Annotated in this window: 93 protein-coding genes and 5 pseudogenes (1 of these 98 running past the window's edge); 39 read left to right on the top strand and 59 right to left on the bottom strand. The window is 61.6% G+C overall.

Translation table 11 applies throughout. The features are described 5' to 3' along the window. Positions 1-47 precede the first annotated feature (47 nt). Both ASE00_RS02085 and ASE00_RS23265 read left to right on the top strand, forming a co-directional pair. Positions 48-290, top strand: coding sequence for an Arm DNA-binding domain-containing protein (locus tag ASE00_RS02085; RefSeq protein ID WP_235538508.1), 243 nt, complete (start codon positions 48-50; stop codon positions 288-290). Positions 291-641: 351 nt separating this feature from the next. After that, positions 642-800: a hypothetical protein gene (locus tag ASE00_RS23265; protein ID WP_156405238.1), complete on the top strand. Its 159-nt coding sequence runs from the start codon at positions 642-644 to the stop codon at positions 798-800. A gap of 333 nt (positions 801-1,133) precedes the next feature. Here the strand turns inward: ASE00_RS23265 and ASE00_RS02080 are convergent, their stop codons facing one another. The 3 genes from ASE00_RS02080 to ASE00_RS02070 all read right to left on the bottom strand — a co-directional run bounded on the left by ASE00_RS02080 (position 1,134) and on the right by ASE00_RS02070 (position 4,515). After that, a complete protein-coding gene (locus tag ASE00_RS02080; protein WP_321163995.1) occupies positions 1,134-2,747 on the bottom strand; it encodes an NAD(P)/FAD-dependent oxidoreductase in 1,614 nt (537 codons plus the stop codon). 236 nt (positions 2,748-2,983) lie between these two features. Next, a complete protein-coding gene (locus tag ASE00_RS02075) occupies positions 2,984-3,754 on the bottom strand; it encodes an enoyl-CoA hydratase-related protein (protein WP_056377393.1) in 771 nt (256 codons plus the stop codon). 14 nt (positions 3,755-3,768) lie between these two features. Beyond that, positions 3,769-4,515, bottom strand: a complete 747-nt coding sequence (locus ASE00_RS02070) for a glucose 1-dehydrogenase (protein ID WP_056377391.1) — start codon at positions 4,513-4,515, stop codon at positions 3,769-3,771. Positions 4,516-4,817: 302 nt separating this feature from the next. On the opposite strand from ASE00_RS02070, the gene ASE00_RS02060 reads away from it, so the two are divergent. Both ASE00_RS02060 and ASE00_RS02055 read left to right on the top strand, forming a co-directional pair. After that, on the top strand, positions 4,818-5,900 hold the full coding sequence (locus tag ASE00_RS02060) for a zinc-binding dehydrogenase (RefSeq protein WP_056377387.1): 1,083 nt from the start codon (positions 4,818-4,820) through the stop codon (positions 5,898-5,900). A 336-nt stretch (positions 5,901-6,236) separates the two neighbouring features. After that, entirely contained in the window at positions 6,237-7,205 is a 969-nt protein-coding gene (locus ASE00_RS02055) for a cytochrome P450 (RefSeq protein ID WP_321164013.1), read from the top strand. 148 nt (positions 7,206-7,353) lie between these two features. Here the strand turns inward: ASE00_RS02055 and ASE00_RS02050 are convergent, their stop codons facing one another. The 3 genes from ASE00_RS02050 to ASE00_RS02040 are packed head-to-tail and all read right to left on the bottom strand — an operon-like array spanning position 7,354 to position 9,865. Then, complete coding sequence (locus tag ASE00_RS02050; RefSeq protein WP_056377383.1) at positions 7,354-7,941, bottom strand: TetR/AcrR family transcriptional regulator; 588 nt, start codon at positions 7,939-7,941, stop codon at positions 7,354-7,356. A gap of 50 nt (positions 7,942-7,991) precedes the next feature. Further along, positions 7,992-8,978, bottom strand: a complete 987-nt coding sequence (locus ASE00_RS02045; protein ID WP_235538507.1) for an SMP-30/gluconolactonase/LRE family protein — start codon at positions 8,976-8,978, stop codon at positions 7,992-7,994. A 53-nt stretch (positions 8,979-9,031) separates the two neighbouring features. Further along, positions 9,032-9,865, bottom strand: coding sequence for an enoyl-CoA hydratase-related protein (locus ASE00_RS02040; protein WP_235538588.1), 834 nt, complete (start codon positions 9,863-9,865; stop codon positions 9,032-9,034). A 368-nt stretch (positions 9,866-10,233) separates the two neighbouring features. Between ASE00_RS02040 and ASE00_RS02035 the strand changes: the two genes are divergently transcribed. Further along, positions 10,234-11,847 (top strand): class I adenylate-forming enzyme family protein, encoded by a 1,614-nt coding sequence (locus tag ASE00_RS02035; protein ID WP_235538506.1) that lies wholly within the window; start codon positions 10,234-10,236, stop codon positions 11,845-11,847. Between the two features lie 46 nt (positions 11,848-11,893). Continuing rightward, positions 11,894-13,039 (top strand): 3,4-dihydroxy-2-butanone-4-phosphate synthase, encoded by a 1,146-nt coding sequence (gene ribB / locus ASE00_RS02030; protein ID WP_056377380.1) that lies wholly within the window; start codon positions 11,894-11,896, stop codon positions 13,037-13,039. Between the two features lie 9 nt (positions 13,040-13,048). Here the strand turns inward: ribB and ASE00_RS02025 are convergent, their stop codons facing one another. Continuing rightward, on the bottom strand, positions 13,049-13,726 hold the full coding sequence (locus ASE00_RS02025; RefSeq protein WP_056377378.1) for a TetR/AcrR family transcriptional regulator: 678 nt from the start codon (positions 13,724-13,726) through the stop codon (positions 13,049-13,051). A gap of 168 nt (positions 13,727-13,894) precedes the next feature. Between ASE00_RS02025 and ASE00_RS02020 the strand changes: the two genes are divergently transcribed. Then, positions 13,895-15,019: an LLM class flavin-dependent oxidoreductase gene (locus ASE00_RS02020; protein ID WP_056377375.1), complete on the top strand. Its 1,125-nt coding sequence runs from the start codon at positions 13,895-13,897 to the stop codon at positions 15,017-15,019. 73 nt (positions 15,020-15,092) lie between these two features. Continuing rightward, positions 15,093-17,504 (top strand): TonB-dependent receptor, encoded by a 2,412-nt coding sequence (locus tag ASE00_RS02015; RefSeq protein WP_056377374.1) that lies wholly within the window; start codon positions 15,093-15,095, stop codon positions 17,502-17,504. A gap of 546 nt (positions 17,505-18,050) precedes the next feature. Here the strand turns inward: ASE00_RS02015 and ASE00_RS02010 are convergent. From ASE00_RS02010 to ASE00_RS02000, 4 genes are read right to left on the bottom strand one after another with little or no spacing between them, the layout of a single operon-like run. Continuing rightward, the gene (locus ASE00_RS02010) at positions 18,051-18,821 is read right to left on the bottom strand and encodes an SDR family NAD(P)-dependent oxidoreductase (RefSeq protein ID WP_082594426.1); all 771 of its coding nucleotides are present in this window, start codon (positions 18,819-18,821) and stop codon (positions 18,051-18,053) included. Then, complete coding sequence (locus ASE00_RS02005) at positions 18,821-19,480, bottom strand: ABC transporter ATP-binding protein (RefSeq protein WP_056377372.1); 660 nt, start codon at positions 19,478-19,480, stop codon at positions 18,821-18,823. Before ASE00_RS02005 ends, ASE00_RS02010 begins: the two co-directional genes overlap by 1 nt. Continuing rightward, positions 19,477-19,746 carry a hypothetical protein gene (locus ASE00_RS23260; protein WP_156405237.1) on the bottom strand — a complete coding sequence of 90 codons (270 nt, stop codon included), beginning with the start codon at positions 19,744-19,746 and terminating at the stop codon, positions 19,477-19,479. The genes ASE00_RS02005 and ASE00_RS23260 overlap by 4 nt, the downstream gene beginning before the upstream one ends. A 50-nt stretch (positions 19,747-19,796) precedes the next feature. Beyond that, positions 19,797-21,851 carry a TonB-dependent receptor gene (locus tag ASE00_RS02000; RefSeq protein WP_414819836.1) on the bottom strand — a complete coding sequence of 685 codons (2,055 nt, stop codon included), beginning with the start codon at positions 21,849-21,851 and terminating at the stop codon, positions 19,797-19,799. A 316-nt stretch (positions 21,852-22,167) separates the two neighbouring features. Here ASE00_RS02000 and ASE00_RS01995 point away from each other — a divergent pair, with 316 nt between their 5' ends. The 10 genes from ASE00_RS01995 (at position 22,168) to ASE00_RS01950 (ending at position 34,886) form a co-directional block, all read left to right on the top strand. Continuing rightward, on the top strand, positions 22,168-22,572 hold the full coding sequence (locus tag ASE00_RS01995) for a hypothetical protein (protein ID WP_056377370.1): 405 nt from the start codon (positions 22,168-22,170) through the stop codon (positions 22,570-22,572). 88 nt (positions 22,573-22,660) lie between these two features. Beyond that, on the top strand, positions 22,661-24,676 hold the full coding sequence (locus tag ASE00_RS01990) for a TonB-dependent receptor family protein (RefSeq protein WP_056377368.1): 2,016 nt from the start codon (positions 22,661-22,663) through the stop codon (positions 24,674-24,676). Positions 24,677-24,735: 59 nt separating this feature from the next. Beyond that, positions 24,736-25,197, top strand: a complete 462-nt coding sequence (locus tag ASE00_RS01985; RefSeq protein ID WP_056377366.1) for a copper chaperone PCu(A)C — start codon at positions 24,736-24,738, stop codon at positions 25,195-25,197. Further along, a complete protein-coding gene (locus ASE00_RS01980; RefSeq protein ID WP_056377364.1) occupies positions 25,184-25,810 on the top strand; it encodes an SCO family protein in 627 nt (208 codons plus the stop codon). The genes ASE00_RS01985 and ASE00_RS01980 overlap by 14 nt, the downstream gene beginning before the upstream one ends. A 74-nt stretch (positions 25,811-25,884) precedes the next feature. Beyond that, positions 25,885-27,906 (top strand): TonB-dependent receptor family protein, encoded by a 2,022-nt coding sequence (locus tag ASE00_RS01975; protein ID WP_056377362.1) that lies wholly within the window; start codon positions 25,885-25,887, stop codon positions 27,904-27,906. Between the two features lie 85 nt (positions 27,907-27,991). After that, complete coding sequence (locus ASE00_RS01970) at positions 27,992-30,091, top strand: TonB-dependent siderophore receptor (protein WP_056377360.1); 2,100 nt, start codon at positions 27,992-27,994, stop codon at positions 30,089-30,091. Then, positions 30,088-31,014 carry an alpha/beta hydrolase gene (locus ASE00_RS01965; RefSeq protein ID WP_082594425.1) on the top strand — a complete coding sequence of 309 codons (927 nt, stop codon included), beginning with the start codon at positions 30,088-30,090 and terminating at the stop codon, positions 31,012-31,014. The genes ASE00_RS01970 and ASE00_RS01965 overlap by 4 nt, the downstream gene beginning before the upstream one ends. A 5-nt stretch (positions 31,015-31,019) precedes the next feature. Then, positions 31,020-32,375: a PepSY-associated TM helix domain-containing protein gene (locus ASE00_RS01960; RefSeq protein WP_235538505.1), complete on the top strand. Its 1,356-nt coding sequence runs from the start codon at positions 31,020-31,022 to the stop codon at positions 32,373-32,375. Between the two features lie 264 nt (positions 32,376-32,639). Further along, positions 32,640-32,876 carry a hypothetical protein gene (locus ASE00_RS01955; protein WP_056377358.1) on the top strand — a complete coding sequence of 79 codons (237 nt, stop codon included), beginning with the start codon at positions 32,640-32,642 and terminating at the stop codon, positions 32,874-32,876. 111 nt (positions 32,877-32,987) lie between these two features. Then, positions 32,988-34,886, top strand: a complete 1,899-nt coding sequence (locus ASE00_RS01950; protein WP_056377357.1) for a potassium transporter Kup — start codon at positions 32,988-32,990, stop codon at positions 34,884-34,886. Between the two features lie 3 nt (positions 34,887-34,889). Here the strand turns inward: ASE00_RS01950 and ASE00_RS01945 are convergent, their stop codons facing one another. Then, positions 34,890-35,081 (bottom strand): hypothetical protein, encoded by a 192-nt coding sequence (locus ASE00_RS01945; RefSeq protein ID WP_056377355.1) that lies wholly within the window; start codon positions 35,079-35,081, stop codon positions 34,890-34,892. A 196-nt stretch (positions 35,082-35,277) separates the two neighbouring features. Between ASE00_RS01945 and ASE00_RS01940 the strand changes: the two genes are divergently transcribed. Further along, positions 35,278-35,511 (top strand): hypothetical protein, encoded by a 234-nt coding sequence (locus ASE00_RS01940; protein WP_056377353.1) that lies wholly within the window; start codon positions 35,278-35,280, stop codon positions 35,509-35,511. A gap of 139 nt (positions 35,512-35,650) precedes the next feature. On the opposite strand, the gene ASE00_RS01935 is transcribed toward ASE00_RS01940, so the two are convergent. From ASE00_RS01935 to ASE00_RS23700, 7 genes are read right to left on the bottom strand one after another with little or no spacing between them, the layout of a single operon-like run. Beyond that, positions 35,651-36,343 carry a response regulator gene (locus tag ASE00_RS01935; RefSeq protein ID WP_056377351.1) on the bottom strand — a complete coding sequence of 231 codons (693 nt, stop codon included), beginning with the start codon at positions 36,341-36,343 and terminating at the stop codon, positions 35,651-35,653. Beyond that, positions 36,340-39,009 (bottom strand): sensor histidine kinase, encoded by a 2,670-nt coding sequence (locus tag ASE00_RS01930; RefSeq protein WP_056377349.1) that lies wholly within the window; start codon positions 39,007-39,009, stop codon positions 36,340-36,342. The genes ASE00_RS01935 and ASE00_RS01930 overlap by 4 nt, the downstream gene beginning before the upstream one ends. Further along, complete coding sequence (gene kdpC, locus ASE00_RS01925; RefSeq protein WP_056377348.1) at positions 39,006-39,596, bottom strand: potassium-transporting ATPase subunit KdpC; 591 nt, start codon at positions 39,594-39,596, stop codon at positions 39,006-39,008. The genes ASE00_RS01930 and kdpC overlap by 4 nt, the downstream gene beginning before the upstream one ends. An 11-nt stretch (positions 39,597-39,607) precedes the next feature. Beyond that, on the bottom strand, positions 39,608-41,641 hold the full coding sequence (gene kdpB, locus ASE00_RS01920; RefSeq protein ID WP_056377346.1) for a potassium-transporting ATPase subunit KdpB: 2,034 nt from the start codon (positions 41,639-41,641) through the stop codon (positions 39,608-39,610). An 11-nt stretch (positions 41,642-41,652) separates the two neighbouring features. Further along, positions 41,653-43,356, bottom strand: coding sequence for a potassium-transporting ATPase subunit KdpA (gene kdpA / locus ASE00_RS01915; RefSeq protein ID WP_056377344.1), 1,704 nt, complete (start codon positions 43,354-43,356; stop codon positions 41,653-41,655). Between the two features lie 12 nt (positions 43,357-43,368). Continuing rightward, positions 43,369-43,458, bottom strand: coding sequence for a potassium-transporting ATPase subunit F (locus ASE00_RS01910; RefSeq protein WP_056377342.1), 90 nt, complete (start codon positions 43,456-43,458; stop codon positions 43,369-43,371). Positions 43,459-43,468: 10 nt separating this feature from the next. Further along, on the bottom strand, positions 43,469-43,639 hold the full coding sequence (locus ASE00_RS23700; protein WP_162256395.1) for a hypothetical protein: 171 nt from the start codon (positions 43,637-43,639) through the stop codon (positions 43,469-43,471). A gap of 172 nt (positions 43,640-43,811) precedes the next feature. On the opposite strand from ASE00_RS23700, the gene ASE00_RS01905 reads away from it, so the two are divergent. Next, a complete protein-coding gene (locus ASE00_RS01905; RefSeq protein WP_056377340.1) occupies positions 43,812-44,756 on the top strand; it encodes a class I SAM-dependent methyltransferase in 945 nt (314 codons plus the stop codon). A gap of 409 nt (positions 44,757-45,165) precedes the next feature. Here the strand turns inward: ASE00_RS01905 and ASE00_RS23255 are convergent. Continuing rightward, positions 45,166-45,264: pseudogene (locus ASE00_RS23255) on the bottom strand (oxidoreductase); the annotation flags it as partial. On the opposite strand from ASE00_RS23255, the pseudogene ASE00_RS24400 reads away from it, so the two are divergent. Next, a pseudogene (locus tag ASE00_RS24400) lies at positions 45,259-45,384 on the top strand (4-hydroxybenzoate 3-monooxygenase); the annotation flags it as partial. The pseudogenes ASE00_RS23255 and ASE00_RS24400 sit on opposite strands and share 6 nt — an antisense overlap. Positions 45,385-45,511: 127 nt before the next feature. Here ASE00_RS24400 and ASE00_RS01895 read toward each other — a convergent pair. The 4 genes from ASE00_RS01895 to ASE00_RS01880 all read right to left on the bottom strand — a co-directional run bounded on the left by ASE00_RS01895 (position 45,512) and on the right by ASE00_RS01880 (position 50,954). Then, on the bottom strand, positions 45,512-46,783 hold the full coding sequence (locus ASE00_RS01895; protein ID WP_056377336.1) for an MFS transporter: 1,272 nt from the start codon (positions 46,781-46,783) through the stop codon (positions 45,512-45,514). A gap of 99 nt (positions 46,784-46,882) precedes the next feature. Next, positions 46,883-47,992: an FAD-dependent monooxygenase gene (locus tag ASE00_RS01890; RefSeq protein WP_056377334.1), complete on the bottom strand. Its 1,110-nt coding sequence runs from the start codon at positions 47,990-47,992 to the stop codon at positions 46,883-46,885. 91 nt (positions 47,993-48,083) lie between these two features. Continuing rightward, positions 48,084-48,884 (bottom strand): alpha/beta fold hydrolase, encoded by an 801-nt coding sequence (locus ASE00_RS01885; RefSeq protein WP_162256394.1) that lies wholly within the window; start codon positions 48,882-48,884, stop codon positions 48,084-48,086. 99 nt (positions 48,885-48,983) lie between these two features. Then, on the bottom strand, positions 48,984-50,954 hold the full coding sequence (locus ASE00_RS01880; protein WP_056377331.1) for a TonB-dependent receptor: 1,971 nt from the start codon (positions 50,952-50,954) through the stop codon (positions 48,984-48,986). A 625-nt stretch (positions 50,955-51,579) separates the two neighbouring features. Here ASE00_RS01880 and ASE00_RS01875 point away from each other — a divergent pair. Continuing rightward, entirely contained in the window at positions 51,580-53,535 is a 1,956-nt protein-coding gene (locus ASE00_RS01875; protein WP_200957865.1) for a gamma-glutamyltransferase family protein, read from the top strand. Positions 53,536-53,619: 84 nt separating this feature from the next. Here the strand turns inward: ASE00_RS01875 and ASE00_RS01870 are convergent, their stop codons facing one another. The 14 genes from ASE00_RS01870 to ASE00_RS01805 all read right to left on the bottom strand — a co-directional run bounded on the left by ASE00_RS01870 (position 53,620) and on the right by ASE00_RS01805 (position 70,851). After that, positions 53,620-54,255, bottom strand: coding sequence for a TetR/AcrR family transcriptional regulator (locus ASE00_RS01870; protein WP_156405235.1), 636 nt, complete (start codon positions 54,253-54,255; stop codon positions 53,620-53,622). 242 nt (positions 54,256-54,497) lie between these two features. Then, positions 54,498-56,339 (bottom strand): flavin-containing monooxygenase, encoded by a 1,842-nt coding sequence (locus ASE00_RS01865; RefSeq protein ID WP_056377327.1) that lies wholly within the window; start codon positions 56,337-56,339, stop codon positions 54,498-54,500. 46 nt (positions 56,340-56,385) lie between these two features. Further along, on the bottom strand, positions 56,386-56,889 hold the full coding sequence (locus ASE00_RS01860; protein WP_056377325.1) for a MarR family winged helix-turn-helix transcriptional regulator: 504 nt from the start codon (positions 56,887-56,889) through the stop codon (positions 56,386-56,388). 136 nt (positions 56,890-57,025) lie between these two features. After that, positions 57,026-57,868, bottom strand: coding sequence for a formyltetrahydrofolate deformylase (gene purU, locus ASE00_RS01855; RefSeq protein WP_056377324.1), 843 nt, complete (start codon positions 57,866-57,868; stop codon positions 57,026-57,028). Further along, positions 57,865-58,374 carry a sarcosine oxidase subunit gamma gene (locus ASE00_RS01850; protein ID WP_162256393.1) on the bottom strand — a complete coding sequence of 170 codons (510 nt, stop codon included), beginning with the start codon at positions 58,372-58,374 and terminating at the stop codon, positions 57,865-57,867. Before ASE00_RS01850 ends, purU begins: the two co-directional genes overlap by 4 nt. 55 nt (positions 58,375-58,429) lie before the next feature. Then, entirely contained in the window at positions 58,430-61,351 is a 2,922-nt protein-coding gene (locus ASE00_RS01845; protein WP_056377320.1) for a sarcosine oxidase subunit alpha family protein, read from the bottom strand. Then, on the bottom strand, positions 61,348-61,686 hold the full coding sequence (locus tag ASE00_RS01840; RefSeq protein WP_056377317.1) for a sarcosine oxidase subunit delta: 339 nt from the start codon (positions 61,684-61,686) through the stop codon (positions 61,348-61,350). Before ASE00_RS01840 ends, ASE00_RS01845 begins: the two co-directional genes overlap by 4 nt. An 11-nt stretch (positions 61,687-61,697) precedes the next feature. Continuing rightward, positions 61,698-62,945, bottom strand: a complete 1,248-nt coding sequence (locus ASE00_RS01835; RefSeq protein ID WP_056377316.1) for a sarcosine oxidase subunit beta family protein — start codon at positions 62,943-62,945, stop codon at positions 61,698-61,700. 39 nt (positions 62,946-62,984) lie between these two features. Continuing rightward, complete coding sequence (locus ASE00_RS01830) at positions 62,985-63,911, bottom strand: SDR family oxidoreductase (RefSeq protein ID WP_056377313.1); 927 nt, start codon at positions 63,909-63,911, stop codon at positions 62,985-62,987. A 128-nt stretch (positions 63,912-64,039) separates the two neighbouring features. Beyond that, positions 64,040-66,130, bottom strand: a complete 2,091-nt coding sequence (locus tag ASE00_RS01825) for a TonB-dependent receptor (RefSeq protein WP_056377311.1) — start codon at positions 66,128-66,130, stop codon at positions 64,040-64,042. Positions 66,131-66,576: 446 nt separating this feature from the next. After that, positions 66,577-67,797 carry an FAD-dependent monooxygenase gene (locus tag ASE00_RS01820; protein ID WP_082594419.1) on the bottom strand — a complete coding sequence of 407 codons (1,221 nt, stop codon included), beginning with the start codon at positions 67,795-67,797 and terminating at the stop codon, positions 66,577-66,579. A 194-nt stretch (positions 67,798-67,991) separates the two neighbouring features. Then, positions 67,992-69,800 (bottom strand): gamma-glutamyltransferase family protein, encoded by a 1,809-nt coding sequence (locus ASE00_RS01815; RefSeq protein ID WP_056377307.1) that lies wholly within the window; start codon positions 69,798-69,800, stop codon positions 67,992-67,994. A 212-nt stretch (positions 69,801-70,012) separates the two neighbouring features. After that, positions 70,013-70,384 (bottom strand): carboxymuconolactone decarboxylase family protein, encoded by a 372-nt coding sequence (locus ASE00_RS01810; protein ID WP_056377305.1) that lies wholly within the window; start codon positions 70,382-70,384, stop codon positions 70,013-70,015. Positions 70,385-70,452: 68 nt separating this feature from the next. Continuing rightward, on the bottom strand, positions 70,453-70,851 hold the full coding sequence (locus tag ASE00_RS01805) for a VOC family protein (protein WP_162256392.1): 399 nt from the start codon (positions 70,849-70,851) through the stop codon (positions 70,453-70,455). A gap of 287 nt (positions 70,852-71,138) precedes the next feature. On the opposite strand from ASE00_RS01805, the pseudogene ASE00_RS24395 reads away from it, so the two are divergent. The 4 genes and pseudogenes from ASE00_RS24395 to ASE00_RS23975 form a co-directional block, all read left to right on the top strand. Next, positions 71,139-71,453, top strand: a pseudogene (locus ASE00_RS24395) (gamma-glutamyltransferase); the annotation flags it as partial. Then, positions 71,353-71,829, top strand: a pseudogene (locus ASE00_RS24390) (gamma-glutamyltransferase); the annotation flags it as partial. The pseudogenes ASE00_RS24395 and ASE00_RS24390, both read left to right, overlap by 101 nt. Position 71,830: 1 nt before the next feature. Further along, a partial coding sequence (locus ASE00_RS01790) for a gamma-glutamyltransferase (protein ID WP_414819824.1) occupies positions 71,831-72,895 on the top strand: 1,065 nt, incomplete at its 5' end. Next, on the top strand, positions 72,783-73,265 hold the full coding sequence (locus ASE00_RS23975) for a gamma-glutamyltransferase (protein WP_414819835.1): 483 nt from the start codon (positions 72,783-72,785) through the stop codon (positions 73,263-73,265). The genes ASE00_RS01790 and ASE00_RS23975, both read left to right, overlap by 113 nt. 89 nt (positions 73,266-73,354) lie before the next feature. Here ASE00_RS23975 and ASE00_RS01780 read toward each other — a convergent pair whose 3' ends face one another. Continuing rightward, the gene (locus tag ASE00_RS01780) at positions 73,355-75,478 is read right to left on the bottom strand and encodes a TonB-dependent receptor (RefSeq protein WP_162256390.1); all 2,124 of its coding nucleotides are present in this window, start codon (positions 75,476-75,478) and stop codon (positions 73,355-73,357) included. Between the two features lie 267 nt (positions 75,479-75,745). On the opposite strand from ASE00_RS01780, the gene ASE00_RS01775 reads away from it, so the two are divergent. From ASE00_RS01775 to ASE00_RS01765, 3 genes are all read left to right on the top strand, one after another. Continuing rightward, the gene (locus ASE00_RS01775) at positions 75,746-76,171 is read left to right on the top strand and encodes a nuclear transport factor 2 family protein (protein WP_056377294.1); all 426 of its coding nucleotides are present in this window, start codon (positions 75,746-75,748) and stop codon (positions 76,169-76,171) included. Between the two features lie 233 nt (positions 76,172-76,404). After that, positions 76,405-77,109 carry a 3-oxoacid CoA-transferase subunit A gene (locus ASE00_RS01770; protein WP_056377292.1) on the top strand — a complete coding sequence of 235 codons (705 nt, stop codon included), beginning with the start codon at positions 76,405-76,407 and terminating at the stop codon, positions 77,107-77,109. Further along, positions 77,097-77,744 carry a 3-oxoacid CoA-transferase subunit B gene (locus ASE00_RS01765; RefSeq protein ID WP_056377289.1) on the top strand — a complete coding sequence of 216 codons (648 nt, stop codon included), beginning with the start codon at positions 77,097-77,099 and terminating at the stop codon, positions 77,742-77,744. Before ASE00_RS01770 ends, ASE00_RS01765 begins: the two co-directional genes overlap by 13 nt. A gap of 58 nt (positions 77,745-77,802) precedes the next feature. On the opposite strand, the gene ASE00_RS01760 is transcribed toward ASE00_RS01765, so the two are convergent. From ASE00_RS01760 to ASE00_RS01730, 7 genes are all read right to left on the bottom strand, one after another. Continuing rightward, positions 77,803-79,998, bottom strand: a complete 2,196-nt coding sequence (locus tag ASE00_RS01760) for a TonB-dependent receptor (protein ID WP_056377288.1) — start codon at positions 79,996-79,998, stop codon at positions 77,803-77,805. Between the two features lie 136 nt (positions 79,999-80,134). Further along, a complete protein-coding gene (locus ASE00_RS01755) occupies positions 80,135-80,650 on the bottom strand; it encodes a hypothetical protein (RefSeq protein ID WP_156405233.1) in 516 nt (171 codons plus the stop codon). 44 nt (positions 80,651-80,694) lie between these two features. Next, positions 80,695-81,495, bottom strand: a complete 801-nt coding sequence (locus ASE00_RS01750) for an SDR family NAD(P)-dependent oxidoreductase (protein ID WP_056377283.1) — start codon at positions 81,493-81,495, stop codon at positions 80,695-80,697. An 8-nt stretch (positions 81,496-81,503) separates the two neighbouring features. Beyond that, on the bottom strand, positions 81,504-83,354 hold the full coding sequence (locus ASE00_RS01745; protein ID WP_056379185.1) for a flavin-containing monooxygenase: 1,851 nt from the start codon (positions 83,352-83,354) through the stop codon (positions 81,504-81,506). 90 nt (positions 83,355-83,444) lie between these two features. Then, a complete protein-coding gene (locus tag ASE00_RS01740) occupies positions 83,445-84,395 on the bottom strand; it encodes an alpha/beta hydrolase (RefSeq protein WP_056377282.1) in 951 nt (316 codons plus the stop codon). Positions 84,396-84,449: 54 nt separating this feature from the next. Next, positions 84,450-86,453: a flavin-containing monooxygenase gene (locus tag ASE00_RS01735; protein WP_056377281.1), complete on the bottom strand. Its 2,004-nt coding sequence runs from the start codon at positions 86,451-86,453 to the stop codon at positions 84,450-84,452. Positions 86,454-86,808: 355 nt separating this feature from the next. After that, positions 86,809-87,639 (bottom strand): SDR family oxidoreductase, encoded by an 831-nt coding sequence (locus ASE00_RS01730; protein WP_056377279.1) that lies wholly within the window; start codon positions 87,637-87,639, stop codon positions 86,809-86,811. A 529-nt stretch (positions 87,640-88,168) separates the two neighbouring features. Here ASE00_RS01730 and ASE00_RS01725 point away from each other — a divergent pair. The 7 genes and pseudogenes from ASE00_RS01725 to ASE00_RS01700 all read left to right on the top strand — a co-directional run bounded on the left by ASE00_RS01725 (position 88,169) and on the right by ASE00_RS01700 (position 97,487). After that, a complete protein-coding gene (locus ASE00_RS01725) occupies positions 88,169-89,896 on the top strand; it encodes an FAD-dependent oxidoreductase (protein ID WP_056377277.1) in 1,728 nt (575 codons plus the stop codon). Beyond that, on the top strand, positions 89,896-90,312 hold the full coding sequence (locus tag ASE00_RS01720) for a hypothetical protein (protein WP_156405232.1): 417 nt from the start codon (positions 89,896-89,898) through the stop codon (positions 90,310-90,312). The genes ASE00_RS01725 and ASE00_RS01720 overlap by 1 nt, the downstream gene beginning before the upstream one ends. 84 nt (positions 90,313-90,396) lie before the next feature. Continuing rightward, complete coding sequence (locus ASE00_RS01715; protein WP_082594413.1) at positions 90,397-92,829, top strand: TonB-dependent receptor; 2,433 nt, start codon at positions 90,397-90,399, stop codon at positions 92,827-92,829. Between the two features lie 315 nt (positions 92,830-93,144). Beyond that, the gene (locus tag ASE00_RS01710; protein WP_235538503.1) at positions 93,145-93,711 is read left to right on the top strand and encodes a VOC family protein; all 567 of its coding nucleotides are present in this window, start codon (positions 93,145-93,147) and stop codon (positions 93,709-93,711) included. A 93-nt stretch (positions 93,712-93,804) separates the two neighbouring features. After that, positions 93,805-95,208, top strand: a complete 1,404-nt coding sequence (locus tag ASE00_RS01705) for an aldehyde dehydrogenase family protein (RefSeq protein WP_056377269.1) — start codon at positions 93,805-93,807, stop codon at positions 95,206-95,208. Continuing rightward, a pseudogene (locus tag ASE00_RS24385) lies at positions 95,205-95,420 on the top strand (hypothetical protein); the annotation flags it as partial. The gene ASE00_RS01705 and the pseudogene ASE00_RS24385, both read left to right, overlap by 4 nt. Before the next feature lie 3 nt (positions 95,421-95,423). Then, the gene (locus ASE00_RS01700; protein WP_235538502.1) at positions 95,424-97,487 is read left to right on the top strand and encodes a molybdopterin-dependent oxidoreductase; all 2,064 of its coding nucleotides are present in this window, start codon (positions 95,424-95,426) and stop codon (positions 97,485-97,487) included. A gap of 8 nt (positions 97,488-97,495) precedes the next feature. Here the strand turns inward: ASE00_RS01700 and ASE00_RS01695 are convergent, their stop codons facing one another. After that, the gene (locus ASE00_RS01695; protein WP_056377265.1) at positions 97,496-99,175 is read right to left on the bottom strand and encodes an FAD-dependent monooxygenase; all 1,680 of its coding nucleotides are present in this window, start codon (positions 99,173-99,175) and stop codon (positions 97,496-97,498) included. Beyond that, on the bottom strand, positions 99,175-100,041 hold the full coding sequence (locus tag ASE00_RS01690) for a fumarylacetoacetate hydrolase family protein (RefSeq protein ID WP_056377263.1): 867 nt from the start codon (positions 100,039-100,041) through the stop codon (positions 99,175-99,177). Before ASE00_RS01690 ends, ASE00_RS01695 begins: the two co-directional genes overlap by 1 nt. 430 nt (positions 100,042-100,471) lie before the next feature. On the opposite strand from ASE00_RS01690, the gene ASE00_RS01685 reads away from it, so the two are divergent. Both ASE00_RS01685 and ASE00_RS01680 read left to right on the top strand, forming a co-directional pair. Beyond that, positions 100,472-102,226 (top strand): FAD-binding protein, encoded by a 1,755-nt coding sequence (locus ASE00_RS01685; RefSeq protein WP_082594411.1) that lies wholly within the window; start codon positions 100,472-100,474, stop codon positions 102,224-102,226. A 143-nt stretch (positions 102,227-102,369) separates the two neighbouring features. After that, positions 102,370-103,125: a TetR/AcrR family transcriptional regulator gene (locus ASE00_RS01680; protein WP_056377261.1), complete on the top strand. Its 756-nt coding sequence runs from the start codon at positions 102,370-102,372 to the stop codon at positions 103,123-103,125. Positions 103,126-103,229: 104 nt separating this feature from the next. On the opposite strand, the gene ASE00_RS01675 is transcribed toward ASE00_RS01680, so the two are convergent. Further along, positions 103,230-104,456: an acyl-CoA dehydrogenase family protein gene (locus tag ASE00_RS01675; protein WP_082594410.1), complete on the bottom strand. Its 1,227-nt coding sequence runs from the start codon at positions 104,454-104,456 to the stop codon at positions 103,230-103,232. Positions 104,457-104,562: 106 nt separating this feature from the next. Further along, positions 104,563-105,873, bottom strand: a complete 1,311-nt coding sequence (locus ASE00_RS01670; RefSeq protein ID WP_082594409.1) for a cytochrome P450 — start codon at positions 105,871-105,873, stop codon at positions 104,563-104,565. A 261-nt stretch (positions 105,874-106,134) separates the two neighbouring features. Between ASE00_RS01670 and ASE00_RS01665 the strand changes: the two genes are divergently transcribed. Then, complete coding sequence (locus tag ASE00_RS01665; protein ID WP_056377257.1) at positions 106,135-106,512, top strand: carboxymuconolactone decarboxylase family protein; 378 nt, start codon at positions 106,135-106,137, stop codon at positions 106,510-106,512. A 113-nt stretch (positions 106,513-106,625) separates the two neighbouring features. Here ASE00_RS01665 and ASE00_RS01660 read toward each other — a convergent pair whose 3' ends face one another. The 9 genes from ASE00_RS01660 to ASE00_RS01620 all read right to left on the bottom strand — a co-directional run. Then, positions 106,626-107,804 (bottom strand): thiolase family protein, encoded by a 1,179-nt coding sequence (locus ASE00_RS01660; RefSeq protein WP_056377255.1) that lies wholly within the window; start codon positions 107,802-107,804, stop codon positions 106,626-106,628. 22 nt (positions 107,805-107,826) lie between these two features. Continuing rightward, on the bottom strand, positions 107,827-109,008 hold the full coding sequence (locus ASE00_RS01655) for a CaiB/BaiF CoA transferase family protein (RefSeq protein ID WP_056377252.1): 1,182 nt from the start codon (positions 109,006-109,008) through the stop codon (positions 107,827-107,829). 204 nt (positions 109,009-109,212) lie between these two features. Beyond that, on the bottom strand, positions 109,213-110,196 hold the full coding sequence (locus tag ASE00_RS01650; protein WP_056377251.1) for an acyl-CoA dehydrogenase family protein: 984 nt from the start codon (positions 110,194-110,196) through the stop codon (positions 109,213-109,215). Beyond that, positions 110,196-111,347: an acyl-CoA dehydrogenase family protein gene (locus tag ASE00_RS01645; RefSeq protein WP_056377249.1), complete on the bottom strand. Its 1,152-nt coding sequence runs from the start codon at positions 111,345-111,347 to the stop codon at positions 110,196-110,198. Before ASE00_RS01645 ends, ASE00_RS01650 begins: the two co-directional genes overlap by 1 nt. After that, positions 111,340-112,872: a class I adenylate-forming enzyme family protein gene (locus tag ASE00_RS01640; protein WP_056377247.1), complete on the bottom strand. Its 1,533-nt coding sequence runs from the start codon at positions 112,870-112,872 to the stop codon at positions 111,340-111,342. The genes ASE00_RS01645 and ASE00_RS01640 overlap by 8 nt, the downstream gene beginning before the upstream one ends. A 3-nt stretch (positions 112,873-112,875) precedes the next feature. Beyond that, entirely contained in the window at positions 112,876-114,024 is a 1,149-nt protein-coding gene (locus ASE00_RS01635) for an acyl-CoA dehydrogenase family protein (protein ID WP_056377246.1), read from the bottom strand. A 78-nt stretch (positions 114,025-114,102) separates the two neighbouring features. Further along, on the bottom strand, positions 114,103-114,471 hold the full coding sequence (locus ASE00_RS01630) for an EthD domain-containing protein (protein WP_056377244.1): 369 nt from the start codon (positions 114,469-114,471) through the stop codon (positions 114,103-114,105). A 39-nt stretch (positions 114,472-114,510) separates the two neighbouring features. Next, positions 114,511-115,068: a gamma carbonic anhydrase family protein gene (locus tag ASE00_RS01625; protein ID WP_056377242.1), complete on the bottom strand. Its 558-nt coding sequence runs from the start codon at positions 115,066-115,068 to the stop codon at positions 114,511-114,513. Between the two features lie 156 nt (positions 115,069-115,224). Further along, positions 115,225-115,343: the 3' portion of a LysR substrate-binding domain-containing protein gene (locus ASE00_RS01620; RefSeq protein ID WP_056377240.1), read on the bottom strand. Its footprint extends 757 nt past the window's final position; only the last 119 of its 876 coding nucleotides appear in the window; its start codon lies off the right edge, out of view — the gene reads right to left on this strand; it ends in the stop codon at positions 115,225-115,227.

Below are 115,343 nucleotides of genomic sequence, written 5' to 3'. Positions count from 1 at the left end.
GGGGGCCTTTTCGAATCCCCTTCCGGAAGTGGCCCCCAACGATGCCTTTGACCGACACGACCATCAAAAACGCCAAGCACGGCTCCAAGCCGATCAAGCTCACCGATGGGCGCGGGATGTACCTCCTGCTCCAGCCGTCTGGCGGCGAGCTGTGGAAAATGAAATATCGCATCGGCGACAAGGAGAAGAAGCTGTCGTTCGGCTCCTATCCCGATGTCAGCCTGAAGGATGCACGTAACAAGCGCGACGAGGCCCGCGCCAAGATCGCCAACAAGAACTCCGTTGGCTAGCCCGGGTAGTTTATCGAAGCCGTGATTTGCCATGGCAGTTCTCCGCGACGAAAACTGCATTTTTTCCGGTCGCCTTGATCGAGAAAAGCTGCTCCGCGGGGGCGCACCGAGCCATTTCGAGGCACCTCAGTCAGTTATCGCCCCTCCCCGCTCTGGAACGGCCAAGTGGGCCGGTTGCCGACTAGCAGCTTTTCGGCGAAAAATGCACGAAAGCCGCCTCTCCGAGCGGGACAGACAAACTGGCAGCTTCCGCCTTTACACGAACCAGAGATTGTAGCTGCGGGATTTGAGGAAGCGTTGGAACAGGAAGCGGATCACATCCGCGTTCGCATGGATCGCGTGCTACACTCTATGACCGACGGCGACGACGTAGGTTGGAGTTTCCAGGCAACCCAGAAGCCGAACGAGCACCGTCATCAAATCAGCCGGCGGCCCTTCGGGATGGAGAATGTGCAGGCCGTGCAGATCGGCGGCTGGCGACTCCGTTCGCTGAATACCGCGGATATTTGAAGATCCAAAGATTTGGTGGTGGGCGAAGGCATCCGAACCTTCGACCCCAAGCTTGGCCAGGTTGAGCTATGGACCACCCTGAAGGCGGCTACATCGGTCCGCGGCTAAGAGAAGCCATTCCCCAAATGGCCTAACCCAGCGATTAGCGCTCCCCCAATCCGATGTTCGCCTACGGCGGAGCGAACGTAGCGCTTCAATGACCGAGATTAAGGCGCGTTCCAGCCTTAACAAAGAAGTGCGACAACTCGGATATGGGGCTAGGCGAACCAGAGGAGGGAGGCAATATCAAACATGTGTTTACAGTGTGATGGGTTGAAGCGACCTACCTGAAAGTCAGATCATTTCGAAGCCTTCATAATCGCAATAGGCGACCTGTTCACAGCGGCGGCGGTACTCCGGGCCTCCGCCCACATAGACGAGGGTGCGCCGAACTACACTGCCATCGGGCTTGTGGGTGACCTTGATCCACCAGGCGTTCGTTTCGGACATCAGCGTCCGTTCGAAGTCGCGATAGATGGCCTCGGTCCATGCAGCTTCAGCCGCTTCGCTGGGCTCGGCAGTCTCGAAGCCCCGCGCTGCCATATAGAGCAGCATCTGCGTGACCCATTCCGCCTGCAAAGCCCCACAGACGCCGACATTGCAGAATGCCGAGCCATTATGAGGGCCGACGAGCGCGAAGAAGTTCGGAAAGTTGCGCGTCTGCAGACCCAGATAGGTGGTCGGTCCATCGGCCCAGGCATCGATCAGTCGCTGGCCCTGCCGGCCACGAATGTCGATCCTATCCAACGACCCCGTAATACCATCGAAGCCAGTTGCGAAGATGATCACGTCGACCTCGAGCAGTTCGCCGCCGATCACTACGCCATTCTCGACGAACGCGTCGATCGGTGCGGCCTTAAGGTCCACGAGATGCACGTTGTCGCGGTTGTACGTCTCGTAATAGCCTGTCTCCATCGGCACGCGCTTCGAGCCGAACGGATGGTCGGTGGGAATGAGCTTCTCGGCGAGAGCCTGGTCCTTAACCCTCTGCCGGATTTTCTTCGCCACGAAATCGGCAAGGAACTGGTTGGATTCACGGCTGAGAAGGAGATCGCGAAAGCCGCTGAGCCAGATGCCGTAGCCGGGCTGGTCGTAGAGCCTTTCGAAGAACTCCTCGCGCTCTTCCGGCGAAACCTGCGACGCCTTGCGGGGGTCGCGGTGATATGGAAACGCGGTATCGGTGGTCTTAACATATTCGAGGATCGTCGGATAGCGCGTGCGTATCAGGTTCATCTCCTCGTCGCTGAGCGGCGTGTTGCCCAGTGGCGTACACCAGTTCGGATTGCGCTGCAGGACGAACAACGCGCCCGCAGTCTCCGCCACGATTGGAATGATCTGAACGCCGGTCGCGCCGGTGCCGAGAACGGCTACCCGCTTGCCCGCAAAGTTCATGTCGGCGAGGTTCCCCTGATCGTCCCGGGGCCAGCGTGAGGAGTGGAACGCTTCGCCCTTGAACAGGTCTATGCCCCTATAGTCCGGCATTTTCGAGGCGGACAGCGGTCCGGTGGCAGAGATGAAGAAGCGCGCGTGGACGGTCTCGCCGCTGTCCAGAATGATCTTCCACCGCTTCTCGTCGTCGAGGAAGTGGGCGCTGAGCACTTTGGTCTTGAACCTGTACTGCCGGCGCACATCCATGGCATCGGCTGCCGCGTTCACGTAGCGCAGCATCTCCGCTTGCCCGGCGAACCGCTCGCTCCACTTCCAGTCGGGAATGATGCCCGTCAGTGCAAAATAGCCATAGGCGTAGCTCTCGGTATCGAGCCGGCAACCGGGATAGCGGTTCCAGAACCAGGTTCCACCGACATCGTCTGCGGCGTCCACCCCGAGAACCGACATACCTTCGCGGTCGAGAAGATAGGTCTGGTAGATACCCGTGATACCCGCACCAACGACGACGGCATCAACCATGATGGGGCAATTCGAATTCGACATTGGCATTCCTCGCCTTGTTCGGCGCAGTGGCGCGTGCTTTTCCCGGCGACACTGAATCGCAGAATCTCTACCTAATTATAATTAGGTTTATTCGCAATAGGATTTGCGCCGGTACATTGCCTTCGGTCCAATTTTTAGGGAAAGCTACGCTAACCAGCTCGCGCTGGCCACATCTGCAGGCATAATCCCATCTAACCGCTTTTAGGTTTCTGTTATTTTCCGGCCCAGCTCGCGCTGCGCCGCTCAGCCCAGGCGCTAACGGCCTCGGCGCGGTCTCCGCTCTTGGCGTAGCGCCGGATACCAGGGTAGGTGCGGGAAAGAGCCTCAGGCAGCGAACCTCGCAGCCCGGCGACGGCAGCCTCCTTTGCCGCCCGCACGGCAAGGGGGGAACAGGCCAGCAGCTTATCCACCCAGCGCGCCACGGCCTGCTCCAACGCGTTGAATTCGACGACTTCGTTGACAAGTCCGTATTGCAAGGCCTGCCCCGCATCGAGCGGCTCTCCCGCGAGGATCATCGCCATGGCGATATGATGGGGCAACTGCCGAACCGCACGGTGCACCACGCCACAGTGATCGATGACTCCCGCACGGGCCTCAGGCAAAGCGAACCTCGTGGTCGAGGCTGCGACGATGATGTCGGCGCACATCGCCATTTCGAAACCGAGACCCATGGCATGCCCCTGTACCGCGCAGATCATCGGTTTGGATACCGGACGGAGTTGCCCTCCTATGCCGGTGACTCCGCCCCCAAACGACAAGCCGCTGCTTCCCGTGGGCGGCGAGCGCATGTCTCCCCCCGCGCAGAACGCGCGCTCTCCATTGGCGCGAAGAACGACGACCCAGATGTCCTCGTCGGCCTCGAACCGCTCCCACGCCTCGGCGAGGAGACGGTCCATCTCGTCGTTGATGGCGTTGAGCGCTTCCGGCCGGTTCAGCGTCACATATCCGACACGCCCCAGAGCGGATGTTTCGACCAGCGCCATCCTGTGCCCCTTCCTCAGTGCGCCAGCATGCCGGCATCGACGAGGTGTTCCGCGCCCGTAATGTAGGAGGATTCATCGGATGCCAGGAACAGCACGAGGTTGGAAACCTCGGCCGGGTCTGCGATGCGGCCGAGCGGGATCTGGGCCAGCGCGTCGCCGCCCACCTCGTCGGTCGCCTCGACCATCATGGGCGTCTGGATGAAGCCCGGATGCACCGAATTGACCCGGATGTTGTACTTCCCGAACTCCATCGCGGTCGCCTTGGTCATGCCGCGCACTGCGAACTTGCTGGCGACATAGGCCAGGCTGGGAAAACCGTAGTTTGCGGCCATCCCGGCAATAGAGGAAATGTTCACGATGGACCCCCGCTTGGCCTTCACCATGACCGGCAGGACGGCGCGCATGCCGAAGAAGACCGAGTCCTGGTTCACCGCGCAGACCTTGCGATAGCCCTCGTCGTCGAGACTGTCGGTCGCGGCCATGGGACCGAGTATGCCAGCATTGTTCACGAGGATGTCGATCGTCCCGAATTCGCGGACTGCCGTCTCGACCACGCCGTCCCACGATCGAGGGTCCGTCACGTCCTGCTTCAAAAAAATGGCCATGCTGCCCAGTTCCTCGACCAGCGCGCGGCCAGCCGCTTCGGCAAGGTCCGTCAGGATGACCCGCGCACCTTCGCGAACGAAAATGCGTGCATGCGATTCCCCCATGCCCCGCGCAGCACCGGTGATGATCGCAGTCTTTCCATCCAGCCTTGCCATTCCGCGACTCCTCTTAAACGCGTTTACCTAATCATCATTAATGACATGATATCTAATTTTTTAAAGGAAACAACGGTCTTCGCTGACTGCGAACCTGACGCCTCCTTCCAGGGAGCGTCGCACAAAAACCCCTCATAATAGGCAAGATCTCGCGAATTTTCGGTGCGGAGCGCCGAATCCCTGATATGCAAGAAGCTCATATATCCGACATCTGGACTAATCATGATTAGTTGCATATTCTTCTCTTCAACACGAAAGCCGCAAGGCTCCTTGCGGCGCTCGATATCGAGAGGAGATCACGGATGAAGGGCAGAGCCACCGTCCTTGTTGAGACCAACCGCCTCGAAACCTGGGAGGTGGACGTACATTCACCCGAGCCGGGCGGCGCGCTGGTTCGTACCGTGCTCGGCGGGGTCTGCGGCAGCGATGTCCACATCATGACCGGAGAAGCAGGCGAGATGCCTTTCCCGATCATCCTCGGACACGAAGGCGTCGGCGAGATCATCGAACTCGGCGCCGGCGTTTCCACTGATTACGCGGGCGTTCCGGTCAAGCCGGGCGATCTCGTGGTCTGGTCGCCCATTGCGCTCTGCCACCGCTGCTATTCCTGCACGATCCTCGAAGAGACACCCTGCGAGAACAGCCGCTACTTCGAGGATGCATCCAAGCCCAACTGGGGCAGCTACGCCGATTTCGCATGGCTACCGAATTCAATGCCCTTCTACCGTCTGCCCGACGGCGCCATCCCCGAAGCCGTCGCCGCTCTCGGCTGCGCGCTGCCGACCGTGCTGCGCGGCTTCGATCGCTGCGGACCCGTGCGCTTCGGTGACAGCGTGGTGGTACAAGGGGCCGGGCCTGTCGGGCTGTCTGCGGTCCTCGTCGCCGCGCAAGCCGGGGCCCGCGAAGTGATCGTAATCGATGGCGCGCCTGCCCGGCTCGAGGCTGCGGTGAAGCTGGGTGCAACAACCACGGTGCCGCTCAGCCTGCCGCAGGATGAGCGCAAGCGGATGATCTATGATCGAATCGGCAAACAGGGGCCCGACATCGTGATCGAAGCGGCAGGCGCCCTGCCCGCTTTTCCGGAAGGCGTGGACATCAGCGGCATCCATAGTCGATACGTCATCCTGGGGCTGTGGGGCGCGATCGGGACGCAGCCGATCTCACCGCGCGACCTGACGCTCAAGAACCTCACGGTAGGCGGGGCGTCGTTCCCGGCGCCGAAGAACTATTATCACGCGATGCAGTTCGCGGTGCGCGTCCAGCACGAGGTGCCTCTCGCCGAACTGGTCAGCCATCGCTTCGCAATTTCGCAGGCCGCAGACGCCCTGCATGCGACCAAAACCGGGGCCGCGACCAAGGCGGTGATCGACCCTTCGATCAGCTGAACGCACCGCTGCCCAGACCGGAATTCAAGGAGCGAGACGATGAACTCCCAAAGCTCGAAAGCCCTCGACAAGCATCGCGTTTCCCCACCGCCCCATGTGCCGGCCCAGCTGATATGTGAGATCGACGCCTATGACCTGGAAGGACTCGAGGAAGGCTTCCATGAGGCTTGGAAACGCGTGCAGCAGCCCGACACGCCGCCACTGGTATGGACGCCGTTCACCGGCGGCCATTGGATTGCAACACGCGGGGTGGTAATCGACGAGGTCTATCGCAGTCCCCAACGCTTTTCGAGCCGGGTCATATGGGTTCCTCGCGAAGCGGGCGAAGCCTATGATATGGTGCCCACGAAGCTCGATCCTCCCGAGCACACGCCGTACCGCAAGGCGATCGACAAGGGCCTGAACCTTGCCGAAATCCGCAAGGTGGAAGAGCAGATCCGGGCCATCGCGATCGATATCATCGACAGTTTCGCCGATCGCGGCAGCTGCGACTTCGGCAGCGAATTCGCGATGGTCTTTCCGGTCAGGGTGTTCCTCGCGCTGGCGGGATTGCCCGTCGAGGATGCGCATAGGCTCGGCCTCCTCGCGAACGAGATGACCCGCCCCTCGGGCAACTCACCCGAGGAGCAGGGACGTTCCCTGGAAGCGGCCAACCGGGGCTTCTTCGAATATGTGGCACCGATCATTGCCGCGCGCAGGGGCGGCAGCGGCACCGACCTGATCACACGAATTCTCAATGTCGAGATCGATGGCCGGCCGATGCCCGATGATCGTGCGCTCGGCCTCGTTTCGCTGCTGCTGCTCGGCGGGCTCGATACGGTCGTGAACTTCCTGGGCTTCATGATGATCTACCTCGCCCGGCATCCCGAAACGGTTGCCGAGATGAGAAGCGAGCCGCTGAAGCTGCAGCGAGGCGTGGAAGAACTGTTCCGTCGCTTTGCCGTGGTTTCGGACGCGCGCTACGTCGTTTCCGACATGGAATTCCACGGCACGAAGTTGAAGGAAGGTGACCTCATCCTCCTGCCAACGGCACTCCACGGCCTTGACGACCGGCAGCACGCCGATCCGATGACCGTCGAACTATCGCGGCGCGACGTGACGCACTCCACCTTCGCCCAGGGGCCGCACCGCTGCGCAGGCATGCACCTTGCGCGATTGGAGGTGACGGTCATGCTTCAGGAATGGCTCGCCCGCATTCCCGAGTTCAGGCTCGAGGACGGGGCAAGGCCGATCTACCATTCCGGCATCGTTGCAGCGGTCGAGAACATTCCGCTGGTTTGGGAGCGCCAGGAGGTTCCTGCATGATGGAACGGCATAAGGGCTTCTCTTCTCGCAGGTGACGGTGACCCGCTGCCGTTCCATAAGGGATGCTAGGCCAACATGGCATCTCCGCGCAATCCATCGCGTGATCATGGCGCTGCCGCGTGCAGCGAAGCTGCCGACAGCGCGATGGCTATCCGTTGGCAAAACCGTTCAGGGCGAGGTCCGCGGCCTGCTCCGCGATCTGGGCAGGCGTAAGCTTGCCCGGCTTGTACCACGTGGCGCAGGAGTCGAGCATCGCGATCAGGAACTTCCTGACGACCGTCGGATCAAGGCGGCTTCGTGCCGAGCCATCGGCCTGCGCCGCCGCAATGAGGTCGCGCCAGTAATTGTCGAAGCTGGAATAGGCCGCGAGGACACGGCCCTTCATTTCCGCCGGCAGATCGTCGAACACACGCGAAACAGCTGACGAATAATCATCGCCGGTGAGAAGAAAGCCTATATGGGCTTCGATCGCTGCCTTCAGACGTTCGATCGCGGTCGCCGAAGTGCCAAGCACTTCGACCTGCGCCATGATGTGCCGGTTGTTGCGGTAGATGCCCTCCATCATCACGGCCTCGACAAGATGATCCTTGGAGGGAAAGTGGTGATAGATGCTGGGCGCCAGCATGCCGGCGCCCGCCGCGATCTCCGTCAGTTTCGCACCGGCGAGCCCCTTCTGGCGAAGAGCTGTCGCTGCCGAGTCAAGAATGCGGGTCTTGCCGTTTTCAACTGGTGCCATGATGAATCTTCGTTTCGTTCAGGCACAACTGGTGCACCAGTGTTTCGCGATCAACCTGCAAATGGAACGTTTGGCACGCCAGCGGCAGGAGGATCAAGAATTTCGAAAAGCCCGCCGGCGAGCGGCTGCTGCGCGAACTGTTCGGAGCCGTATCCCTGTGATCCCGTGATGAGGAATAGCCGCGAATAGTCGGTACCGCCAAAGGCAGGACGCAGGCCACGCCGTACCGGCAGCCGGCGCTCTTCCAGGAGCATGCCGTCCGGAGCAAAACGGCGCAGCATCCAGCTTTCGTAGAAGGCCATCCAGATGCAGCCCTCGACGTCGAGCGCCATCCCATCCGGATAGCCGTCCTCCGGTTTGAAACGAAGGAAATCGCGGCGGTTCGAGAGGTTGCCATCGGCATCGACGTCATAGGCCCAGCTCACCAGCGGCATCGAGTCGTTGACATAGGCGGCTTTACCGTCGGGGCTGAAGGCAGGGCCATTCGCGGTGACGATGTTCTGCTCCTGCGAGGAGACAGATCCGTCGGGATCGAGGCGGTAGAGTTCGCCGGTGTTGCGGGCGTCGAGATTTCGCAGCGTGCTTTCCTTGTCCTCGGCCGTGGTGCTTTCGTCCCACTGGCTGCAGTCGCACGAGCCCGACCAGTAGCGGCCGCTGCGGTCAACCACGCCGTCGTTCAACCTGGCGATCCGGGGGTCGGCAATCGGGTGGACGAATGGACGATAGATTCCCGTGTGGGGATCAATATGCACGAAGCCATCCGCCGACGACGCAACAAAGCCACCCGCCGACCGGGGGGCGATCGCACTGACCCACCTGGGCGGAATCCATGTGCCCTTGCTGCCTGTCTCGACGTTGAACCAGTTCACACTGGGCGCTTCGATGTCTACCCAGTAGATGCAGCCGTCGCGGTCATCCCAGATCGTGCCTTCGCCAAGGATAGCCTTGGCATCCCAGAGGCACCGCCACCCTTCACCTTCCAACATTTCGCCATCCTGTCCCGGAACGTCGCACGCCAGCCACATCTGTCCGAACATGCGCCGCACAGCCTAATTCAAATTAGCCTAACGAGGCAACCCGTTTGTGAGCCTCAATCGCGATCCTCGCAACAAACTTGATGGCGGCGGAAGATTTCCTGCGAGCTTTCGCCCGCATAATCTCTGACGACCGCTTTGAGATCCTCGCTCTCGAGACGGTTCCTGATCCTGGAGACCTCCGCTTCAAGGTGAAGAAGCGCGTCGCTTTCCGCGACTGCGGAGAGCGCCGCATGAAAGCCGGCGGCCTCCATCGCCCTGTTGATGGACCGCTTCTTCATGGTGAGGACCGCACGCGGCACGAGCTTCATCCGCTCGGCCAGGCTTTCGCAGCAGGCGATGAGCTCGGACGCGGGAACGGCGCAGTTTGCCCACCCCCATTCGGCAGCGGTCCGCCCGTCGATACGGTTGCCCGGAAGGAACGAGAACTCCTTGGCTCGCCGCGAGCCCACATGACTCGTCCACGCCGGCGCGATGAATCCGCCACCGATCGGGATGGTTGGCTCGCTGATGACGGCATCTTCCGCCACCACGAGGATGTCGGCAAAAGAGGCAAGCTGTGCGCCAACGCCGATGCAATAGCCATGAACGGCGACGATCACTGGTTTGGGGTGCCGCCACAGATCGAGCCAGCGTTCGACATAGGAGGAAAGTCTCAATACGTCGCTCGCCGGCCCGCTCGTCTCGCTATATTCTTCAAGGTCCATCCCCGAACTGAAGCCCCTGCCAGCTCCGCGAATGCCGAGAACCGGAGCGCCCTTGGTCTGCCGGTCCTTGACCAGCGCAGAGAATCTTTCGAGGACCGCAGCCGAGAAGGCGTTCGCGGATCGAGGGCGATTGAAGACGATCCAGTCGATTGCCTCACCTTCTTCGAGGGCAACTCCATCCATGTCCATCGTCTTCTCCCCGTTGTGGCGCTGGGCGGGCGCCATCGCGCCGGCGCGATGGCCGACGTTCCCGTGAACCCGGCCCGCCCGTGGCATGCGCTAGGATCAGCGGCCGCATCGGGCCTGTTCGACTATTTACACATGGCTTAAATTAGAGCAAACCTAAATCTCGTTAGGCAAGGCCTTCGGTGACCAAGCCTTCTTGGATGCCTCCGGGGGGTATCTTGCGCTCTGACCAGTCACAGGCTGAATGCGCATCGGGAGAGACGACTGACATGTTTGCAAAGAGCGCAGATGACCGGAGGCACGCGATTGCCGCTCGCCATCCTGCCTGGCTTTGGGGCAACCTTCACGCCTATCTCGACTGGAGTGTGAAAGACTTCGGCGACCGTCCGTTGGTCATAACCGATGAAGAAGTCCTGACCTATGCAGACGTCACCCTCCTGTCCGTCGCGCTTGCCGCCGGCCTGAAGGCGAGGGGCATCGCCAAGGGCGAAAGGGTTGGCCTGATCATGGCCAACGATCCCCTGACGGTTCCGCTCATGTTTGCCATCTGGCGGGCCGGCGCGATCGCGGTGCCGCTCAACACGCTCTACAGGCCCGACGAGATAAGGTTCGCGCTCGCCGAGGCCGGTTGTGCACTGCTCATCGCAATGGACCGGTTCGGTTCACGGAAATTCGAACAGGAACTGGCGGACGATTTGCCCGGCTGGCAATCCGGCGCCTGCGACGACCTGCCCGAACTGCGTGGAGGATTGATCTTCGACCGCGCCGACCCGGCGCGGCTCGTCCGGCAGCTTTCGGAAAAGGCTATGCCCGCCGGAGCCTCCGCGGACGTGGGCGGCGAAGATGTAGCCGGAGACGACACCGCACTCATCCTGTTCACCTCCGGCACCACCGGGTCCCCAAAGGGCGTCGAGATCAGCCACGACAACCTGCTCCGGGCGATGTACGCCGGGGCTTATCATCAGGCGTTCGAGGATGGCCGCCGGGCGGTCTTCTCCCTGCCGCTCTATCATGGCTTCGGTCTCGTCGTCGGCCTGCTGTCGGGCATGGTCGCGGGCGGCGCGATCATTCCATTGCTGCGGTTCGATCCGCATCAGATCCTGGATGCGACGCAACGTCATCGCGCCACCTACCTGATGGGCGTGCCCACGATGACGATTGCGTTGCTGGAACAGGCCAAGCGTCAACCATATGACCTGTCTTCCCTCAACGCGATCCACAGTGCCGCGGCGCCTACGCCGAGCTGGGTGTGGGAAGATATCCGCGCCACCTTCGGATGCGACGAGATTATCACGAGCTATGGCCAGACCGAGGTCACGGCGACCGTAATCTGCACGGCGCCGGGAGACTCGATCGAGACGGTATCGGAAACGCAGGGTCGCATCGTCGAGGCCGGCATCGCGGGCATGGCCGATCAGGAAGGCCGGATAGCGCAATTCAAGACGATAGACCCCGAGACCGGCGTTGACCTGCCATGGGGCGCTGCCGGGGAACTGTGCTGCCGCAGCCCGATGAACAGCAAGGGCTATTTCCGGCGACCCGAAGCGAGCGCAGCGCTGTTCCTGGAGGGCGGCTGGATCAGGATGGGCGACCTCGGCCAGTTCCGCCCCGATGGAAACCTGTTCCTGACCGGGCGGACCAAGGAACTTTACAAGAGCAAGGGTGAACTCGTGTCGCCCAAGGAGCTCGAACAGATACTGACGGCCAATTCTGCGGTCTCCCAGGCATTCTTCATCGGCATGCCCGACGACCAGTTCGGGGAATGCGGCTGCGCCTGGGTTGTGCGAGCCGAAGGCCGGGAGATCGGCGAAGACGACATCATGGATTATCTTCGCGAACGCATCCCCGCCTACAAAATGCCGCGCGATATTTGGTTCATTGTGGACGAGGCGCTTCCCAAAACCGGGACGGGCAAGGTTCAGAAGGCAGAGCTGCGTAAGATGGCGCTGGAGATGCTCGCCGAACAGAAGGCGGTCTGACCATGCGACGCGATCGGGCTGCAACAGTGCCGAAGGAGCACGCGTGATGACCGAGGCCGAAATTTCTCCGATCGAAGACATTATTCGCGAGGCTGTGGAAGGGCGACCGTTCATTCTCGTCGATGCCGATGATCGCGAGAACGAAGGCGACATCATCATCCCTGCACAGTTCGCCACGCCGGCGCAGATCAGCTTCATGGCTTGTCACGCCCGGGGGCTGATCTGCCTCGCCATCACGCAAAAGCGATCTTCGGAATTGCAGCTGAGGCCCATGGCTCCTCGCAATGAGTCGGGTTACGGAACGGCATTCACCGTTTCTATCGAGGCGAAGGAAGGCGTCACGACGGGCATTTCCGCGCATGACAGGGCGCGAACCATCGCTGTCGCCGTCGATCCCGTGAAGGGGCCTGAGGACCTTGTCACGCCCGGCCACGTATTCCCCCTGACGGCCCGCGACGGCGGGGTTCTGATAAGAGCAGGGCACACGGAGGCGGCCGTCGACATTTCTCGCCTTGCCGGATTAACGCCGGCAGGCGTGATCTGCGAAATCATGAACGAGGACGGGACGATGGCTCGCCTGCCCGACCTCAAGGTCTTTGCCGCAAAACACGGTCTCAAGATCGGCACGATCGCGGATCTCATCGCCTATCGCCGCAGCTCGGAAAAGCTCGTCGAGAAGATGGCTTCGGCACCTTTCCAGAGCCATCTCTGCCCCTCCCCGCTGACGCTGCACGTCTATCGCAACACGATCGACGGCGGCGAGCACGTCGCGCTGGTCAAGGGCGAAATCGGGGCTGAGCATGACACGCTCGTCCGCGTGCACCAGGTCGATCTGACCGCCGACCTTCTTGGATGGAACACGGCCGCACCGGATTATCTGCGCCGCGCTCTGCGTTTCATCTCGGATCACTCCGGGCCGGGCGCGTTGGTTCTGGTGCGCGATCCGGACCCGGAGTCCATTTCACGCCGGGTCGCCGGTGGCAGGCGCGAATATCATGAGAAGCACGCCAACCGCGACTACGGCATCGGAGCGCAGATCCTCATCGACCTCGGCGTCCGGCAGATGACTCTACTGACCTCGAGCAAGGCCAAGCTCGCCGCGCTCCAGGGCTTTGGCCTGACGATTAATGGACGGACCGAGTTGCGCGAGAACCGCCCGGATTCCCCGCTTCGCGTCCTGCCGGATTTCTAAGTCGGAACGTCAGGCAGCAAGCTCCGCGCCGGCCTTTACCGGCGCGGCGAAGGCAGCGACCATCTGGCCGATCGTATCCTCGACAGCATCTTCGAAGCGTTCTTCGTGCCGGTCGTTGTCGCGGGTGTGGATCACCAGAATGTTCAGGAACATGAAGCACGCGGTGATCAAACGGCGCTGCGCTGCGGCTTCGCTGAGGTAGTCGAGGCAAGACCGCAGCAGGGCCAGCGTTCGGGCCAGTTGCGGGGCGACGTGATCGCCGAACTGCCCGAACTGCTGCGCTTGATAACGCTGCAGATATGCCGTCAGAAAAGCGGCGTAGGAATGATCGCCAAATGCGTCGATCAACTGGATCTGCGGCAGGAAGATCACCTCAACGATAGTGCGTAAATCGCTCAGCCTGCCCTCCGCTTCCGCCTTAGCGAGCATCAGGCCGCGCATCTCCTCCATCTGGTTCATGCGGTAATCGAACACCGCCTGCACCAGCGAATCGCGCGAACCGAAGTGATACTGGACCGCGTGATGATTGCGCTGACCGGCCTGCGAAGCGATCTCGCGCAGCGACGCCCTTTCGATTCCATCGCGCGCGAAAAGCACTTCAGCCGCCAGGATGAGGGCTATTTTCGGGCCTTGGTTAAGGAGTGAACTCGCCGGGGCGGGCCGCCGCGGGGCAGTTTTCTGGGGCATTTAAGCCATTTGGGCTAATCTACGACGTTCGTCAAGAAAGGCGCGCCTGCCGCGGGGCGATGTGGCTGCCGATGTTCGGTCCTGAAGGCCATTTTCCAATTGACTAAACCTGCCTCTATCGGCACATAACCCATATGGCTTAATTTTAAGACACATGGGAGAGACGACATGGCCATGGAGACCGGGCTGATTTTTCACCCCTACATGCGCCCGGGCCGCACCGCTCGGCAGACGTTCGAATGGGGCGTCCAAAGCGCCGTGCACTGCGACAAGATCGGCTTCAGCTCGATGATGATTTCCGAACACGCTTCGCAAATCTGGGAAAATATCCCGAACCCCGAACTGATCATGGCCGCGGCTGCCCTGCAGACGAGCAACATCAAATTTGCGCCTATGGCGCACATCCTCCCGCACCAGCATCCGGCAAAGCTCGCGATGATGGTCGGTTGGCTATCGCAGATTCTCGAGGGTCGCTACTTCATGGGCATCGGCGCCGGCGCATACCCGCTCGCGTCCTACATCCATGGCATCAAGAACGGCCAGGACACGGCGTTCCTGAACGAAATGGTCCGCGAATCCCTGTTCATCATGGAAAAGATCTGGAAGCGCGAACCGTTCTTTTATGAAGGCCGGTTCTGGAGCGCAGGCTTCCCCGAGGAAGAGCCTGCCCAGACCGAGGAGGACGAGCAGCACCTGCTCGCGAATTACGCGCCCTACGGCGGGAGCTTCCCCGAATTCGCCGTCACCGGTTTCAGTTACAACTCCCCCTCGATGAAGCTGGCCGGTGAGCGCAACTTCAAGCCGGTGTCGATCTTCTCGGGCATCGATGCGCTCAAGAAGCACTGGGAGACCTACTCCGAAGCGAACATCAAGGCAGGCTTCACGCCCGATCGGCAGCGCCATGCGGTTTCGCAGACGGTGTTCTGCGCCGACACCGATGCCGAGGCCAAGCGCCTCGTTATGGAAGGCCCGATCGGTTATTGCTTCGAACGATATCTGATTCCGATCTGGCGCCGCTTCGGCATGATGGACGGCTTCGCCAAGGATGCCGGCATCGATCCGCTCAAGGCCGATCTCGAGTTCCTCGTGGACAACGTCTTCGTCGTCGGGTCACCCGATACCATCGTCGACAAGCTGAACACCCTGTTCGCCAAGTGCGGTGGCTGGGGAACACTTCAGGTAGAAGCGCACGATTATTACGACGATCCCTCGCCGTGGTTCAATTCACTCGAGCTGCTCGCAAAAGACGTCGCGCCGCGCATCAAGCTGCCGGAAGCACTGGTTGCAGCCTGAAACCAAACTGCCCGGTGCCGCTACGTTCGAAGCGGCACCGGCCTTCAATGAAAATATAGAAGGGAGAAGGACAATGACCAATTCGGATGATCGCCGTGCCGCGCATAAGGCCGGCATGAGCTATTTCGGCAGCGCGAGCCTTGCCGTAATCGCATCGTGCTTCCTGTTGCCGTCGGCCGCTGTCGCACAGACGGAATCCCCCCAGCCGCAGGAGGAGGTCGCCACTCAGGACATCGTCGTTACCGCGCAGCGCCGCGAAGAACGGCTCTCCAAGGTGCCGGTCTCGGTCGTCGCATTTGGCGCCGATGCCTTGCAGAACCGCAACATCAACAGCGAGCAGGACATCGGAACGCTCGTGCCTGGTTTGCAGGTCAAGAATGGCCAGAACTCCAACCAGCTGAGCTACAGCATGCGCGGGCAGTCGCTGGACCCGTTTTCGGGCACCAGCCCCGCCGTCCTGCCCTACCTGAACGAAGCGCCCTATAATCCCGGTAATACGGCCACGGCGTTCTTCGATCTCGGCTCGATCCAAGTTCTCAAGGGTCCGCAGGGCACTCTGTTCGGACGTAATGCGACCGGCGGTGCCGTGCTTTACACCACGCCGATGCCGGGAGACAGCTTCGGCGGCTACGTGACCGTTCGCGGCGCCTCGCGCGATTACGGACAGATCCAGGCGGCAGTGGATCTGCCGATCTCCGAAGGCAAGGCCGCTCTACGGCTGGCGTTCGACGCAACGCGGGGCAACGGCTATGTGACCAATTTGAACACCGGCAACACGCTCGGTGACAAGAACAGCCGTTCGGGCCGCGCAACCCTGCTGCTGACTCCGACCAGCACTCTCAAGAACGTCACGATCGTCCAGTACGACCGCGTAAAGGGCACGGAAGGCGTCGGTGGCATCTACACATATTATTCCGCCACCAACCCGCAGTTCGTCAGCGACGGCACCAACCATGTTCCAGTGAGTGGCCTGACCAACACTCTGGCGGCCATCTATGGCAACAACGATGGGCCTGCTGCACCCGGCTTCTGGCCAGGCGCCGTCGAAGGCTATACCCGGTTCACGCGGGCAAACCCCTACAAGGTCTGGCTCCAATACGATCTTCCGCATAGTGCCAGGAACCTGTTCGTTTCGAACACGACCGAGCTCGAGATCGGTGCCGACACCAAGCTCAAGAACATCTTCAGCTACATGAACGGCAAGTCCAACACCCCGGGCAATCTCGGCGGCGGCCCGTTCGGCTCGCTCTGGCTGTTCAAGCTGGCAGGGATCAACGCCACGGGCGCGCCCGGTGGACAGACCTTCCGGTCCAAGACCTTCAGCGAAGAACTTCAGATTCAGGGCAGCCTGATGGACGATCGCCTGAACTACACCGCAGGCGTCTTCTATTCGAAGCAGAAACGTTTCGAGATCATTCCGATCAATATCGGCGCGGACGTGGTCCCCGGCGGCATCGCGGACATCTCCTACGCCTACCGCAACCGGGAGCAGTCCAAGGCGGTCTTCGCACAGGTCAGCTACAAGCTGACCGATCAACTGACGGCGACGCTTGGCGGCCGCTACACCTGGGAGAATGTCGGCATCCGGCAGGCCCCCGGCAACGTGTTCGGTGTCGATCCCAACTCACCGGCTGCGGACCAGAGCAGGAAGCTTTCCGCGCCGGCCTGGACTGCCAGCCTGCAATATCAAATCGACTCTAGAAACATGGTCTACTTCAACCAGCGCGGCAGCTTCCGTTCGGGCAACCTGAACGGCACGGTCGCGCCGTTCACCGATCCGCTCACCGGCCAGCCTGCCAACTTCTTCAAGAACGAGAAGGTTCACGATTTCGAACTGGGCTACAAGTTCAACGGACGCGTCGGCAATGCTCCGGTCCAGTTCAACATCGCTGCCTACAAGGTGATCGTTAAGGATGCCCAGCGCGCCCTCTACGCGCTCGTCGGCGGGGCTCCGGCAGGCTTCACCGTCAACGTGCCGCAGGCCGAAACCAAAGGCTTCGAAGTCGACGCCACGGCGGGCCTGACCTCGTGGCTCGATGTCGGGTTTAATCTGGCCTATACCGATGCGAAGTACACCAAGCGGAGCGTGCCGATCCCGTTCGTCGGCAACCTGCTGGTCGATTCCTATCCTGATGCTCCGAAATGGGCGGGTTCGGCCAATATCGAAGTCAAGTTTCCCGTGCCCGATGAGATCGGCAAAGTCAGCCTGCGCGGCGACTATTACAGACAATCCGGCTTCTTCTTCTCGAATACCAACGGGACGTCGACGCCCGGCACCCATCTCGACGGCTACTGGAACGTAGGTGCAAGGCTGAACTGGAAGGAAATCATGGGAAGCCAGGTTTCCGCCGCCGCTTTCGTGAGGAACCTGACTGACGAGACCTACTATATTTCCGGCTATGCTCTGGGCGCGTCCAACGGCGTCAACACCGCATATCCTGGCGAGCCTCGCACCATCGGGGCGGAAATCTCCGTCAAGTTCTGAGGCCGTACGCAACGCAGGTCCGGGGCTGTACCTAAGCCCCGGACCTGCTGATTTCCTGTGCCGATAAGTACCGCGAGCCAAAGCAACACGTGACATGTTGCCGATCTGCCATGTGACACCCCCGATGCCCGCAGTAATATCTGGTCTTGAAGACGCCGTCTCTAAACCCCAGTTGGCAACCCATGCAGTCAAGGATGCTAAGCGCGGTTGGGAGCGAAAGGCAGCTTTCGGGTTCTCCGGAAATGACGCTAAATGACCGATAAGAGGGCGCATAGCAGAATGGCAGCTGCCGCTGAGAGCGGCCTGACGGCTCTGGGGCCGGTTGCCGACTGGCAGCTTCCAGACGCACGACAGCGAATAGCTGCCGTTCGGGAGCCTACCAATGGCTGGAAGCTGGCGACCTACTCAAGTCATTCCCTGAGGCGCGTTTCAACGGCCGCTTTCTTCCGAAAATCGGCCATTGCTGTTTCATTAAACGGCCCCTGCAGCAGAACGCCATCCCAGTCGTTCAGTCGTGAGCGCCAACTCTTCGGAAGCGGTCAATCATTACCATTGCTTTAAAAGCAGATCGCCGGAATCCGTGCACGCATAAAGGCCCGCTATAGGACCATAGGCGTGCGTCGTTGCCAAGGCGACCGCCGGACGGGCGCCCTGGTCAGGCGAATGACCGGGGCCATTGGCCGTGATGTCCGTGGAGGTAAGACCGGGATCGACGGCATTTACCTTGATCCCCTCCCGATCAAGCTCCTTGGCGAGTTTCACCGTAAACATGTTCAGTGCCGACTTTGATGCACAATATCCGGCGAAGCCGACCGTCCAGGTTTCGCTTCGCATATCGAGCGCCTCGCTAAGTGAACTCAGGCCACTGCTCATCATGACAATCCGCGCTGCCTGAGACTTGCGCAGCAGCGGCAGGAATGCCTGCGTCACCCGAAGTGCACCGAACACGTTCGTTTCGAACATTTGCCTGATCTCATCGATCGGTTCATCGGAAGTGGCAGATGGTGGGACGAACATGATTCCGGCATTATTGACCAGCACGTCCAACTTACCGGCCGCGCCTTCGACGATCGCTGCGGCGCGGGACACGCTCGCATCGTCAGTAACGTCGAGTTGTACGGCGCGCGCGTGGAGCGGCGACCCCTTGGCGCCGACGACGAGGTCGATCCCGGCGGCATCGCGTTCAAACCGCTTGCCAAGCTGGGTCGAGAAGGCAAGCAGGATGACCAAGGTCGCGACGGCGAGCGCCAGCAACAATATGTTGAGCCCGTTGGTGAGCGCCCGGTCACGCAGATAGGCCAGTGCGAGCTTCGGCATCAGGCGGCCACCGCCCGCGGCGCCAGCACGACGCTGGCCGAAATATGCGCGAGCAGCCGCGCGTCATGCGTTGCGATCAGCAAGGTCGAACCATGCGCTTCGGCGCTGGTCAACAGCAGCCGGGCGATCCGATCGGCATTAGAGTCGTCGAGTGCCGAAGTCGGCTCGTCGGCGATCAGCAACGCCGGCCGCGTCACAAGCGCACGGGCAACGGCAGCGCGCTGTCCCTCGCCTTGGCTCAGCTGGCGCGGCTTGGCGTGGGCGCGATGTGAAAGGCCGACCTCGTCGATCAGGCGGCCGATCTCGGCATCGTCGCGCGGCCTGCCCGACAGGCGCTGCGCGAGCCGCAGATTGTCCGCGATCGACAGCGCCGAGACAAGCCGCAGCGTCTGGAAGATAAGGCCGATGTGGCGGCGGCGCACATCATCGCGCACGGAAGGCTGCCCTGCCATGGCCTCGCCGGCAATATGAATCGAACCCGAATCAGGAGCAAGCAGGCCGCTGACCAGATTTATCAGGGTTGTTTTGCCCGACCCCGAGGGGCCGAGCAGAAGCATGTGCTCGCCCTGAGCGAGCTCAAGCGCGAAATCGTCAATGACGGGCACCTCGCCATAGCCATGGCGCAGCCCGGCAATGGCGAGGACCGGCTTGTCCGTCATGATGCCGGTTTGAGCTCGGCCTTGCTATCCGACGGCGGTTGAGCCGCCGGATAGCTGACGGGCATCTGGTCCGGCGTGATCGCACCGTCTGTCCGGGCGGGCAGCGCAGCCTCTGCATCACCCCAAGGCCGCTCGCCATATTCCCCCATCATGTGTCCCAACGCGGAGAAGCGGGCGCCTCCCATCTTATGCCACGGACAGGCGGTCACCGGTCCAGCGATCGCAGCGGTGAGCACCAGCCCCGCTGCAATATGGCTCACCTTCACGACCGCGTCTCCACTTCACGAGATGAGGACGGCTTGCCCACACCCGAGACCTAGAAACTGGCGCGCGCCGTGATGCGGAAATCGCGCCCTGCGAGCGGCGCGAAATCCTTCAGGAAGGAGGCATGGCGGCGGGCATTCACATCGAAGATGTTGTTGGCGGAAAGCGCGAAGCTGAGCGGGCGGTCATTCCCCCAGGGACGGAAATTAACCTCGGCATTGACCAGGGTGAAGTTGTCGGTCTGGGTCTCGAAAGCAGTGACGCGCTGCTGCTTGTCGGTCCATTCGACCTCTATGCGTCCGTCGATCTTGGGCGAACGCGCGGTTAATCCGCCGAGCAGCCGCATTGGCGGGATACGCGGCACCGGCCCGATATTGACGATGTTGGCGTGGACATAATCGCCCAGCGCATCGGCGACGATCGTCGTTTCGCCGAACTTGGCGAGGTCGAGCGTTCCCTGGACCTCGAAACCATAGAAGCGCGTCTTGCCCTGATTGAACTGGTAGACCGGGAGGCCATCCTCGACCGCCCCGGTCAGGTCCTCATAGATGTAATTGGAGAACCAGCTGTGATAGGCTGAGGCTTCGAAGGTGTAGCCAGTGCCGCGCCCGCGCAACACTGCCTCGACACCATAGGAACGCTCCTTGGCGAAATCCGGATTGCCCACTTCGAAGGCCTGCGTACCTGCGTGCGGCCCGTTGGCGAACAGCTCCTCACCGGAGGGTGCGCGAACGGTGCGCGACAGATTGACACCGAAACGCCAATCGCCAGCGAAGCCGTAGGACGCCCCGATCGATCCCGAGACCGCATCGAACGTGCGGCGTCCGCCGAAGAATTGCGGCTGGTTGATTGGCTTTGCATCCAGCGAACTATATTCGTAGCGCCCACCCGCCTCGAGCTTCAGCGCGCCATAATCGAGCTGCTGCAGCGTAAAAACGCCGATCTGCATCGTCGAGTTTTTGGGAAGAAAGGCCTCGTCGCCAATCACGTTGAAATCACGCGAATAATATTGGACGCCAGTAGCGCCCTTCCATGCGCCATGATCGGCCTGGACCAGCTCGATCCGGCCTTCCATGCCCTTATTGTAGAAGGCTGTGCCGACCGAGCCATCCTCTTCGAGTTCGAAATGGCGATAGGAGGCATAGGCCGCCCGCGACTTTATGGCTTTGAGAATCGAGCCGCCGGTCTCAACCTCGGCACGGAAGTCGAGCCGGTTCTGTTTGAGATCGATACGTGGGGCCTCCTGCTCCTGTCCGGGCAGGGTCGCATAGCGGACCGGCACGCCGTAGAGGCTGTCATAATGGCTGTATGAAAAACCGAGTTGCCCCGTCTCGGTGATCAGCGCCGCGCCGACGCCGGCGGTCCACGTCTTCGACGCACTGTTCGGCAGCTTGTCTTTAATTCCCGCATTCGCGGCGAAATCGATGGGCTCCTCGGCATCCGGATCGGGCGGAAGCAGGCTGCTGGCCAGGGCCTGAGCGCGGCCTGCCTGGGTCAATGCGTACCCGCCGATGCGCAGATCATCGGTCTTCAGATAACTGCCGTCGGCATGGACGACGAATTTGTCGCCCAGCGGCACGGCGATCGCGGCACCGCCCGATCGTTCATTGGCCGCCGATCCATAGGTCGCCATGGCATCGACATGCACGGGTTCGTCCGGGATGCTGCGGGGGATGCGGGTGTCGATGACGTTGACGACGCCACCGATCGCGGAGGACCCATATAGGAGCGCCGCAGGACCGCGCAGCACCTCGATGCGCTCGGCGAGCAGCGGATTGACAACCACGGCGTGATCGACGCTGGTGTTCGACACGTCGATCGAACCGATACCGTCCGTCAGTACGCGGACGCGCTCACCCTGCAGACCACGGAGAACGGGGCGCGAGGCGTTGGGGCCGAAAGAGGTGGCCGAGACGCCCGGCGTCTTGGCGATCGTCTCGCCAACCGTAGGCCGGATCGACTGGGTCAGCTCCTCTCCCTGCAGCACCGCGACACCAGACAGCACATCGCGGCGATCGCGTTGGAACGGGGCGGTGACGATGATGTCGGAGGACCGATCGCGATGGTATCCGTCCTTCGCGTCGCTTTGGGCCCAGGCGGGCGACATCATCATCGTGAGCAGCGAACTGGAGCAAAGGAGTCTAGAGAGCCGCATGAAATTGCCCTTTGTATAACGATATATCACCTCATCCGACATATCCTGTCGTGACGGCGAGCCGCAGTCATAGCCGACCCCGTTTTTTGATACAATATAACATTTCACAGAAGGCGCTGAACAGCGTTGGGCGTTAGTCCGGCCAAGCGATCACAAATCCCTGATGCGCATTGTTTCGGTCGCACTATGTAGAGAAGATTCCGTATCCGTTAAGCCGCGAATGAGTCTGCCATCGACACCGCCGCGAACCACGGCTAGGAGCGCCCGCATGAATGGGGCGCGTTTCGGAGTCGACAGGATGTGCTGCAAGGCCGCTCTGGCCTTTGCCATTCTTGCGCTTGTGCTTCGCTTACTGATCCCAGCAGGGTTCATGCCCGCGACCGGCCAGGGGTTCGCGATCACCCTATGCACGGGCATGGGCTCGATGCAGGCCTGGGTGGATGAGCATGGTGCGGTCCACAAAGGCGAACCGGTCAAAAAGGAGCAGGTCGAGCATCCCTGCGCCTTTGCCGGCTTCGGAGCCGCGCTGGACGTGCCTAGCGTCGTCGGCGCCTTGGCATTGCCCTTCATCACGATGGCGAAGCTCATCGGCGCCTCGGCAGCGCCCGCCACCATCGGCCGGGGCCTCGCGGCCCCTCCCCCCCCCTCGACAGGACCACCTTCCGCCCATTGAAGATCGTCACCACCGCTCATGATTAAGTGAGCGGCTAGCGCTTCATGGGCGACGCTGACCGGGCGCGCCCGGTCAAGGTTCTGATTTCATGTTGTCCACACATCGCCTGTCGGCGAGCGCATCGGCGTTCGCCTTCCTTATCTTGCCGACGCTTGCTCATGCCGAGGAAGAGTCGAGCCGCAACGACATCGTCGTTACCGCGAAGCTCGTCACCGATGATGCCCGAAGAGAGGTCGAGAAGCGGCCGGGCGGCGTCGATGTCGTCGATGCGTCGAACTTCGAGAACAAGGTCACCGTCAGCCTTCGCGATGCACTCGCCTTTTCGCCCGGCGTCTACACCCAGCCCCGTTTCGGACAGGAAGTCCGTCTCTCCGTGCGGGGATCGGGGATCAGCCGGGGCTTCCACATGCGGGGCCTCACCCTGATGCAAGACGGCATCCCCATCAATCTCGCTGACGACAATGGCGACTTCCAGGAACTCGACCCGCAGGTCTTCCAGCGGATCGAAGTCTATCGCGGGGGCAATGCCCTGCGCTTTGGTGGCTCGACCCTCGGCGGCGCGATCAACGCGGTGACGCCCACGGGCCGCACGGCACCACGATTCGAGCTCCGCATCGATGGCGGCAGCTTCAACACGATCCGCGCCAAGGCGGCGGCGGCCTTTGCGACCGAGCATGGCGATGCCTATCTGGCGCTGACCACCGACAATTCGGATGGTGATCGCGATCATGCCGGGCGCGGCGCGATCCGGTTCAACGGCAATGTCGGCCTGCGGCTGACCGAGACGGTGGAGACGCGCTTCTATGCGACGGTCAGCCACATCGACCAGGATTTGCCCGGATCGCTGACCCTGGCCCAGGCGCTCAATACGCCCAAGCTCTCGCTTCCGGCGAATATCACCGGGAATCAGGAGCGTGACATCGACTCGATCCGCTTGCAGAACCGGACGACGGTCGATCTCGGGAGCGGCCAGCTTGCGTTCGGCGCCTTCTTCAACGCCAAGAATCTGTTCCATCCGATCTTCCAGGTGATCGACCAGAACAGCAACGATTATGGCGTCTTCGCGAGCGTCGATCTGGCCGGCGGTGCGGACAGTCTTCCGTGGGAGCTGACCCTGGGCACGCAAGCGCGTTTCGGCACGATCGCGGCCAAGCAGTTCGTCAATGTCGCCGGCAATCGGGGAGCGCCGACCGCGCGGACCCACAACAGCGCACACACGATCAACAGCTATGGCGAGCTTCGCGTCACCCCGATCGCCACGCTGACCTTCGTCGCGGGCGGCATCTACACCAGCGGCGAACGCGAGATCGACAATCTGCTCGTCCCCGTCCGCAGCGGCAAGGCCAGCTTCAACAGCTTCGCGCCCAAGGCTGGGCTGCTCTATGAGCCGATCGATGGTGTGCAACTCTATGCCAACTATAATCGGTCGGTCGAACTGCCGGGATATAGCGAACTCAGCCAGACGCCGGCCACCGGCTTGCCCGGCTTCACAGCGGTCAACCCGCAGAAGGCATGGACCTTCGAGATCGGCACGCGCGGCCAGCTCGGCATCGCGTCATGGGACATCACCTTCTATCGGGCCGATCTGAAGGGCGAGATGCTGCAATATGCGGTGTCGCCCAACTTCCCGGCATCGACCTTCAATGCCGGCCGCACGCGCCATCAGGGCATCGAAGCGGGTCTCGATCTGGTGCTGACGCCTTGGGTGCGGCTACGGCAGGTTTTTCAGCTTAATGACTTCCGCTTCAGGGGCGATGCCCAATATGGCGACAATCGCCTGCCGGTTGTGCCCAAGCATCAGTATCGGGCGGAAGTTCGGCTCGGCACTGATACGATCAGCGTGAGTCCCAACATCGAATGGCTCTCGGACGGGGCTTGGGCGGATTACCGGAACACGGTCCGCGCGCCCGGCTACACGCTGTTCGGGATCGGCGCGGAAGCGCGCGTGCGGGACGGCATCACGCTGTTCGTCGACGCGCGCAACATCACCGGCAAGAAGGCTATCGGCGACGTTTCCGCCGTGCTGCTCGCGACGCCCGCGACGGTAGCCTTCTATCCGGTGGAACGGCGCGCCTTCTACGGCGGCCTTCGCGCCAGCTTCTAACCGCCATCCCTCAAGGACGGCCGTGCGCCGTTCCCACCCATCGGAAAGGGAATAAGCCGATGAAGATCAATATTTTCGCCGTAGCAACGACACTCGCAAGCATCAATGTGCCCGCCATGGCCCAGATTTCCGTCCAGACGCCCTGGCTGCGCGAGACGCCTCCCGCATCGCAGGTCGGCGCCGGGTACGGCACGCTCGTCAATCGCGGCCGCGAAGAGGACCGCCTGCTTGGTGGTACGACGGCGGTGGCCGATCGGGTCGAGGTTCATCGCATGTCGATGGACGGTGGCGTCATGCGGATGCGCCCGGTCGATGGCGGTCTTGCCGTGCCGGCGGATGGCAACGTCGTGCTGAAGCCCGGCAGCTATCATCTGATGCTGATGGGTCTCAAGCAGCCGCTCAAGCGCGGTGCCGTGGTGCCGCTGACCCTGCGCTTCGCGAAGGCGGGAGCCGTCAAGGTCCGTTTCCGTGTCGAGGCAATCGCGTATCAGCCGGCGGGAGGCGAGCATGGCCATCATTAAGCCAGTCTCGGGCCTCCGCTCGGTCCGCTACGCACTCTGGGCGCTCGTCGCCTTGGTGGTTGGTGGTTTCGCGATCTACACCATCGAGCAGGATCGCGGCGGCGAAGCCGGGCCCCAATCGGACTATGCCTCGGCCTTTGGCGGGAGCTTTCGGCTCGTCGATCAGTCGGGCCGACCGGTCACCGACCAGACGCTCCTGGGCAAACCATTTGCGATTTTCTTCGGTTTCACCCGCTGCGCCGAGGTGTGCCCGACGACGCTCCAGTCGATGGCGCTGCTACGCAAGAAGCTTGGAACCGATGGCGACAAGCTGAATCTTGTCTTCGTCAGCCTCGATCCCGAGCATGATAAGCCCGCTGACATCGGCCAATATCTAACTCTGTTCGGCACGCCAATCATCGGGCTCACCGGCTCGCCTGCCGAGCTCGAGCGGATCGTGAAGGGCTATCACGTCTATTATAAGAAAGTGCCGATCGATGGTGGCGACTATGTGATCGACCACACCGCGACCGTCTTCCTGATGGACCGGCAAGGCAAGTTCTCGGGTACGCTTTCCCACGATGAGGGCGAAGCGCCCAGGCTCGAAAAGCTGCGCAGGCTGGTGCGGACATGAATCCGGCAAGCTCCCGCTTCGCCGGCCTCGAAAATATATGGCGCAGCATCGTCGGGCGACCAAAGGGATTTCCTATGAAGAAAATGATGCTGAGCATGTTGCTCGCCTCGGCCTCCTCTACAGCGGCTTGGGCCGCCGATGCCGATCGCTCCGATAATGAGACGATCACCGTGACGGCGACGCCCGACGCCGAACAAGCCCGTACCGAGATCGAGCGTACACCGGGGGGCGTTTCGGTCGTACCCGACAGCGCGTTCAAGGATACGCCGGTACAAAATATCAAGGACATCCTCGCCTATGTTCCGGGCGTCATCACCCAGCCACGCATGGGCGACGATGCGCGCGTCTCGATCCGGGGATCGGGGCTGTCGCGTGCGTACGGCAATCGTGGCCTATCCATGTACCTTGACGGCATTCCGCTCAACACATCGGACGGTCTGCTCGACTTCTTCGAGATCGACCCGAGCGCCTATCGTTATGTGGAGGTCTACAAGGGCGCGAATGCGCTGCGCTACGGCTCCAACGCCTTGGGCGGCGCGATCAACCTCGTCACGCCCACCGGACGCGACGCCCCGGCACTCGATGCACGGATCGACGGCGGAAGCTTCGGCTATGTGAAGGGACAGGCAAGTTCCGGCGGCAGCTCCGGTGCGTTCGACTATTTCGCCACGGTGTCGGCGCAGCGGATCGACGGCTATCGCGACCACAGCAAGGGGGATGCCATCCGGGGCAATCTCAATATCGGCTATCGCATCTCCAACAATGTCGAGACCCGCTTCTACCTTTATGGCGCGACCACCAACCAGCGCATCCCCGGCGAGGTGGCGAAGGCGCAGGCGATCAACTCGCCCCGCTCGGCGAACCCGGTCTGGATCGTTCAGGACCAGCAGCGTAACGTCGACTCGATCCGGGTCGCCAACAAGACGACGATCCGCCTGGGCGACACCACGGTCGATATCGGCGCCTTCTATAACAACCGCCATGTGAAACACCCGATCTTCCAGTGGCTCGACTTCACCGTCGATGATTATGGCGGTTTCGTGCGCGCCGTGGATGACCGCTCGATCGGCAGCCTGCGCAACCGTCTGATCGTCGGAGCCAACATCCAGAACGGCAAGATCGACACCGAGCAGTTCGTCAACCTGCCCGGTGCGGTGAAGGGCGCGCTCGCCGCGTCGATGGTCGACGCATCGAAGAACGTCTCGGCCTATGCCGAGGACTCGCTGTTCCTCTTGCCCAACGTCGCGGTGATCGCGGGCGTGCAATATCTCCATGCGACCCGTGATCGTCGCGACCGCTTCCTGGCCAATGGCGATCAATCGGGCCGGACCAGCTATGATCTCTGGAGCCCACGCCTCGGCCTGCTCTGGGATGTCGATCCGGACTCGCAGGTCTTCGCCAATATCTCGCGCAGCGCCGAGGTGCCGAGCTATGACGCCAATGTCATCGTCGCCAATCCGGCATTGAAACCCCAGCGCGCAACCACCTATGAGATCGGCACGCGCGGCCGGCGCGGCGGCATCGGCTGGGACATCTCGCTCTACCGGTCCGAGCTACGAAACGAGCTTCAATGTCTGACGACGGGGCCGTTCAGTGCGTGCAGCATCATCAATGCCGGTCGCACCATCCATCAGGGTATCGAAGCGGGGCTGGACGCAGCTGTTCCGCTGTCGGCGCTGGCGTCGGGCGATAGCCTGGCCCTGACCGCTGCCTATACCTATAGCGACTTCAACTTCGACGGCGATGTCCGCTACGGCGATAACGAGCTGCCCGGCGTGCCCAAGCACTTCGTCCGCGCCGAGCTGCTCTACAAGCATCCGTCCGGCTTCTACGCCGGGCCGAATGTGGAGTGGGCTCCAGGCCACTATTTCGCCGACAACGCCAACAGCCTGACCGTCGATCCCTACATGCTGCTCAATCTAAAGGCAGGGTTCGATCTGGGCGATCATTGGTCGGCCTATGTCGAAGGCCGCAACCTGACAAACAAGCATTACATCTCGACGGTGGCGGTCGCCGGGACGGCAAACGCAGCATCGGAACTGTTCAACCCCGGCGTAGGCCGAGCCGTCTATGGCGGCATTCGGTATCGGTGGTGATTCCATGCATCTTTTCACCATCAAACCTCGCGCCCGTTCTCGCGCCCACTGTCACTCCATGTCCGAAATCCGGGGAGCAAATATCATGAAGACATCCATCATCGCGCTCGTCGCAGCGCTGTCAGCCGCGACACCAGCGGCCGTTTCCGCCGAGGAACGCGAAAGCCGCGACGACTCCGAGATCGTCGTCACCGCGCAATATGCGCAGGACGAAAGCTCCAGCGCGAGCAAGACCGGCCAGCCGATCCTGCTGACGCCGCAATCGGTGCAGGTCGTCACCCGTCAGGTCCTGCTCGATCAGAATGCGATCACATTGACCGATGCGGTGCGGAACGTCGCGGGCGTGTCGTCGGATTTCGGGTTCGGCGGTGCGACCTCACCACTGTTAGTGCTGCGCGGCTTCTCCACCGTTTCGATGACAACGCAAAGCTCGCTCTACAGCAGCGGGACCTATTATCTCGATGGCGCCAAGGTGCGCGGCCTGCCGCTCGACATGGCTAACGTCGAGGCGGTCGAGGTCGTCAAGGGCCCGGATTCGGTACTGTTCGGGCGGGCGGAGCCAGGCGGTCTTGTCAATATTCGCTCGCGCCCGCTGGTGGCGACGCCGACCCGCGCGTTCGAGCAGACGGTGGGTGAATATGGTCTGTCGCGCACCTCGGCCCGGGTGGGCGGCGCGCTGGACAACGACCAGCACTGGCTCGCGGCAATTTCCGGCAGCTATCTCAACGCCGGTTCAAACCGCGAATATGTCGTCGAGAAGCTCGGCACGGTGAACGGTTCGCTTGCCTGGGCACCGACAGACGGCACCCGCGTTGCGCTGACCGTCAGCTATGTCAACCATCGCTATCGCAACGATTACGGCATCCCGTCTGATGGCGACCGTCCGGCGAACGTCTCGCTCAAGACCGCATATAACGATGCTCCAGTCCTCTCGAAGGACGAGACCCAGCTCTACCGTCTCGATATCACCCAAGCGCTCGGTAGCGATTGGCAGGTAAAGCTGCGTGGCATCCATATGCGCTCGGATACGCGCGAAGTGGACGTGGCTCCCTTTCGCATCGACCTGACCACCGGCGAGGACGTGTTCGCGTCTTCGCGCCAGTTGGCCCGCTACTATTTCAACGTGCGCCCCGACGGACGGTTTCGCGTCGATCAGGCAAGCGCCGATCTTGTCGGCGAGATCCGCACCGGTACGCTCGTCCACAAGCTGGCCGTGGGCGCGGAATATTTTCGCGAGAGCAAGGTCGGGCTCTCCTATTTCCAACAAGTTTCGACTGTGAGCGCCGACAATCCGGTGCTCGGCGGCACGCCGCCGCTCGATCCAAGCACGGCGGCTCCCGTGGACATCGTGGACCGCGACCGTTGGTACTCGATCTCTGGTGAGGACAATATCGATCTGGGCGGCGGCGTGCATGCCGTCCTTGCGGTGCGGCAGGACTGGACCAGCACGATCTACTCGTCGCCAGGGCTCGCGCCTAACCGGCTCAGCTTCACCTCACCGCGGGTCGGCGCAGTGTGGGAGGTGGCACGCGGGCATGTGCTCTATGGCCAATTCCAGCGAGGGCTTGCCGCCAACAATGGCGTCAATCCCGACGGCACGAAGCTCGATCCCGAAGTCGGACGGCAATATGAGATCGGCTACAAGTTCCAGTCCGACGACAAGCGTTTTACCGCGACGCTCGCGGCCTTCGATCTGGTCAAGACAAACCGGGGCGACTTCACCTTCTTCCCGGTAATCCAGACGATCGGAAAGGCGCGCTCGCGCGGCGTGGAGCTTGATTTTAGCGGCGACATCACACCGGAGCTATCGTTGATCGGATCCTATGCCTACACAAAGACGAAGGTCGACGGCGGGCCGCTTCGGCTCGCCAATGTCCCGAAAAACGCCGCCAGCCTGTGGGCACGTTATCAGATAACCGCCAAAGGCACGATCGGCGGCGGTGCCTATTATCAGTCGGCCCGCTTCGGCGACGTGGGTAACGGTATCACCCTCCCGGCTTATGTCCGCTTCGATGCGGATGCATCCTACGGCTTTCGCCTGGCTGGAGCGAACATGACCGCGCAGATCAACCTGAAGAACGTCTTCGACAAACGTTATTTCATATCCCAGCATCAGTTCTCACCCGACTGGATTCAGCCCGGCGCACCGCGCACTCTGACCGGCACATTGAGGGTCGAACTATGAAGCTCCCGGCCCGATTGACCGGCCTTGGCATGATCGCTGCGCTCTTTTCGGCGACGGCGACTGCCCAGACAGCCGAAGGCGTCGCACCGATCATTCCACTCTATTCCAAAGGCACCGTCACCTCGCTCGGCGTCCCGGAAATACGGCTCAAGCAGCCGACGGGCGACACACTGATCTTCAATGTCAGCGAGCCCGCGCTGGAGCTGTTCCGCCCGGCACCCGGGCGCGCAAACGGCACGGCCATGATCGTAGCCCCGGGAGGCGGGTTCGTCGGACTCGGTTATGAGGCCGGCGGAACAGCGGTCGCTCGCCGGTTGGCGCAGGAGGGGATCACTGCCTTCGTCCTCAAATATCGCACGATCCGAAGCGCGCCTGATCCGATGCAGCTGCCCGAGGTCCATCTGAAGGAGATGGACATGCTGATGACGCGGGCGAAAAGCGGCGTCCCGATCGAAATGCCGCCCTTTGCGGGGGAGCAGCATGCCGTGGAGGATGGCGCGCGGGCGATGAGGATCGTGCGGCACCGCGCCCCCGAATGGGGCATCGACCCTCGGCGGGTCGGCGTCATCGGCTTTTCCGCAGGGGCGTATCTCGCTGCCGATCTGGCAATCGGCGACAAGGCGTCGCGGCCGGACTTCGTTGCACTGCTTTATGGTGGGCTGCGGACCCCGGTTCCCGCCGACGCGTCTCCAGCTTTCATTGCAGCCGCAGCGGATGACGAATATCAACCCAATGATGCCGCGCTGCTCTATGGCGCATGGCGCCAGGCAGGTGCGCCGGCCGAACTCCACATCTACGAGCGCGGCGGACATGGTTTCGATCTCCAGCCGAAGGGGACGACGAGCGACCGCTGGTTTGAAGAACTGATCTGGTGGATGCAGTCTCGAGGCCTCGTGGGTTCGGCAGGCATGCGTCCGGAGTAGCAGCTATGATCAATTCGATGCGCTCCCCACCTCTCGACGGGACCACGAATTCCCGCGCCAGCGCCGCCTATAAAATGATCTGGTGCTGGCATTTCTATGCGGGACTCTTCGTATTGCCGTTCATCTTGATCCTGTCGGTCACCGGCTCGATCTATCTGTTCAAGCCGCAGATCGAGCGATGGGAGGAGCGCGGCTATCTCAGCCTTGGCACGCGGGGCACGGTGTCGGCGGATCAACAACTCGCGGCCGTACTCACCGCCAGCCCCGGCGCGAGGTTCGAATATTATCGCCTTCCGCGTAAAGTGGGTGATGCTGCGATGGTACAGCTCGGCCTTCCGGATGGAAGTAAGCGTCAGGTCTTCGTTTCGCCGCAGGGCAAGGTGCTGGGGAGTTGGAATCCGGAGACGCGGATTGCCGATACGGTCGCGCGCATCCACGGCACGCTGCTTCTCGGCAAATGGGGCGACTGGCTGGTGGAACTGGCAGCGAGCTGGACGATCGTGATGATCCTGACCGGCCTATATCTCTGGTGGCCCCGTCCGTTGCGATTTGCCGGCACGCTTTGGCCGCGCCTTTCGCTACGCGGTCGCCCGCTGCTCAAGGATTTGCATCGGGCCGCCGGCTTCTGGATCGCGGGTCTTGTGCTGGTCATGCTCGCCAGCGGCCTGCCCTGGGCCGGCGCATGGGGCAGCGCATTCAAATGGGCGCGTGCCGAACTTGGTCTGGTCAACGGGCCGCAAGACTGGAAGATCGGCGTGGATGGCGGCCATGCCGGCCACCATGGTGCCGTGCCTATGGTGACGCCTGCTTCAGACCCTGGCCCGAGCTTGCCGCTGGCCACCTTCGTTGCGAAGGCCGACGCCGAGCACATGCCCTTTCCGGTACTGGTGCTGCCACCCCATGCACCTCAGCGCTTCGGTCCACCGACCGGCGACGTCTGGACAGCCAAATCCGAGACACAAAACCGCACCTTGGGCAGGCAGGTGACCTATGACCCGGCAACGGGGGTTGAGATCGGCCGGCGGGGTTTCTCCGACCAGCACATCATCGACCGGATCGTGAACACCGGGGTCGCCTGGCACGAAGGGCAACTTTTCGGCCTCGCCAATCAGCTCATCGGGCTGGCGACGGCGATAGCGTTGATCGCGGTTAGCATCTTGGGCGTACTCATGTGGCTAAAGCGCCGGCCCGCGGGCACGTTTGGCGCACCGGACGTCAGCATTCGGGTTTCCGGGAAGTGGTTCTTCGCCGGCCTGGTCGTCCTAGGGCTGATGATGCCACTCTTTGGATTATCAGTGATCATCGTTTGTCTAGCTGACTGGAGCTACCGTTTCGGATGTAGCTCGATCGGCATCAGATAATGGCAATCTTGATAACTGTACCGCTTGCTTCCGTCTTATTTTGTATCAATCCGAGCTCGGAATAAATCGCCTTGCACTACGGGATTCATATGCGCGGCGATCATCCTTGGACTCGAAACCATATGCGGACAGGGTTAGCTGGAGTGGCTGAGGTGAATCATGATCTCTCGGCAGTCCTCGTCGAACCCAACGGCCGCACCGCATTCCGGAACGACCCGCGCTCCTATAGCGCGCCGTCGGGCTATCGCAGACTATCCGCGCTGGTTGAAGGATATCGGCATACGCTGCGGCGGGCTGGTGCTCCTGTTGGTCTCCGCGCTCGCCTTCAGCTGGCTATACCGCCTGATTCATGCCGTTCCGCGCAGCGAAGGGACGCTCGGTCAATATGGTATCGCTGCCATCGCATTCCTGAGTGCCAGTGTCGGACTGGGTCTGGTGGCACTCGGGTACAGCATTCACGATCCCGTCGAGATTTCAGATCGCTGGCGCTCCCGCCTGTAAACATACGCGAAACATATGCGTTAGCCATACCTCCATCTCGAAAACAAACGCCCTTCTCGCCCAAGTGATTTGGTTCGCGTCTCTGTCGGCGCGCAGTGGTGAGGCGCGGCAATGACGAGCAGTTCGGAATCAGGGCACGAGCATGGCGGGCACGCGCCCAAGGAGGGCTTCGCCGCGCTTGCTGTCGGCGCGATCGGCGTTGTCTTCGGCGATATCGGGACTTCGCCACTCTATGCACTCAAGGAAACCTTCGTCGGCCACCACCCTCTCGCCGTCGACGAGGCGCATATCCTTGGCGTCCTGAGCCTCATCTTCTGGACGATGATGCTTATCGTCACGATCAAATATGTGCTTGTGGTGCTGCGAGCGGACAATCGCGGCGAAGGCTGGAGCCTTGCTCTACTCGCCCTGATCGCCAGCAAGACCGAAGGAAGCCGCTGGGCGCCGGCGTTGGTGATGATGGGCGTGATCGCCTCGGCACTGTTCTACGGTGACGCGATCATCACGCCGGCCATTTCGGTGCTGTCGGCGGTCGAAGGGCTGTCGGTGGTCAATTCCGGCTTCACCCAATGGGTGTTGCCGATTGCCGTCGGTATCCTGATCGGCCTGTTCGTTGTCCAATCCAAGGGCACCGCCAAGGTCGGCATCGTCTTCGGACCGATCATGTTGCTCTACTTCGCGACCATCGCGGTGCTCGGCCTGGTCGAGGTTGCCGAGAACCCCGCCATCGTCGCTGCACTCAATCCCTGGTGGGCGTTCAACTTCTTCCTTCTCGACCCTACACTGGCGTTTCTCGCGCTCGGCTCGGTCGTTCTGTCGGTAACGGGTGCCGAGGCGCTGTATGCGGACATGGGCCATTTCGGGCGCAAGCCGATCTCGACCTCCTGGCTCTATCTCGTCTTCCCATGTCTGATGCTAAACTATCTTGGGCAGGGATCGCTGTTGCTCGACAAACCCGATGCCGCGCAAAATCCGTTCTTCATGCTGGTAGACGAAGCGTGGCGGCTGCCGCTGGTGATACTTGCGACACTTGCGACGATCATCGCTAGCCAGGCGGTGATATCCGGCGCCTATTCGGTCACCCGGCAGGCAGTCCAGCTCGGCTTCCTGCCTCGGGTCCGTATCGCTCACACCAGCGCCAAGGCCGCAGGGCAAATCTACATCCCATCGGTCAACTGGCTTCTGCTGATCCTCGTCCTGATCCTGGTTCTCATCTTCCGCAATTCGAGCAATCTTGCCGCCGCCTATGGCATCGCGGTGACAGGCACGATGCTCATCACCGCCTGTATGGTCGGCGTACTGACCTTTACCGTGTGGCAATGGAACCGTTGGCTAGCCGGCGGAGTCACGGCGCTCTTCCTGTTCGTGGATGGCGCCTATTTCGCGTCGAACGTCACAAAGATCCCCGATGGTGGCTGGTTCCCGCTCGCGGTCGCAGCGGTGATATTCACCTTCCTCACGACTTGGGCGACAGGACGGCGGCTCGTGCGTGCGCGTTTGCAGGAAGGAGCGATGCCGGTCGACATCTTCATCAAATCCACGACCCATCTTCAGCGCGTCACCGGCACTGCGGTCTATATGTCGGCGTCGCCCGAAGGTGTGCCGCCCTCTCTCCTGCACAATGTCAAGCACAACCGCGTCCTCCATGAGCGCAATGTGCTGTTGACGATCGGTATCGCGGACATACCCGTCGTCGAGGAAACCGACCGCGCGGAGGTTCGCTCGCTTGGGCCCGACTTCTATAGGATCACCCTGCGCTACGGCTTCATGCAGGAAATCGACGTTCCGGCCGATCTCGCGGCTGTCGACGTCTGCGGCACGCCATTCAAGACGGGGGACGTCAGCTATTTCCTCAGCCGTCAGACGCTGATCGCGACCGAGCATCCGGGGATGGCGCTGTGGCGGGAGAAGCTCTTCTCGTGGATGATGCGCAACTCGGAAACGGCGATGGAATTCTTCAAGCTCCCGAGCAATCGCGTGGTCGAGTTGGGGAGCCAGGTCGAAATCTAGGCCTCAGCGCAGAACTTCGGCGAGATAGGCGACAATGCCGATGATCGCGCAGATGCCGGCAATCAGATTGAGCGGCTTCGTGGCGCCCAGAAAATCGATGATCCTGTCGTAAAGACTGGTGCGCGACGCGCCTCGTCGCGCGGCTGGCTCGTCCATCTCCAGGATCAGCGCATCGTCTTCATCGTTCGTTTGCATGATCGGATCATGCGCGCCTTCAGCGTTGCATTGCCAGATTGCGAACCGGCCTTTCGCATAATGTCCGCATATGATCGCACCATTGCTTATGCGGACAATATGGAAACCGATCTGCCTCGATCTCGAAACCCTATTCCGCGATCCTTAAAAATGAGGCTGGCGGCGCGATCCTGCCGCAATACTCTCTGGAGCAACAATGCCCACCCAATATGATGTCGGTTCCGCCCCGTGCCTTGTCGTCGGGCGGGATCGAGCGGGCCATTGGCTCGTCCGCGAAATCCACGGCCTGCTCGGCGGAATTTTCGTGTCGCGCGAAGCGGCATTGCATTTCGCGCGACAAGAGGGATCGGCGCTGCCTGGCGCAACGATCCGGCTCAGCCGTGGGCGCGTTGCGTCCTTCGAAACTGGCGTGCTGGTGAAAGCGGCATGAGGCGCCGCGTCAAACCGACCTCCGATCTGACTGTGCCGCCTGTTGACCCGGCTCCGCGCCCCCGGATACCAGGCCGACTTTCGATGCAGGCTTTCTGGCGTGCGATCGATCCCGATCACGAACCTGCCGACCCGCAACCTCAGCCGTCGGCACCCAGCAAGCGATAGCCCACGCCCAATTCATTCACGATGATGCGAGGCCGGCTCAGGTCGGCCTCGATCTTCTGGCGCAGGTTGCGGATCACAACGCGCAGATATTCGACATGCCGCTCATATTCATTGGGCCACACGCTCTTGAGGATTTGGTCATGGGTGATCACCCGACCGGGGAAACGGGCAAGCTCGGCCAGGACACCGAATTCCTTGGGTGTCAGGTGCAGTTCCTCACCATCGCGCCGGATCATGCGATTGAGCAGGTCGATCTCCAGGCTGCCAATCACCACCCTGAGCTGGGCACCATCGGCGCTCTTGCGGTTCCGGAAAGCGGCGCGCATCCGCGCAAGAAGTTCCTCTGTATCAAACGGCTTGGTCACATAGTCGTCCGCGCCCAGATCGAGCGCGGTCACCTTCTGATCGGTGGCTTCGCGCGCGGACACGACCAGCAAGGTCGCCTTCGACCGCTGGCGGATGATCGGCACCAGTTCAAGGCCATCGCGATCGGGGAGACCCAGATCAAGCAGAACGATATCGGGATGCGCGCTGCCGAGCCGCTCGAGCCCCTCGCGGGCGCTCCCTGCTTCCACCACCTCATAGTCGGTGCGTTCCAAGGTCGTGCGCAGCAGACGCCGGATATGCGGCTCATCGTCGACGATGAGGACTTTCGCGCGGTTCAAGTAACATTCTCCTGATCGATCTCGCGGACAAGCGCTTGTTCCGGAAAGATGATATCAAACCGGGCGCCGGACAATTCGGTGCGGTTGGACGCCCTGACCTGCAGGCCCATTGCCTCGGCAAACGCCTTGACGATGGCAAGGCCGAGCCCGCTGCCCCCCTTCGAACGATCCGACCCCTCAAAACGCTGGAAGGTCTGGAACACATCAGCTTCCCGTCCGACAGGAAGGCCAGGCCCCTGATCCATCACGGACAACACGAGTTCGCCCGGCGTACGCTCGGCCACGACATGGATCGGGCTGTCTGGATCGGCATAGCGCCCGGCATTGTCGAACAGGTTTATCAACACATGATGGAAAAGCTGTGGATCGACACGGACCAGCGGCAGGCCCGGTGCCACAGCCAGGTCTATCTCGTGACCGACGAGCGCGGCGCGGGTATCGTGAACGGCGCTGGCAATCGCGTCGGTCAGGTCGATCGATTCGAGATTGAGGCGCATCACGCCGGCCTCGACCCGGGCCATGTCGAGCAGATTGGCGACAAATCTGTTGAGCCGCTGTGCCTCTGCCTCGACGGTATCGACCAGGGGGGATGGATGCTCGCTGCGCAGCATGTTTGCCGCCGCGAGGATAGCGGTCAGCGGCGTCTTGAGATCGTGACTTACCGAGGACAGAAGCGCGGCGCGCAGCCGGTCGGTTTCCTTCAGCTGGGCGACATCGCGCATCTCGTCCTCGAACTGCATCCGCTCGATCACCAGCGCCGACTGATCGGTCAGGCTGAGAAGCAACGACGCCTTGTCGGCCGGGACCGGCATGGCGCCATCGTCACGCGTCAATCCAACCACGCCGACCACGCCGCGCGAGGTTTTCAGCGGATAAAAAAGCCAGTCCGAGCCGGTCAACGTGTCGGAGCCGCGCCCGGTCGCAGTCCCTTTGTCCATCGCCCATTGCGCTGCGGCATGCTCCATCGTGTCGAGCTTATCCTCGGGCGGCCAGGCGGCTCGCAGGGCGGGGCCATCGGGCGAGGCGGTCAGAACGCAAACCCGCGCATCAAACAACCTCGCAAGCTCGGCGCAGATTGCCTGCATAAGCTCTTCGTCATTGCCGATCGTCGTCAGTTGTCGGGAGAAGCCCGCGAGAGCGGCATTGAGCCGTGCGCTGGAGGTTGCGAGGTCGGCCTGGGACCTTATCCGCGCTGCAAACTGGCTCGTCACCAGCGCAACGCCAAGAAAAACGACGATGGTGACGACATTCTCCGGATTGCTGATCGTCAGCGTGCCCGTGGGCGGCAGGAAGAAGAAATTATAGGCGAGCGAGGACGCCAAACCGGCGAACACGCCGGCGCGCAGGCCATAGAGGCTGGCGGCCGCCATCACGGGTAGAAGATAAAGCAGCGCGATGTTCGTGATATTGAGCGTCGTTCCCAACCCCAATCCCGCCGCGGTGACGAGCGCGACGACCAGGAGCGAGGCGATATAATCGCTCGGCTTGCCCCAATGTCCTGCCGGTCGTCGACGATGGCGCACCGTCGCATCGTGCTGGTCGCCTGGCAGGACATGCACCGCCACGTCGGTCAACCCGCGGACGAGCTGATCTACCACCGACCCATGGCGCATCTCGAACCACCAGGGCCGCGCCGACTTGCCAATCACGATCTGGGTAGCGCGAGCCTCGCGCGCATAGGAGATCAGGCCATCGACGACCCGCGCCGCCGGGATGGTCGCCGTGGCGGCGCCAAGCTGTGCCGCCAGACCCATCGCCTGATTGAGTCGCTTGCGCTCCTCATCGCCCAGTTGTGCTGTGCGCGGACTTTCGATGTGCAAGGCGGTCCATGGCGCGCCCAATGCATCGGCAAGTCGCTTGGCAGCCCGCACCAGTTCCTGCGCGCTCGGCTGCTCGCTCACGGCGACGATCACCCGCTCGCCCGCCGCGAAGCTGCCCGCGAGCGCATGGGCGCGAACATAATCGAGCATCTGCGCATCGACGGCCTGCGCGGCGCGGCGGAGCGCGAGCTCGCGCAGGGCCGACAGGTTCGACTTGGAGAAGAAGTGGTTCAGCGCACGGCTGGCTTCGTCGGGGATGTAGACCTTCCCCTCCTTCAGGCGCTCGATCAGTTCATCGGGGGGAATATCGACCACCTCGATGTCCGCGCTCTCCAGGATGCGGTCCGGAACTGTCTCGCGCACGCGTACCTTGGTGAAGGAGGCAACGACGTCGTTGAGGCTTTCGATATGCTGGATGTTGATCGTCGAATACACGTCGATCCCCGCCGCCAGCAGTTCTTCGACATCCTGATAGCGTTTCGGATGCCGGGAGCCCGGCGCATTGGTGTGCGCTAGTTCGTCAACGAGCACGAGTGCCGGATGCCGGGCGAGGATGCCGTCGATGTCCATTTCGGCCAGGGTGCGGCCCTGATAGGCGATGTCGATCCGAGGCAGGATCTCGTGCCCGCGGGTCAGCGCCTCGGTTTCGGCGCGGCCATGGGTCTCGACGACCCCGACGACGACATCGACGCCCGCCTTCCGCTTCTGCATCCCTTCGCTAAGCATCTCATAGGTCTTGCCGACGCCGGGGGCTGCGCCGAGGAACACCTTCAGACGGCCGCGGCCCTCCTGCGCAGCAGCGCGCAGAAGGGCCTCGGGACTCGGTCGATTGTCGCGATCGTTCACGGTGCCGAAGCTGGCGCAATTTTGTCGAGCTGTCGATTGAGTGCAAAAAGGCTAACCCGCGGCTCGCCGAGGAAGCCAAGCAATGGTCGTTCGACCGACTGCTCGACGAGCGAGCGGACCCGTGCTTCTGGCAAGCCACGAACCTTCGCTATGCGAGGTGCCTGCGCCAGGGCCGCCGCCGGCGAAAGATCGGGATCGAGGCCCGAACCGGATGCGGTGACGAGATCTGCGGGCAGGTCGCCTGCCACGCCGGCGGCGCGCGCCTTTTCGATGTCGCCCTTCACGCGATCGACGAGCGCCTGGCTGGTCGGACCAAGATTGGAGCCTGACGACGACAGGCCGTCATAACCCTTGCCCGCGGCTGACGGGCGGGACTGAAAGTAGCGGTCGCTCGTGAAAGCCTGACCGACGACGTTGGAGCCGACCACCTTACCATTCTCCACGACCAGGCTGCCATTGGCCTGTGACGGGAAGATCGCTTGGCCAATGCCGAGAACCGCCATCGGATAGGCAGCGCAGAGCAGGATCGCGAAAAGGATCGTCATGACGATCGCCGGCCGCAGCGAGGACGTGAAATCATTGCCCATGACAGATACTCCTATGCGAGACCGAGGCCGTTCACGGCCAGATCGATCAGCTTGATGCCGATGAAGGGCGCTAACAGGCCACCGAAGCCATAAATGGCGAGGTTGCGGGCCAGCAGCGGCCCCGCACCGATGGGACGGTAGGTTACGCCCTTGAGCGCCAGCGGCACCAGCAACGGGATGATCAGCGCGTTGAAGATGATCGCCGACAGGATCGCCGATTGCGGCGTCCCCAGCCCCATCACATTGAGCACCCCGAGATCGGGATAGAGCACGATGAACATCGCCGGGATGATCGCGAAATATTTCGCGACGTCATTGGCGACCGAGAAGGTCGTGAGCGCACCGCGCGTCATCAGCAGTTGCTTGCCGAGGCCGACCACCTCGATCAGTTTGGTCGGGTCGCTGTCGAGGTCGACCATGTTACCGGCTTCGCGCGCGGCCTGGGTGCCGGTGTTCATCGCCACGCCGACATCGGCCTGAGCCAGCGCTGGAGCGTCGTTCGTCCCATCGCCGCACATCGCGACGAGCTTGCCGCCCGCCTGCTCCTTGCGGATCAGCTCCAGCTTGTCCTCGGGCGTCGCCTGGGCAAGGAAGTCGTCGACCCCCGCCTCGGCCGCGATCGCCGCGGCGGTGAGCGGGTTGTCGCCGGTGATCATCACCGTGCGAATGCCCATCTGCCGCAGTTCGCCGAACCGCTCGCGGATCCCCGCCTTGACGATATCCTTGAGGAAGATCGCGCCGAGCAGGCGGCCATCCTTCGCAACCGCCAGCGGGGTTCCCCCGGCCCGCGCGATCTCGTCGGTCGCCCTGCGAAGCTCCTGGGCCTCGCGACCTTCACCCGATCCCGGATTGGCCCGGAAAACCGAATCCACCGCGCCCTTCTGGATCGTCGATCCGCTGGTCTTGATCCCCGAAATCCGGGTCTGCGCCGTAAAGGGGACAACCTCAGCGTCCGCCGGCAGCGACGCAGTCTTCACGCCGAACTTCTCGCGCGCGAGGACGACGATCGATCGGCCTTCCGGCGTCTCATCGGCGAGGCTCGCCAGCAACGCGGCCTCGGCAAGTTCCGTAACGCTGACACCACCGACCGGCTTGAACTCGGTCGCCTGCCGATCGCCGACAGTGATTGTGCCGGTCTTGTCGAGCAGCAGCGTGTCGATGTCGCCCGCCGCCTCGACCGCTCGGCCGGACTTGGCCAGCACATTGAATCGAACGAGACGGTCCATGCCGGCTATACCGATAGCCGACAGAAGCGCCGCGATCGTCGTTGGAATCAGGGTGATCAGCAACGCCGCGAGAATCGCCACGGGGATGCTGCCGCCCGCATAGGTCGCAAAGCTCGGGATCGTGCCGACCGCGATCAGGAAGATGATCGTCAGACCCACGAGCAGGATGGTCAGCGCGATCTCGTTCGGCGTCTTCTGCCGCTCGGCGCCTTCCACCAGAGCGATCATGCGATCGAGAAAGCCCTGGCCCGGCTCGGCGGTCACCCGAACCTTAATCTCATCGGAGATCACCCGCGTGCCGGCCGTGACGGCCGAGCGGTCGCCGCCGGCTTCGCGGATCACCGGCGCGCTTTCGCCGGTGATCGCCGCCTCGTTGACGGAGGCGACGCCGGCGATGACCTCGCCGTCCGCGGGGATCAGTTCGCCGGTGGTGACGACCACCACGTCGCCGGCATGAAGCTGGCTTGCGGCGACCTGGCTGCCGTCTTCCCTCTTGGCGGTCAGTTCCGCCTTGGTGGCACGCAGTGAAGCGGCCTGCGCCTTGCCGCGCCCCTCGGCGAGCGCTTCGGCGAAGGTGCCGAACAGGACCGTCAGCCACAGCCAGATGACCAGCTGGAGCTTGAAGCCCATGGTCAGTCCGTCACTGCCGACCACCACCAGCACGGTCAGCAGCAAGGCGACGGCCGCCGTGGTGAACATCACCGGATTACGGATCAGTTCTTTCGGGTTGAGCTTGCGGAAGGCGTCGCCCGCCGCCGGCCCGAGCAGCTCGGGCGTGAACATCGATTTCGATGCGGATTTGGTTGCGGTTTTGCTCATGGCAAGTCCGATCAGAAGAGTTGACCGCGGATCATCGCGAGATGATCGGCGATGGGGCCGAGCGCGAGGCTGGGCAGGAAGGTGAGACCACCGACGATCAGCACGATCCCGACGAGCAGGCCGATCCAGAGCGGACCGGTTGTCGGGAAGGAGCCGGCGGTTTCCGGCGTGTATTTCTTCGCTGCGAGCGAGCCGGCGATCGCCAGCATCGGCACGATGATGAAGAAGCGCCCGATCCACATCGCGATGCCGAGCATCGCATTGTAATAGGGCGTGTTCGCCGTCAGGCCGGCAAAGGCAGAGCCGTTATTCCCCACTGCGCTGGTGAAGGCATAGAGGATCTCCGAGAAACCATGCGGTCCCTTGTTGAGCGGCCCCGCCAGCCCCTGCTCCAGCACCGAACTGATCGCGGTAAAGCCGAGGATGATCAGCGGCAGCACGGCGATCGCCAGCACCGCGAGCTTTACCTCGCGACCTTCGATCTTCTTGCCGACATATTCGGGCGTCCGGCCCACCATCAGCCCGGCAACGAACACCGCCAATATGGCGAACAGCAGGAAGCCGTAGATGCCCGCGCCGACGCCACCGATGACGACCTCGCCGAGCTGGATGTTGAAGAGGGGGATCAGGCCACCAAGCGCCGTGAAGCTGTCATGCATCGCATTGACCGCGCCGCAAGATGCCGCCGTGGTGATGACTGAGAAAAGCGACGAGGCGGCGATGCCGAAGCGGACCTCCTTGCCCTCCATATTGCCGCCGGAGACGCCGAGGCCGTGGAGCACCGGGTTGCCGGCCGCTTCCTGCCAATATGTGACGGTGACGCCGGCGAGGAACAGGATCACCATTGCCGAGAGGATCGCCCATCCCTGGCGGGTGTTGCCGACGGCCTTGCCGAAGGTCCAGGTCAGGCCGAAGCAGATCAGAAAGATCGACAGCATCTGCAGCAGATTGGTGAAGGCGTTCGGATTTTCGAACGGGTGAGCCGAATTCGCGTTGAAGAAGCCGCCACCATTGGTGCCGAGCATCTTGATCGCTTCCTGACTCGCGACCGGCCCGAGCGCGAGCGTCTGCTTGACGCCTTCGAGCGTTGTGAGGTCGACCGACCCGGCCAGGGTCTGCGGCACGCCGTTCGCGATGAGCACGATCGCATAGGCGAAGCAGATCGGGAGTAGCACATAGAGCGTCACGCGCGTCACGTCGGCCCAGAAATTACCGATCGTGCTGGCTTGCCGCCGCGCGAAACCGCGGAACAGAGCGAAAGCGAGCGAGATACCCGTCGCAGCCGACAGGAAGTTGTGGATGGTTAGGCCGACCATCTGGCTGAAGTTCGACAAGGTCGATTCACCGCCATAGCTCTGCCAGTTGGTGTTTGTGGTGAAGCTTGTCGCGGTGTTAAAGGCTAGATGGCCGCTCGCGCCCGGATATCCGAGCGGATTGAGCGGCAGGAGGCCCTGCAGGCGAAGGATCGCATAGGTGAAAGCGAGCAGAACAGCGTTGAAGATGAGCATGTGGACGGCGTAGCGCCGCCAGCTCTGTTCGACCGACGGATCGATGCCGGCGAGCTTGTAGAAGCCCGCTTCGATGGGACCGAGCACGGTGTGCAGCGGCGTACGTCGGCCTTCGTAGAGCGCGAACAGCCACAGGCCGACGGGCTTGGTGAGCGCCAGCAATATGCCGATGAAGACGAGGATGAGGATCCAGCCCTGGATGGTCATGGGGCTCTCCGATCAGAAACGTTCGGGCCGGACGAGCACGGCCACGAGATAAAGAAGAAGCCCGCCCGCGGTGATCGCGGCGAGCCAGAGATCGATAGTCATGCGGCGCTCCTCACGCTTTTTCGCAGAGCCGGACGTAAGCCAGCGTCGCGATGAGCAATGTGAATATAAGAGCGATCCACGGCAGATCTTCCATCGCCGCCTCCTGAAAGATTGACACCAGGATTGAGGCATTAGGCGCTTGCCGCATTGATTTTCGAGATGCGGGCAGCATCGAAGACATAAGTTTTGCATAAGTTTTTGAGGTAAAACGTGATCCGTCGCCGGTTCGACCGATTACTGCCGCCTGAGCATATGTTTTTTACTATGCAAAAGCCGAGGCGAAGCCGTGGAGTTCAAACGTCTGCAAGTCGATATCGGGGGCATCGAAAACGCGTTTTATCGAGACGCCTCACATGTACGAATCAGCCCTACCCGCTCCATCGGAGCCCGTTTCTCTCTGCGAGCTTACGGCCGCTGCCTATGACGCCTACAGCGCCGCCTTCCTTAACCAGGTCGATGGTGAGCCATGCAGCCTGCGCCTTGCGGGTCGCGGCAGTGGCAAAGTCGATCGCCAGATCTGGGCGCGCATCGACGGCGAACTCGTCGCCATGCGCTCGGCCGGCATGACCAGCGTCCGCATTCTGGATGCCGGGTGCGGGCCTGGCCTGTGGTTGATCCAGGCCGTGCAGCGTGCTCGACAACTCGGCTTCACCACGATCGAGGGCGAGGGCTTCGACATCTCACCGGAAATGATCGTGCAGGCCCACCGCCTGGCCATCGACCTGATCGACACTCATATCGCGCTTCGCTTCTACGTCGCGGATATCGCAAACGCGACGCAGAGCCTGCGTAACGACAGCTTCGACGTGACACTCTGCCTCTACAATGTCCTCAACCATCTTCCAGCGGAATTGCACGAAGGCGTCGCGCGCGAACTCAGCCGGATAACGAAAAGCGCCCTGATCGCGACCGTCCGCACGGTCAAGGGGCCGCCGACCATCTATGTCCAGCCCATCGATCGCGCGCGGGCCTTCCAGCAGGATAATCTTGCAGGCCGCATGGATGTCGTGATGGCGGACGGTCGCCATCTATCGATGGCATCGCACCTCTTCTCATCAAACGAACTGCGCCGCCTTTTCGCACCCTATGTCTCGATTGCCGAGCTTTCCGGCCTCGACATCTTCCGGCAGCGTTTCGCTCCGCATCCAAACTGGGGCGCTATGACACCATCCTCGGCCAAGCCGGATCCGACACTCGACATGCTCGAACGCCGCTACGCGTCCGATCCTGCCTTCGTGGACCAGGCGGTCCACCTCCTCCTCGTCGGCCTGCCACGCGCTCGCATCCCCGCTCGCTGACTACCCGACCTCGCAGCTGACAACCGTTCCTCCCAGACTGCGGGCCCTGGGCGGGTGAGGCTCGTCCTCACCCGCTCCTTTTTTTTCGAGCGATCTGACGTAATGGCAGGCCCAACCGGTCATCGGATATTTCAATCGCAACCAGCCGATGGATGTCCCGACAGTGCCGTCACCAAGACTGGCCGCATACTCCCCATCGGATCCGAAATCCGCTGTTCACCTTATGCCCTTAGGATGAGGCGGCAACCGGGATGACTGCCCTCTTTGGGACGACCGTGGCCGAAACCAGGCCGGGCAAGAAAAACCATAGGCTCAGCGATGTTGCCGGGTACTCCATCGCAGCTTCAGCAGGCTTTATTGTTACAGTATCGCCGTTGCCCTCGTTGAGTTGGTCCAGCCCCCCAATCCTTGGAACGCGCCCTTCCCGGATCGCGGCGATGAACTCGCGGTCCTGCAGTTCGATGCCGTTCATCGATATGTCGACCTGACTGACGTCGATCGGCTCTTTCGTTTTCCGGAAACGACACCTTTTGATCGAAGGATTCAGATCGCCGATCTGGATTATATAGCGTCGTCCGAAGCCGCCCAAACCGCGATCGCGGAAAATTATGTGGGCCTTCCTCTCTAGAGCATTATTCCAATAATAAGACGGGGACGTGCCATTATCCAGCCGAGACACCATCGAAGCGTACGAATTACATGAGCCAAGAATGGCTAAAAATGTTACGAATTAATCGAGAAAAATTGTCGGCGCATCACTGTTTCGAGAACTTTACGAATATGGGTGCAAGACAAAGCAGTGCGAGGGCCGTACCGGTAAGTGCGACGATCGCGATGGCAAGTTGAAGACTGCCATTTGCCAGATCGATGACCATCGGCACCACGAGCGGCCCGAGCGGGGCACCCAGCGTTCCGGACAATACCATATAAAACGCAACCGCCCTCGCGCTGAACTTGGACGGAAACAGCGATTGAAAACCATATACCCCCATGGTGGCGATCGCCCCGGATCCGGCCATCGTCAGCCCCGCAAAGATGATGGCCAGAACCGGAGAGATCGCCATCGCCGTAGCCGCCGCCGAGATGCCGAACAAAATCGTCACGGCAGTCAGAATGCGGATGGCCGGATAGGATATGCCCCGTCGGGCGAGCAGCCCTGCGATATGTCCGCTCGACAAAGCACCGCACGCTCCCCCCACCAGGTTGGCGATGCCGAGCGCGAAGCCAGCGGATTGGAACGACCAGCCCGCACGCGTCAGCATGGCCGGGAACCATGAGAGAATGGCCATCGACATGGCACTTATGCAGATAAATGCCATGAGAAACGGAACGACGATCTTGAGCATCCCGCGAATATGCCGGAAAAATGCGGCCATCGAGCTGTCGTCCGCCGGATCGGTTCGATTGCTCTCGATCCGCACGGGCTCCTTCATGAAGATCACGAACAGGATCACCAAAAGCCCCAGGCCCGCGCACAGCATGAACAGCCAGCGCCAGGCCGAGGCGTCTCCCGTAACATTGAAAATCGCCTGATAGCCCGAACCGCCGACCATCAGCGCGAGGCCCGAACCGACATAGACGCCGGTGCCGAACACGCCCATTGCGAACGCTTGCTTCTCGGGCGGGCGGCTTTCGCGAATGAGGGACACGGCGGCGGGCGTGATCGCAGCCTCACCGATGGCGACCCCGGCCCGGGTCAGCAGGAGGCCAAGGAAACCCTCTGCGATACCGAACAGGAAGGTCATTAGGCTGAACGATATCAGACTGACGATGATGACGAGCTTGCGGGAAAAGCGATCGGACAACCAGGCGACGGGAAACATGCAGAGCGTATAGGTTATGATGAAGGCCGGTCCCTGAAGCATTCCGATCTGGGTGTCGGTCAATCCCGTGTCCGCACGGATGGGATCAACCAGAATATTGAGCATCTGCCGATCGACGAACGCCACCGCGAGAGTGATGAACAGAACGAAGAGCAGATATGAAGAACCTGGGTGGCGAGATTCATGCATCATCTTGATATCCACCCCGGTCTGGAAACAACAGGTCGTCGGCGTTGGAAAAAGAGGCGACCGTCGGATATATCCGAGGTCGCTCCTTCCAGACGGCGGTCTTCGGTGATGGCCTCAAGCCTCGCTCATCATTTGCCTCACCATCTCGTTGCGAGCATCGATCTCTTCATAAGACTCGGGCAGCACTATACCGATGCCCTCGTAGACGGTGGCCTGGGCGTGATCGACATAAGGACGCTGGAGCTCTTCATATCGGGCATATGCGGCGTCGATATCGTTGGGAAACTCGTTGAGAGCCATCGTAAGGAAGCGGGCGCCGCTTATGGCGATCGAGACACCCCGGCCCGACAGCGGCGTAGCGCAGTGGGCGGAGTCGCCGACGAGGAAAACCCGTCCCTTGCGCCAGCTGTCCATCTTGATCTGCGTGGCCTCGTCCATCCACAACCCGTCATTGTTGACGGAGCGCTCGACCATCTCCTGGGTCCGCCACAGGTCGTCGGTGTAGGTATTGCGGATAATGTCCCGGATCGCCGCGGGGTCGCGATAGTCATAGGACAGCTGGGGCGAGCGGAACATCATCACCGCATATTCGCAATCGCGTGACTGGACGCAGCCGATGAGCTTGCCCGGCGTGTTGAAGTTGACCGAGGGCGTGCCTTCCGGGCCCGTCGGTCCAATCGGCGCAAAGCCGACATAGACGCCGAGAAAGTGCGCGAAGTCCGCCTCCGGCCGTCCGAATGCCAATTTGCGCGTCAAGGAGTGGACGCCATCGGTACCGATGACGAGGTCGTAATCATCCTCGGTGCCGTCGGTGAGCTTGACGTGAACATGGTTACCGCGATCGTCGAGGCTCTCGATCGTGGTCCCGAAGCGGAAGGTCTCGATGCCGGCCTCGCGGGCCAGGATGGGGATCAGGGCGACGCGCTCGATCTCGAGGTCATCGGGCGAATCCTTGATGGCATTGTGGGGGAACGACGCGGCTTTTTTGCCATCCTTGTCGATGAAGTACATGTCGTCGGTCATATGGACCTCGTGCGCCTTCATCTCGTCCCACAGGCCGAGCTCCTTCACGAAATCCAATGCGTCGCCGCGGACGTCGACGGGGCCGCCGGCAGTGCGTAGTTTGGGGCCCGTCTCCAGGGTCGTGACCTCATGGCCCGCACGCTTCAGGTATAGGGTCGCCGACAGGCCGGCTACGCCAGCGCCACAAACCAATATCTTCATCTTACTCAATGCTCCTGCATATTTCATCGATCGTCGTGATGCTCTGCTCGGTCGGCGGGGAGACATCAGCCCGCCAAATGGCTGGTTATCGCTATCGGCCCTTGAGGAACGAGGTCGCCAATTGCGCATAGCCTTCGGGATATTGCAGGACGCCGGCATGCCCGGCGCCCCGAAAAATTTCCAGCCGTGCATGGGGAAGCACTTCATTGGCCATCTGTTCGACCGAAGCGCGTTCGACCAGCTGGTCACACTCCGCATAGATCACCAGCGTTTCCATGGTGATCCGGCTCAAATCGACGTTGTCGATGTCGAACGTCTGCAGCGCTTTCAGACGCTGCGCCATCGCCTCGGGCGCAACCGATTTCTGTAGCTCGATCAGCTTGTCCACGAACTCGGGATGTTCGGCGATATAGTCGGGTGTCGTGAATAATTCCGCCGCAGCATGCACCCCACCTTCGGCACGCTTCTTGTTGTAGTTCTGAATCGCTCCATCATTCAGGGTCTTCTTGAAAGCCGTGATGGGCGCGGTGGACTGCAGGATCAGCTTGTCGACCCGCCGTGGCGAGCGGACGGCCAGCAACTGCGCGACGAGTCCCCCGGCCGAATGGCCCAATATATGCGCCTTCTCATAACCGAGCGCCTCGATGAAGGCGGCGGCATCGTCGGCAAGATCTTCTAGGCTGTAATCCGAGCTGTCTTCGCAGGTCGTCCCCCCGCAGCCGCGCTGATCGTAGGCGATCGTCAGGAACGACTCTGCGAGATAGGGCAATATATCGGCGAACATGCCACCATCGCTTGTTCCGCCGTGTAGCAGGATCAGGGGAACTCCGTCGCCGGCAACTTTGTATCGAACCCGAAGCTTGCCGGCGTCCTGGAATTTCGTCTGAACCACGGAGATTTTCTCCATAAGGATTGTTGCGCTACAAGAATGCCGTTGCCCGCGAGGATGCTCGCCACCGGCCTCCGCTCCGGTGACGAGCCTCCTGCAGGATCAATATTTCAGACTGATGGATGCCGTTATGCTTGCGGGTCTTCCCGGCGCGCCGACGCTTACGCCCGGCCCGAAGATATTGGGAACCGCGTCGTCATAATATTTCTTGTTGAACACATTCTCGCCGCGGATGGCGAACTCCCATCCCGAGTCCGTCCGGCCCAGCGAGGCCCGCAAGTTCACGAGATCATAGGTTTTCTGCTTGCCGGTGTTCAGCACATCCCAGAAGAAGGACGAGGTGTGGCTGACTTCAGCCCGTAAGCCCAACGCGAGGTCGCCGCCAATCTCCTGGGTATAGTCGACACTCGCATTGCCGGTGAACTTCGGAGAGTTCGCGACGTAAAGCCCATCGACCGACTGGAACTGATATTGGGCGTTCTTGTCATGCCATTTGGAATGGAGATATCCGCCAGAAGCCGAGAAGGTCAGTTCGCGGATCGGGCGATAGGTGAGGCCCGCCTCGACACCGTAACCGCGCGACTTGCCGATATTGGTGATCGCCTCGGTCAGAACGCCATTGGAATCCAGGAACTGGGTTTCCAGCTGGCGATCCTTATAGTCGATGTAGAAAGCGGCCAGATCGAAGTTCAGCCGGCGATCGAGCGCCGAACCCTTGAGGCCGAACTCGACACTCGTGGCTTGCTCCGCCTTGTAGGGGACCGGGCTCGTCGTGTTCACGCGGCCAGGCTCGGAGCCTACCCCGATATTTCCGTACAATATCATATTATTATCGACATCGTAGGAAAGGGTGAACTTCGGCAGGACCTTGGTGCCATTCGATTTCGCGCTGGCTCCGAAATTCCGGAACGTCTCACTGAATTCGCTGCGCCCGACGCGCAGACCGGCTTCGATCTTGAACGGACCGGTGCGATAGCCGACGGTGCCGAACACGGCCTTCTGGCGAAATTTTCCGGTGAGATCATAGAGCGGGATATCAAATGGCCCAGGCCCGATCCCATCCGGCGGCGGGGGCATATCCAGTCCGACATGCAATGTAGTACGGGAAAGCGGGCTCGGGTCGTCGATCTGGGCGTAGTAGGCGCCGACCAGCCATGTGAACGGACCTTCACCGGATGATGCGAGCCGCGCTTCCTGCGTGAAGACTTTCGTCTCGTTGTTCGGGCCGATGATCGTGACCAGAACATCGAAGGGCGAGTAATCCTGGTCGGTCCGGAATGAATATTTCCGACGCGTGTAGGACGTGACCGACGTGAAATCGGCGAAACCCATGTCATATTTGGCGGTCAGGATGCCGCCATCGACGACGCGCTTGTGAGACCCCTGCTGGTCGTACGACACTTCGCGGGAATAATCGTCGCCGGTATATACGACATAGACGTTGCCGCCGGTATGCACCTGATTATGCCGGTAGCTCAGGTCGACGGTCAGCGCGTCGGTCGGGGTCCAGCGGAGCGCGCCGCGGATCCCCCATTCCTTCTTCGCATCGGACTGCCTGTCCAGGAACACGTTCCTGACGAAGCCATCCGTGCGCTTGTAATAGCTGGACACCCGTACCGCCAACGTCTCTGCGACGGGCACGTTGATCGCGCCGAACAGCCTGGTCGTGTCGAACGTTCCATATTCCGCCCGCGCCTGGAGACCGAACTTGTCCGTCGGCTTCGCCATCACATATTTGATGGCGCCGCCGACGTTGCTGCCGCCATAGAGCGTGCCTTGCGGCCCCTTGAGGATGTCGATGCGCTCGACGTCCTCCACCGCGGCAGTCTGGTCGGTGAAATTCTGCACGTCGTCGATGTAGAAGCCCACGCCCTGCGTGTTGCCGAACGAACCGACGCCGCGGATCACGACGTTCGGCTCATTGTCCTGCCGCTGGTTGAGCCTGACGTTCGGCGTCAAGCGCCCGATATCGTCGACACTCCTGACGCCCGCCTTCTCGATCTGCGCGGCGGTCACGACACTGATCGTTTCCGGAATTTTCGACAGCACCTCGTCGCGCTTGCGTGCCTGCACGACGATCTCATCGACCGCAACCTCATGTGATCCGGACGAAGCCGAAGCCCCCTCCTCCGCGCTACTTGGGCTGGCCGACAGAACCAGAGCAAGCGCCGAAACACCTATCGCAAAGCGATGATGTGGCCGAACTGCGCGGAGCCCGGAAGGAATACCGCGAGTTTTGATGGCATTCTCATGAGATTGCATAATTTTCCCCTTCCGCTTGCGTTATCCTCTGAAATATCATCAGCAGATCATTTATGTTTTATGTAACTTTATTATAATATCGCTTCGGTATTCTGCAATTTCCTCCACGGAAAACTGGCCAATATTCCGATACAAGCCACGCAATTCAGAAAGATACGATCGTCATTTCGCTCGATTTTCGAGCAATGAGATGGCGGAGCTTTTTCACCATCGGGCGAACGAGCATTGCGCGATATCTGCAACGTGAAATTCGCCATCGGCTCCATCAGTCATGCAGCTTGGAAAAACGGCTGACCGCAATCCGTTTATCGACGATAGCAATGAAACCGAAACATATCCCTTACTACTTAATCATGGATAATATTCGTAGCAGGTATCCCTCCGCTCAACCGCCCTTTCTCAATCACCAATACCGAGGCTGAATTGAGCGCATGAAGTGTTGATATTGGCTGTGATCGCTGAAGCGAGTTACCCGCCGGCTTATCAGTTACGGGGAGGCTTCGAGATCGAAAACGCCAGCAAGAGCCTGACGCAGCGGAACACCGAGAGCCCGTTCAAGGCGCTGAGCCGCCCGCTGCAGGGCGGCACGCGCCAGGCGGTCTCCGCCGGCCATCCCCTCGCCGCGCAGGCGGCGTTCCGCATCCTCGACAATGGCGGCAACGCGGTCGATGCCGGTGTCGCCGCCGGGCTCGTCATTGCCGTCGTCCAGAGCGACGTGGTCAATTTCGCAGGCGTCGCCCCCATGCTGGTCCGCATCGCCGAAACCGCGCAGACCCATGCCGTCGCAGGCCTGGGAACATGGCCACGCGCCATCACCCCCGACTATTTCGTCCGGCATGCGGCAGGCACCATCCCCGAGGGCGTCCTGCGCACCGTCGTCCCCGCGGCCCCCGACGCCTGGATCACCGCCCTCTCCAGGTTCGGCACCAGGACCTTCGGCGAAGTCGCCGAGGACGCCATCCGCTTCGCCCGCGACGGCTTCGTCATGTATCCGCTCATGTCGAGCATCATCTCCGCCTTCGCCGACGAATATGCCCGGTGGAGTTCGAACGCCCGCGACGGCTTCGTCATGTATCCGCTCATGTCGAGCATCATCTCCGCCTTCGCCGACGAATATGCCCGGTGGAGTTCGAACGCCGCCATCTATCTCCCCCAGGGCCGCCCGCCGCAACCCGGCGAGCTGTTCGTCCAGAGCGACCTGGCAGGCACCATCCAATATATGGTGGACGCCGAAGCCGCCGTCAGCGGTGACCGGCTCGACGGGCTGCAGGCCGCGCGCGACGCCTTCTACAAGGGTGATATCGCCTCGCGCATCCTGACGTTCCATCGCGAACATGGCGGCCTGCTCTCGGCCGGCGATCTCGCAAGCTACCGCACCCCTGTCGAGAAACCCGTCATCGCCGCCTTCGACGGCTTCGAACTCTGCACGCCCAGGCCCTGGTGCCAGGGGCCTTCGATGATCCAGGCGCTGCGGATCGCCGATCGCCTCGACCTGCGCTCGCTCCAGCATAATTCGGTCGCCTACATCCACCGCCTGACCGAGGCGCTCAAGATCGCCTTCGCGGACCGGGACCGCTATTTCGGCGACCCCGATCATGTCGACGTGCCCCTCGACCGGCTGCTCTCGCGCGAACATGCCGCACAGGCGGCGGCCCGGATCGACCTGCGCCGCGCCACTGTCGCCGAAGGCGTCTCCGGCCGGGAAACCGTTACGCTCGACACATCCTATGTCTGTGTCGTCGATCGCGACGGCAACGTCTTTTCCGCCACGCCCAGCGACGTCTCGATGGACACCCCCGTCATCCCCGGAACCACATCCTATGTCTGTGTCGTCGATCGCGACGGCAACGTCTTTTCCGCCACGCCCAGCGACGTCTCGATGGACACCCCCGTCATCCCCGGAACCGGCATCTGCCCATCGTCCCGCGGCTCGCAATCCTGGGCGGACCCCGCCCACCCCTCGTCGGTAGCCCCGGGGAAAAGGCCGCGCCTGACGCCGAGCCCCGCCATCGCAGCGTTTAGCGACGGACGGATCATGGCCATCGGTACCCCCGGCGGCGACGTCCAGCTCCAATCCATGACCCAGGTGTTTCTCAACATGCACCTGTTCGGGATGAACCCGCAGGAAGCCGTCGAGGCGCCCCGCTTCGCAACCTATGACTTCCCCGATTCCTTCGAACCACATTCCCGCCTCGTCGGCCGCCTCAACGTCGAAGCATCGATCGATCAGCGAACCTTCGCTGCCCTTCGCGACATGGGCCACGACGTCGCGCCATGGCCCGAACGCACCTGGCGCGCCGGCAGCGTCTGTGTCGCCAGCCTCGATCCCGCTACCGGCATCCGCACCGCCGCCGCAGACCCAAGACGCCAAAGCTACGCCATCGCTTCCTGATAGCCGCTCCAGCCGGGCGAACAGGCACATCCGCCGCAACCCGCCCGAGATGCGCCCCAATCGGTTCGCTCGGTCAGTTCTCCCCTACGATCGGCGTGTCAGAAGCGGCATCACGATGTCGTCCAGTATCTCCACGATTACCGAATGCGGCGGCGGCGACATCGTCATGAATTGCTCATGACGCAAAAGATCGCGCGCCAGCGAGATGATGCGCGGCGTCAGCCCCTCCCCGCTCAACTCGCCGCGCGAAATTGCCCGCTCGATCATGCGGTTGAGAAGTTCGCCCTCCGTGCCCATGATAGCTTCCCGCAAAGCCGCCGGAGTGGTGCCGGTCTCCCTATAGATATCCACCATGTCGCGCGCCATGACCCCGGCAGTGAAAGCGCCCCGATCCATCGACTGCTGCAGGACGCAGAGCAGTTCGTCACGAAGACACCCCAGGTCGGGCATTTCGATAGGATCTTGCGCCAGATGGGAGGCAATGGCCGCGCTCGCGAGTTCGGCACGGCTGGCCCATCGACGATAGATGACCGATCGGCTGGTCCGCGCGCCATCGGCGACGGCTTCCATGGTAAAGTTCCGATAGCCAACCGCCGCCAATTGCTCCCAGGCGACTTCCAGCAGCACTTTCTCGAGCGCCGCTCCGCGGCGGCGCGTGGGCTTCGTCTTTTTTTCGGCTTCGTTCGGCTTCGGCGGAGGCATGTCCTGGCGATCTTTCAACGCGAATTGTTCAGCTCTGAGGGAAAAGGCCCAAGGTCGACACCGTTGTTGACCGGAAGACAGGGAACGACGCCGCGGCCTTCACGACACGGGATTGTCTGTGCATGGAGCAGCAAATCCACCTGCTCTGTCAAGCAGGCAGAGACTGCTTTTGCCAATGAGAATGATGGTTCAGGCGCGGGCCCGATCATATAGCGGCTCGGCGCAGCGCGGACCTTGCTCTCGGGCGGCGTAAGAACGGATCAACCGAACTCGAGGCCTTCCAGTTGTCCGTTTGCGCGCCATTCGGCGAGGATCGCGTTGAACGCTCTTGCTCCAGGCGCATATATTTCCAATGCATGTGCGCCCACGGTTTCGCCGAACCGGCCCTCATTATTGTGGAAGCCGGGCGTACAGGCGTCGAGGAACTCCCGGTTGACCGATGACTTACTGCGGATCTCCGCAACCCAGGCGGCCTCTGCGTTTTCCGTCGGTTGAACCGTCGAAGCACCGCGGCCGATCGTCCGGCTGATGATGTAGGCGAGGTGCCGCGCCTGCGAATCGAACGCGAAGGTGTTGTTCGCCGAAACGCCGTTCTGGCTGATGCCAATGGCGAACCAGTTCGGGAAGCCGCGCGTCGAGTGGCCGTGCAGCGTCCGCACCCCGGCGGACCAGTGATCGAAGATGGATGTTCCTCCTTCCCCGAGGACGTCGTAATCGATGCGCCGGCGAAGGCTGGTCGTGATCTCGAAGCCGGTCGCAAAGATGATGCAGTCGACCGGATAGTCGATGCCGTTCGCCACCAGACCGGTCTCGGTGATCGCCTCCACGCCCCGGCTGTCGCTGACGTCGACAAGGGTAACGTTGGGCCGATTGAAAACCTCAAGGTAGTCGTCATTGAACCCCGGTCGCTTGCAGTGCTGCCGATACCACGGCTTCAACGCCTCGGCTGTCCTGGGGTCACGAACGATCTGATCCACGCGGTCGCGGATCTTGTTCATCTTCTGGAAGTCGGCGATCTCCGCCAGCAGCCGGGCGTCTAGGTTCTCGCCATCCTTCTTTTCGCCGAAGGAAACCATGGTCTGCAGGTTGCGATAGATATCGGTCCAGCCATCGTCGACGAGGTCTACTTCGAAGGGCTTGCCCGAGATGATATCTTCGAAGTTGTTACGCCGCTCATCTTGCCAGCCGGGCTCGAGCCCTGCCACCCAGGCAAGGTCGGTCGGAGCATTGCCCCGCACATCGACCGAACATGGCGTCCGCTGGAAAACATGGAGCTGCCTTGCGTCTGCCGCCACATAGGGCACGCATTGGATTGCGGTGGAACCGGTGCCGATGATCGCGACCCGCTTGTCCGCCAGTTTGGCCAACCCGCCTTTGTTATCTCCGCCGGTATAATCATAGTCCCACCGGCAGGTGTGGAAGCTGCGCCCCTTGAAGGTATCGATGCCGGGAATGCCGGGCAATTTTGGCCGGCTGGTCGAGCCGGTCGCCGTCACTATGAAGCGAGCCTCGATGTCGTCATCCAGGTTCGTACGCACATGCCAAAGCTTGCGCTCCGCATTCCATCGGAGCTCCTTCACCCGCGTCTGGAAAAGGGCTCCTTCATAGAGATTGAAACTGCGTCCTATCCTCTGGCAATGCTCGAAAATCTCGGGCGCATATGTGTATTTCTCACTCGGCATATAGCCGAGTTCTTCCAGCACCGGCAGATAACAATAGCTGTCGATATCGCATTGGGCGCCCGGATAGCGGTTCCAGTACCAGGCGCCGCCGAAGTCGGCGCCGGCCTCTATGATGCGAACGTCCCGGACACCGGCCTCGCGCAGGCGCGCCGATGCCAGCAAACCGGAGAATCCGCCGCCGATCACCGCCACCTCTGTTTCGACCGTCAGCGGCGCACGACGAAAACCGGGGGGTGCAAAGGGGTCTTCCTCCGCATAGCGGGCGTATTGGCCGGCGACCTCAAGATACTGGTTTTCACCGTCGCTCCGCAGCCGCTTGTCGCGTTCGCGGCGGTATTTTTCCCGCAGCGCAGCGAGATCGAAACCCAATGCGTCATGAGGGCTGCCGACATTGGGCGCGCCATCGTCCGTCGTGGCCATTCAACTTCCTCTCTGTTCGTATCGAGCCCGGTTACGGGCTATCAGGCTAGCTTTCGCCTATCGCCGTCCCTTCCGCCCCAGCGCCAAGCACAGGCGGGGCGCCCATCTCGACGAGGCGCTCGTTGAGCATGTGCAACATATTCAAATAACTGGCTTTTTCGTCTGCGGACAGCACGTCCAGCAACTGCACCATATAGGCTTCGCGGACGGGGGCAGCATCGCGCCGCACCTTGTGGCCTGCCTCCGTCAAGCTGATCCGTTTCGCCCGGCGGTCCTTTGCATCGACGATGCGGGTGATGAGACCATCTCGCTCGAGGCCGTCCAGCGCGTCGGTCACGGTTCGCGGTGCCTGCCCAAGCGCCTCGGCTATATCGGCAGAACGCACCACGCCCCATTTGTCGATCAGATCGAGGAGTTTCAATTGGGCGACCGAGGCGCCCGCCCGCTTTAGCAGCTCGTTGAAAAGGCGATGCATCCTGAGATGCAGATCGCGCATCTGCTCCATGATCTCGTCATCGACGGCGGCGGCGGAAAAATGTGGCGAATCCATATTAAATGGATATGCCGTATTTTATCGAGCGTTGCAAATCGAATGGCGATTCAAGGGACTCTGGCAGCCGTTCTCCATCATCGATCGATTGCCATCGCGCACAGCAGTATATCGCCCTGGGCGCGACGAAGCGCGGCTATAGGACAACCGTTTTGTTGCCGTTCTGGAATATGCGATGCTCGCTGTACCAGAGTATCGCACGCGACAGCACCGAAGCCTCGACCTCCCGGCCGATCGCAACCATCTCATCCGCGGAGGTGACATGGCTCACGCGCCGCACATCCTGTTCGATGATTGGTCCTTCATCGAGATCGGCGGTCACGAAATGCGCCGTGGCACCGATGAGCTTGACGCCGCGGACATGCGCCTGATGATAGGGCTTCGCGCCCTTGAAGCTCGGCAGGAACGAATGGTGAATGTTGATGCATCGTCCGGCCAGCTTCTGCGAAAAGGAGTCCGAGAGGATCTGCATGTAGCGTGCCAGCACGGTCAGTTCGGCGCCGCTTTCATCGATGATCTCCAGGAATCGGGCTTCCTGAGCTTCCTTCCCCTCGCTCATCGGCAGGTGATGGTAGGGAAGCCCATGCCACTCCACCGTCTTGCGCATCGTGTCATGGTTCGAGACCACCCCGACGATCTCGATCGGCAACTGGCCGATTTCCATCTTGTGGATGATGTCGACCAGGCAATGTCCGAATTTGGAGACGGCGAGCAGCACCGGCACCTTGCGGCCAAGGTCCTGCAACTCCCATTCCAGCGACAGCTCGGCGGCCACCGGCGCGACCAAGGGTGCAAGCTCCTCGCGGCCAAGCGGGCTGGTCAGGGCCATACGAAGGAAGAAGCGCCCGGTGTCGTCGTCCCCATAGACGGCGGCTTCGCGCACGTCGCAGCCGATCGACGCCAGCGCCTGCGTCACCGTGGAGAGGATACCTGGCCGATCGGGAGCGCGAAACTTCAAAACCAGATTTGTCGTCGTCACAAAATATCTCCGGAAATGGTTGCGCGCAGCATGCGCGCCGCATAGTCGGCCATCGTCTGATCCACGATCAGCCGGAAGCACGGTTCACCGTCGCGATCAGGACGGCGGCTGATGAAGAAACCGGCATCGGATAGCAACGAACGGCAGGCGGTTCCGACCGGCATCGCGGTATCGCCGAAGTCGAGCGGACTGTGCGCGGCAAGGACGTTGCGGGCGCCGCTTCCGCTCAGTTCGAAAACGGTCCGGCCGTGGGTGATATCGACCATCAATCCAAATGCACCGGCAGCGTCAGCGGACCGCTGACGAAGCCGCTCGACATCCGTCTCGGGGCCGATGACAAGCCATTCGCCGGGTGCCATCCAGGCAATGCTCACGGGCGCGGATTCGATCTCGGTCAGGGCAGTCGGCGCCACGACACCGAGCGCGCGCGCGAACCACGCGTCGGGATTGTCGGGCCAGACTTGCAATTTGGCTATGCCGAGTCCGGAAAGGCTGGCGAGCCGCACCGTCTTGCCTTGGACCAGCACCGCCTTCGGTGCGATGCGTTGCAGCGGACTGATATCAGACATTGAGGCGTTCCCCCGCCGGATCGTAGAAACGGGAATCGACGATACGGGCATTCCGCGTGGTGCCGAGATCCGAGATGCGCACGGTTTCGCCGATACGTGCGGTGCCGCGCTCGATCAGCGCCATCGCCAGCGGGCGGCCGAGCGTCGGCGACAGCACCGAGGAAGTGACCCAGCCCTGCGTTGCCCGCTTCGACACATCGCCATCGAGCACATGCGCACCGGCATGGATCGCGCCACCGGAATCGAGCACTTCGAGGCCAACGAGTTGCCGGCGATCCACGCGCAGGCCTTCAGGGGTCATAGTCGAGCGACGGCCGATGAAATCGTCGGCCTTTTTGGCGACGGCGGCACCGAAGCCGATGTCCTGCGGCATCGTGGTGCCGTCGGTGTCCGACCCGACATGAAGGAACCCCTTCTCGATACGCATCGCCATCAGCGCTTCGATGCCGAAGGGGCTGATGCCGTGCGGAGCCCCTGCCCTCATCATCGCATCCCACAGCGCCTGACCATATTGCCAGGGCACGGCGACCTCGTAGGACAACTCGCCAGAGAAGCTCACCCGCTGGATGCGGGCCGGCACGCCGCCGACCAGCCCTTCGCGGTAAGCCATGTGCGGGAAGGCTTCGCGCGACAGATCGATGTCGGTGCCCACGGCCGCCAGCACGTCACGCGACCGCGGTCCGGCCAGATTCATCACCGCCCAGCTCGTTGTCACATTCTCGACCAGGACCTTCAGATCGACCCATTCGCACTGCAGCCATTCCTGCAATATGTCGCTCACCGCCGTGGCATGGCCGCTGGTCGTCCCGACGAGAAAATGGTCCTCCGCGATGCGGGCGAACACGCCGTCGTCATAGACGATGCCATGTTCCGAGATCATCAGGCCGTAACGGCAGCGCCCGGGCTTGAGCTTGCGAACGTCATTGACATAGACGCGCTGCAGGAACTCTGCAGCGTCGGGCCCCTTGACCTCGATCTTTCCGAGCGGTGAGGCATCGAACAGTCCCACTCCCTGTCGCACGGCGTGTACTTCACGGGCCACGGCGGCATGCTCGTCTTCGTTCGCGCGGGGAAAATAGGCGGCGCGCAACCACGAGCCGTAATTTTCCATCCTGGCGCCCGCAGCGAGCGCCGAAGCTTCGGCGGCGGCATGCGATAGCGGCGCCAGGTCGTCGCCGGTCACCTGCCCGGCGAAGCCGCCGATCGTCACTGGATCGAAGGGCGGACGGAACTTCGTGGTTCCGATCGCCTGCGGCTGCTTCCCGATCAGCTTCGACAGGATGTGAATGCCCGTGACGTTTGAGGTCTTGCCTTGGTCGGAGGCCATGCCCAACGTCGTATAGCGCTTCAGATGCTCGACCGACCGGAAGTTCTCGCGCGCGGCGAGTTGCACGTCGCCTGCCGTGACGTCGTTCTGATAATCGACCCAGGCTTTGGCGGCCCGCTGGTCGCCATCGGGGAAATGATAGGTCGGGCCCACATCTTCCGCAGCGGGCGCGGACACCGCCTCGCCCCTGCCTGCGGCGCGGCCGCTCTCGATCGCCGCATCACGATCGAAAATCCCCGCAGCCGCACCGACGCTCGTCGCCGCCTGCACCGATTGGCTCGGCAGGAAAGCTTCCAGGGCCGGATCGAAAGCCAGCGCGCCTCCCGATTGCGAATGCAGGTGAACCGCGGGATTCCAACCGTTCGACATCAACACCGAGTCACAACCGATGCTTTGTGAGATTTTGCCGGTTGCGGCCTCGCCGATCGAAATGGCGCTCACGCTCCGCCTGCCCTTGGCGCTGATCGGCACGCTGGCCATGATCGTCCTGATGCCGCGCGCAGACGCTGCCGCAGCTTCGTCGCTGGCCACTCGAGAGTCGACGATGGCGGCGATCTCGACACCGGCATCATGCAAGGTAAAGGCCGCGCGCCACGCGCTGTCGTTGTTGGCGACGACGGCGATCCGCCGGCCCGGCGCCACGCCGAAGCGCCGCGCATAGGTCTGCGCCGCCGACGCGAGCATCACGCCGGGCAGGTCGTTGTTCGCAAAAGGCACCGGCCGTTCAAAGGCACCGGTCGCGAGGATCACACGCCCGGCGCGGACCTTCCACAACCGTTGCCGGGGGCCTCTCCGCGCGCTGAGCGGCATATGATCGGTCAGGCGCTCGCACAGGCCGACGAGGCCGTGGTCATAGAAACCGAAAGCCATCGTGCGGTTCATGACCGTGACGTTCGGCAGGTGGGCGATCTCGGCCAGCGCGCCATCACGCCAGGCCAGCGGATCCAGGCCCTCGATCGATGCACTCTCGGAAAGAAGGCCGCCACCGAGCTCGGCTTCCGCTTCCACCAGCAGCACCCGGTCTCCGCTCTTGGCAGCAGCGGCAGCAGCGGCCAGCCCTGCCGCGCCGGAGCCGATGATCAGCAGGTCCACATGCTCGAAACGACGCTCATAGCTATCCGAATCCGCCGTACTGGGGGCCATGCCCAGGCCAGCCGCCTTGCGGATAGATGGCTCGAACAGGTACCAGTTCGGCCACATGAAGGTCTTGTAGTAGAAGGCGGCCGGGATGAAGCGCTTGAAGAGGCTGTTCACGGCCATCAGATCGAAATCGGCGCTGGGCTTGGCATTGACCGGATTGGCCTCGAGACCTTCGTACAGCTCGACCTGTGTTGCCTTGACGTTGGGTATCGTCATTCCGCCCGTCTCGAGCTGAACGATGCCGTTGGGCTCCTCGATCCCGGCAGCGATCAGCCCGCGCGGGCGATGATATTTGAAGCTGCGGCCGATGATCGAGACGCCATTGGCGATAAGCGCCGACGCGAGCGTGTCACCCACATAGCCGTGGAACCTGCGCCCGGCCCAGGTGAATGCGATGCGCTGGCTACGGTCGATCCGGCCGCCGCGCTCGAGACGCCGCCCGCTCACGAAGCACCGCCCGTCGCCGCGCTCGCCGACGTTCCGGGATCGCCGGCCGGTGCGCCCGGGGCGTCGAAGGGGCATGCGTCGCCCATCCGGTAGACCGCAACGATCCGGTGCGTGACGGTATCGCGCGCGACGTTGAACCAGCGGCGGCAACCGGCGGCGTGAAACCAGCGCTCGCGGTGCTCACCCTTCGGGTTCTTGCGATAGAAAAGATAGTTGCTCCACTCGGCATCCGATACCTGATCGTGCGGACCGGGCCGTTGGATGTGGCTCTCGCCGCCACAGCGGAACTCGATTTCCGCCCGGGGACCACAAAAGGGACAATTGAGAAGCAGCATCGGGAATATCCTCAGTGCGCAATGCCCGAGGCCGAGGCCTCGTCGATCAGGGCACCCGTAGTGAAGCGCTCGATACCGAAGCCGCGCGCCAGCGGGTGGGTTTCGCCCGTCGCCATGACGTGCGCCAGGCACCAGCCGCCGGCCGGAATCGCCTTGAAGCCGCCCGTGCCCCAGCCACAGTTGATGAACAGGCCGTCGACCGCGGTCTGGCCGATGATCGGCGTGGAATCATGAACGATGTCAACGATCCCCGCCCATTGGCGCAGGAAGCGCATCCGCGAGAATTGGGGGAACATTTCGACGAGTCCGGCTGCGGCGCGCTCCATCCACGGCAGATTGCCGCGCTGCGCATAGGAGAGGTAAAGGTCCAGTCCGGCGCCCAATACGAGTTCGCCCTTGTCGGACTGGCTGACATATACGCCCGTCGCCGGGGACAGGACCACCGTATCGAGGCAGGGCTTGACCGGCTCGGACACGAAGGCTTGCAATGCATAGGAACTTACCGGGAGCCGCAGCCCGGCCTTCGCGGCGAGCACCGAACTGTGCCCCGCGACCGCCAGCCCCACCCTATCGGACCGGATCGTGCCGTGGCTCGTCTCCACCCCGCGCACGCGCCCATCCTCCATGATGAAGTTCAGCACTTCGCAATTCTGGATGATGTCCACGCCCAGCGCCGAAGCAGCGCGGGCATAGCCCCAGGCGACCGCATCGTGCCGCGCCGTGCCGCCGCGCGGCTGATAGACGCCGCCGAGGACAGGAAAGCGGGGGGTGGGATTAAGTCCAGGGATTTGCCTGTGGACGCCTGCGGCATCGTGCAGTTCCGCATCGACCCCGTTGAGCTGCATCGCATTTACCGAGCGCCGCGCCATCTCCAGGCCATGCCGGTCGTGCGCGAGCACCCACATGCCGCGTTGGGAAAACATGATATTATAGTTGAGCTCACTGGTCAGGCCTTCGTAGAGCTTGACCGAGAAATCGTAGAATGCGGCGGATTCGGGGAAGAAATAGTTCGACCGGATCACCGTGGTGTTGCGGCCGGTATTGCCGCCGCCAATCCATCCGCGCTCGACCACCGCCACATTTTTGAGGCCATGGTTCTTCGCAAGATAATAGGCCGTGGAGAGCCCATGCCCACCGCCGCCGATGACGATCGCATCATAATGCGGCTTCGGCGCGGCGTCGCGCCAGGCTGGCTGCCAGCCCCGCTGCCCCGCCAGCCCTTCGCGGAGGAGCGACAATGCTGAATATCGCGTCGTCAACGGCTGCTCCCTATGAACATCTTGATTGATAATGCGCCATTATAGCCGGCCGAGTTCGGCGGCCGTCAGAAAACCGCCCTCGACCGGAAGACGTGCGCCCGTGATGTAGCTGGCGGCATCGCTGGCGAGAAACACGACCGGCCAGGCAACTTCGCGCGCATGGGCAATGCGCCCGATCACGCTCGAAACAAGTTCGATATGGCCCGATGCCTGCCGCTGCCGTGCCATGGGGCCGTCATCGCGAATGAAGTTGTTCAGCAGAGGGCTGTCGGTGCGCCCCGGATAGACGAGGTTGACGCGAATACCACGCTTCGCGTTGGCCAAAGCCGCGTCGAGTGACCACACCGCCAGACGAAATTTCGAGAACCCGTAACCGTCCCCGATCTCTTCCGGGTGCGTCTCGCAATATTCGATCGCTTCGGAATGCGGCAAGTCGATGAACTTCCGCATCTCGGAAAGGTCCGACGGCAGCGGCGGCAATTGGGTTGCGATCGAGACGACGGCACCGCCGGCCGGCATCGACTCCAGCACCTTGTCCGCCACCGCCCTCAGCCCGATGAAGTTCGTGCGAACCACCTGGACCGCAAGCCCTTCCTTGAACAGACCTTGTGCGTTGATCAGCACATCGAACGGCTGACCGATGGCCTCGACCGCGGCCATGCCCGCATCCGGATCGCTGAGATCGACCGAGCGATAGGAGGCTACGTCCGCGGTCGGCTCCTGAAGATCGAAGACGTGGATCTCCGCGCCCAGCTCCGACAGGATATCGACGACATGCGATCCTATCCCGGAACCGCCGCCACCGCAGACCAGGACGCGCTTTCCCGAGAACGAGAATTCCTTGGGTAGAGAATATGTCGTCATGTTCTGCCCTGCCTGGTTCGATTCAAACGCTGCGTCACCGTCTTGACGGTTGGCCGACGGCAACAGGATGATCGGCGGAGTTCCGCCGATCATCCTGTTCATTTCCAGCTCGGAAACCGCTGTGGAACCTCGGCACCGTCCTTGCGATCATTGAGCGCGTGGAGGGATCGAAGCGTCCGCAGGGGGCCCGTGACCTGCCCCCTTTGCAGGTCACGAGCCTCCCGACCGCATCAATATTTCAGACTGATCGATGCGGTCACGGTAGCTGGCCGCCCCGGAGCACCGGCACTCAGGCCGGGTCCGAAAATATTGGGGACCACGTCATTATAATATTTCTTGTTGAACACATTGTCGCCGCGGATGGCGAACTCCCATCCCGCGTCGGATTGCCCCAGGGAGGCGCGCAGATTCACGATGTCATAGGACTTCTGCTTCCCGGTGTTCAGGACGTCCCAATAGAATGCACCGGTATGGCTGACGTCCGCGCGCAATCCCAAGCTGAAATCGCCGCCCAGATCCCTGGTGTAATCGACGCTCGCGCTGCCGCTGAACTTCGGAGCGTTCGGGATGTTCAGCCCGTCCACCGGCTGAAACTGGAACAGGGCGCTCTTGTCGTGCCACTTTGAGTAGAGATACCCCCCGGAAACGGCGAAGGTCAGGTCACGAACCGGGCGATAGGTGACGCCCGCCTCGATACCATAGCCGCGCGACTTGCCGATATTGGTGATCCCTTCGGTCAGAACGCCGTTGGCGTCCAGGAACTGGGATTCGAGCTGCCGGTTCTTATAGTCGATATAAAAGGCCGCCAGATCGAAGCTGAGCCGGCGATCGAGCGTCGTTCCCTTTACACCCAGTTCCACGCTCGTCGCCTGTTCGGCCTTGTACGGAAGCGGGCTGGTGATGTTCACGCGGCCCGGCTCCGAGCCGACCCCGATATTTCCGTACAATATCGTATTATTGTCGACATCGTAGGAAAGGGTGAGCTTCGGCAGCAGTTTGGTGCCGTTCGATTTCGCGGTGACCGCAGCGTCCAGGAACGTCTCCCGGAACTCGCTGCGTCCGACGCGTAAGCCCGCCTCAACCTTGAAGGGGCCGGTGCGATAGCCGAAGGTGCCGAACAGCGCCTTCTGCCGAAACTTCGAAGAGACATTGTAGAGCGGAAATTCAAACGGCACGAACGGAAGCCCGAACGCATCTATCAGCTCTTGCGGCGTGTCGGCACCAAGCTGCAGGTTAGTGTGAGACAGCGGGCTCGCATCGTCGATCTGCGCATAATAGGCGCCGACCAGCCACGTGAACGGGCCATCTCCCGAAGACGAAAGCCGCAACTCCTGCGTGAAGACCTTGGTCTTGTTCGGGAAGGGCGTGGACGTCAACAGGAGGTCGGCGGGCGAGTAATCCGAGTCGGTCTGAAAGGACGCCTTCCGGCGGGTGTATGACGTGACCGACGTCAGATCGGCGAATTCCATGCCATATTTGGCGGTCAGGATGCCGCCATCGACGACGCGCTTCGAAAAGCCCTGTGCGTTATACGACACCTCGCGGAGATAGTCGCTATTGGGGAAGACCACGAAAACGTTGCCACCGGTATTGAGCTCATTGTGCCGGTAGCTGAGGTCGACCGTCAGCGCGTCGACCGGTGTCCAGCGGACCGCCCCGCGGATACCCCATTCCTTCATCGCGTCGGATTGCCTGTTCAGGAATATGTTCCTGACGAAGCCGTCCGTGCGATTATAATAGCTGGACACCCGCACCGCCAATGCATCGGTGACCGGCACGTTCAGTGCGCCAAACAGGTTGGTGGTGTCGAACGTGCCGTATTCGGCCTTTGCCTGCATGCTGAGTTCGTTGCCGGGTTTGACCATCACATATTTGATGGCGCCGCCGACGTTGCTGCCGCCATAGAGCGTGCCCTGCGGCCCCTTGAGGATGTCGATGCGCTCGACATCTTCCACCGCGGCAGTCTGGTCGGTGAAATTCTGCACATCGTCGATGTAGAAGCCCACGCCCTGCGTGTTGCCGAACGAACCAACGCCGCGGATCACGACGTTGGGCTCATTGTCCTGCTTGCGATTGAGCCTGACATTGGGGGTCAGGCGCCCGATATCGTCGATGCCTTTGACGCCTGCCTTCACAATCTGCGCGGCCGTCACGACACTGATCGTTTCGGGAATTTTCGAAAGCACCTCATCGCGCTTACGTGCCTGCACGACGATCTCATCGGCGACGGCATCGTGGTTGTCGGACGGAGCGGCGGCAGCCTGCTGGGCGCTGGCCGGGCTCGCCGAAAGCGCCAGGGCAATCGCAGAGGCACCAATCATCAGACCGCCACCCGCGGCAGCTGCGGCGAACCTGGAAGCAACGTCACCGAACCCAAGAGAAATGCTATTATAACGCATGAAAATTCCCTTTTATTATATCACTACCCCGCACAACATTAGGTTTTATTATTTTAGCTATACGTCGATGTACTTCAGAAACTGCGCAGCACGGCGAGATTTCGCCATAGGCTTCGCCAGTCACGTCCACTCGGAATATGCCTGGCTGCAATTCCTCCAACCGAGGATAGCGATATTACGGAAACTATCGCTTACTACTTAATCATGGGCCCTATTCGTGGCAGGCATTCGGTAACCCGGATGACGCAGACATATTGCCGCGTCGCGACAGGGAGCGCGCCACCGCATTCGGCGGGCGCCGCCCCCAGCCAGCATGACGATCGGATTTTCTTTAGGGTTGACGCTGCTTTCCCGGCGCTTCTTGCGGTTTAAACATAATCCGGCAGCGTCAGGGCGCTATGCGCCTCACGTGACTCGGCTTCCACCGGATTCACCTCCTCGTTGACTTCCTGATTGGCCATCTCCCGAAGAGCCTCGTTCCGCATGTCCAGTTCTTCCTGAGTATCCGGCCGGAGGAACTTTTCACCGACCTTCACCAGCGACTGATTGAGCTCGACAAAGGGTCGGGTCAGGGCCTCATAGGCCGCGAACGCCGACCGATAATCGGGTTTCGTGGCCAGCTCGCCGGCCAGCATATAGGCGCTCACCAGAGCCATGCTGGACCCCTGGCCAGAGAAGAAGGACGTGGCGTGGGCGGCGTCGCCGGCAAGCGCGACACGGCCCTTCGACCAGGCCGGCAAGTGGATCTGGCTCACGGAATCGAAGAACAGATCTTCCGCCTTTTTCATCTCTTCGACAAGCTGGGGAATGATCCAGGACTCGATGCCCTTGTACTTTTCCGCCGTGAGGTTGCGCTTGTCCGCATCGCTCATGAGCTCATATTTGGCGAAGGGCGATTCCTCCTGCCGGAAGCAGAGGAACACATGGACGCGGTCACTGTCCTTCGTCGCGTTCAGGATTACCGAGCGGGCCGGCAGGGTGCAGGCCACCGACTCGCGATCCAGCCCGAACGTGTTGGGGACGGAAAAGCCTGCGAAGCACTGCCCCATATAGCGTTCGAATTCCTCGTGAATGCCGAGCACGAGATTGCGGGTGTGGGAATGAAGACCATCGGAACCGATGACGATGTCATATTTGGCGGTATCGCCGTTAGCGAAAGTTACCTCTACGCCGTCCGACACTTCCTTCAGCGCGGCGATGGAATCGTTGAACCGATAGGTCACCTTGTCCTTTGTCGCCTCGAACAGCGCCTCCGCCAGGTCGCCCCGCCGGATTTCGATATCCTGGCCCCTGACGCCACCGGACAGGGCCTCGGGCTTGATCTTGGCGATGATGCCGCCGCTGGCGTCGATGAAGCTCGCATATTGCGAGTCGACATGCTTGGCCTTCAAGGCCTCATACAGGCCCATGCGTTCGACGACGTCGCGAGCGGTTCCCCGAATATCGATGGGATAGCCGCCGCCGCGCAGATATGAGGACTTTTCGACGATCGTGGTGTTGATGCCATAATGGGTCAGCCAATGGCCCAAAGCCGGTCCGGAGATGCTCGCGCCGGAAACCAGGACATTTTTAACGGCTCGCTCGCTCATAATGCTCTCCCTCATCGGTAGAATGGATCAGCTTCAGAACTTCCCTGGGGCGCGCTTCACGCAGCAGGGAGTCCCGTCAGCTGGTGCATGACCTAGTCGTGATCCTTCAGCGGGTTTCTGTCAATAGGATACACACGTGTTTCTTAAATATATCGTCAACAATGATCGGCTCTTGGCCGAACGAAATTCCCCGGTTAACGCGCTATCGCGTAGCCCTGCATGCCACGCGGATTGGCGCCCGCACGGATGACCGGAGTGCCATCCTCCAGCTCATAGGAACATGCCGACAATCGGCCCTCCGACCATGGCCCGCCGACAGTGACCTCATGCCCCATCTCCCTGAGTTCGGCGATCGTCCCTTCCGGGAAGCGTCCCTCCACCGTCATTGCTCCCAACGCCGTGGTGCGCGGCCAAAAGCTGCCGACGAGATGGTCGGTATGGAAGGCGGGAGCCTCGATTCCCTGCTGGATCGCCATGCCGAAATCGATGTGGTTGAGCACCAGCTGAAGCGACCACTGCTCCTGCTGATCACCGCCCGGGGAGCCCAATGCCATATAGGGCTTTCCGTCCCGGCTTATCAGCGTGGGCGTCAGGGAAGTGCGCGGCCGCTTGCCCGGCATCAGCGAATTGGCGTGGCCTGGCTCGAGAGCGGCCATCTGCAGTCTCGTACCCAGCGCGAAGCCAAGCTCGGGAATGAGGGGACTGGATTGGAGCCATCCGCCGGAGGGCGTCGCGGCGACCGCGTTGCCCCAGCGATCGACGACGTCGACATGGCATGTATCGCCCCGCTGCGTGTCGCGTATCGCGGTATCGCGACGGAAAGTCGGCTCTCCGCCGCCGGGGACGTACGTGGCTGCACCGCGGCGTTCGCCGCTGAAGGGAACGACAGGGGTCAGGCCGTTCGGCCGCCCCGGCTGAAGGTCCATGCTGGCACGATCCCCGATGAGCCCTGCCCGCTCCCGCGCATAGCTTGGGTCGAGCAGAGCTGCGATCGGTACATCGGCCGCATCGCCCAGCCAGGCATCCCGATCGGCCATGGCAAGTTTGATCGCCTCGATGACGAGGTGCACGAACCGAGCGCCATTGCGGTCCAGCGTCGACAGATCGAACGTCTCGAGGATCTGGAGCGCCATCAGCATGGTCGGCCCCTGGCTCCAGACGCCGCATTTGAAAATTTCGTAGCCGCGATAGTGCGTGCTCAGCGGCGCCTCGATGGGGGGACGCCAGCCATTGAGATCTGCGGCCGTCAGCAGGCCATGATGCTTTCGCCCACTGACGTCCAGCGCCGCCGTATCACGGCAGAAGCGGTCGATTGCTTCGGCGACCGGGCCTTCGTACCAATAGGACAGCGCCGCTTCGATCTGCCTCTCGCGATCGGGGCTGACGCTCTCCGCATGCTCCAGCAGACGCAGATAGAAGTCACCCAGCGGGCGGTTGCGGAAAAGGCGCGTCGCCAGCGGCACCGCTCCTCCCGGCAGAAATACCTCGGCTGACGTCGTCCATTCGTCGCGAAACAGGTCCGCCACGCTGGCGATGACACCGGCCGCCTGCCCCAATAGCGGATGGCCTTCAAGCGCATATTCGATGGCCGGCGACAGGACGGAACGCAGCGTCTGCGTACCGAAGTCGCGCAGCATTACGAGCCAGGCGCCGAAAGCGCCCGGCGTGCAGGCGGCGAGAAGACCCGTACCGGGAATGCTGTCCAGCCCGAGCGCCTCGAAATGGGCGATGGTCGCCGCCAGCGGTGCCGGTCCCTGACCGCAGATGACAGAAGGCCTGGCATCCGACGCGCGGGAGACGATGATCGTCGAATCCCCTCCGGGGCCATTGAGATGAGGCTCGACGACCTGCAGCGTGAAGCCCGCCGCGACCGCAGCATCGAAAGCGTTGCCGCCAGCTTCCAGCAGCCTCATTCCGACGGCAGAGGCCAGCCAATGGGTCGAAGCGACGGCGCCCATCGTGCCTGACAGGTTGGGGCGTGCGGTAAAAGTCTCGTCGGTCATACGAACCCTCGGGTTTGCCGAAAGCGATGTGCAAAAACAGCTTTGAACATCGCCCGCGCGTCACTGCTTGGCGAGGGCAATCGGGCCAATCCCCAGCGGACGCCAATACTCAATAATCATCTGAACGATGCTCGACGTTCATCCGTAAGCGGCACCGCCAAAGTCACTTGGAGCCACGGGCCCGGGCTCGGATGCGCTGCGCCGTGTCCGCCCTAGTCCCGCAGCGCCGCAGCGGCCGCACGGCATGCATGCGCCGCCCGGATCGGCCCGGCGCAAGTTCCGGCCTGGATGATCGCCTCCCGGATTTCTGTTGGGCTGCAGCCCAATCGGATCGCGGCGCGCACATGGTTCTTGAGCGTGTCGCGCTCCCCCATGGTGGCCAATGCCGCGATATTGATCAACAAACGCGTCTGCTTGGACAGGCCGGGCCGGTTGAAGACCTCGCCCCAGGAATAAGCGCTGACATAATCCTGCTGATCGATTTCGAGATCGTCAGCCGCTGCATAGACGGCCTCGATGACGTCATGACCGATCACCTCGGCGCGGATCGCCCGGCCATGGGCGATATGTTCTTCGTCGAGCACCGTAAAAAATCCTTCCTCGCTTGGGCTCAATGCCCTCACATTGCAGCGGTTCGCCTCGCCCGCCGGAGTTATGAGCGGATGTCCTCGGGCAGAATAGGCTCGTTATCGAAATTGACTTCGATCAGGACATGGTTTGGATCATGGTGCTGGACTTGGACCAGGGTGGTCTCGGGAACCGGCATGGCGTTATACCATTCGCCGGTTGCCTTCACCTTGGCCAAATAGTCGTACAATCCCACCGAGCGGAATGCGACATGGTCGAAGTTGTTGTCACGCGCCTCCCGCTTCTTGTCGATGAGATGCAGGATCGGATAGTCCCCACCCTCTGGATAAAGCCAGGCGCCACCAATAGAAATGGTCGGTGGTCGAAAACCAGGCTTCATACCCAGAAAATGCTCATAGAACTTCAAACTTGCCTGCAGATCGGACGTGTTAATCGTCGCGTGATCAAGCCTTATAACGTGCATATGTAATCCTGTAGCTGAGCACATCATCCATAGGCGACTAAGATTATCAGATCTATCGGGAGAGGCCGGCGACCATCTCCCATCCTGAAAACTTGGCCATATTACTTACCTATCAGACCGTCGTGCATTTCACCAATACCGAGGCTGAATTGAGCGCATGAAGTGTTGATATTGGCTGTGATCGCTGAAGCGAGTTACCCGCCGGCTTATCAGTTACGGGAGGCTTCGAGATCGAAAACGCCAGCAAGAGCCTGACGCAGCGGAATACGGAGAGCCCGTTCAAGGAGTTGAGCCGCCCGCTGCAAGGCGGCACGCGCCAGGCGGTCTCCGCCGGCCATCCCCTCGCCGCGCAGGCGGCGTTCCGCATCCTCGACAATGGCGGCAACGCGGTCGACGCCGGTGTCGCCGCCGGGCTCGTCATTGCCGTCGTCCAGAGCGACGTAGTCAATTTCGCAGGCGTCGCCCCCATGCTGGTCCGCATCGCCGAAACCGCACAGACCCATGCCATCGCAGGCCTGGGAACATGGCCACGCGCCATCACCCCCGACTATTTCGTCCGGCATGCGGCAGGCACCATCCCCGAGGGCGTCCTGCGCACCGTCGTCCCCGCGGCCCCCGACGCCTGGATCACCGCCCTCTCCAGGTTCGGCACCAGGACCTTCGGCACCAGGACCTTTCGCAGGCCTGGGAACATGGCCACGCGCCATCACCCCCGACTATTTCGTCCGGCATGCGGCAGGCACCATCCCCGAGGGCGTCCTGCGCACCGTCGTCCCCGCAGCCCCCGATGCCTGGATCACCGCCCTCTCCCGGTTCGGCACCAGGACCTTCGGCGAAGTCGCCGAGGAAGCCATCCGCTTCGCCCGCGACGGCTTCGTCATGTATCCGCTCATGTCGAGCATCATCTCCGCCTTCGCCGACGAATATGCCCGGTGGAGTTCGAACGCCGCCATCTATCTCCCCGCCATCTATCTCCCCNCGAAACCGGCGAACTGGTCTGGCGGCGTCCGACGACAGGTTCGGCACCAGGACCTTCGGCGAAGTCGCCGAGGACGCCATCCGCTTCGCCCGCGACGGCTTCGTCATGTATCCGCTCATGTCGAGCATCATCTCCGCCTTCGCCGACGAATATGCCCGGTGGAGTTCGAACGCCGCCATCTATCTCCCCAAGGGCCGCCCGCCGCAACCCGGCGAGCTGTTCGTCCAGAGCGACCTGGCAAACACCATCCAATATATGGTGGACGCCGAAGCCGCCGCCGGCGGCGACCGGCTCGACGGGCTGCAGGCCGCGCGCGACGCCTTCTACAAGGGCGACATCGCCTCGCGCATCCTGACGTTCCATCGCGAGCATGGCGGCCTGCTCTCGGCCGAGGATCTCGCAAGCTACCGCACCCCTGTCGAGAAACCCGTCATCGCCGCCTTCGACGGCTTCGAACTCTGCACGCCCAGGCCCTGGTGCCAGGGTCCCTCGATGATCCAGGCGCTGCGGATCGCCGATCAACTCGACCTGCGCTCGCTCCCGCATAATTCGGTCGCCTACATCCACCGCCTGACCGAGGCGCTCAAGATCGCTTTCGCCGACCGGGACCGCTATTTCGGCGATCCCGATCATGTCGACGTGCCCCTCGACCGGCTGCTCTCGCGCGAACATGCCGCACAGGCCGCGGCCCGGATCGACCTCAGCCGCGCCACCGTCGCCGAAGGCGTCTCCGGCCGGGAAACCGTTACCCTCGACACATCCTATGTCTGTGTCGTCGATCGCGACGGCAACGTCTTTTCCGCCACGCCCAGCGACGTCTCGATGGACACCCCCGTCATCCCCGGAACCGGCATACACATCCTATGTCTGTGTCGTCGATCGCGACGGCAACGTCTTTTCCGCCACGCCCAGCGACGTCTCGATGGACACCCCCGTCATCCCCGGAACCGGCATATGCCCATCGTCCCGCGGTTCGCAATCCTGGGCGGACCCCGCCCATCCCTCGTCGGTGGCCCCGGGGAAAAGGCCGCGCCTGACGCCGAGCCCTGCCATCGCAGCGTTTAGCGACGGACGGATCATGGCCATCGGAACCCCCGGCGGCGACGTCCAGCTCCAATCCATGACCCAGGCGTTCCTCAACATGCACCTGTTCGGGATGAACCCCCAGGAAGCCGTCGAGGCGCCCCGCTTCGCCACCTATGACTTCCCCGATTCCTTCGAACCACATTCCCGCCTCGTCGGCCGCCTCAACCTCGAAGCATCGATCGATCAGCGAACCTTCGCCGCCCTTCGCGACATGGGCCACGACGTCGCCGCATGGTCCGAACGCTCCTGGCGCGCCGGCAGCGTCTGCATCGCCAGCATCGATCCCGCATCCGGCATCCGCACCGCCGCCGCAGACCCCCGGCGACAAAGCTACGCCATCGCTTCCTGATAGCCACACGGGCACACCCACCGCATCGCCACCGGGGAAAAAATGGACGACCGGCAGCACTGTGCCGGTCGTCCCCATTGTCGGCCCGATCAGAAGCTCTGCCGAACCTCTACACCCCATGACCGTCCCTCGCCGATGGCCCGAATACCACCCGACGGGAAAGGAATCTTGGCGGTGCCGCTGGTGTTGTGCGCTTCGTTCGTCAGGTTCCGGCCGTAGACGGAGATCGACGTCGCCTTGTTCGGCAGGGTGAAGCTTATGTTCCCGCGCAGATCATTATAGTCCGGAAAGAATACGCTATTGTCATCCAGCGCTGCCGACTTTGCACGATGTGCAAAAAAGACCTGGGTCTTCAGCGCAGCCCCGGAATCGAACTCCATATTGTATATTCCGCCGACCGAAAAAGTCCAGTTGGGCGCCCGCACCAGTTTCAAGGCGCGATCCTTCTTGTCGACGACCTTGTCGGCGTTCAGGTCACCGGTAACCTTGGTATAGTGGGCGTCGAGATAACCCACCCCCGCAATGAATTCGAGACCAGGCGTCGGAGAAGCGGTAAGATCGACTTCGATGCCCTGCAGGCGGGCGTCGGCTGAATTGTCGATGATCTGCGTACCGAGCGCTCCCACATAGAAACTGGTCGTGCGCTGCAAGTTCTTATAATCATTAGTGAATGCAGCGATATTTGCCCGGAGCGTGCGACCTATGAGGTCCGCCTTCATCCCGACCTCATAGGCGGTCATGGTTTCCTGGTCGAAAATCCCCGGATCGGCAGGATTGGAAATCCGCACGTTGAAGCCGCCGCTGCGCGTGGACTTGCCGAACGACGCATAGAGAAGGACATCGGAGTTGGCCTTGTAGTTCAAACCCAGCTTCGGGCTCAGGCTGTGCCAATCCAGCTTTTTGTTGATGAGCGGGTTGTTGCTGAAATCGCAGGGCTGGGTGACGTCCAGACACCGCCCCACCGTCAGCGGCACGATCTTCGCGGCCTTTTCCTCATAGGAATAGCGAAGGCCCGCAATCGCGCTGAGCTTGTCGGTAAGAGTGATGTCGGCCTGCGCGAATGCGCCATAGCTGTCGCTCTTCTGGACACCGCCGCCGCCGCGATTGCCGGCGATGAACGGCACGCGCGCCTCACGGTAATCCAGTTTTTGGTGTAGATAATAGAGGCCGACCGTCACTTCGGCCGGGCCGAATTTTCCAGCATAACGCAGTTCGTTGCTCAGCTGATATTGATCGGTGAGGGCCGCCAGATGGGTCAGCGGCAATATGCTGCCGTCAAGGTCGGTATAAGCATGTTCCCGGAAATCGCGATATCCGAAAACATTGGTGATCGCGCCATCGCCGAAACCGACGTCGATGACCGATTCAGACGTCGCCGAATACCAGCGCCGCTTGGTGAAGCCCGGTTGATCGAGAGCGATTTTGAACGAACCCTTCGGCTCGTTAAAGGCCTGGATGATCCCGCCATCGCCGTTTACGTCGCCATATTCGAGGATCAGGGTCTGCTTGAGCGCACCCGTGGTCAGCTCGAACGACGGCCTCGCCATGATCGTCCGCAACTTGCCAAACGGCTTGTTGTTGAACTGGTTCGTGAACCAGCCTTTATCGTTCCGGTAATAACCGGCGAGACGTGCGTTCAACAAACCGGGAGCGATCGGGACATTGACCGCGCCCTGGGCAGAATATTCGGGTCCCGTTTCGTAAGACGCCTGAACATATCCGCCGAATTCGCCCGTTGGCCGGGCCGTTTCGACCAACACCGCGCCACCGGTCACATTGCGGCCGAAGAGAGTGCCCTGCGGACCGCGCAGCATCTGGATGGTGCCGAGATCGAAATTGTCCGACACTGCGCCCGCGTTGACGCCCTGGTAGACGCCATCGATGAACAGGCCGACGGCCGGCTCCAGCGACGGAACCGAACTCCCCAGCCCTACGCCGCGGAAAGAGAAATTGGCATAGCCACGAAACGTACTGTTTGTGTCGAGCGAAGCATTTGGCGCAATCGCGTTCAGATCTTCGAGCGAACGGACGTTCAGGGTGCGAAGCTGCGATTCACCCAGGGCGGTGATGGCGATAGGAACGTCCTGCGCCTTTTCCCCGGCGGACTTCTTCTGCGCCGTCACGACGATATCGCCCATCAGCGAACCACCGTCATTGCTGCTTTCCTGGGCGACCGCCGCCGTGCCCGACAATGCGAGCGCCGATGCGGTCATAAATAGATGATAAGCTTTCATGCTGTCCTCCCACTCCAAATTTGCGTTCTTCTTATTCCCCCGGCGCCAGGTCTGAACTGACGCGACGCACGACGGCGCCTTATACGGAGGTTGACAAACTGCAGTGACTTTTTACTGATCGAATGAATAGCCCGTGTCAACGGGTTTCTAGGTTGCTCCGATTACCACCGGCAGGCGTCGCCCCTGCCGGAAGGCATCGGTTCGCCCACATCGTGATGCGAGAAAATCGCATTTTGGGAGACGATCATGCACAGCGCCGCCACCAGGGAAATTCGCCTTGCATGCGCCGACCTGATTACGAGTTTTGCCCATTTTGTCGATCATCGCGAGTTCGACCGCGCAGCGGCCCTTTTTGCAGAAGACGGCGTTTTCGAGCGACCGGACCTGACCGCGCGGGGCCGGGACCAGATCGCAGCCATCTGGGCGACCCGGCCTTCATCGGTGATCACACGACATCTTTGTCAGGCCCCGTATTTCTTGGAGGTTGGCATTGAAATCGCCTGTTCCGTCACGGGCTTCATGCTTTATCATGTCGATCATCACATGGAGGGTATTCCACCTCTGGGAGGTCCCCGGGCTATCTGTGAATTTCACGATCGCTTTCGCAGAACGGCGGATGGCTGGAGGATCGCTCATCGCAAGAGCATCGCGATATTGCGGCAATCGGATTGATTGCCAGTTTACGCCGCCCCAAAGAACGATGTTCGTCGATATGCGTCGGACAGGTCACGGCTTCCCCTGCCCGGAAGGCTACGACGTCCCTACCAATGGGCCAGTGCCATCGCCGCCGCCGAGCAAGCTTGACAAAAACTGCTCATATGACCAATAAAAGAACAAGGATGGAGATAGCGGGGCGCCTGCATGAAAGGTCGCACGCCACGTCCGGCAGGAAAAGACAAAACGCCATGATCACCAAGATAATCGAGAGTGCGCGAGAGGCGGTAAGCGGGATTCCGGACGGAGCGTCCGTCATGATCAGCGGCTTCGGCGATGCCGGGGTGCCCAACGAGCTGATCGACGCTCTCGTCGAAGGCGGCGCTACCGACCTGACCGTGATTTGCAACAACGCGGGTGCAGGCGAGACCGGGATCGCCGCCTTGATGAAAGCCAATCGCGTCCGGCGGATAATCTGCTCCTTTCCGAGACAGGCGACGTCCCACCATTTCGACGCACGCTATCGCGCCGGCGAGATCGAACTGGAACTGGTGCCCCAGGGAAATCTCGCGGCGCGCATCCAGGCGGCCGGAGCCGGCTTCGGCGCGATCTACACACCAACCGGCTTCGGAACGCTTTTGGCTGAAGGCAAGGAAACGCGGGAAATCGAGGGGCGGAACTATGTTCTGGAATATCCCATTCACGCCGATTTTGCGTTGATAAAAGCGCGTACCGGTGATCGCTGGGGCAATCTCGTTTACAGCAAGGCGGCTCGGAATTTCGCGCCGATCATGGCGATGGCCGCCAAATGCACGATTGCGCAGGTATCCGAGACGGTCTCTCTCGGTTCGCTCGATCCCGAATTGGTGATCACGCCAGGCATCTTCGTCCAGAAGATCGTCGAGTGCGCTGGTCCGTCGTCTGCTGTCAGGAAGGAAGAGACATGCAGCGCCTGAGCCGTACTGCCATTGCCGCCCGTGTCGCGAAGGACATTCCGGAAGGCGCTTATGTGAACCTCGGGATCGGTTTGCCGACCAGGGTCGCCGATTTCCTGCCGATCGAGCGCGACATTTTCCTTCACAGCGAAAATGGCATTTTGGGTATGGGCCCCGCCCCGGCCGAAGACGACGTGAATTGGGAACTGATCAACGCGGGCAAGCAGCCTGTCACCCTGTTGGCAGGCGGATCATTCTTCCACCACGGCGATTCCTTTGCGATGATCCGGGGCGGGCATATCGACATCTGCGTGCTTGGCGCCTTCCAGGTATCGGTCACCGGCGATCTGGCCAACTGGCATACCGGTGCCGCCGATGCGATACCGGCCGTGGGCGGCGCAATGGACCTAGCCATCGGCGCCAAGCGGGTGATGGTGATGATGGAACTGCAAACGAAGAGCGGCGAGAGCAAACTCGTCGAGACATGCAGCTATCCGCTGACCGGGGTTGCCTGCGTGTCGCGGGTCTATACCGACCTTGCCGTCTTCGATGTCGGTCCGGCGGGAGCCTCGGTCGTCGAGATGGTCGATGGCCTGACGCTCGATGCGCTGCAGGATATGACCCAGCTCGATTTGAAATGGGCGCAAGGGCAATAATCTACGCTGAAAGGGCCGGTAACATTTACCGGCCCTTCTGAACCCATCGGCGCACCCTTCAGAATTTGAAGTCGATCGCTCCGCCGATGGTGCGCGGCTCATACAGCATCTGGACATCGCCCAGGGGCGCGATCCGCGCAAATTGCGAAACGACCTTCGCATTGGTGAGATTGCGGCCGAAGACTCTCAGGGTCACATGCCCCGATGGCTCGGTCCAGCTGATTTGCCCCGAGACCAGATTATAGGATGGCTGCGACAGGGTATTGTCAGGATCGGAGTACCATTTGGCGCTCCAGAAATATGTTCCTGCCAACTTCAATTTACCGGCGGCAACCATCGTCTCGTAAGCGGCCGACAATGTGAGCGTCTTGTCAGGCTGCCGCGGCGTATCGTTGCCGGTCACGTCCCTTGAGGTCTGTGAAATGCCACCGCCGGGCAGGCGCACCGAATATGGGGCATTCTTGAAATCCGTATATTCGGAATGAAGGATCGTGCCGGCTGCCGACAATGTGAGCCCGGCTACCGGGATCAGCGTTGCCTCGAGCTCGATGCCATAGCTTTCGGAAGAGCCCGCGTTGACGGTCTCCTGCGTACCCGTCGCGCCGAGCCGGGTGAGCTGCAGGTCCTTCGCCTTGAGATAATAAATCGCGGTGTTGAGCCTGAGTGCGCGGTCGAATGCGTCGATCTTGGCTCCGGCCTCGAAGGCATCGACGATTTCCGGCTTGAGCGGCGCGCTGACCTCGTCAAGGATATTGAAGCCGCCGCTCCTGAAGCCCCGGTTATAGCTCGCATAGAGCAAGGCGCTGGAAGCGACATGATAATCCGCGGACAATCTCCATGACGGCTTCGATTCCGTGTTTCGCCGATCGGCGAAGACCGTGGGCGGCGCCGACGGCGCGAAGCTCAGCAGGAATGCCGTGGTATTTTCAGCATCGAATTTGTCGCGCGTGTAGCGGATGCCCCCCGTGACATTCAGTTGCTCGGTGACCGGTATCGTCACCTGCGCAAAGGCGGCCATCGATTTGACGACCTGCCGCGCGAATTTGGAGATTGTCACATTGCCCGGAAAACCGGTCGCCGCAGGGAAGAGAATGTCATCATTGTTCGCGCCCCGAGCGTCGTTCCGGAAATAATAGAGTCCGGCGATCCACTTGATCCTGCTGCTGTTGGGCGAGAGCAGTTGCAGCTCCTGCGAAACCTGCTTTTCGATCTGGCGAGAGCTGATGTTGAAAAAAGGCGTCTGCGTTCCGGTCGGATCGACCAGCAGATATCCATTGGTCTTACGAACCGAGCTGATCGATCGCAGCGTGGCAAAGCTGAAATTTTGGGTGAGATCCGCGCTCACGCCCCAGGCCTTCACATGCCGCTTGGGATCGGACAGCGTCGAATTGTTATCCCAGGGCCTACCAGTCAGGCTCTCGCCGTTGATCAGCGACGTCCCCGGCACAGGGGTCAGAACGACGAAGGTGCTCGAATCGACATCGCTATAGTCGCCGGCAAGAATGATCTTGGTGTCGTCGCTGGGCTCGATCAAAAGTTTCGAGCGAACCGCCCAATCATGATTGATCTTGTTGACGTCGCGGCCGGTCGGCCGATTGATGCCCCACCCCTTGTCCTGGTAGCTGTAGCGAGCCGCGACGTCGAATGCGACGTCATCGGTCACCGGCAAGCTGACATAGGCCGAAGGCGTGATCGTCCGATATTGATCGTAGCTCAGCGAGCCTTCCAGCGTAGGCGTAAACGTAGGATTGCGCGTGATCACGTTGATCAGGCCGCCGGTCGTGTTTCGCCCGAACAACGTCCCCTGCGGGCCTTTCAGCACCTCGATGCGCTCGATATTGTTGAGCGACATGATGGAACCCGTGCCGGACGCCATATACACGCCATCGATATAGGTCGCGACGCTTGACTCGAAACCCGCGCCCAGAGACTGGCTGCCGATGCCGCGGATAAAGGGCGACGCCTGGCCGAGGCCCTGCTGGAACTGCAGACCGGGCGAAATCAACGTCACGTCCGCGGTCGTCAGGACACCGATGTCCTTCAACTTCTGCGCAGTGACGGCGGTGATCGATATCGGCACGTTCTGCAGATTTTCACTGCGCCGCTGCGCCGTCACGACGATATCCGCAATTTGCGACTGCGTCGTATCGGACTCGGCACCGGCCGCTTCCGAAGCAGCCGATTGCGCGTAAGCGCTGCCCGAACCGATGATGGCCGAAACAGCCGAAGCTATTAGAAGTCCTGATCTTTTCATGCCCGCCCCTCCAGTTGTGAATTATGTCTGTTCGATCGCTACAATCCCCGCGTTAGGCCGCCCGCGACCTCAGCCTGATGATCCATATGCAATGCTGCCCGATGCACCCGGGCCCAAAGCCGGGTGCTGACGGGGACTAAGATTCCAGGATGGAAAACCACCTGTCGGCGTCGTGGGATTCGAAATGCTCGGCGATGTAAGCGATCTTCCCGTCGCGATCGATGTACCAGACCAGCGCCGCCGGGAACCTGACCTCCGTCCCGTCGGATGCCGTGAAGGAATATATGCACTGGAAGACGACGCCGCCCGGAAACGGATGGTAGGTCACATCATCATGCCGGACGTCGGGATAGGCCCCCATGACGGGCGTCAGCCCAGCGTCATGCTCTGCCCAGGACACCTCGGGCTCCTGACCGGGAACCTTGTAGCTTCGCCACACCCGCGCATTCTTGCTGGGCGTCAGCTTTGCCATCGCCGCAACGCGCGCTTCCAACCCGCCGCCATCGCGGCCGCTTTCATAGACGAATTTATACGCGGCTCCCACCGCCTCCATCTGTTCGAGATGGTCGCGAAGCTCGTCGCCGGACATTGCCCGCCAGTCGGGCGCCGTCCAAATGCTGCTGTCAGGCGATAGTTTAGGCCATGTGTTCATATGTGATTTCCATCGATTTGAATGGGGTCTGCACGGCCTCTACGTCAGACGACGGCGCCCGCGCTCACGTGCATGACCTGCGCGGTGATCTGGCGGCTTTCGGGAAGGCAGAGGAAGATGATCATATCTGCGGCGTCCTCGGGCTCGGAAAGGCGGCCCAGAAGATTGGACGCCGGACCGTCTCCCTTCACCATCGCCTCGAGGTCCTCGCGCCCGCGGGGCAGCGAATTGAACGCCGTCGGTGTCGCGGTGGCGCCTGGCGCCACGGCGTTGACGTTGATTCCGAACGGCCCCAGTTCGCCTGCGGCTGCACGCGTAAGTCCGAGGATCGCCGATTTGGAACTGGCATAGGCGGGGGACACTCGGCGGGCGCGGAAGGCGGAGCTGGAGCTGACATTGACGATGCGTCCCCCGTCGCCCTGCTCGATCATGACCCTGGCCGCGCCCTGCATAAGCAGGAAGAAGGAACGGAGATTGACGGCATGACACCGTTCCCACTCTTCGATGCTCAGATCGAGCAGGCTGGTTCCGCTGTAGATCCCGGCGCAGTTCACCAAGATGTCCACGCGACCCAGTGCGGAAACGCTATTCGCGACGATCTTCGAGACCTGTTCCGCATTGCCGAGATCGGCGCCGATGCTGATCGCCCGGACACCCAGCGCACGCACCGCCGCCGCCGTCTCCTCGGCCGCGTCCGCCTGAATGTCGACCACCGCGACCGAACATCCCTTCGATGCCAGCCCGATCGCCGTCGCCCGGCCGATCCCCGATGCGCCGCCCGTGACGATCGCTACCGCATCGTGGAGGGGCCGGCCGCCGGCTGCGTCCAGTTCGGTGGATCCCATATCCTGCCTCAGCTTTCAGCAGCGGAGTCTGGGCGATACGCGCGAAGGCCTTCCAGCTCGTTCGCCTCTCTCCAGTTTCGCCACAGCTCCAGAAACTTGATCGAACCGCCGCCATAGCTCGAATTCTGCAGGTTGCGTCTGTTCGGAGCGCCTTCGTTGTTAATGAGCCCGGGCGTGCATTCGTTGAGGAAATCGAGATCGAGAACCGCCAATTCGACGATGGTCTTGACCCACTCGTCCTCTGCTTCCTTCGTGGCCTCGACGATCGTGCAATTCCGCTCGCGGAGGGTTCGAATGATATAGGCGATGTGCTGGGCCTGCTCGTTGAGCATGAACGGCGCGTTGATCTGCAGCCCCGATTGGGTCCGGCTCACGACGAATATATTCGGGAAGCCATGGACATGCATGCCGTGCAAGGTGCGCGCACCGTCCGCCCACCATTGCGACAACGACCGGCCGTCCCGGCCGATGACGTCGAACCCGGTTCGATCCATGTAGGGCGTGTCATATTCGGACTCGAAACCGGAGGCCAGAACCAGGCAGTCGAGTTCGTATTTCTGGTCGCCCACAATCGCCCATTTGCCCTCGATGCGGCTGATCCCGCGACCTTCGGTATCGACCAGCGTCACGTTCGGCCGATTGAACGTCTGCAAATATTCGTCGTGGAAAAGCGGCCTTTTGCAGAAGGTCCGGTAATAGGGCTTGAGAGCCTCGGCGGTTGCCGGGTCTTCGACGAGTTCTGCGATGCGTTTCCGGATATATTCCATATAGGCGAAGTCAGAGAGCTCCGCCTCATAGGCCAGCCGCTCCGGATCGACGTCCTCCGCCTTCACGCCCTTGGGCAGGTTCGCCGCGAGCTTGCTGGTGATATTGGTCCAGCCGTCAGAGACGAGGTCCTCGCTCACCGCCGCGCCGGACGTCAAAGCATGGAAGTTGTCCAGCCGCCGCTGCTGCCAACCGGGTTCGAGGCTCGCCACCCAGTCGGGGTCGGTCGGCCTGTTCGCACGGACACCGATCACCGACGGCGTGCGCTGGAAAACGTACAGCTGCTCCGATGCCTCCGCCAGATATGGGATGCACTGAATGGCGGTCGCGCCCGTTCCCACGACGCCCACCCGCTTGTTGGCGAGTTTCGGCAGGCTCCAGTCGCCGGGTGCCCCGCCCGTATAGCTATAATCCCATCGGCTCGCGTGAAATGCACGGCCGGCGAACGTCTCGATGCCCGGAATTGCCGGCAGCTTCGGCCGATGCAGATATCCGATGCTCATCACGACATAGGTGGCGCGGATCCGGTCCCCCCGATTGGTGCTGACGATCCACTGGCCGGTTTTCTCGTCCCACACCATGCCGGTGACGCTCGTCTGCAGACAGGCATCCCGGTAGAGGTCGAACTTTCGCGCCAGCGCCTGGGCATGCGCGAAGATCTCCGATCTCTTGGCATATTTTTCGGTGGGCATGATGCCCACTTCCTCGAGCATCGGCAGGTAGATATAGGCTTCGATGTCGCACCGCGCCCCCGGGTAGCGGTTCCAGTACCACGTCCCTCCGAAATCGGCGGCCGTATCGATGATCCGGATACGCTCCAATCCCGCCTGCCGGAGCCTCGCGCCGGCGAGAAGTCCGCCGAACCCCCCACCAACGATGACGACATCGACTGCATCGGCAAGCGGTTCGCGCTTCAGCGGTTCGACATCGGGGTCTTCGACATATTGGGCGAACTCGCCCGCCGTCGAATGATATTGGGCGTTCCCATCGGAGCGGACACGCTTGTCGCGTTCCTCGCGATACTTCGCCCGCAACGCCTCCACATCGAAGCCGAGCGTTTTATGCTCTGCGGACTCAGGGGTTTGCGTCGACATCATATTTCCTTTCGGGGAAACGTTCCCCACGCATTGCGAAACCGTTCGCCCGGGCGAACAATCAGTTGGCTGATGGGCTCGATGGCCAGATCACACGCTCGTAATCGCCCGGAACCTGTCGGCGATCGCCCGCCGGCTCACGGGCGCATCGGGCGCCAGCACGTCGAAGCCGTGCGGCGATCCCCGATGAAGATGCAGTTCGGTCGACACCCCGGCCGCCGTCAGGCCCCGCGCATATGCGAGCACCTCATCACGGAAGATATCGAGCTCCCCCACCTCGAGATAGGCCGGCGGCAAACCCGCAAGATCGGTGGCGCGCGCTGGTGCGGCATAGGGTGAGACGTCCGGGCCACCAGCCGCATCGCCGAGCAGGGCGCCCCATCCGGTGCTGTTGTCGGCATAGCCCCACAGCGCCAGTCCGGCGATTTCGGGATCAGGCTCGACCGTGCGGTCGTCAAGCATCGGCTGGACGAGGATCTGCGCGGCCAGATCCACACAGCCTCTGTCGCGATTGAGCAAGGCCAGCGCCGCGGCCAGTCCAGCACCGGCGCTGTCTCCCATGACGCCGATGCGCGCAGGATCCACATTGAGTTCCGAGGCGTGGTCCTTGAGCCACTTCAGCCCGCTGAACGCATCCTCGATCGGGGTAGGATGCGGATTTTCCGGTGCCAGCCGGTAATCGACCGCGAGGAAGCGAACGTTCGTGTGGGCGACATAGCGGGCGACCAGCCGGTCGAACAGTTCCACGCTGCCCATGATCATGCCGCCGCCATGGATATAGAAGATGGCGGACCCTGGCTGATGCCCGTCCTTGGTGTACCAGCGCAGCAGAATGTCCGAACCGTCGGCAGCGGTGGCGTGGAAATCCTGCCTCGCCACTTCCGGATACTCCGGGAGGGCCTTCGCCATCTCCCCCAGCATCATCTCGAACCCGGTGCGCCGCGATTGCCAGTCCCCCGCCGGCGGGGGAACATGTCCCTCGTGCGCGGCCAATATGGGCGCGGCAGCCGCTGCCACATCGGGATCAAACGAAAGTGCCATCAGTTATCCTCGCGAAGCGCCTGTTGTTGATTGGCTTGAGTGCCGCCGGCCATCTCAATCGACGACCAGGTCATGACCGAACCAGGGACGGACTGCTGCCCGGGCTTCGACAAGCCCTTCGTCGATGGAGGGGAGTTGGCCATCCGTCGGCGGGGCCGCCGGATTGCGGAGCCATTGCCACCACAAGCGGCTGTCCAGGGGGTTGTTGGCAGAGGAACGATTATGCTCGTTTCGCCAATAATTGTGCACGCGGGGGTCTGAATAGACGCGGCGGCTCTCCGCCTTGTCGACCTCCTTGTTGAAGCGCCAGTAGGCATCCATGGTGGCATCGACGCTATGCTTGCCCTGGGAGATCAGGCCGCCGATGCAGTTGAGGGCGAAGCGGATGACCATCTCCTCCATGTTCACCTTCTGCAGACCGCACACCGCGTTCGTGTTCGGGCCATAGACCATGAACAGGTTGGGGAAGCCTGGAAGCATTGTCCCGAGATAGGCGCGCGGCCCATCGACCGCCCAAAGGTCCTGCATCCGCGCCCCGTCGCGGCCGCGCACCTCCATCGGCCACAGGAAGTCGTTCGCCTTGTACCCGGTTGCGAAAACGATGATGTCCAGATCGACGTGGGAGCCGTCTTCGAGGCGGATGCCGGTCGGCGTGATCCGGTCGATGCCATCCGTGACCAGGGTGACGTCGTCGCGGAGCAGCACGTCATATATGCTGTAGTCCTTGTCGACGAGGACCGGCCGCGCGCACATCGGCGGCATGGGAGGCGTCATTTTCTCCACCAGATCGGGCCGCTCGCCGAGCTTGGACTGGATGAAGGCCATCCGCGCATCCCGGATCTTCTTGTTGAGCGGGCTAAGCGTGTGCTCGTCCTGGAAATCCGGATCGCGGCTCAGCGCGGCGATCATTTTGACCGGATGATAATTCCATTCGATCATGAAACGGAGGAAATTGGTGTAATAGGGAAAATTACGATCCAGCCAGTTTACCTGGGGCGGAAAGGGCGAGAGATAACCCGGGGTTTCGAACACCCAATTCGGGGTCCGCTGGAACAGATAGGTGTGGCTCGCATCGCGCACCAGCTCCGGAACCATCTGATAACCGGTACAACCCGAACCGATTACGCCGATACGCTTGCCGGAAATATCCAGGCCGGCCGGCCATTGCGCGCTGTGGACCGCCAGCCCGGCGAAATCCTCCATGCCGGCGATCGTCGGGATGTTGGGCCGGGCGAGGAAACCGACCGCGCTGATCACGGCATTGGCGCGGACCACCACAGGCCCGTCTGGACCCTGGGCGCTTAATTCCCATAGCTTCGCGTCTTCATCCCAGATGACGCTCGTTACTTCAGTGTTGAACCGAATGGCGTCGCGCACCCCGAACTCGTCGGCGACCCAATTGAAATATTTCTCATTGTCCTCCTGCGGACAGAACAGATAGGGATATTCGTACTCGGCCCCGAAGATGTGCGTATAAGTCCGGCTGGGGGAGTCGATCCGCGCGCCCGGATACCGGTTCTCATACCATGTGCCGCCGACACCGGCGTTCTTCTCCAGGATGGTGAAAGGGACGCCCGCATGCTTGAGCTGCACGGCCGCGCCAAGCCCGCCCATCCCGGCACCGATCACGGCAACCATGAAATCGCTGGCGGCGCGCGGAGCCTCCGGGCCGGACCATTCGAGCGCCCGCGCCCAGGGATCGAGAGCCAGTTCCTCGAGCCAGAGATCGAGCTCGTTACCGGGGATCTCCGTTCCACAGATCAATTCCAGGCTGCGGTGCAACCGGCTTTGCGGCCCCGCCGAAATGTCGCCAGCGCCATCATCCCGATATTGCTTGAGGAAATCCGCCGCCTTCTTGCGGATCATCTCCACATCCGCCGGGTCGGTCGCCACGGCAACCTCGACGAAACCGGTGTCCACCATGTCGACCTTCACATCGACGAGACTCTCGTCGCCGGTCAGCTGATACAGGAGTCCCCGAAGCACCAGAGGATCGGCATATAGCACCGCATCCTCGATCACTTGGTCGTTCGCTTCGCGCAGCTCCGTCCGGTTCATCGCATCCTCAATCACTTCTGATTATCGCTTTAACGATTCGACCCACAATTAACTATTCATCCGATCAGTAGCAAGGTCGAAATTCGATTTGCCCTGCGCGTGGGCAGGGTTTTGCCAAAGCCAAAACATGTCTTCGCACTGCCCATGCCGCCGCCCCGGCATGGCCTTGTGGTTCAAGGCTCATCGCGCGAGCGTTCTCCTGGCTCGACGGCAAAGCAACACAGCAAAAACACAGCAAAAAAGCGGCGGGCAGACCCGTGATGCGCCACCGCGCGGCGCATCATCGCATTGGCCTGACCCGCCGCATTCTATGTCTCGACGACTGGCGCATATGTGCCAGTCTTTGAGTTAAAATTCAGTAGGCCGATCGTCCAAGCTCCACGGCGGTCAGGAAGCCGCCCTCGACCGGGAGGCGCGCGCCCGTGATATAGCTGGCCGCATCGCTGGCAAGGAACACGATCGGCCACGCCACTTCGCGCGGCTGGGCGGGTCGCCCCATCACGCCCGATAGACGGTCAAGCTGCCCGGACTCCTGCATCGATCGCGCAAATGGTCCGCCTTCATTGAGGAAGTTGCTGAGCATCGACGTGTCGGTCCGGCCCGGATAGACGAGGTTGATACGAATCCCCCGCCGTGCATTGTCGAGAGCTGCATCGAGCGACCAGACGGCAAGGCGGAACTTCGAAAATCCGTATCCGTCTCCGACCTCGTCCGGATGTGCGCGACAATATTCGATCGCCTCGTCAGCCGGCAGGTCGATGAACGCCCTCATCGCCGACAGGTCGGACGGGAGAGGCGGCAGGCTCGTGACCACCGAAACGACCGATCCGCCAGCCGGCATCGACTGCAAGACCTTTTCGGTTATCGCCCTGAGCCCGATGAAGTTCACACAAACGACCGGGATCGGCACGCCTTCCTTGAGCAAGCCCTGCGCGTTGATCAGGACGTCGATCGGCTGCCCGATCGCCTCGACGGCAGCTATCCCGGCCGCGGGGTCCCCCAGGTCCACCGATTGATAGGACGCCACCTGGACGGGAGGCTCCTTCAGGTCGAAGACGTGGACTTCCGCTCCGAGCTCCACGAGAATTTCGACCGCGTGCGCGCCGATCCCCGAGCCACCCCCGCCGCAAACCAGGACCCGCTTTCCTTCGAACGAGAGCTCCCGGGGTAGAGAATTGGTCGTCATATGATCCTCCGCACGTTTCTGTTCACCTTGGACAATCCAGTGTCCGAGTTCACGCGCCGGCCTGGAGCGCTGTCAAACATCAAATTCGACGCGCCGGCAGCCTACGCAGAGGCTTGGAAACCGATTGACAGTTGCTATTCATGTGACCAGTATATTCCCATAATTGTTTGTCAACCCCGTGGGCAGCTATGTCCACCTAGTCTATGATCACCCTGGACGACGCCGGCGCCGGGTCGCGTTTTCTGCCTATAATTCGTTGAAAATATTCGAAAATGAAAACGATCATGGAGTGAAGAAGGTCCTGAAAATCCGACCTTGAGCGGGCAGAGGGGAGGATTGCCTTGGGGCAGCCGCCACCGCAGGTTGCAATAGCTTGTCGTTTGCACAGGATGAATTGGGCCTGGGTCAGGCCATATAGTTGTCGAGCGGCTTCAATCGCGATTGTCGACGATCCACGCAATCTCGCGTCGGTCGGATGGGCGTCGGTGTTCCAACGAGAACAAAATCATTTGGGCGAGGAGGTCATCCTTTGGGAAGGTTTAAAGTACCCGAGCTGAATCGGCGCAGAGTTCTGACGGCCGCCGGAGCCGCGATCGCCGGCGTTTCCACGGCGAGCCACGCAAAGGCGAATGCCGGGCCCGTCGGTCGCGCCGATACTGAAACGGATGTGATTGTCGTAGGCAGCGGCGCAGCCGGCAGCGTCGCGGCGCTTTTTGCCCGCCAGGCCGGTGCGCGCGTAATGCTCGTCGAAAAATCGAGCCATTATGGCGGCACGTCGTCGAAATCGGGCGGCGGATATTGGATTCCAAATCATTTCCTGCTGCGCGCCAAAGGGATCGCGGATCCAAAACCGGATTTCCTCAAATATCTGGTGCGCGTGGCCTATCCCGCCAGCTACGATCCCGAAGATGCCACTCTTGGCGCGCCCGAAGCGCGTTACCGGCTGTACGAGACCTTCTACGACAGATCGGGCGAGATGGTCGAGGAACTCCACAGGACCAGCGCGCTCAAGAGCAAGGAATATGTTCCCCTCCCCGACTATTATTCCCACCTGCCGGAAAACAAGGTGCCGCAGGGCCGGCTGTTATGCTCGATAACCCATAGCGCCGATGGATCGTCGGGCGGGGATGAGATGATGTGGCAACTCCGTCGCGCGGTGCTTGCCGCGGGCGTCGATGTCCGGATGGAGACTGCGGCAAAAGAGCTGGTGCAGGATGATAGCGGACGGGTCATAGGGCTCGAACTTTCCATGCCCGGCGGCGAGACGACCACAGTCGCAGCCGAGGGGGGCGTGGTGTTTGCCAGCGGAGGCTTCGCGCACAACGCCGAGCTGCTCGACAGATTTCACGGCAAACCGGTCTTTGGCGCTTGCGCATTGCCGGCCTCGACCGGTGACTTCATTCCGATCGCCACGAAGGTCGGCGCCAGGCTCGGAAACACGGCGAGCGCCTGGCGTGGGCAAGTGGTGCTGGATGAGGGCCTCCTCTATCCCGCCGTCCCTTCCGATGTCTGGTTCGTTCCGTTCGACAGCATGTTCTTCGTCAACCGATATGGACATCGCTGCGTCAACGAGCATCGCAGTTACCACGAGCGGTCCCTTGCTCAATATCGCTGGAATCCCAATCGCGCCGAATATCCAGATCTGCTCAATTTCATGATCTACGACCAGAGAACGGCAGAACTACAGGCCGGGACTATGCCGATCCCGCCCACCCCCACCGGCGCGGAATACGTCATCTCGGGGCAGACACTGGATGAACTGGCCGGCAATGTCGGCAAGCATCTCGACGCCCTTAAGACCCGTATTAGCGGGCTCGCCTGCGCGCCTGAATTCGCATCGAACCTCAAAAGGTCGTTCGATCGCTTCAATGCCTTTGCTCGGACGGGGAAAGACGAGGATTTTCAGCGCGGTGAAACAGATCTCGAGCGGTTCGTGAACTCTTCACCTCCCCCGGCTGGGAAATGGGACAATCAAAAGAAGAACAGTGCGCTTTATCCGTTGCAAGAGACGGGTCCCTATTATTGCATAATCCTGGCGCCTGGCTTGCTCGATACCAATGGTGGACCCGAGATCGACACCGAGGCTCGAATATTGGGATGGAATGGTCAGCCTATTCCTGGCCTTTACGGTGCGGGCAATTGCGTCGCGAGCCCTGCGCATGATTGCTATTGGGCCGGCGGGTCGACCTTGGCCCTGGCCATGACGTTCGGAATGATCGCGGGCCGCAACGCCGCCTCAGGCAGAGGCGCAAAATAATGGCGAAAATGACCTTTGGAGTCGCATGCGCGATAGTCGCTGCTTTCATAGCGGCGGAAAGCGCCAATAGCGAAAAACCAGTGATCAGCTTTTCGAGGGACGTCCAACCGATATTTTCGGCTCGCTGCACGATGTGCCATCACGAAGCCGATTATATGGGCGGCTTGTCGTTGAGCCCGACCCTCTCCTACGATCAGCTCGTCAACGCGCCATCGGTCGGTGCGCCAAAATTCAGCCGCGTGACCGCCAAAAAGCCGGAGGCCAGCTATCTCATGATGAAGCTGGACGGAACGCACGCGAAAGTCGGCGGAAAAGGGTGGCCGATGCCGCCGCCCACCAATCCCTTCATTCGTCTGAGTTCTGCCGACCGCGAAACCATCAGGCGCTGGATCGTCCAGGGCGCCCGAAAGAACTAGCCGTCAATTCCAATAGCGGGGCCGAGGGGTGCCGACGTGCCCGGGCACGCCATTGCGAAATAGCATGACAAGGGGAGGTATACGATGCGATTCAAAGAAGTGACAGCCATGCTCGTCGGTGGCGCGAGCCTTTTCGGCTTGGCCGTATCAGCGCAGGCGCAGGACATGAAATCGGCGCAGGCTACCGCGGCGAATGGCGAGGAAGCGGATGTCATCATCGTGACGGCGCGGCGGCGTACGGAAGACATAGCCAATGTGCCGACGACGATCACCGCACTCGGCGGCGAAGCGCTGCGTGAACGATCGATCCAGAGTCAGGCTGATCTGCAGCTGGCCGTGCCAGGCCTGACCGTCCGGGAAACGCAGTCCAACAACAATCTGAACTATGCGATACGCGGCCAGACCGTCGATGCGTTTTCCGGATCTTCAACGGCGGTGGTGCCCTACCTGAACGAGGTACCCTTCGTCGCCGGTGGCGTAGCGTCCTTTTTCGACCTCCAGTCGGTTCAGGTTCTAAAGGGTCCGCAAGGCACCTTGTTCGGGCGTAATACGACCGGCGGTGCCGTTCTTTCGACGACGGCAAAGCCGGTCGACCATGTCGAAGGGATGGTGAAGCTCGGCTACGGCAACTATGACGCGATCGACGTCGAAGGGGTCGGCAACGTTCCACTGGTCGGCGACAGCGTGCTTTTGCGCGCAGCCTTCAAGATAACGCGGCGGGACGGCTATATCCGCAACGTTTACACCGGGCCGGTTTATGGCGGAAGCGATACCCGCAAACTCGGCGAGGTCGATCGTCAGGCTTTCCGCGTCTCGTTGCTCCTGAAGCCGGGCGAAGGGATCGAGAACCTCACCATGGTTCAGTATGAACGCTCGCGCGGTAACAATGCCGGATCACGGATTTACAGCTTCAATCGGTGCGGCGACAGGGGGGCGGACGGTACGGTCCTGAACTGTACGGCCCATCTTCTGTTCGGGCCGCAACTCGACGCCAATATCGGCGTTCCCGGTGCCTGGGCTGCCGTTCTGGCGGCGCATCCCGGATATGATCCGTCGGGCATCCAGGGTGTTCTGGACCGTCAGCAGAAGCAGCTGGGCTTCTGGGACGTCAATTCGGGTGCGCCGTCTTTCCACAGCGGCAAGGATTTGGCGGTCGTCAACAACACGACCGCCGCCCTTTCCGACGACATAACGCTGAAGAACACCTTCGGATATTCCTATTCCAGGGCGATCGATGCGACGGAGCAGACCGGCACGCCCTATCTGATAATCTCGAACTACGATCTCAATAAGCCTATCGATTTCAAGCCACGCAGCCTCGGCAACCAGGTCACCAACAAATCGATATCGGATGAACTCCAGCTTCAGGCCAATCTACTCGACGGCGGGTTGGAATATATTCTGGGTGCATATCATCAGCAGATCCATCGCCATGAAATCTATCCGGTGGGCTTTGTCGATCTTGCTCCCATCATCCCGTCAGCGTCGCTGTTCGAAAATTTCAAGACGCAGGACCGGACGGATGCGATCTTCACCCACGGCACATTCGACCTGGGACGCCTGGCTGGCCTGACCGGCCTGAGCTTCAGTGCCGGCATTCGCTACGCGTGGGAAAAAATCAGCCTCCAACATCTGCCGACCAGTGCATTTTTCCCGCTAACGACACCCGATGCGAAATTCGATCGGGCGAGTTGGAATCTGGGGTTGGAATATCAGGCGGCGCGCGATGTCCTTCTCTACGCAACCACCCGGGAGAGTTGGCGAGCGGGCGGAATCAATGGCGGTGCGCCGCCCGCACTGAGCGCCACCCTGATCAACACCGACAAGTTCGGCGCTGAACTGGCACGAGATTATGAAGCCGGTTTGAAATATAATGGCCGGCTGGGTGCTTCGCGCGCCCATCTCTATCTCTCTGCATATACGATGCAGGTGAAAAACGTGCAGCGCGCGCTGTTTCCGACAAACCCGATAGATCCGTCACAGGGTGCGATAGCCGTTACCGTGAACGTGCCCGAAGCACGGATCAAGGGTGTCGAGCTGGACTCTGGGATTCAGCCATCCAATTGGCTCAATCTCGGAATTGCCGGCGCCTATACCAATGCAAGATACACCAAAAATGTCGCCACCCCATTCGGTGTTCCCACGCGGTTTGGCCCGGTGGCCGATACGCCCAGGTGGACCGGCTCTGCATATGCGGTGATCACGGTTCCGGTGTCGGACCGGTTGGGGGAAGTGAAGCTGCGCGGGGACATATATGGTCAGACCGGCTTCTATTTCTCCAACACCGAAGTCTCCGTCACGCCTCAAACGCGGCTGCCGGGTTATGTCGTTTCGAACTTCCGTGCAGACTGGAACCGGATCGGCGGATCGGCGCTCGCGATCGGCGCGTGGGTTCGCAACGCTTTCAATAAAAAATATTATGTCGGCGGGCTCCCGCTTGGCGGATCGTTGGGTGTCAACTCGGGAAGCGTAGGTCGTCCGCGCATGTACGGTATGGAACTGAGCTACAGATATTGATGCTCGGGTCCGGAGGTCTGGAAACGGCCTGCACGCCGTTTCCAGGCCTCCTATTATTTGACTGAGCGACCAGCAAATGCGGATGAATGCGATCAGCAGCCATTTTAGCATACCGAGCAATAGCGGCATCCTGCCGCTTTGAGCAGATTCATATTGATCAGTTACATAGTAGTGCTATGCTTTTGCGACGCTAAGGATTCGGCGATAGCTGGCTCCGACTGGACGACATTGCGCTCGACGTGAAGCGATTTGCCGGGGTCCATGAAGCTCCCTGCCGCCCCACGATGAGGAAAACGAAGCAGATAGAAAGTGGCCATGAGCAACTCAACTGACGCCCAAGCAAATCCCGGCCGCCGTATCGCTCCGCAGCAGATGGCGCATATGGTGATCAAGACCCACCGCTTTCAGGAAGTCGTGGAGTGGTATAAGACGGTGTTGCAAACCGATGTCGTATTTCAAAACGAACGGGTCGTGTTTCTCACCTTCGATGATGAACATCATCGCATAGCCATTGCCCATACTCCGGATATCCAAAGCTATAGTCCGGGCCAGTGCGGCATAGATCATGTGGCTTATTCATATGGATCGCTCGGCGAACTCATCCACACCTATGAAAGGCTGAAGGCGGCCAATATCGTGCCCCATTGGTGCATCAACCATGGGCCGACGACGTCCTTCTATTACAAGGATCCTGACGGCATCCGTGTCGAACTCCAGGTGGATAACCTGGCGGCAGTCGATCCACGCGCCTTTTTCGGGACGGACGTCTTTGCAAGAAATTCGGTGGGCGTGGATTTCGATCCGGACGTCCTGGCCGCCAAATTTCATGCCGGTGTCGATGAAGCCGAATTGATGAAGCAGGGGTCGGCGCCAGCAGCTTGACGGGATGCAGGCCCTTATTCGCTGACCGGGCTCTTTTCGGCTTCGCCAATGCCCCCTCAGCAAGTGCAGAAAAAACCGACATGGAGAGTGGGCATGGAAGAGTTTAAGATGCTTATCGGAGGCCGGCTGGTTGACGGCGCCTCCTCCATCGACGTCATCAATCCGGCTAGCGAGGACGTCGTCGCCGCCTGCCCCCGCGCCACCGAAGCGCAGCTCGACGATGCGGTTGCCGCGGCGAAAGCCGCCTTCCCGGCATGGGCGGCGACCCCGATCGACGAGCGCAAGGACTATCTGCTGAAGATAGCCGACGCCATTGACGTGAATAGCGCCGAACTTGCGCGCCTGCAGACGCTGGAGCAAGGGAAACCCCTGGCGGCGTCCCAAGGCGACGTCGCGGCCATGGCGGCCTTCTTTCGCTATTTCACGACGCTCGATCTCCCGGCCAAGGTGATCGAGGACAGTCCGGCCAGCCGCATTGAGCTGCACCGCAAACCGCTCGGCGTCATCGGCGCGATCATTCCGTGGAACTATCCCCTGATCATCGTGGCGTTCAAGGTGCCGCCAGCACTTCTGGCGGGAAACACGGTGGTTTTGAAGCCGGCGCCGACGACGCCGCTCGCCACATTGCGCTTTGGCGAAATCATCCGCGACATCCTGCCCGCGGGCGTGATCAACATCATCACCGATGCCAACGATCTCGGCGACGCGCTGACGCGCCACCCCGACGTCAGGAAGATTTCGTTCACCGGATCGACCGCGACGGGTATCAAGGTCATGGCTGGCGCCGCCGGAACCTTGAAGCGGCTCACGCTGGAACTGGGCGGCAACGACGCGGGAATCGTGCTCGACGACGCCGACCCGAAAAAGATCGCACCGGCGATCTTCAACGCAGCTTTCCAGAATAGCGGGCAGACCTGCATCGCGTTGAAGCGCTTGTATGTCCACGACTCGATCTACGACCAGATGTGCGCGGAACTGGCGCAGCTGGCCGATGGAGCCGTCGTCGGCGACGGCCTCGAGCAGGGCACGCAATTCGGCCCGCTCCAGAACAAGATGCAGTTCGACAGGGCGCTGGCGTTCCTGGAGGAAGGCCGCCGGCACGGCAAGGTCATCGGCGGGGGAGCAGTGCCAGACCGCCCCGGCTATTTCATGCAGCCCACGATCATAAGCGATATCGCCGACGGCAACAGGCTGGTCGACGAAGAGCAGTTCAGTCCGATCCTGCCGGTGATCAAGTTCAGCGACCCGGAAGATGCGCTCGCCCGCGCCAATGCCTCGCCGTTCGGATTGGGCGGCTCGATCTGGTCGGCCGACACGAAGCGCGCCTATGAATTTGCGGTACGGATGGAAAGCGGCGCAGCCTGGATCAATCAGCACATGGCCGTGGGGCCCAACATCCCCGCCGCCGGCGCGAAGCAATCGGGCATCGGCGTGGAGTTCGGCGATGAGGGTTTGGCGGAGTTCACCCAGATCCAGGTGGTAAATATTGCCCAGTGAACACCACGCCTCCTGAACGCGTGGCTCACACTCCGCCGGGTGTAACCAGCCCCGGCGGAGCCACCATCCAGAAATCTTTTTGCCGCGTCTGCAACAACGGCTGTCCGATCCTCGTCGAAATCGAAGACGGCCTCGTCAGGAAGGTGACCGGCGATCCCGCCGGTCCGCTCCACCACGGTTATAGCTGCCACCGCGGCCGCGCCCTTCCACAGCTCATGTACGATCCCGCAAGGGAGCTGTTCTCCACCAGGCGGATGCCCGACGGCTCGCGGGTCCGCATCGGCGTCGACGACGCAATCGACGAGATCGTCGCGAAGCTGCGCGATGTCATCGCGCGGCACGGGCCGGATTCGGTCGCGATGTATGTCGGCACCGCCAGCAGCAAATCGGTGCCCCTGATCCCGCTTTCGGACTCGTTCCTGGAGGCGATCGGCGCGACGAGGGGGTGGAGCGCCAACACGCTCGATCAGCCCGGCAAGCAGATCGCGCACGGTCTGCACGGCTATTGGATGGCGCCCTCCCAATCCTTCGACAATCCGGAGGTCATTCTCTGGATCGGGATCAACCCGGCAATGACCTATACCGGTCTGCCGTGCGGATCGCCGAAGGTCTTCATGCGCGATCAACTGCGGAAGGGGACCAGGATCATCATGATCGATCCCCGCGCCCACGACACCGCCCGGCGCTGCACCATGCATATCCAGCCCAGGCCGGGTCATGACGTCGCGATCATGGCCGGCCTGATCCGGATAATCCTGAGCGAGAAGCTCCATGATCAGGCTTTCGTCGCCGAGAATGTCGAAGGGCTCGATGCCCTGCGGGCGGCCGTCGAGCCTTTCACGCCGGCCCTGGTCGCAGAGCGGGCGGACATCGCCGCTGAGGATCTCGTCAAGGTCGCACGCATCTTCGCACAGGCCAAGCGGGGTTATGTGGTGGCGGGAACGGGGCCCAGCATGGGCACCGCGCAGGGAACCCTCTTCGAATATCTGGTGCTGGCGCTCGATACCATCTGCGGCCATTATCTGCGCGCCGGAGAGGAAGTGATCACACCCGGCACGCTGGAGCCCGTCCCTGCCTTCAAGGCGCAGGCACATGGGCCGATCCAGGCCTTCGGCTATGGGCCGCGCCTGCGCTTTCGGGGGTTCACGGACACTCTGGGCGGGCTGCCCGTATCGGCGATGGCCGAAGAAATCCTGACGCCCGGCGAAGGCCAGGTGCGCGCGCTGTTCGTGGTCGGCGGAAACCCGGCCACCGCGGTGACCGACCAGCTACAGATGCTCGAAGCACTTGGCTCGTTGGAACTGCTCGTCACCACGGACATCCAGATGTCCGCCACCGCCAAGCTGTCGCACTATAACATCGCCCCGACGATGCATCTGGAGACAGCGGCGATCCGCGGCGACAAGCCGCCCACCGGCTATGCGAACTCCTATGCAGGTTCGCTCGCGCCGTTCGCTCATTATACACCGGCGCTGGTGGAGCCGCCGCCCGGTTCCGACGTCATCGAGGAATGGGAGCTCTATTACCGGATGGCGCAACGCATGGGCGTTCAGCTGCGATTGAACCCGATGCGATATTACACCACCTCCCCGCCGCCGAAGATACGGCGCGAGCCGCCCGCCATCGACATGACCGGCGCGCCCACGACCGACGACATCATCGCGTTGATGACGGCCCGTGCGCGCATCCCGCTCGATGAGGTCAAACGACACCCTTCCGGTGCGCTCTTCCCGCCCGATACGCCCGTGATCGTGCAGCCGAAGGACGCGGGGTGGACGGAGAAGTTCGATCTCGGCAATCCGCTGATGATGCGCGACCTCGCCGAGGCCTTCGAAACGATCGATGTCGCCCGTGATCTTGCCGAGGGCCACGCATTCCGGCTGATGTGCCGGCGGCAGCATCAGCTCAATTCCTCGCTGCAAATCCCCGCGGTCGATCGCGGCAAGCCGGGCAACCCGGCCTATATGCACTCGACGGACATGGCGCGCCTCGGCATCGCCGATGGTGACCTCGTAGAGATCAGCTCGTCGCGATCGGCCATTCCCGCGGTGGCGATGACCGATGACGAATTGCGCCCGGGTACCGTCTCGATGGCGCAATGCTTCGGCGACACGCCCGAATTCGACGATCGGGTCCGCGAAATCGGCTCCTGTACGAACCGGTTGCTCTGGAATGATCGCGTCTATGAGCGCTATTCGGGCCAGCCTCTGATGTCGAACGTTCCCGTCAACGTGAAGCCGATCATCAAGACCGGCCCGGCTTACGCCGAGCCGGTCTGATCTGCGCCTTACGAGGTCGTAAGCGGCGCCGTTTCCTTCGCCATATTCTCGCGGGTGACATCGCCGTCGCTTCGGCCACAGACACGGGCCAGGACCGCGTGACAGTCGGCCGGGAGGCTATCGCCGCGCCAGGCGACATGATGGTCGGGACGGACCAGCAACAAGCTCCGTTCCAGAAGGGCGAGCTTTGGCTCCGGTTCGATCCGCACCACGGTCAGCGGCACGCCCAGCGCGGCTGCCGCGCTGGTGAAGCGATCCGTATCCTGGTCTCCGATGACGAGCAAAGTGAGCTCCGGCCCGAGCAGATCGTACAGCGCCCGGCCATCGCTCAGGAAGAATGAGGGAAGCCGCGCGCCCGGCCAGGTGGTCGGGGTACAGATCAGCGGATCGAAGGCAGGTGCCGTTTCATCCTCGCCCGCCGGCCAGATCACGGGAGAATCTTCATAGCGATAGCCATGCTCGATCCCCCAGGACTCGTTCTCCGCATTACCGAGTGCAGCGATCTTGTCGCCAAGCTCGCGGCGGCGCTCCGCCGTGTCCGGCGAGTCGAGGTCCGCGTCCCGCTCTGCCGCCACGATCAGCTGGCCGATCGCCGCCCGTATGTCGGAATGCCTGCCGGCGGCGGCGCGGTTCTGGATCGCGATCTGGCGCCGCTCGCTTTCATAGCTCTGTAGCAGGGCCGGACCACCCCACCCCTTCACCGCGCTGGCCAGCTTCCAACCGAGATCGACCGCATCCCCGATCCCGGTGTTCATCCCGTAACCGCCGCTCGGGATCACCTGGTGGGCAGAGTCACCGGCGAGGAAGACCCGCCCGTCGATGTAGCGGTCCGCGATCACCAGATGCGGCGTCCAGGGATTGGCGACCAATATCTCGAATTCGAAATCCTGTCCCACCCATTTGCGTAGCCATTCGGCCGGGTCGAGCGTCGAAGGATCGATGTCGGGCGGAAGGCGCGACTGGAGCGTCCACGTATCGATCGCATTTTGGGCGATCATCGTCCCGCCGCCGGTTTGAAAATGGAACGTGGTTCCAAAGCGCGAGAGGATGTCGTGAGCGTGCGATTTGAAATGCACCATATAGACATTGGTGACGCCGAAGCGGCCTTCCAGCTCGATCCCCAGCGACCGGCGGACGCGGCTGCCGCCGCCGTCGCAGCCGGCCAGATACAGGCTGCGAACCTGTTTCGTCGCGCCCGTTTCGCTGTTCCTGATCGTTGCGGTGACCCCGTCCGCATCCTGCTCCAGGGATTCGAATGCCCAGCCGAACCGCACATCGACCAGCGGGCTTTCGTCGATTGCCGTCTTGAGGACCGGCTCGATGATGATCTGCGACACGCGCATGGGGGGTTCGAGCGTCTGGGACCCGTCATTCAGCGCACGGATCTGGTTCCGCTTTTCATTGGACGAGGGGTAATGGAAGCGGTGGAGTATATGTCCGGTCAGGCGCGTGGCCCAGACGACGTCGAACGGCTCATCCTGCGAAACGCCTACGGCGCGCAGCTGCTCCACGATGCCCAGCCGCCGGAAAAGCTCCATGCTCCTTCCGTTGGTAATATCCATCTTCGGAGACCTGGTGGTCGTGGGATTCCGCTCCACCAGAATGGACGCGACGCCGTGCTGGCTCAAGGCCAGCGCCAGCGTCATCCCCACAGGCCCCCCGCCTGCGATCAGGACCGGCGCATCCATCACAGGGTGCCCTTGGCCGCGACTTCGTCCACGACTTCGTTTTCAATGAATCCGATCCCGTCGATTTCGACGCGGACCCGGTCCCCCGGCTGCAGGAATTTGGGCGGCTTCATCAGGCCGCCGACGCCGCCCGACGTACCCGTGTAGATGACATCCCCGGGCTCCAGGGTCATTGCCTGACTGAGATGAGCTACCAGCGCCGAGCAATCGAAGATCAGGTTGCTCGTATTCGAGTCCTGCCGCTTTTCGCCATTGACGAAACAGCGAATTCCCAGATTTCCGACATCGATTTCATCGGGCGTGACGATATAGGGACCGAAGGGCGCATGGGTATCGAAGGTCTTGCCCATCATCCATTGGCCGGTGCGCCTTTGCCAATCGCGCACGCTCACGTCATTGCCGACGCAATAGCCGAAAATGACCTTCTTCGCATCCTCGGGCGAAACATGCCTGCAACGCTTGCCGACGACGAAGACGAGCTCCGCCTCATAATCGAGCGCGGTTGACACCAGCGGGCGCTCGATCCGGTCATATGGCCCATTGACGGTGGTGACCGCCTTCGAGAACCAGGTCTGATGCTCGGGCTTTTCAAGCTTGGCCTCGAGCACATGATCCGCATAATTCAGACCCATGCACAGGATCTTCCCGGGCCGCGCCACCGGCGCCAGCAATTTGACGTCCGCCAGCTTATGATCCGCGCCTCGCCCCAAAGCTTCGATGGCGCCCGAAAACTCCGCCCAGTGTTCGATCAGGTCCACCATGTCCTTCGGGAAATTGACGATGCGCGTGGAAAGCGAGACGATCCCGTCATCGACAACACGACCGATCATTGGGTCGCCGCCCAACGTGAAACGGGCAAGCCTCATATTTAGCACCCTCCTGAACTCCGATTTCCCGACGGCTGAACACCCGCCAAACTGAACGTTTCAGGCTCGGGAACATCATAAGTTATAACTGTTCGTTCGATCAGGTACAAAAAGTTCGCGCCGGTTTCAAGGCTATTTGGCCGCTATATCCGCAAAGTCTTACGGGGAGGCGCGGCAAGACGCCTCTGACGAGCTGTCTTCATGCTAGGACGCCGCCCCCTATGCCAGAACCGGAGCGATGGCATTACGGTCCGTCCGGAACACCCCGTAAAGCGGTTGACATAGACTTTTCGTTCGAACAGTATCAGAGCGTAAACTATCTGGCAGATCGCTCAACGGCGGCCGTCATCGCGTTCGGCATGACGAAATGTCGCCTGAGCACTGCGGCTACACTGCTCAAATTCAAAAAGATAAAAGAGGATATGGCTGGATGACAAACAGTTCCCGCGCCAGTTCCAGGTCTGGACCCCGGCCTTCACGCGATAGCGGCAACGGGGCAGGCACCGTCATCGACGCGCCGCTTCGTCTCCGGAAGGGCGAGGTCCCGGACTGGAGCGAAAGCGCCGAGGTCCTTGTCGTGGGCTTCGGCGGCGCAGGGGCGATCGCGGCCCTGCAAGCGCATGAGGATGGCGCAAAAGTCATCATCGTCGACCGCTTCGAAGGCGGCGGCGCCACAGCCTATAGCGGTGGCGTATTCTATGCCGGGGCCACCCCGTTTCAGCGTCAGGCGGGTTTCGAAGACACGGCCGACGAGATGTTCAAATATCTGTCTCTCGAGGTCGGCGACGCGGTCTCTTCAGCGACACTTCGAAAATTTTGTGACGGAAGCGCCGAGGATCTGGCTTGGATTCAGCGCCATGGCGGTGAATATAGCGGCGCGGCCTATCTCGAGAAAACCTCTTTCCCTCCCGAGGGGCGGTACCTTTATTACTCCGGCAATGAGAATATTGCCCGATACGCCGCGGTGGCAAAGCCGGCTCCGCGAGGACATCAGCATGTCGGGACCGGATGGACCGGCAAGGACTATTTCGGCAAGTTGAGGAAGGCCGTGGAGGCTGCCGGGATAGCCGTCATCACCCATTCGCCGGCGAAGCGCCTGGTCATCGATCATGACGGCCGTGTCGTGGGGATCGAGATAAACGCGCTCCCCACAGCGGGCGACGTTCGGGCAAAGCATCAGGATCTTTACCGGAAGATCAACCCGCTCAAGGCCTTCAACAGCGGCCCGGCGGAAAAGGTCATTCCGGAGTGCCGGGATCTGGAAGCACGCCACGGAAGCCGGAAGCTGATCCGGGCCACCGGCGGCGTGATCATCTCCTCAGGGGGATTTGTCTACAATCTCGACATGCTCGAGCGCTATGGGCCGGTTTTCGCCAAAAATTATCCGGATCTGATGCGTCTTGGATCCATGGGCTGCGATGGCAGCGGTATCCAGCTCGGGCAATCGGCCGGCGGCGCCGTGGGATATATGGAGAGTATTTTCAGCACCCGTGCGATTTCCCCACCCAACGCGCTGTTGAACGGCGTCATCGTCGACGCGAAGGGCGAGCGCTTCATCGGCGAGGATGCCTATGCGGGATCGCTGGGGCGCGCGATCGCCGCCCGCGAAAATGGCACGGCATGGCTGATACTTGAAGCTTCGTCCTATCGGCTCGCTTTCAAGCAGGCGCTGCGCCCGGGCGGTATCACTCCGTTCATGTATTTCTACCTGCCGAACCTGCTCAATCTTCTGTTCGGCGGCACCAGGAAAGCGCGCTCGATCGAGAAGCTCGCGAAAAAGATCGGCATCTCGCCACAGGCGCTGACGCGCACCATCACCGCCTATAACGGCGCGGCCGCGACCGGGACCGACCCGCTCGGCAAGAACGCCGACAAGGTGCGCCCCGTCGAGCGAGGCCCCTTCTACGCGGTCAATATGTCGATCAAGAACCGGTTCGGCTTTACCATGGCCATGTCGCTGGGCGGTCTCAAGGTTGACGAAGAGACCGGCCAGGTCCTGCAAGAGAGCGGAAGCCCCATCGAAGGTCTCTATGCGGCAGGCCGTTCGGCGGTGGGTGTCTGTTCGATAGGCTATTTCAGCGGCATGTCGCTCGCTGATGGAGCCTTCTCGGGACGCCGCGCAGCCCGGCATGCCGCATCGATGAGCCGTTCGAAAGCAAAGGTCGCCAAGGCGCCGGCGGCATAGCTCCGGTTCAACCGCAGATTGATCGATCAATAGCGTCGTCGGCGACGGTAGCTTTCCGGGGCTATGATCCGGCAGGGGTTGCAGGATGACCGGCCTTACGCCATTTGCCTCCGGCGGGAAGCAATGCAAATGAACGGTCAGTAATGTCGAAATCTCCCTCTCCAAATCGAACGGCCAAGAGCTCCGTCAAGGCCAGGAGCTCGGCCAAGGCGCCGGTCGCTGCCCCCGAGGAGAAGAGCGGTGCGTCGCCGGCAGACACGGCCGCATCTGCTGACGCGCGCCGGAAGAAGCGTCAACGGCGCCCTGTAGAGGTCAGGAACCGCATACTTGCGGCGGCTCTCGAGGGCTTTGCCAGGCACGGCTTCGAGGGCACTTCGACGCGAATGGTGGCAGAAGATGCGAACGTATCGCAATCGCTGCTCCTCTACCATTTTCCTTCCAAGGACCAACTCTGGAAGGCCGTTGCCGACTACGTCCATTCCCACAATACGGCATCGACCATTCTGCACGATGAAACCGACCTGGGAACGGTGTCCACATCCGATAAGTTACGCGCCGTCATCAGAGCCTATGTGATGATGTTTGCCGAAATCCCTGCGCTGCACAGGATGATGACGCAGGAAGCGCATCAGCCATCGGAGCGGCTTGCATGGGCGTGCGAGAGTTACACCAGAAAAGATTTCAACAAACTCTGCGAACTGATCGTGAAAGGTCAGGAAGAAGGAGAAGTCCGCAGCGGCAACCCTGCACGCTTGCGCTACGCGATCATCGCCATGGCAGCCGTGCCATTTTCCGTTGCTGCCGAATATCAATATCTCACCAACCGAAACCCTTTCAGTTCGGCAGAGATTGAAAGCGCGATCGACTTTATCAATCATCTATTGTTCGTGGACGGATAACGGCGGGCACTCGCGCCGCCTCCCCTCTCAGCCGGCGATCGCCTCGCAAGGAGTTTTCGCCGGCTGATTATATGATGATGATTCCGCTACGATCGAAGACGGGCTTAGCGCGATTTGATCACCTGATCGGCGAGGTCACGGCGCATCGGATCGACCCACGATTGCAGTGCGTGCGCGCGGCACATCGCCATATCACGGAAAAATCTCTGAATCCGCTGTCCGTCGAAGGCGGATGACGAGCCAGCAGAAAACAGGATGATCGATTCCATCACCTGCCAGCAGGTGTTCATCACCTCGAGGCAGATGAGACGGATGGTAAGATCCAGCGCGACGGAGAATTCCGCGGTCCCGGCCTTCTGCTCCGCTGCGGCATCGGTCCACTGGTGGCAGGCGTTGAACAGAGCGGCTTCGGCAAAGGCGATCTTGCCCATCGCGTCTCCGAAATATCGACGATAGTCGACGTCCTCGGTCCTGGGCACGATCGGCGGAAGCATGGTCGTCTTCGTCCGCAGCAATGTTTCATATTCCGCGAGCGCGCCCTTTACGGCGCCCAGCATGATCGATGCCGGCTCCAGATAGAGAAAGGACATCGGCCTGCCATGGTGCAGAACATAGGGACTGTCGTCCCTTGGGGCGTGGTCCGCAAAATCCACCCCGGGCAAAACGAACTCCGCCGGCAACGCCACATTCTCGAACACGATGCTGTGCGAGCCGCTCCCCTTCAGGCCAAGGCTCCCGCCCCAGTCGTCGAGACGTTTCCAGGCCGAGCGCGGAGCGACGAAAGTGCCTTTGCCCAGAGCATTTCCATTTTCGTCGGAAACGAACGCATGGCTGATGAAGTGCGTCGAGTAGGGTATGCCCGAACAATAGTTGAACGTCCCGTTGAGCACCCAGCTGCCATCCGCCTGCCGCTGCACCGTTCCTTGCGGCTTGATCGTGCCGGCGCAGATGAAGTCGACGTCACGGAAAAGCTCCGCCTGGACGTCCTGACTGAACAGCGAACCGGCCGCCACTGCGTGAGAATGGCCGAAGCAATATTGCCACGCGGTCGACGGGCATCCGCTGGCGATGATCACGGCAATACGGAAAAAGACCTCCGCATCGAGACCGTAACCCCCGAACTGCTCGGGAACCAGCATCCGGTAAAATCCGGCCTCCCGGAACATCGCATGGGTTTCCTCGGAGTAGAAAGTGCGCTTTTCCACCTCCGCCTGTTGATCGAGCAGGTGCGGAACCATGGCTCTGGCCCGTGCGACAAAAGCGGACATGCCGGTGTCCACAGCGCTGAATTCAGGCGGCTCGGCATTGGCCAGCGCCACAGTGTTAGACATGAAACTCTCCTCGCAAATGCATCACTGATCCAGGGCGCCTACCGGATGTCCTCTCGCAGGTTGGGCCCGATCCAAAACGCGTATGAATATGATCGAACGTCGCGCCCTATACGTCCCAGATGACCGGCACGCTCAATGGCGCACGAAGCGTCCAGCCCGTGATGCGCGGCGTGGGATAGTCCGGGTCGAACCTCAAATTGGGGAAGTCGTCGATCAGATGCTCGATCAGGCCAGCAAGCGCCGCTCGTGCAACATCCTTGCCAAGGCACGTATGGGCGCCACTGGAAAACAGCATGTGCTGTTTCTGCTCTCGCAGGAGATTCAGCTCGTCGGGATTGGCCCAGCGGCAGGGGTCCCGATGGGTTATGCCATGCATGGTGAAGACCACCGCATCCTTCGGGATGTGGACGCCGACCAGTTCCGTGTCCTCGGTCGCCTGGCGCGCCTGGACATTGCCCAGCCCCTGATAGCGCATCGCCTCTTCTACGAACTGCGGGATGAGCGAGCGGTCGGCCTTGAGCAGGTCGAATTGGTCGGGATGGGCCAGCAGAAGATAGATGATGCTGCTCGACTGCTTGAACACCGTATCGATACCGGCGATCATGAGATTTGTCGTCAAGCCGACGAGATGCTCGTCATTGAGCGGCTCGCCATCGACCTTGCTGTTGATCATCATGGTGATCACGTCGTCGCGAGGATCGGCTCGCCGTTCGTTGATCTTCTTCTGGGCATAGGCCTTGATTTCGGCATTTGCCTTGGCCGCGCCTTCCGGATCGGTGTTCACCTGGTGGGCGTGTTCGAAGAGATATGCGATGTACAGCTTGTCCTCTTCGGGAAAGCCCGTGATCGTGCTCGTTATGTCATAGGCGTAATGGGCCGTCAGATCGCGGATCAGGTCGGCACGGCCCTTGGGCTTCAGATCGTTGAACCGACGCTCGAGGACGGGGCTGATGATCTTGTCTTTGTATTTTTCCAGTGCCTTCGGCGTGAACCCTTGCTGTACGACTGCTCTGTACTTCGGATGCTCGGGACGATCCATCGTCGTGAGGATCGGGCCCCAATGTCCGAAGGTCGGCTTGTAGACCTTGGACGCAAAAATCTTGGGCTTCGCATATACCCGCAGGGCCGCCTCCCAGCTCACGGCGGCATAGCACTCCTTCTCGATCAGGTGCGCGGCGATGAAGATATTCGGCAGGATGACGTCACCGAACTGCATCTTGGAACCGGGCGGATCTCCCACGCCCCGCCCCTTGACCACAGGGCCCATCGCGTGAAGCTTGGCAGCGATTTGCTGGACGGGATCGTCCATCGCATCGATGTCCTTCGTCTCATCGGGGTGGGTGATCAATGCGTCCAGGCCGAACGATTGCCGATCTTCAGTATCTTCACCGTGAAAGGGGCACTGCAATTTTTCCATTTTCCGCTCCTAACTGTCTCTTTGCCCGCCGCGGCGATGTGATCCCGCTGCTTCAATGCTGCGTCAGCAACGCCGCGGCCTGATCGGTTGATTGGCTTCACCCGCCGATTCGAGCGTTGACAATAACTATTCATGTGATCAGTATCAATACCGAAGCGCGCCTTGGCGGGCCCTGTGGCGACGCTCCCGTGCGGCCATTGGAACCTACCCCGGCCACGGCATCGCCGATGGCAATAAAGCCCTGACAAAGGAGAGAGACGAATGGATGGTTCGGGCAAGCGCGAAGCGGGGCTGAAGATCATGGCGGAAATGTTCGGGCCCGACGTGACCGCCGGATTTACCCGGAAGTCGGGAGATTTCGGCGGCGAACTGGTATCCATGGCGGTCGAAAACGTGTTCGGAGGAATCTGGGCTCGGCCCGGCCTGTCACGACGGGATCGCAGCCTGCTGACGATCGCCATCCTGATCCAGGCGCGTGCGCTGGATGAGTTACGTGTACATCTTCGGGTGGCGCTAACGAACGGCCTGACCAAGGACGAACTGGCCGAAGTGATCTATCATGCCGTTGCCTATTGCGGCGTTCCCAGCGCCCATTCTGCCTGGCACGTGGCCAACGAGGTGCTCGGCTCGGAGCAATGACGCCGAACGATATTCGATCGGATCGCGGCGAACGAAATAAGGCCTGCTCAGGCATTTGGCCCGAGCAGGCATTTTAATGGGCGGGAGCTTCGCCGCACCGAGATCGATCCGCCCTACAGCCTCTCGATGATCGTCGCATTGGCCATCCCGCCATTCTCGCACATGGTTTGCAGGCCGTAACGCTCTCCGTTCGCTTCCAGGGCGTGAAGCATGGTCGTCATCAGGCGCGCGCCCGACGCGCCCAGCGGATGCCCCAGCGCAATGGCGCCGCCGCGCGGATTCAGGCGCGCCGGGTCGGCCTGCAACTCCTTGGCCCAGGCGAGCGGTACGCTGGCGAAGGCTTCGTTCACTTCGAAATGATCGATGTCCGCCATCGAAAGCCCCGCCTTGCCCAGCACGCGGCGCGTTACCGGGATCGGCGCTGTGAGCATGAGCAGCGGATCGTTGGCCATGACGTCGAACGCGACGAAGCGTGCCCGGGGGCGCAGGTTGAGCTTGATCGCCATGTCTTCGCTCATCAGCAGCACCGCCGCCGCGGCATCCGCGAGTTGCGAAGAATTTCCGGCCGTCACGCCCCAGAAAAGCTCGGGGAAGCGTTCGCTCATGGCGGGATCGACGAAAACCGGGTTCAGCCCTGCAAGCCCCTCCGCCGTGGTGGTCGAACGGATCGTTTCGTCCCGCAAGAAGGGGCCATTTTCGGTGTCGACCGCGATGATCTCCGCGTCGAAGCCGCCATTCGCGCTTGCTGCCGCGGCACGTGCATGGGACAGAGCGGAATATTCGTCCATCTCTTCCCGCGAAATACCCCATCGGGCGGCGATCAGTTCGGCCGAGATTCCCTGGGACACCAGGCCCGGCGCATAGCGCTTCCGCACTTTCTCACCAGCGATATCCTTGTTGATACGGTTCGAACCGATCGGCACGCGGCTCATGGTCTCGACGCCTCCGGCGATGACGATGTCGCAGGCCCCCGCGGCGATCGCATGCGCGGCGAAATGGATCGCTTGCTGGCTCGAACCGCATTTGCGGTCGATCGAGGTCGCCGGCACATGATCCGGGAAACCTGCGCCAAGGACGGCCATGCGCGGTACGAAAGTCTGCTCCCCGATCTGGGTAACGCAGCCGATGATCACATCGTCGACGGTGCCGGGATCAATGCCGTTTCGCGACACCAGCGCTTCCAGAACCCCCGCCAGCAGGTCAACCGGATGAAGCGACGACAGCGCCCCTCCCGGCTTGCCCCGGCCCGTCGCCGTGCGGATGGCATCGATGATAACGGGTTGCTTGCTCATGCATCATTCTCCGGTCCGGTGGTCAAATCACGCCGTCCTGGCGTAACCTGGATATTGCCTCAGGGTCGTAGCCCAGGCTTTCCAGGATGAAATTCGTATGTTCGCCAAGCATAGGCGGCGCGCGTGTCTCGCTCGGCGTCCGGCTCAACAAGGCGGGTGCCGCGGTCAGTTCCGCAGGTTTCGTCAGGCCCGGATAGGTCACCGGACGAAGCAGATCGAGAGCTTTCACCTGCGGATGATCGACGACCTCCTGTGGCGAAAGCACCGGTCCCGCGGGAATATTGGCTGCGGCCAAGGCATCGAGTGCCTCGTCCCGGCTCCTTTCGGCGCACCACTCCGACATGCGCTGCGAGAGAAGCTCGCCATTCAAGCCGCGAGAGATATCGTCGCTGAAACGCGGATCGGTAAGCCACTGCTCCTCCTCGCCCATGAGGCGAGCCCAACGGGCGAAAAGCGGCTTGCTCACGACATGGGTGGCGATCCAGCCGTCTTTGGTACGGAAAAGATCGGTGGGTCCCGAGTTGAACGCGCGATTGCCCAAGGGGCGGCGGTCTGGCGCAGCCAGCGCCTGCTCCAGCAATGGCTGGCCGTTGAACGTGACGGCCGTGGCCAGCAACGACGCGGAAATCTCCTGCCCCACGCCGCTTCGTTCACGTTCGTACAGCGCCACCATCACGGCGAAAGCGGCATGGAGGGCAGTGCCGAAGTCGACCCACGGCGTGGCGCTGCGATAAGGCTGATCCTCGGTACCGGTAAGATAGACTCCGCCGGACATTACCTGCCCGATGCTATCGAAACCGAGCCGCTCCGCCCACGGCCCGGTCGAACCGAAGGCAGAAATGCCGACCGCGATTATGTCGGGTTTCAGCTCCGTGAGGCTTGCATAGTCCAGCCCAAGCTTCGCCGCCGCCTTCGCAGACATATTGGCGACGACGACGTCGGCCGTTGCGATCAATTGCCGGATTATCGCACGGCCGCTTTCCGACCCGACATCCAGGGCAAGCGACTGCTTGTTGCGATTCATCTGAAGGAAGATGGAGCCTTCGCCGTCCGCCGTGACCGGCGTGATGTAGCGATCTTCATTCCCTTCCTTCTTTTCGATGCGGATGACTTCCGCGCCGAAGTCGGCCAGCAGAGCAGCGCAGTAAGGCCCGGCGACGTATCGGCCGAAATCCAGCACGCGTATTCCAGCAAGTGGGCCCAATCCCCTGGTTCCTTATCCTCGATACGGCGAGGGTCGCAACGTCGCCCGACGGCTGGCAGACCGCCTCGACCGTGATCGATAGCCGCACATCCTCGGCGCAGAACTAATTTGCCGAAAAATATGGAGCCAATATTAAAATAAATGGTCTCGATATATCATTCGTATCGCCAGCCTATGCGAACATATGCTCGCGCCTCCCTCCCATCAGGCCGGCACGAGCTGTGTCCGCACGAAATCGACCGTCGACTGATTTGCCGCCAGCCGCGCTTCGCCGAGCCGAAGCGCCCACCAGTGCGATGACCCGTCGGCCAGCCGCCATTCGTGCAGCCGGCGGGTGAAGAGTTGGAGGTCATATTCCTCGCTGATGCCGATCGCGCCATGCACCGCATGCGCGATCCTGGCCACTTCGACCGCAGCCGCACCGCAAACCTGCTTTGCGGATGCGACGATCAGCATGTTCGCGGGCAGACCGGCCGCGCACGCCGTCTCGCTGGCCAGGCGCGCGGCGATCACCTGCTCGGCCATGACGGCGAGCTGCTGCTGCACCGCCTGCTGCTGGCCGATCCGCCTGCCGAACTGAACGCGTTCATTGGCATAGGCCACGGTCATATCGTGAACCCTGCCAGCCGCCCCGGCGATCAGGCACGCCCGGACCAGCGCCCCCAGGGTCCGCAAACCGCCTGCGGGTGAGGCGCAGCCGGGCCCAGCCGGCCGCCGTTGCCATGCGAAGCTCTCCGCCAGGCCGCGATCAGCACCCGTTCCGCTTCGGGCGAGGCTATCGGCGGCGGCCAGCACCAGCCCTTCGCTCGTTTCGATCAGCACATGCTCCGCGGCCCGCCCGCACGGAATCGGGGGTGTCGCGTCTCGATTGGCAACGGCCAGCACGATCGGCCCCTTCGGATATTCGATGCCCGCGTCGGCAAGAAGCTGGCGAGCCAGCATGGTTTCGGCTGCCGGAGCCGGAAAGCCATGGCGTCCGAGTGCGAGGAATAACGGCCCGGCATCGCTGAGCGTCAGCCCCGCTCCGCCCGCTTCCTCGGACACGAGCGCGTCGAGGAAGCCGGATTCTTCCAGTGCGGGCCAGAGATTTCCTAGCATGCCGGTTGCCTCGATCTGGCGGATATGTTCCGAAGAGGCGATGTCGGCGAGCAGCCGCTCGAAGGGATCGAGCAATTCATTGAAGTCCATCAGCGTAACCCCATCCCTCTCGCAATGATCCCCCGCAGGATTTCCCGCGTGCCACCCCGCAGGGAGAAGCTGGGTGCGATATGCGTGACGTACAGCAGGGCCCGGTAGAGCTCCGGATCGACCGGTTCGTCGGGGTGGCCCGCAATGTCATCGCCGATCACCAGCGGCAGTTCCTGCTCGAAGCTGGTGCCCAGATCCTTGATCAGCGCCGCTTCCACCACCGGTTGCTCCCCGGCCGCAAGGAGGGCGGTGCACGCCAGCGAGATCGACCGGAGCACCGCGATCTGGGCGGTCAGGCGGCCGACCAGCGCCGTGGTCGCACTGTCGTTGCGCCCGGCGGCCTGCAGGTGACGGACCCAGGCGTCGAGCAGCACGATGCTCGAATAGATCCTTTCCGGCCCGCTGCGCTCAAAGGCGAGTTCGGCGGTGACCTGCTCCCATCCCCTGCCTTCTGCGCCGATCAGGGCAGTGTCGGGAAGTTCGACATTGTCCAGGAAGACTTCCGAGAAATGCGCGTCCCCGGTCAGATCGACGATCGGACGGATCGTTATGCCGGGCGCCGTGAGATCCAGGATGATCTGGGAGAGGCCCCTGTTCCGGTCGTCGGATGTGCCGGAGGTGCGAACCAGGGCGACCATATAGTGACTGCGCATCGAGTGCGTCGTCCAGATCTTCTGGCCATTCACGAGCCAGCCATTCTGCACTCTTTCGGCGCGCGTGCGCACGCTGGCGAGGTCGGAACCGGAACCCGGCTCGCTCATGCCGATACAGAAAAACGCCTCGCCCCTGCATATCTGCGGAAGATAGGTCTGGCGTTGCTCCTCGGTCCCGAAATTGAGGATCAGCGGCGCGCTCTGCCGTTCGGCGATCCAGTGGGCCGCGACCGGCGCCCCGGCGCAAAGCAGTTCCTCGACCACGACGAACCGGGCGAGCGGACTCCGCCCGCCGCCGCCATAGCGCTCCGGCAGCGTGAGCCCGAGATAGCCCTCCGCGCCCAGGAGCTTGCTGAATGAGGCGTCGAAGCCCTGCCATGAGCGAGATCTGCGGTCGATCGGCATATCGGCTATCGCGCGCTGTATCAGAGCCCTGAGAGGCGCGCGAAGCGCCTCGTCCTCTGCCGGCAACGCGGCCAATTTCAAATTGTCAAACATTATTCACTCTCGAATTGGGGACATTCATCTGGCCCTTCGCTCTAAGATCATGAGTAAACGCAGTATTCGCCACCATCTTGAACCGCTGGACTTTCTGCGTCGGGGTCTTCGGTATTTCGGATACGAACTCCACATATCGCGGGACCATGTGCCGCGGGAGCGCCAGGGCAATGAAGTCGGCTATGTCCCGAGCTTGGACCGGCCCGCTCGGCACCACCACGAGCTTGATTTCCTCTTCCATCACCGGATCGGGAATGCCGACCGCCGCACAATCCGCGATGGCGCCGTGCTTGAGCGCGCAAAGCTCGATCGTGACGGGCGAGATCATCTCTCCCGCGCGCCGGATGAGCTCCTTCTTGCGCCCTTCGAAATAGAGAAAACCGTCTTTATCGAACCGGCCGAGATCTCCGGTATGGAACCAGAGATTGCCCATGGCTTGCAGCGTCTCTTCGGCTTTCCGGTAATAGCCCGACGTCATGACATGCGGTCGAAGCGAGCGCACGGCGATCTCGCCTACTGTCTCCGGGGGAAGCACATTGTCATCGTCGTCGAGTATCTCGACGTCGAAATCGTCGCGCCGCTGACCGACACTCCCGAACCTGTTTCGGTCCAGCGTGTTGATCGTGACCATGCCGCCCGTTTCGGTCATGCCGTAAAGCTCATGGACGGTGACGCCCAGCCGCGGCGCGAGTTCTTGCCAGACGCCGCGTGGTGCTCCGCCGCCGACGCAAAAGCGCAGGCCGCTTTCAATGTCGGCCTGGATTTCCTTTGCCAGGATGCTGAGAACCGTACCGACATAGGTGAACCCGGTCGCACCATAGCGCTGCACCTGCGCGACGAAGCGCGAAGCCGAAAATCGCGGCACGAGCACCATGGAACATCCCACCGTCAGGCAGGACATCAGCGCGTACATCTGCGGATTGGCATGATGCATCGGCAGGAAGGTCAGGATGCGATCGCTGGCTGAAATGCCGGCAGCGCTGACGATTTTTTCGCCTATCGCCCGATAGGATGCGCTGGGGATCATCACCCCCTTGGGCAACCCGGTGGTGCCCGACGTATAGAGGATCGCCATAGGGGCGCCGGCCTGGGGCGTCACGGCCGGCGCAGGTTCGAGACCCGTCACCGCTGTCTCGAAGGATGCCTCGTCCGGGAAGCTGTGCACGGGCACGCCGATCTCGCTGGCGGCCCCCGCAAAGCGCTCGTGCTCGCCCGCTTCGGTAAGGACCATGCGGCAATCGCTCTGGTCGAGCATGTAGCGAAATCCCTCGCCAAATGCATCGTGGCTGACGGGTACGGCGACGGCGCCCAGGGCAAGCGTCGAAAACCAGTAGAAAAGGAACAGCGGCCGGTTCGACACGGCGATCATCACATGATCGCCCTGCCCTATGCCCTGCCCGGCCAGCCAGGTCGCACCGCGTTGCGCGAGGCCGGCCATGGTCTCGAAATCATAATCCGTGTCCTCATGGAGGACGAATGTGCTGCGGGGCGTGTTTCGCGCCTGGCTGAGCAATTGTTCGAACATCGCTCAGCCGTCCATATTCTTGAGCGACTTGCCGATCGTGTTGCGCAACACTTCGGAGGAGCCGCCCGCGATCTCATAGGCCTTGGCGTCGCGAAAAAAGCGTCCATAGGGCGCGTTTTCCATCACGCCATAGGCGCCGCATATCTGCACGCACTTGCTGGCCACTTCGGTCGCCAGCGACGCGGCGAACAGTTTCGCTTCGCTGGAATGGCGCGCAATGTCGCCACCGCTGTCGAGCATGGCGGCAGCATTATAGGTCAGCAGCCGCGCCGCATCGATGCGCGTCGCCATGTCCGCGAAATACCACTGGATGCCTTGCTTTTCGAAGACCGCGCTGTCGAAGATCCGGCGGCTCTTGGCGTGGGCCAGCGCGTGATCGAAGGCGGCCCGAGCGATGCCGAGGCATATGCCGGCCGCCATGGTCCGCGAATAGTCCAGAGTGGTGACCGCCTGCCGAACCCCCTTGCCCTCCGTGCCGATCCGGTGATCTTCGGGCAGGCGCACCCCCTTCAGCACCAGATTGACGTGCGGGCCGTTTCGCAGTCCGAAGGTCGCCGAATTCTCACCTTTGTACGTCGATACGCCCGGCAGTTCCGCAGGCACCGCAAAGGCGCTGACGCCGACCGGCGTCTCGGCCAGGATCACGAAGAACTCGGCGGCCGAGCCGGAGGTGATGAAGGATTTTTCGCCGTCCAGCACCCATTCGGTGCCGTCGCGATGTGCCTTGGTATCCAGCGATCGGATATCGCTGCCATGATTGGCTTCTGTCAGCGCATAGGATGAGATCATTCCGTCCGCGAACCGCGGAAGATAGCGATCCTTCAGCGAATCGCTGCCGAACAGATCGAGGATGATCTGCGCCTGCAGGATCGTGATCAGGCTGATGCCGACCCCTGCGCTGCTATAGGAGACCTCCTCGAATACCGCGAGCGCATGGCGAAAGTCCTGGCCGCCGCCACCGCGAGCGGACGGCATGAAGATGGTGTTGTAGCCTGCCGCCGCCAGCGCGCGGACCGCGTCCAACGGATAGAGATCCTTCTCGTCGGTCTCGACGGCAATCGGATCGATCTCCCGCGCCACAAAGGCGCGTAGCGGAGCCAGGAAGGCCGGTGCCACCATATCGGCCCACAGCGGCCCTGTGGCAGTGCTCATGCTATCTCCTTACGGTGCCTGTGCTTGCCAAGCGCGACGATCGTGGGCTGGTCCCCAGTTTACGGATGCTACCTGCCGTCACCGGACGAGGGCCGGCGCATCGCCCACCTGGTAGACCGGATTGTCATAGGCGGTGAAATGAGAGCTTCCGAGATCCATGAATTGCTCCAGCAACGGCGCAATACTGCTCTTGTAGATCGGCTCCTCGATCATCCTGCCGATATCCTCGGCGGACTCGAACCAAGCCTCCGCTATGCCGTCAAATGGGAGACTCTGACCGGGAATGTCCGCGGGCGCGTCGAGCTGATGTTGAACGTAACGCCGAAGATGGCGCTTGATTTCGGGATGCTTGTTGTAAAGCGGCCCATAGACGTCCGACCAGAAACGGCGGAACTCTTCCACCGTCATTCCTGGCTTCCGGTTGTAAAATCCCATCATGATGATCATGCGTTTTCTCTGAATAGTGATTTGAAAAAGGATCTCGGACTACACCGCCCTGACGGCACTCTTCGCATCCGCATGGCGGCGGCAATTTTCGATGTAGAAGGCCGTGGCCTCCTGATTTGACGCGATCTCTTTGGCCGTCAGGTTGCGAAGAAATTTGGCCGGGCGTCCGCTCCACAACTCTCCCGACCGGATGACCTTGCCCGAGGTGAGCATCGCCCCCGCCGCGAGCATGCCATCGCTCTCGATCGTCGCGCCGTTGAAGATGATCGTTCCCATGCCGGCGACCGCCCGATCCTCCAGGGTGCAGCCATGCAGCATGGACATATGTCCAACCATACAATCCTCCCCGATCAGGGTCGGATAAATGGGATGATTGGAATTGGCGTCGTCGCAATGGATCATGCAGGAGTCCTGGACGTTCGTCCGGGCGCCGATCCGTATGTGGCTCATATCGCCACGGATCACGCAATTATACCAGACGCTGGCATTCTCGCCGAGCGAGACGTCGCCGATGATGCGGCATCCAGGGGCAACGAAGGCGGTCGGCGCGATCCGGGGGGCGATGCCTTTGACGGCCGATATCGTGGTGTCGCTCACGCGCGGCCCACCCCGATTTTAGCGGCCGCCCGGAACACCAGGCGCGGCATTGACCCTTTGAACATCAGCCTCTCCCGATGGCGCACCAATCCGGGCGAGGAGAATGGCTTTCAGGAGATGGTTTTCAAATATTTTATCAGCAGCAATCGATATCGATCAGCTATCGATCTTGTCTGTGGCCATGCGGACGAAGTTATGGATGACGGCGTTTCCGCTGGGCGCGTGCAAGACCCCGAGTTCGATATCGATCAACTCGGCGAGAGGAACCAGGGTCA

The sequence above is a fragment of the Sphingomonas sp. Root710 genome (assembly GCF_001429065.1).
In the GTDB taxonomy this organism is placed as follows: Bacteria; Pseudomonadota; Alphaproteobacteria; order Sphingomonadales; family Sphingomonadaceae; genus Rhizorhabdus.
The sequence above is the reverse complement of the archived record's forward strand: the minus strand, read 5'-3'. Positions and strand labels throughout refer to the sequence as shown.

Coding starts and splice junctions, on each gene's coding strand:
- ASE00_RS23265 (WP_156405238.1), top strand. CDS start 642: ATGACCGACGGCGACGACGTAGGTTGGAGTTTCCAGGCAACCCAGAAG.
- ASE00_RS02080 (WP_321163995.1), bottom strand. CDS start 2,747: ATGGTTGATGCCGTCGTCGTTGGTGCGGGTATCACGGGTATCTACCAG.
- ASE00_RS02075 (WP_056377393.1), bottom strand. CDS start 3,754: ATGGCGCTGGTCGAAACATCCGCTCTGGGGCGTGTCGGATATGTGACG.
- ASE00_RS02070 (WP_056377391.1), bottom strand. CDS start 4,515: ATGGCAAGGCTGGATGGAAAGACTGCGATCATCACCGGTGCTGCGCGG.
- ASE00_RS02060 (WP_056377387.1), top strand. CDS start 4,818: ATGAAGGGCAGAGCCACCGTCCTTGTTGAGACCAACCGCCTCGAAACC.
- ASE00_RS02055 (WP_321164013.1), top strand. CDS start 6,237: ATGGTGCCCACGAAGCTCGATCCTCCCGAGCACACGCCGTACCGCAAG.
- ASE00_RS02050 (WP_056377383.1), bottom strand. CDS start 7,941: ATGGCACCAGTTGAAAACGGCAAGACCCGCATTCTTGACTCGGCAGCG.
- ASE00_RS02045 (WP_235538507.1), bottom strand. CDS start 8,978: ATGTTCGGACAGATGTGGCTGGCGTGCGACGTTCCGGGACAGGATGGC.
- ASE00_RS02040 (WP_235538588.1), bottom strand. CDS start 9,865: ATGGATGGAGTTGCCCTCGAAGAAGGTGAGGCAATCGACTGGATCGTC.
- ribB (WP_056377380.1), top strand. CDS start 11,894: ATGACCGAGGCCGAAATTTCTCCGATCGAAGACATTATTCGCGAGGCT.
- ASE00_RS02025 (WP_056377378.1), bottom strand. CDS start 13,726: ATGCCCCAGAAAACTGCCCCGCGGCGGCCCGCCCCGGCGAGTTCACTC.
- ASE00_RS02020 (WP_056377375.1), top strand. CDS start 13,895: ATGGCCATGGAGACCGGGCTGATTTTTCACCCCTACATGCGCCCGGGC.
- ASE00_RS02015 (WP_056377374.1), top strand. CDS start 15,093: ATGACCAATTCGGATGATCGCCGTGCCGCGCATAAGGCCGGCATGAGC.
- ASE00_RS02010 (WP_082594426.1), bottom strand. CDS start 18,821: ATGCCGAAGCTCGCACTGGCCTATCTGCGTGACCGGGCGCTCACCAAC.
- ASE00_RS02005 (WP_056377372.1), bottom strand. CDS start 19,480: ATGACGGACAAGCCGGTCCTCGCCATTGCCGGGCTGCGCCATGGCTAT.
- ASE00_RS02000 (WP_414819836.1), bottom strand. CDS start 21,851: ATGTCGCCCGCCTGGGCCCAAAGCGACGCGAAGGACGGATACCATCGC.
- ASE00_RS01995 (WP_056377370.1), top strand. CDS start 22,168: ATGAATGGGGCGCGTTTCGGAGTCGACAGGATGTGCTGCAAGGCCGCT.
- ASE00_RS01990 (WP_056377368.1), top strand. CDS start 22,661: ATGTTGTCCACACATCGCCTGTCGGCGAGCGCATCGGCGTTCGCCTTC.
- ASE00_RS01985 (WP_056377366.1), top strand. CDS start 24,736: ATGAAGATCAATATTTTCGCCGTAGCAACGACACTCGCAAGCATCAAT.
- ASE00_RS01980 (WP_056377364.1), top strand. CDS start 25,184: ATGGCCATCATTAAGCCAGTCTCGGGCCTCCGCTCGGTCCGCTACGCA.
- ASE00_RS01975 (WP_056377362.1), top strand. CDS start 25,885: ATGAAGAAAATGATGCTGAGCATGTTGCTCGCCTCGGCCTCCTCTACA.
- ASE00_RS01970 (WP_056377360.1), top strand. CDS start 27,992: ATGAAGACATCCATCATCGCGCTCGTCGCAGCGCTGTCAGCCGCGACA.
- ASE00_RS01965 (WP_082594425.1), top strand. CDS start 30,088: ATGAAGCTCCCGGCCCGATTGACCGGCCTTGGCATGATCGCTGCGCTC.
- ASE00_RS01960 (WP_235538505.1), top strand. CDS start 31,020: ATGATCAATTCGATGCGCTCCCCACCTCTCGACGGGACCACGAATTCC.
- ASE00_RS01950 (WP_056377357.1), top strand. CDS start 32,988: ATGACGAGCAGTTCGGAATCAGGGCACGAGCATGGCGGGCACGCGCCC.
- ASE00_RS01945 (WP_056377355.1), bottom strand. CDS start 35,081: ATGCAAACGAACGATGAAGACGATGCGCTGATCCTGGAGATGGACGAG.
- ASE00_RS01940 (WP_056377353.1), top strand. CDS start 35,278: ATGCCCACCCAATATGATGTCGGTTCCGCCCCGTGCCTTGTCGTCGGG.
- kdpC (WP_056377348.1), bottom strand. CDS start 39,596: ATGGGCAATGATTTCACGTCCTCGCTGCGGCCGGCGATCGTCATGACG.
- kdpB (WP_056377346.1), bottom strand. CDS start 41,641: ATGAGCAAAACCGCAACCAAATCCGCATCGAAATCGATGTTCACGCCC.
- kdpA (WP_056377344.1), bottom strand. CDS start 43,356: ATGACCATCCAGGGCTGGATCCTCATCCTCGTCTTCATCGGCATATTG.
- ASE00_RS01910 (WP_056377342.1), bottom strand. CDS start 43,458: ATGACTATCGATCTCTGGCTCGCCGCGATCACCGCGGGCGGGCTTCTT.
- ASE00_RS23700 (WP_162256395.1), bottom strand. CDS start 43,639: ATGTCTTCGATGCTGCCCGCATCTCGAAAATCAATGCGGCAAGCGCCT.
- ASE00_RS01905 (WP_056377340.1), top strand. CDS start 43,812: ATGTACGAATCAGCCCTACCCGCTCCATCGGAGCCCGTTTCTCTCTGC.
- ASE00_RS01890 (WP_056377334.1), bottom strand. CDS start 47,992: ATGAAGATATTGGTTTGTGGCGCTGGCGTAGCCGGCCTGTCGGCGACC.
- ASE00_RS01865 (WP_056377327.1), bottom strand. CDS start 56,339: ATGGCCACGACGGACGATGGCGCGCCCAATGTCGGCAGCCCTCATGAC.
- ASE00_RS01860 (WP_056377325.1), bottom strand. CDS start 56,889: ATGGATTCGCCACATTTTTCCGCCGCCGCCGTCGATGACGAGATCATG.
- ASE00_RS01840 (WP_056377317.1), bottom strand. CDS start 61,686: ATGCTGCTTCTCAATTGTCCCTTTTGTGGTCCCCGGGCGGAAATCGAG.
- ASE00_RS01830 (WP_056377313.1), bottom strand. CDS start 63,911: ATGAACAGGATGATCGGCGGAACTCCGCCGATCATCCTGTTGCCGTCG.
- ASE00_RS01825 (WP_056377311.1), bottom strand. CDS start 66,130: ATGATTGGTGCCTCTGCGATTGCCCTGGCGCTTTCGGCGAGCCCGGCC.
- ASE00_RS01820 (WP_082594419.1), bottom strand. CDS start 67,797: ATGAGCGAGCGAGCCGTTAAAAATGTCCTGGTTTCCGGCGCGAGCATC.
- ASE00_RS01815 (WP_056377307.1), bottom strand. CDS start 69,800: ATGACCGACGAGACTTTTACCGCACGCCCCAACCTGTCAGGCACGATG.
- ASE00_RS01805 (WP_162256392.1), bottom strand. CDS start 70,851: ATGCACGTTATAAGGCTTGATCACGCGACGATTAACACGTCCGATCTG.
- ASE00_RS01780 (WP_162256390.1), bottom strand. CDS start 75,478: ATGACCGCATCGGCGCTCGCATTGTCGGGCACGGCGGCGGTCGCCCAG.
- ASE00_RS01775 (WP_056377294.1), top strand. CDS start 75,746: ATGCACAGCGCCGCCACCAGGGAAATTCGCCTTGCATGCGCCGACCTG.
- ASE00_RS01770 (WP_056377292.1), top strand. CDS start 76,405: ATGATCACCAAGATAATCGAGAGTGCGCGAGAGGCGGTAAGCGGGATT.
- ASE00_RS01765 (WP_056377289.1), top strand. CDS start 77,097: ATGCAGCGCCTGAGCCGTACTGCCATTGCCGCCCGTGTCGCGAAGGAC.
- ASE00_RS01760 (WP_056377288.1), bottom strand. CDS start 79,998: ATGAAAAGATCAGGACTTCTAATAGCTTCGGCTGTTTCGGCCATCATC.
- ASE00_RS01755 (WP_156405233.1), bottom strand. CDS start 80,650: ATGAACACATGGCCTAAACTATCGCCTGACAGCAGCATTTGGACGGCG.
- ASE00_RS01750 (WP_056377283.1), bottom strand. CDS start 81,495: ATGGGATCCACCGAACTGGACGCAGCCGGCGGCCGGCCCCTCCACGAT.
- ASE00_RS01745 (WP_056379185.1), bottom strand. CDS start 83,354: ATGTCGACGCAAACCCCTGAGTCCGCAGAGCATAAAACGCTCGGCTTC.
- ASE00_RS01740 (WP_056377282.1), bottom strand. CDS start 84,395: ATGGCACTTTCGTTTGATCCCGATGTGGCAGCGGCTGCCGCGCCCATA.
- ASE00_RS01735 (WP_056377281.1), bottom strand. CDS start 86,453: ATGAACCGGACGGAGCTGCGCGAAGCGAACGACCAAGTGATCGAGGAT.
- ASE00_RS01730 (WP_056377279.1), bottom strand. CDS start 87,639: ATGACGACCAATTCTCTACCCCGGGAGCTCTCGTTCGAAGGAAAGCGG.
- ASE00_RS01720 (WP_156405232.1), top strand. CDS start 89,896: ATGGCGAAAATGACCTTTGGAGTCGCATGCGCGATAGTCGCTGCTTTC.
- ASE00_RS01715 (WP_082594413.1), top strand. CDS start 90,397: ATGCGATTCAAAGAAGTGACAGCCATGCTCGTCGGTGGCGCGAGCCTT.
- ASE00_RS01710 (WP_235538503.1), top strand. CDS start 93,145: ATGAGCAACTCAACTGACGCCCAAGCAAATCCCGGCCGCCGTATCGCT.
- ASE00_RS01705 (WP_056377269.1), top strand. CDS start 93,805: ATGGAAGAGTTTAAGATGCTTATCGGAGGCCGGCTGGTTGACGGCGCC.
- ASE00_RS01700 (WP_235538502.1), top strand. CDS start 95,424: ATGTACGATCCCGCAAGGGAGCTGTTCTCCACCAGGCGGATGCCCGAC.
- ASE00_RS01695 (WP_056377265.1), bottom strand. CDS start 99,175: ATGGATGCGCCGGTCCTGATCGCAGGCGGGGGGCCTGTGGGGATGACG.
- ASE00_RS01690 (WP_056377263.1), bottom strand. CDS start 100,041: ATGAGGCTTGCCCGTTTCACGTTGGGCGGCGACCCAATGATCGGTCGT.
- ASE00_RS01685 (WP_082594411.1), top strand. CDS start 100,472: ATGACAAACAGTTCCCGCGCCAGTTCCAGGTCTGGACCCCGGCCTTCA.
- ASE00_RS01680 (WP_056377261.1), top strand. CDS start 102,370: ATGTCGAAATCTCCCTCTCCAAATCGAACGGCCAAGAGCTCCGTCAAG.
- ASE00_RS01675 (WP_082594410.1), bottom strand. CDS start 104,456: ATGTCTAACACTGTGGCGCTGGCCAATGCCGAGCCGCCTGAATTCAGC.
- ASE00_RS01670 (WP_082594409.1), bottom strand. CDS start 105,873: ATGGAAAAATTGCAGTGCCCCTTTCACGGTGAAGATACTGAAGATCGG.
- ASE00_RS01665 (WP_056377257.1), top strand. CDS start 106,135: ATGGATGGTTCGGGCAAGCGCGAAGCGGGGCTGAAGATCATGGCGGAA.
- ASE00_RS01660 (WP_056377255.1), bottom strand. CDS start 107,804: ATGAGCAAGCAACCCGTTATCATCGATGCCATCCGCACGGCGACGGGC.
- ASE00_RS01650 (WP_056377251.1), bottom strand. CDS start 110,196: ATGGACTTCAATGAATTGCTCGATCCCTTCGAGCGGCTGCTCGCCGAC.
- ASE00_RS01645 (WP_056377249.1), bottom strand. CDS start 111,347: ATGTTTGACAATTTGAAATTGGCCGCGTTGCCGGCAGAGGACGAGGCG.
- ASE00_RS01640 (WP_056377247.1), bottom strand. CDS start 112,872: ATGTTCGAACAATTGCTCAGCCAGGCGCGAAACACGCCCCGCAGCACA.
- ASE00_RS01635 (WP_056377246.1), bottom strand. CDS start 114,024: ATGAGCACTGCCACAGGGCCGCTGTGGGCCGATATGGTGGCACCGGCC.
- ASE00_RS01630 (WP_056377244.1), bottom strand. CDS start 114,471: ATGATCATCATGATGGGATTTTACAACCGGAAGCCAGGAATGACGGTG.